This window comes from Nocardioides secundeburneus (assembly GCF_039939255.1).
Taxonomy (GTDB): Bacteria; Actinomycetota; Actinomycetes; order Propionibacteriales; family Nocardioidaceae; genus Nocardioides.
Window position 1 is genome coordinate 231,261 of the sequence record NZ_JBDUUE010000002.1, and the last position, 111,117, is coordinate 342,377.

Genomic DNA, 111,117 nt, shown 5'->3' on the forward strand with positions numbered 1-111,117 from the left:
CGCGACGGGCCCGGCCACGCGGTGGTCGGGCCCGTCGCGACCCGGGATCCGCACGGGGATCCGCACGGGGCCGGCGCGCGTCGTAGGGCAGAGTAGGCGCCCCAGCGGTCGCCGTCCCCCTGACGCCCGGAGGTCACCCCGATGTCCCGCGAGATGTCCCGCGAGGTCCTGCCGCTCGGACCGGTCGACCCCGAGGCGCTCGGGCCCTACCGGCTGCTCGGCCGCGTCGGCGAGGGCGGCATGGGCGTCGTCTACCTCGCCGTCGACCCCGTCGGGCGCCACGTCGCGGTCAAGGCGATCCACCGGGCCTTCGCGTCCAACGCCGAGTTCCTGGTCCGGTTCCGCCGCGAGGTCGCCGCCGCGCGCCAGGTGCCGCGGTTCTGCACCGCGGCCGTGCTCGACGCCGAACTCGACGGCGACGTGCCCTACCTGGTCACCGAGTACGTCGACGGACCGAGCCTGCTCGACGACGTCGTCCGCTCGGGGCCGTTCGACGACGAGCGGCTCATGGCCCTCGCGGTCGGCGCGGCCGCCGCGCTCACCGCCATCCACGAGGCCGGCGTCGTCCACCGCGACCTCAAGCCGGCCAACGTGCTGCTCTCCGACGCCGGCCCCCGCGTCATCGACTTCGGCGTGGCCAGCGCCGCCGACGCCACCGCGCACACGCTCACCGGCCAGGTGATCGGCACCCCGGCCTACATGGCCCCCGAGCAGATCAACGGCGACCGGGCCACGGCCGCCGCCGACGTGTTCGCCTGGGGCGGCGTCGTCGCCTACGCCGCGAGCGGCGAGCCGCCGTTCGGGACGGCGGCCAGCATCCCGGCGGTGATGCACCGGATCCTGCACGAGCCGCCCCGGCTCGACACCCTCGACGTCGACCTGCGGGCCGTCGTCGTCGCCGCCATGGCCAAGGAGCCCGCCGACCGACCGACCTCGCGCGAGCTGTTCGACCGCGTCCGTCGGCTCGCGGCCGCCGAGGGCCACGCCCGCCGCGCGGCCGCCGAGGTGATCGAGCACGCCACCCCGGCGGGGGTGAGCGCGCCGTGGGGGCCGGGCCCGGCGGTCCCGACCCCCACGGCCGCGCCGCTCGGGCCGCGCCCACCCGCGCCGCCGTCGGCGCCCCCGTTCGGAGCGCCCACCGTGCTGCCGGACGTCGGCGCGGGCGGCCAGACCGGTCAGGACGTGACCATCGCCCCGCACGCCGCGCCGCCGGCGGCCGTTCTGGTGGTCGCCACGGCCTCGGCCGTCGTCGTCGACCCGCTCGGCTGGCGCGACGAGCCCACGGCCGTGGCGGGCGGGACCCCCGCGACCACCGCCGACGGGCCCACCGGCGAGGGGCCGATCGACGACACGACCGATGACGTCGTGGCGCCGGTGGTCGTGCACGACGTCCACGGCACGCAGGTCGCGGTCGCGACGTCGCGCCTCGAGGCCGACGACCTGGTCGTGGTCACCGAGCCGCGGGCGAGCGTGCCGGCCGACGCCGGCAAGGTGCTCGCCGTCCAGCCGTCGCCCGGCACCGAGCTGGCCCCGGGGGACACTGTCACCCTCTTCGTCGGCGACGGCACGACGCCGTCGGTGGCCGGTGACCAGAAGGTGTTCAAGCGGGTCCAGCCCGGTGGGTCGCTCAACGTCGCCGACATCGTCTCGCTCTCGCCGGCCGGCGACGAGCGCGTCGTCGGCGTCGGCGACTCGCCCGACGTCACCGCCGACGGGCGCCTGATCGTCTACGTCGACACGACCTCGGTCGAGCGCGGCTCGCAGGTCGTCGTCGTCAGCCCGCAGGGCGGCAACCGACGCGTCATCACCGACATCACGGTCGGCTCGGCGCGCGACGCTGCCATTGCCCCCGACGGCCGGCTCGTGGCCTACACCAACAACACCGGCGGCATCTACGTCGTGGCGCCCGACGGGAGCGGCCGCCGCGAGGCGTTCGGCGACGACGCCTTCGAGCTGGACTTCTCGCCCGACGGACAGCGCCTCGTGTTCCGGCGCTCGTCGGACCAGTCGCTGTGGGTGGTCGGCGTCGACGGGTCCGGCCTGCGCAAGCTGCCGACCGCGCTGCGCGGCGACAAGATCCCGTCGTTCCCGGCGTGGTCGCCGGACGGCGACCTGATCGCCTTCAGCGACTTCCGCGGCACGGTCTACACGATCGGTGCCGACGGCAGCGACCAGCGCATCGCCGCCCGCAACAGCACCTACCCGAGCTGGAGCAGCGACGGCGGGCTCGTCGTCACCGCCGGCACCACGGCCTACCTGACCCGGCCCGACGGCGGCGACGCGGTGCCGATCGCCGGCGTCGTCACCGACGGGCCGCTGCGCCTGGGACGCCGCTGACGTGTCGGGCCGACGATCGTCGCCCGTCTACCGGTAGTTGGTGAACTGGACGGCGAAGTCGTAGTCCTGGGCCTTCACGAGGGCCTGGACGGCCTGGAGGTCGTCGCGCTTCTTCGACGACACCCGCAGCTCGTCGCCCTGGATCTGCGCCTTGACGCCCTTCGGGCCCTCGTCGCGGATGAGCTTGGAGATCTTCTTGGCGTCCTCGGAGGTGATGCCCTCCTTGAGCACGATGCCGATCTTGGACTGCTGACCCGAGGGGCGTGGCTCGGAGGCGTCGAGGATCTTCAGGCTCTGCTGGCGCTTGATCAGCTTGTCCTTGAAGACGTCGAGCACGGCGGTGGCGCGGTCGTCGGCGGAGGCGGTGATCTCGATCGCCTGCTCGCCCTGCCACGCGATCGTGGCGCCCGTGCCCTTGAAGTCGAAGCGGGTGGCGACCTCGCGGGCCGTCTGGCCCAGCGCGTTGTCGACCTCCTGGCGGTCGAGCTTGCTGACGATGTCGAACGACGAGTCGGCCATGGGGTTGTGTGGTCCTTTCGATTCCCGGGTCGGGGGAGTGCTGCGCTATTGTCGTCCCTCGTCGCCGACCGTGTCACACGGGCGGCACGCACCCGGCAGGTTGCCCGAGCGGCCAAAGGGAGCTGACTGTAAATCAGCCGGCACAGCCTACGCTGGTTCGAATCCAGCACCTGCCACCGACAGGCCCGACGCCCCCGGCGTCGGGCCTCGACGTTTTTCTTCCGCGTCCCTTCAACGACCTGGTCCAGACATCCGTACACCCGGGCAATCCGCGGCCGACGTGGCACCGGATAAGGGATCACGCGACCCGGACGTGGGCCGCGTCACATCGATGAAGGGTCTACCTCCATGCTCCGAATGCCCACCCGTCTGACCGGCAAGCGACCCAGCGGTCCGATGATCGTCTCCACCCTCGCCCTCGTCGTGGCCCTGGGCGGCACCTCCTACGCCGCCGCCACCATCGGTACCGGCGACCTCCGCAACGGCGCTGTGACCTCCCCCAAGATCAAGGACGGCGCGATCCGGCAGGTCGACCTCGCGGAGAACCTGCGCGACCTCGTCAACAAGAAGGGTCCGCGGGGCCCGCAGGGACCGGCGGGTGCTCCCGGTGCTCCCGGTGCTCCCGGCGCTCCAGGCGCGGACGGCGCGGACGGCGCGGACGGCGCGGACGGCACCGGCCGCTGGGCCTACGTCGGACGCGACGGCACGATCCTGGCGCAGTCCGGCGGGTTCACCGTCGCCGCGGCCTACCCGACGCTGCCCAACACGGCGGTCCCGCCGGCTCCCGACAACTCCATGCGTGCGGCCGGCAACGTGTACCTGAACGCCAACGAGGACCTGTCGAACAACGCCATCGTCGCGACGGTCGTGCTGCAGAACACGATCGACCAGGACGGCAACGCCAACACCAACGGTCGCGCCACGGGCCCCGACGCCAACGCCGAGTTCTCGGGCGAGATCAGCGTGAGCCGCTGCAACTTCCCCGGCAACACCGGCGTCCCGATCCCCACCAACTGCGCGCCGACCAACGCCCAGAACGCCACCAGCTTCGTCGTCAGCCCGCGCCTGAGCGACGGCAGCGTGACGTCGGGCAACGCCGACACGGGCAACCGCAAGGCGTTCTACGTCGTCATCTCCGGCGACTCGAGCGACTACGTCGCCCCCACCCCGTGAGCTGACACAGCCCGCCCCGACGGCCGCCCCCACCGCCCGGTGGGGGCGGCCGTCCTGCCTCCGGAGCCGGGGGCAGGGTCGGGAATGTCGTCGCTCACGGTGGCGTTCTCGTCGTGATGACCACGCTCTCCGTGCTCGACCTCGTGCCCGTCCGCTCCGACCAGACCACGGGCGACGCCGTCCGCGCCTCGCTCGACGTCGCCCGCGTCGCCGACGGTCTCGGCTACGAGCGCTACTGGGTCGCCGAGCACCACAACATGCCGGCGGTCGCGGCCACCAACCCGCCCGTGCTGATCGCGATGATCGCCGGCGCCACCGAGCGCATCCGGGTCGGCAGCGGCGGCATGATGCTGCCCAACCACGCCCCGCTGGTGGTGGCCGAGCAGTTCGCGCTCCTCGAGGCCACCTACCCCGACCGCATCGACCTCGGCATCGGCCGCGCGCCCGGTACCGACCAGGTCACCGCGTGGGCGCTGCGCCACGGCGCCGGCGGCGTCAGCGACGAGAACGTCACCCGCTTTCCCGAGTACGTCGACGACCTGCTCGCGATGATGGACACCGCCGGTGTCGGCGTCCGCGTGCAGGGGCGCACGCACACGCTCAACGCCACCCCGAGCGCGATCGGCGTCCCGACCCCGTGGCTGCTCGGCAGCAGCGACTACTCGGCCCGCCTCGCGGCCGAGAAGGGCCTGCCCTACGTCTTCGCCCACCACTTCTCCGGCCAGGGCACCCGCGAGGCGATCGAGCTCTACCGCTCGCGCTTCCAGCCCTCCGACCTGCTCGAGGCGCCGCGCACGTTCCTCACCGTCAACGCCTCGGTCGCCGAGTCCGACGAGGAGGCACGTCGGCGCGCGCTGCCACAGCTGCTCACCATGCTCGCCCTGCGCAGCGGCCGGCCGCTGCACGCCCAGGAGCTGGTCGAGGAGGCCGAGAAGCGCGAGCTGCGCGCCGACGAGCAGCAGCTGGTCGACGCCATGGCCGAGCGCTGGGTCATCGGCGCGCCGGACGCCGCCCGCGCCCGTCTGGAGGAGCTCGCGTCGTCGTTCGGTGTCGACGAGGTCATGCTCAACCCGGTCGCCGGTGCCCACGTGGGCACCGAGCCGGCCACCTCGCCGGCCCGCGAGGACACCCTGCGCCTGCTCGCCTGACCCGGCGATTGGGCTTTGGCGACCGCCGGACCCTAAACTGGTGTGTCGGCCCAACATGGGTCTGTTTCGTGACGCCTCGCGGCTGCCCGGGACCACGCCGCTGAGCACTCCGTCCGCACGCGCGGGTGGGCGCCCAGCGCCGTGCCTGGGAAGAGGCTACGCAACGACTGCATGAGGTCCAGGCCCGCACCCGCGGGTCAGGTTCCCGGGCCACCCGGTAAGAAACCAACGATCAGAAGTGAGGACATGCCGAAGAAAGAAGGCGTGATCGAGATGGAGGGCACCGTCGTGGAGGCCCTCCCCAACGCGATGTTCCGGGTCGAGCTCAGCAACGGCCACAAGGTTCTCGCGCACATCAGCGGCAAGATGCGTCAGCACTACATCCGGATCCTCCCCGAGGACCGCGTGGTGGTCGAGCTCTCGCCGTACGACCTCACCCGGGGTCGGATCGTCTACCGGTACAAGTAACCGCCAGCCGAGTAGAGAGAGGGCTGACATGAAGGTCAACCCGAGCGTCAAGCCGATCTGTGACAAGTGCAAGGTGATCCGTCGCCACGGACGCGTCATGGTCATCTGCGAGAACCCGCGTCACAAGCAGCGTCAGGGCTGATCCTGCGAGATCACCCGCACCACAACTGAACACCACACAACGCGATCGCTAGGGCCTCACGAGGCGCCGAAGCACCTCCGGAGCAGAAGGCCGGAGCCCGAGCAGCACACCGGGACGCATCGCGGACGAAACCTCTGCCGCAATCGAAAGGCCAGACATGGCACGCCTCCTCGGCGTCGACCTCCCGCGCGACAAGCGCATCGAGATCGCGCTCACCTACATCTACGGCATCGGCCGTACCCGTTCCCAGCAGCTCCTCGAGATCACCGGCGTCGACCCCAACATGCGGGTCCACCAGCTCGGTGACGACGAGCTGGTCAAGCTCCGCGACGAGGTGGAGCGCCTCGAGTTCAAGGTCGAGGGTGACCTCCGCCGCGAGGTCCAGGCCGACATCCGTCGCAAGATCGAGATCGGCAGCTACCAGGGTCGCCGTCACCGCATGGGCCTGCCGGTCCGCGGTCAGCGCACCAAGACCAACGCCCGCACCCGCAAGGGTCCGAAGCGCACCGTCGCCGGCAAGAAGAAGGCCAAGTGACCCGACGCGCTCGCGCGTCACGGATGCACTGCCTTCCTCACCCTCAGACCAGCTCAGCAAGGAGATAACCGATGCCTCCCAAGGCTCGTGCGGCCGGCGCCAAGAAGGTCCGCCGCAAGGAGAAGAAGAACATCGCTCAGGGCGAAGCCCACATCAAGAGCACGTTCAACAACACCATCGTCACGATCACCGACCCCACCGGGGCCGTGATCTCGTGGGCCTCCGCCGGCACCGTCGGCTTCAAGGGCTCGCGCAAGTCCACGCCGTACGCCGCCCAGATGGCCGCCGAGGCCGCCGGTCGTCGTGCGATGGAGCACGGCATGAAGAAGATCGACGTCTTCGTCAAGGGCCCGGGCTCGGGCCGCGAGACCGCGATCCGTTCCCTGGGTGCGATCGGCCTCGAGGTCGGCACCATCCAGGACGTCACGCCCGCCCCGCACAACGGCTGCCGCCCGCCCAAGCGCCGGCGCGTCTGACCCGAGACAGAAGAGGAGACTGAACCATGGCCCGCTACACCGGTCCCATGACCCGCAAGTCGCGCCGTCTCGGTGTCGACCTGGTCGGCGGCGACGCCGCCTTCGAGAAGCGCCCCTACCCGCCCGGACAGCACGGCCGCGCGCGGATCAAGGAGAGCGAGTACCGTACGCAGCTGCAGGAGAAGCAGAAGGCCCGCTTCACCTACGGCGTGATGGAGCGCCAGTTCTTCAACTACTACGTCGAGGCCGCCCGGCGCACCGGCAAGACCGGTGACAACCTGCTGCAGCTGCTCGAGTGCCGCCTCGACAACGTGATCTACCGCGCCGGCTTCGCCCGCACGCGCCGTCACGCCCGTCAGCTCGTCGTCCACGGCCACTTCCTGGTCAACGGGCGCAAGGTCGACATCCCCTCGTTCCAGGTCACGCAGTACGACATCATCGACGTGCGCGAGAAGTCGCTCGAGATGACCCCGCTCATCGTCGCGCGCGAGACCCACGGCGAGCGCATCGTCCCCGCCTGGCTGCAGGTGCTCCCCGAGCGGATGCGCATCCTCGTGCACTCCGTCCCGGTGCGTGCGCAGATCGACATGCCGATCCAGGAGCAGCTGATCGTGGAGTTCTACTCCAAGAAGTGATCCGGTCGGGGGCGCGAGCCCCCGGCCCTCACCCCGCTCCACCCCTTCCACCACCTGCAGATCTGGGCCCTCATATAGCGGTCGGCCCGGGAAGGAACTGAACCAGTGCTCATCGCACAGCGCCCCACCTTGTCGGAAGAGACCGTCGGCGACTTCCGCAGCCGGTTCGTCATCGAGCCCCTCGAGCCCGGCTTCGGCTACACGCTCGGCAACTCGCTGCGCCGCACCCTCCTGTCGTCGATCCCCGGTGCCTCGGTCACGAGCATCAAGGTCGACACCGTCCTCCACGAGTTCTCGACCATCGAGGGCGTCAAGGAAGACGTCACCGAGATCATCCTCAACCTCAAGGGCCTCGTCGTCTCCTCCGAGCACGACGAGCCCGTCACCATGTACCTGCGCAAGTCCGGTGCCGGTGACGTCACGGCCGCCGACATCGCGCCCCCGGCCGGTGTCGAGGTCCACAACCCCGACCTGAAGATCGCCACGCTGTCCGACAAGGGCAAGCTGGAGATGGAGCTGGTCGTCGAGCGTGGCCGCGGCTACGTCTCGGCCGTCCAGAACAAGGGCAACGACAACGAGATCGGCCGCATGCCGGTCGACTCGATCTACAGCCCCGTCCTGAAGGTGACCTACAAGGTCGAGGCCACCCGAGTCGAGCAGCGCACCGACTTCGACAAGCTCGTCATCGACGTCGAGACCAAGCCGTCCATCCTGCCCCGCGACGCCATCGCGTCGGCCGGCAAGACGCTGGTCGAGCTCTTCGGCCTCGCCCGTGAGCTCAACGTCGAGGCCGAGGGCATCGACATCGGCCCGTCGCCCGTCGACGAGCAGCTCGCCGCCGACCTCGCCCTGCCGGTCGAGGACCTCCAGCTCACCGTCCGCTCCTACAACTGCCTCAAGCGCGAGGGCATCCACACCGTGGGTGAGCTCATCAGCCGCTCGGAGCAGGACCTCCTCGACATCCGCAACTTCGGCGCGAAGTCGATCGACGAGGTCAAGGCCAAGCTGGTCGAGATGGGCCTGTCCCTCAAGGACAGCGCGCCCGGCTTCGACCCGCACGCCGCTCTCGCGGCCTACGGCGACGACGACGACGACGCGTTCGTCGAGGACGAGCAGTACTGAGCCCTATGGCGCGAGCGCGTCGGGCCCTTCGCGTGTCGGCGCCGCTGCTCAACCTGGAGGGTCGGGTTGGGCACGGCGCCGCCACGCGGGCCCGCCGCGCTGCCGCGCGGCAGTTGGCCTGACCTTCGGTTCCGTCTTCGTGGCGGCTCTGTTCGGATCCCTCGGGCCGGCTCGCACCTGCACGACCCCCATCCCGCACCACCACCTCTAACCCGGGTACCTCGCACGGCCCGGGAGAATCGAGAAGGCACGATGCCCGCTCCGAAGAAGGGCGCCCGCCTCGGCGGCAGCCCGGCGCACCAGCGCCTCATCCTGTCCAACCTGGCCACCCAGCTCTTCGAGCACGGCCGGATCACGACCACCGAGGCCAAGGCCCGCACCCTGCGGCCCCACGCCGAGAAGCTCATCACCAAGGCGGTCAAGGCGCACAAGGGCGAGAACCCGCTCCACCAGCGTCGCGAGGTCCTCAAGACCGTGCGCGACAAGGGCGTCGTCCACACGCTGTTCGTCGACATCGCGCCGACGTTCGCCGAGCGTCCGGGTGGCTACACCCGGATCACCAAGATCGGCCCCCGCAAGGGCGACAACGCCCCCATGGCGGTCATCGAGCTCGTGACCGAGGCCTACGCGCCGAAGCCGGCCTCGGCCAAGAAGGCCCCCGCGGCCGCGGCCCCGGCACCCGTCGACGAGACCGAGGTCGAGGAGACCGAGGCCGACGTCGACACCGAGGCCGAGGCCACCGAGACCCTCGAGACCGAGGCGCCCGCCGCCGAGGAGACCGAGACGGTCGAGGAGACCGAGGGCGAGTCCACCGAGGACGAGCCGAAGGCCTGAGCCCCACCGCACCGCACGTCGAGACCCCGTCGCCCCTGTGGCGGCGGGGTCTCGCGCGTCTACGCTCCCGCCATGAGCCTGACCGACCGCGACGCCGGGCCGGGCAACCATCTGCGGGACTCAGGGCGTAGACCCGGTATGCCCGCCTCCTCCGCGCTCGAGCCCGCGCCGGCCGCCGACGTCGGCCGCGTCGACTTCGACGAGTTCGTCGCCGCTCGGTCGGGCGCTCTGCTGCGCACGGCCTACCTGCTGACGCGGGACCACCACCTGGCCGAGGACCTGCTCCAGACCGCCCTCACCAAGGCGTGGTTCGCGTGGGGGCGCACGCACGGCAACCCGGAGGCCTACGTCCGCAAGATCCTCCTCAACACCTACACGTCCTGGTGGCGGCGCCGGTGGAACGGCGAGGACGCCACCGAGCACCTGCCCGAGAGCGGCGTCGGCGACCGCACCGACGCCGTCGACGCCGGCCACGACCTCTGGGAGGCGATGGGCAGGCTGCCGCGTCGGCAGCGGGCCGTCGTCGTGCTCCGCTACGTCGAGGACCTCACCGAGGCGCAGACCGCCGAGCTGATGGGTTGCAGCGTCGGCACGGTGAAGAGCCAGGCCAGCAAGGCGCTCGCCAAGCTGCGCATCGACCCCGCGCTCGAGACCCACGAGCCGACGACGACCGAGGGAGAGGCCCGATGAACGGCATCGACGACCTGCGTCGCACCCTGCAGCACCACGCCGACGAGGCTCTCGCCGGCCCCGACGACCACGTCGGCCGTCGCCGCGCCGTCCATGAGCGAGCCCGCGCGACCCGACGCCGTCGGCGGGGCGTCGCCGCCGGGGTCGTCGCGTCGCTGGTCGCCGCGGCGGGCGTGGCGGTCGTCGTCGCGCCGGACGGCCGCGGCAACGCCGGCCCGGCCGACCTGGTCGGCGTCGACGTGCCCGAGACGCTGACCGCGCTCGGCTTCACCTACCACTACGCCGGCGGCCTCGAGGGTGAGCGGCGCGGCGACGAGGGCCGGGTCGACGCGACGTTGGAGGGGTCTTCGCGCGACCGCCTGATCAGCTGGGGGACGTCGGGCGACGACGACCGCGTCGTGGTGAAGGTCGACGGACGGACCCTCACCCACGACGACCCCGACTTCACCAACTGGACCCTGGTGCCCGCCGGCACGTCCGGGCCGGTCAGCGCGACCGTGGCCGAGGGCCGTCCGGCCCTCGCGGTGTACGAGCTCGGCGACGAGACCCCCGACGGGGTCAGCCTCGACGGCTCGACCTTCCGGCAGGACGTCGCCGGGGCCGAGCTGCTCGCCGCGGAGTTCGTCGACGGTGGCCCGGCCGAGGTGACCCTCGACGCGACGGCGACCACCAACGCCGTCCGCGTGCACCTCGTGTGCAGCGGCGGCCCCGACCGGGACGACGACGACAGCGAGGAGCTGGTCCTCCAGCGCGACCCGCTCGGCCAGGGCGAGGTGCCCTTCGAGCCGCTCGACTGCTCCGGGTCCCTGCCGGTCGACGCGACCACGGCGCCGACCCCCTTGGTGCTGGCGGCGTCGTCGCGGACGACGACCCCTGGAGACGCCGTCTCGATCACCTACCGGGTCACGACCTGGTCCGGCGAGGTCGTCGACGACCCCGGCTTCCGGCTCGGCGTTGCGATGTACGCGCTGGCCGACCGTGAGCCGGCCAACGGCGCCAGTCCCGAGCTGGAGGCCGACGGACATCGCTGGGTGCTTGCCGAGACCGTCGACGGCGGGAGCTCGACCAAGGTGGAGTACCGGGCGCCGAGTGACGGGGGCGCTCGGTTCGTGACCACCATCGCCACCGGCGAGGAAGTCGTCTACGTCGACGGGAGGGATCGCCAGGCAGAGGTCCTTCACCGCATCGGCCTCGCGGACCACTGGCGCTACGCCGGCTCCCGCAGCGAGCAGCAGGGCCTGCTCGGGCCGGGCGAGGAGGCCTCCCTCCAGGTGGTCGAGGGCGGTTCCGCCGCATTGATGATCGCCGTCTACGAACGTGACGACTGACGGCGATCGCGAATCCGTCCCGATCGACGTCGTTCCGTAGACTCGGGGTCATGACCACCGACGTCGGCATGCCAGCGGTCCTCTCTCCCGAGGAGGCCGAGCGTGCCGTCCTGCTCGCCGCGCCCCGTGGCTACTGCGCCGGCGTCGACCGCGCGGTCATCACCGTCGAGAAGGCGCTCGACCTCTACGGTGCGCCGGTCTACGTGCGCAAGCAGATCGTGCACAACAAGCACGTCGTCGCCGACCTCGAGTCGCGAGGAGCGATCTTCGTCGAGGAGATCGAGGAGGTGCCGGTCGGCGCCACCGTCGTCTTCTCCGCCCACGGCGTCTCGCCCGAGGTGCACCGCGAGTCGGCCGAGCGCGACCTCAAGACCATCGACGCCACGTGCCCGCTGGTCACCAAGGTGCACCACGAGGCCAAGCGGTTCGCCGCCGAGGACTACGACATCCTGCTCATCGGGCACGCCGGTCACGAGGAGGTCGAGGGCACTGCGGGTGAGGCACCCGACCACATCCAGCTCGTCGAGAGCCCCGACGACGTGCCCGGCATCGTCGTCCGCGACCCCGCCCGGGTCGCCTGGCTGTCGCAGACGACGCTGTCGGTCGACGAGACGCTGGCCACCGTCGCCGCCATCCGCGAGCGGTTCCCGCTGCTCATCGACCCGCCGAGCGACGACATCTGCTATGCCACCCAGAACCGGCAGCTGGCGATCAAGGAGATCTCCACCAGCGCCGACCTGGTGATCGTGGTCGGCTCGGCCAACTCCTCCAACTCGGTCCGCCTGGTCGACGTCGCCCTCGACGCCGGGGCCAAGGCCGCTTACCGCATCGACGACGTCTCCGAGCTCGACGAGGCCTGGCTCGACGGTGTCGACACCGTCTCGGTGACCTCGGGGGCATCGGTGCCCGAGTCGCTGGTCGAGGGCGTGCTCGCCTTCCTGTCCGAGCGCGGCTACCCCGACGCCCGTGCGGTGCACACGGCCGAGGAGTCGCTGATCTTCGCGCTCCCCAAGGAGCTGCGCCGCGACCTCAAGGCCGCCGGCCGCGCCTGACGTCCTCCTAGACCGCCGACTCGCGCTCGGCGGACGTCGCCGGCCACACCACGAACTTGTAGGCGGCGAAGTTCGCCACGAACGAGACGGCGATCGCGAGCACCTTCACCACCACGATCGGCTCGACCACCTCGAGCAGCAGCGAGATCACGACGGGCTGCAGCACCCACATCACGGTGCCGGTCGTGGCGAGGAACAGCACCGCGTGCCGCAGCGTGAGGCGGTCGGCCCGGAACGTGAACAGGCCGTTGACGACGAAGCTGAACGTCATGCCGGCGCTGGTCGAGACGAAGTTGGCCAGCACGATGCCCAGCGGCTCGTGCAGCAGCAGGAACAGCCCGACGTCGAGCAGGGTGTTGACCACGCCCACCCCGGCGAACCGGACGACGGTGGGCGACAGCAGCGGCCTCAGCGCCGGCCGCCGTCGACGTCGCGCGAGCCGCGGGCGCTGAGCGCGAGGGAGTAGAGCGGTCGGTCCTGGGCCTCGACGTAGACGCGACCGAGGTAGGTGCCGATGACGCCCATCATGATCAGCTGCAGCCCGCTGAGCAGGAACATGCCGACACCGAGGAACGCCCAGCCGGGCACCGAGTTCTCCGGCGAGAAGATGCGGACGCCGAGCACGTAGACGGCGAGCAGCACCGAGAACGCCGAGATCGCGAAGCCCAGCCGCGAGATCCAGCGCAGCGGCGCCGTCGAGAAGCCGATGAGGCCGCTGGTCGCGAACCGGAGCATCTTGCGCAACGGGTAGCCGGTCTCGCCGGCGAAGCGAGGATCGCGGTCGAACAGCAGGGCCTCCTGCCGGAACCCGACGTGGGCCACGATGCCGCGCAGGAACCGGTCCTGCTCGCGGTAGCGCGTCACCTCGGCCACGACCTTGCGGTCCATGAGACGGAAGTCGCCGACGTTGCGAGGGATCTCGATGTCGGCCATGCGGTCGAGCACCCAGTAGAAGCCGAACGCCGTGGCCCGCTTGAAACGGGAGTCCTGCCGGCTCCGACGCTGGGCGAAGACGACGTCGACGCCCCGGTCCCACAGGTCGAGCATCTCGATGCTGACCCGCGGCGGGTCCTGGAGGTCGGTGTCCATGACGATCACCGCGTCGGCGGTCGTGCAGGCGTCGAGGCCGGCCGTGACGGCGACCTGGTGACCGAAGTTGCGCGAGAAGCTGAGCACGGTGACCCGGTCGTCGTCGCCGCGGAGCTTCAGCAGCCGGTCGAGCGAGTCGTCGGCGCTGCCGTCGTCGACGTAGACGAACTCGAAGTCGAGGTCGGTGCGCGCCCCGGTGGCCTCGACGAGCGCGGTGTGGAACGTCTCGATGCCCTCGGCCTCGTTGTAGACCGGGAGCACGTAGGCCACCGACCGGCGCGCGCCGAGCTCGCCGTCCGTCGTCTCGTCGTGGGGGTGGGGCACGTGGTTCCTCCTCAGGGCATCCGCTGGGACAGTGGTAGTCGCGGACGTCCCCGACCCCACTGTGCATCACCTGGGTGTCGGCTGGGCAAATGCACGCGGGGCGAGAGGCGATCGATCGGCGTCGAGGCGCCGGCTCACCCGGTCCGGGGGTGGCCGGCGGCCCGCGGCCAGCCGAACGAGGTGTGGACCCCCGGGCTGAACGCCACGTGGTCGGGACGACGCCCGGCCAGGTCGGCGAAGCCGGTCTCCTCGAGCAGGCCGGCGCGCAGGTGCAGGACCTCGGCGTCGTGCAGCGGCCACGGCTCGTGCTCGTTGGGCACCTCGAGGGTGCGGCCGAGGAGATGGGTGTGCAGGCGCCAGCGGGCCGAGACGAACAGGTCGAGCTCGGTCGGGGTGCGCGGCGACTCGACGCGGATCGACACCTCGGTCGAGGGACGCCCGAGGCCCGAGCGCCCGAGCACCCGGGAGCGGTAGGTGTGGTGCTCGCCCGCCGGGCCGGACGACGCCGCGGCCGGCCCCGTGGTGCGGACGTGCGTCATCCGCGCCCAGCGGTAGGGGACCGCGAAGCAGGCCCTCGCCCCGGCCACGACCATGAGCCGCTCGCAGTCGAGGCTGACGAACACGACCCCGCGGCGTCCGGCCCGGTCGACGGAGTACAGGCGCACGTTGGTCTCGCAGAACGAGCCCAGCCACGGGACGGGTCGGTGCCGACCCGGGCCGGCGTCGACCATCCGGAACGGGATGAGCCCGACGTAGGTGAGGCCGTCGTCGGTGACGTCGGGGGCGACGTGCGGCGGCATGAGGTGGGCCACCCGGTCGGGGCTGACCGCCCAGTGCAGGAAGGTCAGGTCGCGCCACTGCTGGCTCATCAGCACCGACCCGGTGAGCGGCGGGGCCGTCTGGTCGACCGGCTCGACGGGCGCGGTGCGCCTCATCGTTTCCGGGTGTCGGCCTGGGGGAGCTGGTGGCCCAGCTCGCCGCCGATCCGGCCGCCGTGGGGCCGCCCGTGGTCGGCGAACTCCTCGCGGGAGAAGACGAGCACGTGCTCGCCGACCTCGAGACGGGCGCCGGTGCGCAGGCGGGGTCGCCCCTCGACGACGGCGCCGTGCAGACGCGTCGGCTCGGTCCACTGCTCGACGCTGAACTCGTCGTCGTCGTCGTGCCGCACGACGGCGTGGCGGGCCGCCAGGCCGGGCAGGACGATGTCGCACGCGGGGTCGGAGCCGATGACCGTCTCGGACCGGACCAGCCAGTAGACCGGCGGGCGCTCGCCGGGCCACAGGTGGTCCTTGGCCAGGGTCAGGCGCGGGGACCCGCCGCGGGCGGGGTCGTGGGTCGTGGCCGGGCGTCGGGGGCCACGACGCAGGAACGTGGGGAACAGGGGCCACAGGGTCGTCGGTGGGAGGACCTCGCGGGCGGGCAGCACCGAGGCCTGGCCGGTCGCGCGCGAGCGTGCCGAGGTCCAGGCCCCGCGGACGCTGCGCAGCCGGATGCGCCGCGTGCGGGTGACCCGGCGCTGCCACCACGGCGCGCGGACGGCGCCCATGGTGATGAGGTGGACGTCGCCGGAGTGCACCTCGACGACGATGCCCCGAGCGGCCAGGGCGCGCGCGAGCGAGCGAACGACGTGGGCGTCATCCGGCCCAGCGAACATCCCGGCGTCGGCCACGTCGAGCCTCAGCCGGTTGCCGGTGCCGGTGAGCCGGCCGGAGGCCGCGACCTCACCGTCGGTCTCGAGGGCGAAGCTCAGGTCGGCGTCGACGAGGGTGGGCATGGCCGGTCGCTCAGCTCACGGCGTCGGTGGTGGTGACGGTGACCGTGCCGTCGATCTTCCACACCGCCCGGGGAGCCTGCTCGCCGATGTCGCGCGGCACCTCGATGCGGACGTCGTCGAACCGGTAGTGGATAGCGGCCTGGCGGCCGGTCAGGAACTGCCACATCTTGGAGCCGAGGTCGCTCCAGTCGAGCACCTCGCGCTGCAGACCCTCGTCTGCTCCACTCATGGTCATCGTCGTCTCCGCTCTGTGTGCCGGTGGCCGCGATCGGCGGCCCTCTCCACGTCCATGGTCTGCACCGGCGGCCTCTGGGCTCTCACCCGAAGGGGTTATATCTAGACGGAGCGTCGAATTCTCCGGAGTCAAACCTTTACATCGTGTCGAAGTATTACGGGTGGCGCACCACCGCGCCGCGAGTGGCAGGATCGAGGCATGGCACGGTTCGTCGACATCCACCCGGACAATCCCCAGCCCCGCCTCGTGCGCCAGGTGGTCGACGCCCTGCGCGACGACGCCCTCATCGCCTACCCGACCGACTCCGGCTACGCCCTCGGCTCGCGGATCGGCAACCGCGACGGGCGTGACCGGATCCTGAAGATCCGCGGCCTCGACGACCGGCACCACTTCACGCTCGTGTGCAAGGACTTCAGCCAGCTCGGCCAGATGGTGCACGTCGACAACTCGGCGTTCCGCGCGATCCGGTCGGCGACGCCCGGGCCGTACACCTTCATCCTCCCTGCGATGCCCGAGGTGCCCAAGCGACTCATGCACCCCAAGAAGCGCACGGTCGGCGTCCGGATCCCCGACCACGCGCTGGTGCAGCTGCTGCTCGAGGAGCTCGGCGAACCGCTGCTGAGCAGCTCGCTGATCCTGCCCGGCGAGGACGAGGTGCGCACGCTCGGCTGGGAGATCAAGGAGGACCTCGACCACGCGGTCGACCTCGTTGTCGAGGCGGGCGAGACCAGCTCGGAGCCGACGACGGTGGTCGACTGGTCGAGCGGCACGCCCGAGGTGATCAGACGGGGAGCCGGGGACCCGGATCGTTTCGGCTGAGGTCGGGGTCGAGCTCGTCGTCGAACGCCCGGATCTCGCGGATGCGGTGACGCACCGCCAACACGCCGAGGGCGATGAGGTAGCCGACCACCAGCGCCGCGCTGTGGTGCGACAGGCCGGACACGACAGCCTGGACGACGCCGTCGTCGGCCTCGGCGATCGAGTCGGCGCGCGACATCGCCAGCAGCAGGAACGTGGCCAGCATGAGCAACGGCGGGAGCACGCCGACGGTGAAGGCGTCGCGCGGTCGCACGACGAGGGCCAGGGCGGCGCAGAGGGCGAGGAAGCCGAGGTCGAACAACCAGCCGACCTCGCCGGTGAGCAGGATGTCGATCGCCGCCGCCGTGAGGGCGAGCGCGATCCCGAGCGAGGCCACCTCGCGGCCGGGCTCGTGACCTTCCTCCCACACGGTGCGGGTGCCGGGCAGGCTCACGGATCCAACGTACGACGCTCCGGCGGCGCAGCGAGGTCGGCGCGCCGAAGGGCGGGCGGTGTGTCGTCGGCCGGCCCCGGGCCCTCGGAGCGGTCGGGGGTGCGGTCGAGGGTGCGGTCGACGGCGCGCAGGTGCACCGGGCGCGGGGTCTCGAGCGGCGGGGTGGCGGCCGCGACCACGCCGAGCTCGTCGAAGCGCCGGGCCTGGACCAGCACCCGCGACTCGAGCGAGCCGACCGCGCTGTTGTAGTGCCCGACGGCGGCGTTGAGCGAGCGCCCGACGCTGTCGAGGTGGCCGCCGAACGTCGCGAGCCGCGTGTGCAGCTCGCGCCCGAGCCGGTGCACCTCGTCGGCACGCGCGGTCAGGGCCTCGTGGCGCCAGCCGTGGCTCACGGTGCGCAGGAGCGCGATGAGGGTGGTGGGGGTCGCCAGCACCACCTCACGCCCGGCCGCGTGCTCGAGCAGGCCGGGGTCGGCGTCGAGCGCGGCGGAGAGGAACGACTCGGCCGGCACGAACAGCACCACGAACTCGGGAGACTCGGGCAGCGAGCGCCAGTAGCCCTTGCCGGCCAGCTGGTCGACGTGGCTGCGCAGCTGGCGGGCATGGCGGGCCAGGTGGTGGTCGCGGGCCTCGTCGTCGTCGCTTGCGGTGGCGTCGAGGTAGGCGTCGAGCGGCACCTTGGCGTCGACGACGACCGACCGGCCCCCGGTGAGGTGGACGACGAGGTCGGGCCGCCGGTCGCCGTCGTCGAGGCGGACCTGCTCGGAGAAGTCGCAACGCTCGACCATGCCGGCCAGCTCGACCGCCCGCCGCAGGTGGAGCTCGCCCCAGCGTCCGCGCACCTGGGGCCGCCGCAGCGCTGTGGACAGCGACCGGGTCTCACGACCGAGCAGCTCGGTGGTGGAGCGCATGTCGAGCACCTGCTGGTGCAGCTGGCCCTGCCAGGCGACCCGGCCCTGCTCGAGGTCGCGGAGCTGGTCGTGCAGCCGCTCGAGGCTCTCACGGACGACGGCCTGGCCGTCGAGCGCGCCGGCCAGTCGGTCGTCGACCGGTGGGGTTGCCACCTCGCGGGAGCGCAGCACGCCCCGGGCGTAGCCGAGGGCCGCACCGACGGTCGCGCCGACCACGAGGCCTAGCAGCAGCGCGAGCAGGGTGGTCGGTGACATGCCGGGGACCCTGCCACCCACCACCGACAGAATTGATGGCGCTGTGTTTGATGGCGCTGTGTTGCATGGCGCTCGCTCCGCTTCGCGCGTGGCGCGCCGCTTTTGAGAGGGCGTCTCGGCACACGCCGAGCGCACGCTCCGCTCGTTCCTCGCTCCGCGCACCCTCGACGCGCACCGAGACGCCCTCGCGGCGCGCCATTCCGATGGCGCTCGCTCCGCTTCGCGCGTGGCGCGCCGCCTGAAGAGGCCGTCTCGGCACACGCCGAGCGCACGCTCCGCTCGTACCTCGCTCCGCGCACCCTCGCCGCGCACCGAGACGCCCTCGCGGCGCGCCGGTGCTCGATGGCCCGAGCGGGCTCGCGCATGGCACGCCGGCTAGCAGCGGTCGTGATCGAGCGATCGCGCGGAAAGGACCACGCCCGACTCAGAGGTCGACGTCGACGACGATCGGGGCGTGGTCGGAGGCGCCGGTGCCGGCTCGCTCGTCGCGGTCGATGAACGCACCGGTCACCTGCTCGGCGAAGGGCGCCGAGCCGAGCACGAAGTCGATGCGCATGCCGCGGTTGCGCTCGAAGCGCTGCCGGTAGTAGTCCCAGTAGGTGAAGACGCCCGGCCCGGGCGTGAAGGGCCGGGTGACGTCGGTGTAGCCGGCGTCGAGCACGGCGGTGAACGCGGCCCGCTCGGGCGGGGTGACGTGGGTCGAGTCGGCGTAGGCGGCGATGTCGTAGACGTCGTCGTCGTGCGGTGCGATGTTCCAGTCGCCGACCAGCGCGGTCGGCGTCGCCGTCCAGCCCTGGGCGGCGTCGCGCAGGCGGGCCAGCCAGTCGAGCTTGTAGGCGTAGTGCGGGTCGCCGACCTTGCGGCCGTTGGGCACGTAGAGCGACCACACCCGCACACCGCCGCAGGTGGCCCCGATGGCGCGCGCCTCGGCGGCCGCGGGCTCGCCCCAGGTGGGCATGTCGGCGAAGCCGACCTCGACGTCGTCGAGCCCGACCCGGCTGATGATCGCCACCCCGTTCCACTGGCTGTAGCCGGCCGCGGCGACGTCGTACCCACGCGACTGCAGGCCCATCAGCGGCAGCTGGTCGTCGCGCGCCTTCGTCTCCTGGACGGCGAGCACGTCGACGTCGTGACGCTCGAGAAAGGCCTCGACGCGGTCGATGCGGGCACGGAGGGAGTTGACGTTCCAGGTGGCGATCCGCACCCGGTCAGCCTACGGTCACCCGTCGCTCACCCCGGGGCCAGCAGCTCCTCGAGCGGCAGGGCCGGGGTGCCGATCTCCTTCATGCGCGCGGCGTAGCCGCGGTAGGCCCGCCGGGCCTCGCCGTGGCGACGGGCCTGGTGGAGGGTGGCGATGAGGTGGTGGTGCGAGGGCTCGTCGTAGGGGTCGTCGACGATCAGCCCGACGAGCCACGGGATCGCGCGGTGGTTCTCGCCGCGCTCGAGCAGCGCGAGGGCCAGCTCGCGCTTGACCTCGAGCGCCAGCGAGAGCAGCTCGTCGCGGACGTCGACGGTGAAGTCGCTGTAGGGGTCGTCCTCGAGGAAGTGCCCGGTGTACATGGCCGCCGCGCGCTCGAGCTCCTCGACCACGTCGCTCTCGGGCCCGGCGACACGGGACGTCGTGCGCAGCGCCTTGAGCGCGCTGGTGGCGGTCTGGGTGAAGACGGCGGCGTCGACCTCGACGTGCTCGGTGTCGAGGCGCACGGCCTCGCGGTCGGCACACAGGTAGTGGTCGGAGGCCTGGGCCTTGTCGGGGTCGAGCACGCTGCGCAGCGTCGAGAGGACCACCGAGAGGCGGTTGCCGCTGCCGGGCGAGTCGGGCCACAGGTGCTCGGTGAGGGCCTCGCGGGTGATCGGCCGCCCCCGACGTCCGGCCAGGATCTTGAGTGCGTCGCGCGACTTGCGCGACTGCCACGCCGACGCCGGCACCGGCTCGCCGTCGCACAGGACCGCGAACGCGCCGAGCGTGCGGATGCTGACGCGCGCCCGGTCGGCCTGCCCGAGCGCCTGCAGGGGGCCGGCGATGCGGGTGGCGTCGTCGCGGACGCCGAGCGCGCGCAACCGACGTCGGGCGGCCTGCTCGGCGACGGAGTCGCCGACGACCCGGGCCCGCAGCACCTGGTTGGTGGCCAGGCCGATCGCGTTGGAGGTGCTGCGCCACAGCGTGCCGGCCTCGTCGAGCAGGTCGACCGCTCGCGCCCCGGAGAGCAGCAGCGACTGGAGCTCGAGCGCCTCGGCGAGCCCGCGGGAGTCGTGGCGACGTCCGGCCTCGCGGACGGCGAGCCGCGAGAACTCGCCGGCGCTCTCGCGGTCGCCGGTGGCCAGGCACACCCAGCCCGCGGCGAGCATGGGGTCGACCTGGCCGACCGCGGCCGGCTGGTCGAGCGCACGTTTCACGAGACCCTGTGCCTCGTCGACGTCGTCGACCACGAGCGCGCGGGCGAGCCCCGACAGGGCGGGCACGGCGATCTGCGCGTTGCCGGTGCGCTCGGCGATCACGAGCGCCTCGCGGTAGGCCAGGCCGGCCTGGGTGGCGTTGCCGCAGACGCGGTTGGCGTCGCCGATGCCGACGATCGCCAGGCCGAGCAGCGGGCTCTCGGAGGTACGGGTGAGCGCGCGGGCGAGGTGCAGCTCGGCCAGGCACTCGTCGACGCGGCCGAGGCCGAGCAGCGAGTCGGAGCGGGTGATGAGTGCGAGCGCGCGCACCGGGGGCGGGGCGGAGACGGACTCGGCCAGCGCGATGGCCTGGTCGAGGTGGGCCACGGCCTCGGTGTAGCGACCCTCGGAGTTGCAGCGCGAGCCGAGATTGTTGTGGATGCGGGCCTGCATGAGCACGTCGCCGCCCCGGAAGGCGGCCGCCAGGCCCTTCTCGTAGGCGACCAGGTTGGCGTCGAGGTCGCCCTCGAGCACGCACACCAGCGCCTGGCTCACCCAGGCGGCGGCGAGGGCGAGGTCGTCGCCGGAGGCCCGGGCGGCCTCGAGGGCCTCGTCGGCGGCCTGGCGGCTCGTCTCGGCGTCGCCGGTGGCCCACAGCGACGACGCCCGGCTGGCGAGCAGGTGGGCGTGGTCGCCGGGGTCGACCTGCTCGCCCTCGGCCACGAACGCGCGCTCGTAGGCGACCAGTGCGTCGGCGAAGTGACCGGCCTGGTGCCGGGCGTAGCCCAGCCGCCAGGCGAGGGCGACGGGCAGCGGTCCGCCGTCGGGGGCGACGACCCGGGCGGCACGCTCGACCAAGCCGAGCTCGCCGGGCAGCAGGTCGGTGTCGGTGCGGTCGGCGACGGCCGCGAGCACGGCTGCGGGGTCGCCGTCGGCGACCGCTCGCTCGAGCTCGTGTGCCGTCATCGCGTCCCCTGATGCCATGCAGGGCCCACCGCCCCATCGACAGGGTAAGCGAGGCCGGGCGTCCGTGTCCCTCGCTCCGACTCTCCGGGTCCGGCACCCGCGCCGTAGAGTGGCGGCCCGTGGCACTCACCATCGGGATCGTCGGCCTGCCCAACGCCGGCAAGTCGACCCTCTTCAACGCCCTGACCAAGAACGACGTCCTCGCGGCGAACTACCCGTTCGCGACCATCGAGCCCAACGTCGGCGTCGTCGGCGTGCCCGACGAGCGTCTGCCGAAGCTGGCCGAGATCTACGACTCGGCCAAGCAGCTGCCCGCCACGGTCGAGTTCGTCGACATCGCCGGCATCGTGCGCGGTGCCTCGCAGGGTGAGGGCCTGGGCAACAAGTTCCTCGCGCACATCCGCGAGTCGGCTGCGATCTGCCAGGTCACGCGCGTCTTCCGCGACGAGGACGTGACCCACGTCGACGGCGAGGTCAACCCCGGCAACGACATCTCCACCATCCAGACCGAGCTGATCCTGGCCGACCTCGAGACGGTCGAGAAGGCCGTCGTCCGGCTGGAGAAGGAGGCGCGCAAGGTCAAGGAGCTCGCCGCGAACCTCGCCGCCGCGCAGGAGGCCAAGGAGGCCCTCGAGGCCGGGACGCCGATCATCGCGACCTCGATCGACCGCTCCCTGCTGCGCGAGCTGTCGCTGCTCACCGCCAAGCCGTTCATCTACGTCTTCAACTGCGATGCCGACGAGCTCGCCGACGACGAGCTCAAGGCCACGATGCAGGCCCTCGTCGCGCCCGCCGAGGCGATCTTCCTCGACGCCAAGTTCGAGGCCGACCTCGCCGAGATGGACGACGACGACATGGCGCACGAGATGCTGGCCGAGATGGGCATCACCGAGTCCGGTCTCGACCAGCTGGCCCGCGTCGGCTTCGACACCCTCGGCCTGCAGACCTACCTGACCGCCGGCCCCAAGGAGACCCGGGCCTGGACCATCAGGAAGGGCGCCACCGCCCCCGAGGCCGCCGGCGTCATCCACACCGACTTCCAGAAGGGCTTCATCAAGGCCGAGATCGTCTCCTTCGACGACCTCGTCGAGCACGGCTCGCTGCTCAAGGCCCGCGAGGCCGGCCGGGTGCGCATGGAGGGCAAGGACTACGTGATGGCCGACGGTGACGTCGTGGAGTTCCGCTTCAACGTCTAGCGGCCCGAGCTCGGCCGCGCCGACCCCGGAAAAAGACTGGCCGGCCGAGGTCGCTCCGGTGAGGGTGTCCCCATGACGGTGAGCCTCGCAGGTCTGGACGCCGTAGTGGCCGAGAGCGGCTTCTCCGGCGTCGTCACGGTCGACGTCGGCGAGCAGCGGGTCCTCGAGCACGCCTCCGGGTGGGCCCACCGGGCGCACCGCGTGCCCACCACCCCTGCCACCGCCTTCGGGACGGCGAGCGGTGCCAAGGGGTTCACCGCGTTGACCGTGACCGGGCTCGTCGAGGCGGGCGTGCTCGCGCTCGACCAGCCGGTGCGCGCCGTCCTGGGCGACGACCTCCCGCTCGTCGACGACGCGGTGACGATCGAGCACCTGCTGGCGCACACCTCGGGCATCGGCGACTACCTCGACGAGGACGACGACGTCGACCTCGACGACCACCTCATGACGGCGCCGACCCACACGTTGACGACGTCGGAGGCGTACCTGCCGATGCTCGAGGGCCTCCCGCAGAAGTTCGCCCCGGGGGAGCGCTTCTCCTACTGCAACTCCGGCTACGTCGTCCTGGCGATCGTCGTCGAGCGCGTGACGGGCGAGGCGTTCCCCGACGTCGTCCGGCGGCTCGTGCTCGACCCGGCGGAGATGCGCGACTCCGGCTATCACCGCATGGACGAGCTCCCGGCCGGGGTCGCGACGGGCTACCTCCACGCGACCGGCGACCGGGTCAACACGCTGCACCTGCCCGTCTGGGGCAGCGGCGACGGCGGGGCGTTCACGACGGCCACCGACCTGCACCGGTTCTGGCGGGCGCTGTTCGCTGGTCGCATCGTGTCGCCGTCGTCGGTCGAGCTCGTGGTCGGCCACCGGACCGAGGTGCCCGGGTCGGCCTGGGGCTACGGGCTCGGGTTCTGGAGACATCCGAGCCAGGACGCCGTCGCCCTGATGGGGAGCGACGCCGGCGTCTCGTTCCGGACCACGCACGTCCCCGGGTCCGCCCTGACGGCGACGGTGCTCGGCAACACGACCCGGGGCGCGTGGCCCGTGGTCCGGCTGGTCTCCGAAGCGCTGCCGTCGTGGGTCGCGCAGACCGGGTGACCCGCAGGCTCGACAGGCCGGAAGGTTCCGGTGACGCTCGCCCGCCGAGGTGACGCCGGATCGGGCAGAGTAGGCCACACTGGAGCTGGCGCCTGGATCCGGGGGGAACCTGGCGCCTGGTGGCCCTGGAGACCCTTTGCTCCAGGGCCACCGTCATGTCCGGCCCACCTCCGACGGCACCGGTCCGACGGTCGGTGCTCAGACCTGGTTGAGGTCGAGCCGCGCGAGCCGGCGGGTGAGGGCCGGGACGTAGCGGTGCCCGAGCTGGAAGAAGCGCGCCTCGGCGCTGATGGCGGCGACCGGCTTGTCGGCCACGACCGCGTCGACGAGATGGCGTGCCAGCCGTTCGGGGGTGTAGTTGCGTCGCCGGTAGGACGCCTGCTGGCGCGCGCTCAGCCGGGCCTGCTCGGCGTCGTCGGTGCCGACGAACCGCGTCGTGCGGGAGATGTTGGTGTCGACGAAGCCGGGGCACACGGCCGTGACCCCGACTCCGGCGAAGGACAGCTCGGCCCGCAGCGACTCGGTGAGCGCCAGGACGGCGGCCTTGGTCGTGCCGTAGGCGCTCATGATCCGGCTCGGCGCGAACGCGGCGGCGCTCGCGACGTTGACGACGTGACCGCCCTCGCCGCGCTCGGCGAGCAGGCGTCCGAACACGCGCGAGCCGTGGATGACGCCCCACAGGTTGACGTCGATGATGCGCCGCCAGTCGTCGACGCTGGTGTCGAGGAACGCGCCACCCATGCCGATGCCGGCGTTGTTGACCACGACGTCGGGCACCCCGTGCGCCGTCGTCACCTGCTCGGCGAGGCGGTCCCAGGCCTCGGGGTCGGCGACGTCGAGAGTGTAGGCCCACGCCTCACGGCCGGTCTCGGCGACGAGGGTGGCGGTCTCCTTGGCGGTGGTCTCGTCGATGTCGGCGACGACGACGTCGGCGCCTCGACGGGCGAGCTCGAGGCAGGTGGCGCGGCCGATGCCGCTGCCACCGCCGGTGACCAGGACGAGCTGTCCGCCGAAATCTCCGTCGGGTCGCTCCTGGGCCGGGCGCAGCGACCGCGGCAGAGGCCCGCCCGTGACGTGGTCGATGAACTCGGTGATCTTGGCCGCCACCATGGCGGGTCGTTGCGTCACGACCCAGTGGTTGCCGACGATCGACCGGGTGTGCAGCCGGTCGACGAACGGGCGCGGCGCCTCGGTCTGCAGCGCCGTGGTCACGTGCGGGTCGTGCGTGGGCGCGAGCACCTGCACCGGCACGCCGGTGCGCCGCGGTCGTGGCCGGGCCAGGCGGGCCCCGATGTTCGCGCGGTAGAGCTCGATGCCGTTGACGGCGTCGTCGACCGCGGGCGTGAGTCGCGGACGTCGGCGGGCCCACGGCGTGCCGGCGCGGGCCGATCGCGTGACGAGCGCGCCGACGAGGCCGTGCCGGGCCGCGAGCTCGGGCAGCACCGGCAGCTGGAACAGGCCGACGTAGTAGGAGTGCGCCAGCTGCGTCAGCGCAGCCCCGGGACGGCGTGCGCCACCACGCAACCAGATGGCCGCCATGTCGAGGCTGGGCCCGGAGATCGAGGTGAACGACGCCAGCCGGTCGGCGAACGCAGGGTCGGTGACCGCCTCCCACGCCTGGATCGAGCCCCAGTCGTGCGCGACCAGGTGCACGGGTTCGTGCGGGCTGACGGCGTCGAGCACCGCGCCGAGGTCGGCGGCCAGGCGCGGCAGGGCGTAGCCGCGCGTCGACGTGGGGACGCCGGAGGCCCCGCAGCCGCGGACGTCGTAGCGCACGACGCGGAAGCGGTGCTCGAGCTCGGCGGCGACGCCGTCGAAGACCGTGTGGTCGTCGGGATAGCCGTGCACCAGGACGACGGTCGCGGCGCCGGTCGGGCCCTGCTCGTGGACCGCGAGGTCGATGCCGTCGTCGGTGGTGACCGTGCGGCCGGTTGTCTGTGACACGAAGTAACGGTAGGTGCGGCGGGCCTGCGGCGGCAAGGGCGCGGTCACGCCTCGAGGTGCTCGCCCAGCAGCCGCATCGCCTCCAGCTGAGCGGCGTTGAGACGAGGGTCGTCGTCGAGGGAGGGCAGCTGCCCGGGCTGCGCGGCGAGCAGGAGCTGCCAGGTGCGACTGGCGTGGAGGTCGCCGATCGCGTCGTCGAGCAGCGCGGCGTAGTCGTGGGCGACCGAGGCGATCTCGTCGTCCGGCGCGTCGGGCGCGAGGTCACGGAGCCGTGCGGTGATCGCGGTCAGGGCGCCGCCGGCGTCGGCGGCAGCGATTGCCTCGGCCAGGCGACGGAGGTCGCCGGCGTGCGCGGCACCGGCGAACCCGGCCAGGACGACGCCCGCGTCGCGCTCCAGCGCGGCGATCTCGGGGCTCACGGATGCGACGAGGTCGGCCGTCGACGGCCCCGGCGGCAGGTCGGGACGACGCCCCTCGTCGAGCAGGCGGGCGATCTCGCGACGCTGCGCCTCGATCCGCTCGACCTGGAGGGCGAGCCGGCGGTCGAGCTCGAGCAGCACCTCGGACGACGCCTCCGGGGGTGCGGCGTCGTCGAGCATCTCGGGCACGCGCTCGAGCGGCACGCCGAGCTCGGTGAGACGGCGGATGCGCAGCAGCGTGGCGACGTGCGCGAGGCCGTAGTGGCGGTAGCCGTTCGAACCGCGCTCGGGCTCGGGCAGCACGCCGAGCTGGTGGTAGTGGCGCAGCGTGCGCACCGAGACGCCGGCCAGGTCGGCGACCTCCTTGCTTCGCATGGGGTTCATCGAACCACCGGCTCGGGGGCCGGTTCCAGGTCGCGCAACGACGGAGCAAGGAGTGCGACGGCGACGCACGCCGTCCAGAGACCGACGACGAGCCAGCCGGCCAGCGCCAACGAGCCGACCTCGACGGCGACGCCGGCGCCGAGCACGCCGAGCGACGGGGCGGCGGTGAGCACGGCGTTCTGGGTGCCGGTCACCCGTCCCCGCACGTGGTCGGGGATCCGCTCGGTCATCAGTGCACCGGTCACGGTGCCGAGCAGCCCGCCCGTGACGCCGAGGACGACGGCGCCGGCGAGCACCAGCCCGACCGGGGGCAGCGCACCGATGAGCGCGATCCCGGCGATCGAACCGGTCATGCCCGCGACGAACCAGGTGCGGCGCGACAGCCGGGACCCGACGCCGGCGTAGACCCCTGCCCCGACGAGCAGGCCGAGCGCGAGCGAGCTGAGCACCAGCCCGAGCCGCCCCTCCTGCCCGAGCGCGGTGAAGTGCACCGGGAGCACGAGGCCCTGGACGGCGGTGAGCACGATGGCGAGCACCAGGTTGAGCAGCGTGACGGCGCGCAGGAACGGGCTGCCGAGCAGCACGGTCCAGCCCTCCCGCAGGTGCGCCAGTCGGGACGTGGGCGGCGGCGTCGTCGGGTCGATCGCGCCCACCTCGCGGGGCAGGGCCAGCGTCACGAGCGCGGCGGCGGCCGACGTCCCCGCCGTCACCCACAGCGCCCCCGGGCCGTCGAGCAGGACGACGAGCCCGGCGCCGACCGCCGGGCCGACCAGCATCGTGACCGCGCCCGTGCCCTCACGAAGGGCGACGAGACGGTCGACGGTGAGACCGCTGCGGGCGGCGACGCCGGGCAGCAGCGCCTCGCGGGCCGTCAGTCCCGGTACGTCGCCGAACGACCCGATGACGCCGAACAGCACGAACCAGCCGACCGACAGCCCGGTGACCAGGTCGACGAGGGGCAGTGCGGCGACCGCCGCCGCCGACACCAGGTCGGTCACGACCGACGCCGTGCGCCGGTGCACCCGGTCGACGACGCCGCCCATCACCAGCCCGGCGACCACGGCGGGCACCGCCGTCGCGGCCGCCACGACCCCGGCGTCGAGGGCGCTCCCGGTGGCCTGCAGCACGACCAGCGGCAGCACGACGGCGGCCGCTGAGTTGCCGAGCATGCTGAGGCCGTAGGAGGCGAGGTAGGCGAGCGACGTCCGGGTCATGACGCCATCACAGACTGCGACGCAGCGTCGGACTCAAGTCGGCGCCGGGTCCGGCGCTCGGTAGGATGGTGCGCGGTGCGCCGGGAAGTCTGGTCGGCTCCGTCTCGTCGACCCCAGGAGCACACCATGACTGGCCCCTCGTCCAGCCCTGTCCGCCCGCACCGCCTGTTCTCGCGCGGGTCGTTCCTCGAGCACTCCCGCATCGCCATGATCCTGCGCGCCGAGACCACCGGCGGCATGCTGCTCATCGTCGGTGCGGTCGTCGCGCTCGTGTGGGCCAACAGCCCGTGGTCGGACGCCTACGAGTCGCTGCGCGACGTCCGGGTCGGCCCGGCGTCGCTGCACCTCGACCTCAGCCTCGCCACCTGGGCCGCCGACGGACTGCTGGCCATCTTCTTCTTCGTCGTGGGCCTCGAGCTCAAGCGGGAGTTCGTCGCGGGCGACCTGCGCGACCCGCGCCGCGCGGCCCTGCCCGTGGTGGCCGCGATGGGCGGCATGGCGGCGCCCGCCCTCATCTTCGTGCTGTTCAACCTCGGGGCCGGCGGCGGCCTGGAGGGCTGGGCGATCCCCACGGCCACCGACATCGCGTTCGCCGTGGCGATCCTGGCCGTGATCAGCACGCACCTGCCGAGCGGCCTGCGCACGTTCCTGCTCACCCTCGCCGTGGTCGACGACCTGCTGGCCATCTCGATCATCGCGATCTTCTACACCGACGAGCTGCACCTGGCCTACCTCGGTCTGGCCCTGCTGCCGATCGTCGCCTTCGGCTTCCTGGTGCAGAAGCGGATCCGCTCGCCGTGGCTGCTGGTGCCGCTAGCCGTCGTCGCCTGGGCCCTGGTGCACGAGTCGGGCGTGCACGCCACCGTCGCCGGCGTGCTGCTCGGGTTCACCGTGCCGGTGCTGCGCAGCGAGGCCGCCGGCGGGCCGGACGCCGGGCCGGGCCTGGCCGAGCACCTCGAGCACCTGATCCGACCGATCAGCGCCGGTGTCGCCGTCCCCGTGTTCGCGTTCTTCGCCGCCGGTGTCACCGTCGGTGGCTGGGACGGCCTGGTCGACTCGCTGCAGGACCCCGTGGCCATGGGCATCGTGGCCGGCCTCGTGCTCGGCAAGACCCTCGGCATCGCGGGGTTCACCTGGCTGCTCGCCACGTTCACCAGGGCCGACCTCGACGACGAGCTGTCGTGGCTCGACGTCATCGGTCTCGCGATGCTGGCCGGCATCGGCTTCACCGTGTCGCTGCTCATCGGCGAGCTCGCGTTCGGGGCCGGCAGCGAGCGCGACGACCACGTGAAGATCGGCGTGCTCGTGGGCTCCCTGCTCGCGGCGCTGCTGGCCTCGGTGGTGCTGCGGGCCCGCAACCGGGTCTACCGGCGGATCGAGGTCGAGGAGACGCGCGACGACGACCTCGACGGCATCCCCGACGTGTTCCAGCGCGACCGCTGAGTCCCGGCCGCCGCGGCCGCCGTCAGGGCGATCGCGGCGGAGCCGAGCAGCACCGTGCGCAACCCCACGGCGTCGGCGACGGCGCCGCCGAGCGCGGCTCCCGCGGCCTGGCCCGCGACCAGCGCGACGAACAGCACCGCGGTGCCGGCGGCCGGGTCGTCGGCGACCCGCTCGCCGGCCCAGGTGATCAGCGCCGACGACGCCGCCACGTACGCCCAGCCGAACGCCGCGCACGCCGTGACCCCGGCGACGGTGGAGCCGCCGAGCAGCGCGAGCGCGGCGATCGACACCGCGACCGCGACCGACGTCACCCGCCAGGCCTCGGCGGCGCGCAGTCGGCCCAGCCGTCGCGCGGTGAGCACGGTCGCCGTGCCGCCCAGCCCCAGCGCGACCCAGGCCAGGGTGGAGCCGTCGGTGCCGGCGCCCTCGCGCACGAGGTGGCTGCGGCCGTAGGTCCACACCGCGGCCGAGCCGGCGCCGAGGAGGACGGCCGCCACCGCGGGGCGCAGGAGGAGTCGGGCCTGGCGGAGCAGCGGCGCGGACGCCCGGGCCGGCGCGGCCGACGTCCCGCGGTCGAGCACCAGGACGGCGATGCCCGCCGCCGCGGTCGACGCGGCCGCCACCACGAGGGCCGGCCGCCAGTGCGGCAGCAGGACCAGGGCGAGCGCGCCGGCCGCTGCGAGACCAGGGCCCGTGCCGGCGTTGACCCAGGCCTGGGCCCGGTCGCGTCGTCCTGCCTCGACGGTGCGCGCGACGAGGGCGACCAGGCCGGGGGAGGCGAGGCCGGCGCAAGTCGAGGCCACGACCGCGGCCGGCACGAACAGCCCGGCGCCCGGGGCGACGGCCATGGCCACCGAGCCCACCGACGCCGTCAGCACCGCCCCGGCGACCAGGGCGCGCGGCCGGTGCGAGGCCACGACGCCGGTCACCGCGCCCACGCAGTAGGCGACCGAGCCGCCGGCGGCGGTCCACCCGCCGAGGTCGGCGCCGAGGCCGAGGTCGGCGTCGACGTCCGGCAGGTAGAGGCCGTAGGCCAGGCGGACCAACCCGTAGGTGCCGGCGATCAGGCCGGTGCCGGCCAGGACGAGGGCGAGGTCGGAGCGACGCATCCCGAAACGATAACGCACGTTTCACTTTGACCGTCTACGCTGGACGGGTGGTCAGCCGAGCCAGCACGCGCGCGCGGCTGCTCGACGCGGCCGACGAGCTGTTCTTCACCCGGGGCGTCACGGCCACCCCGGTCGACGCCGTCCTTGAGCGCGCCGGGGTGTCCCCGGCGACGCTCTACCGCGCCTACGGCAGCAAGGAGGAGCTCGTCGCGGCGGCGCTCGAGCGGCGCCTCGGCGAGTGGCTCGCGGTCTGGGACGACGCCGTGGCCGCCGCCCCCGACGACCGGTCCCGGGTGCTGGCGGTCTTCGACGCACTCGAGGTCTTCCACGCCCGCCCCACCGGGGCCCGCTGGTGCGCCTTCCTCGGGGCGGCCGCCGAGTACGCCGACCCGCCCGCCGTCCTGGCCGCCGCGCTGGAGGCCGACTCGGCCACGTTGCGCGACCGGCTGCGCGACCTGGCCGGGCCGGTGGTCGGGTCGCGGGCGTCGGAGGTGGCCGACGAGCTGTCGCTGGTGGTCTCCGGGTGCCTGGCCATGCGCCTGCGGGGTGCTCGGCCCCGCGGCACCGAGGTCGCGCGGCGGGTGGCCGACGCCGTCCTGGCCGCGGCGGCCCGCTAGCCGCCGCGATCCGGGTGCGGACGCCGACGCCGAGGGGCGTGGTCGGACGGCCCGCGCGCGGGCAGGATGAGGGGTCGGACCCGGCGAGCGGTCTATCGCTGCTAACTTGACTGACTCGCAAGAGTTAGAAGGTGGATGACGTGAGAACCACGAGACCTCGGGCCCGCGCGGTCGCCGTCCTGCTGCTCGGTGCCGTCGCGGCGCTGGTGCTGGTCGGCCCGGCCGGACCGGCCACGGCGGCCGACGGTGAGGACCGGCAGACCATCCGCGTCGGCACCGAGGGCACCTACCGGCCCTACAGCTACGAGGACGGCGGCCGGCTGACCGGCTACGACATCGACGTCATGCGCGCGGTGGCCGACGAGGCCGGCCTCGACGTCGACTTCGTCGAGGGCGGCTTCGACTCCCTCTTCCCCGAGCTCGACGCCGGGCGCATCGACGCGATCGCCAACCAGATCACCATCAACCCCGAGCGCGCGTCGCGCTACCTGTTCACCCGGCCCTACACCTACTCGCGCGGCGTCATCGTCACCGCCGAGGACAACGACGACATCACCTCGATCGACGACGTCCGCGGCAAGCGGGCCGCGCAGTCCGAGACGAGCAACTGGGCCGAGGTCGCCCGCGACGCCGGCGCCGACGTGCAGTCCGTCGACTCCTTCGCCCAGCAGGCGCTGCTGCTGCGCAACGGCCAGGTCGACGTCGTCATCAACGACAACATCGCGGTGCTCGACTTCCTCGCCTCCCAGCGCGACCCGGGCATCAAGATCGTCGCCGACGTCGACGACGAGATCAGCCGCCAGGCGCTGGTCTTCCGCAAGGACGAGCAGGCGCTGCGCGACCGGGCCGACCAGGCGCTGCAGCGCCTCGCCGCCGACGGCACGCTGCGCGAGATCTCCGAGAAGTACTTCAAGGCCGACGTCTCGGTCGAGGACGGCGGCGAGGCCGACCCCGAGGGCACCGGCGGGACCACCTCGTGGGACCTCGTGCAGGAGGCCGCGGGGCCGATGGTGTGGGGCGCGATCAAGGGCACGATCCCGCTGACCGTGATCAGCTTCGTGGTGGGGCTGGCCATCGCCCTCGTGACGGCGCTGGCCCGGATGTCGTCGTCGCGGTGGCTGCGGGCGCCGGCGCGGGTCTACATCTCGATCATCCGCGGCACGCCGCTGCTGGTGCAGCTGTTCATCATCTACTTCGGCCTGCCGCAGATCGGCATCGACCTGCCGAGCCTCGTGGCCGCCTGCGTGGCCTTCAGCCTCAATGTCGGCGGCTACGCCGCGGAGATCATCCGCAGCTCGATCCTCTCGGTGCCCCGCGGCCAGTTCGAGGCCGCCACCACGATCGGCATGGACTACCGCCAGACGATGCGGCGCATCGTGCTGCCGCAGGCCTCGCGCATCGCCGTGCCGCCACTGTCGAACACCCTGCTGTCGCTGATCAAGGACACCTCGCTCGCCTCGGTGGTGCTCGTCAACGAGCTGCTCCGCGAGGCCGACAAGGTCGCCCAGAACGCCGGCAACTACATGGCGCTCTACCTGCTCGCGGCCGCCTACTACTGGGTCATCTGCTTCGTCGTGTCCGTCGGGCAGGGCAGGCTCGAGAAGAAGCTGGGGAAGTACTCGGTATGACGAACCTGGTCGAGGTCACCGGCCTGCAGAAGGCCTTCGGCGACAACGTGGTGCTCCGCGACGTCGGCTTCACCGCCGAGCGGGGCACCTGCACGGCGCTGCTCGGCCCCTCGGGCTCGGGCAAGACCACCGTGCTGCGCTCGCTCAACGTGCTCGAGACGCCCGAGGCCGGCGTCGTCCGCATCGCCGACGCCGAGGTCGACTTCGGTGCCACCGTGGGCCGGGGCGAGCGGGCGCGCCAGGTGCGACGGCTGCGCTCGCGCAGCGGCATGGTGTTCCAGAGCCACCACCTGTTCCCCCACAAGACCGTGCTGGCCAACATCACCGAGGGCCCCGTGCAGGTGCAGAAGCGACCGGCGGCCGAGGCGGAGGAGAAGGCCCGCGCTCTGCTCGAGCAGGTCGGTCTCGCCGGTCGCGAGGCGGCCTACCCGAGCCAGCTCTCCGGCGGCCAGCAGCAGCGGGTCGGCATCGCGCGGGCCCTGGCCCTCGAGCCCGAGGTGGTGCTGCTCGACGAGCCGACGTCGGCCCTCGACCCCGAGCTGGTCGGTGAGGTGCTGGCCGTCGTCCGCGACCTCGCGCAGCAGGGCTGGACGATGATCATCGTCACCCACGAGATCCGATTCGCTCGCGACGTCGCCGACCAGGTGCTGTTCCTCAGCGACGGCGTCGTCGCCGAGCGGGGCGGCGCCGAGGTGCTCACCGACCCGCAGGAGGAGCGCACCCGGCGCTTCCTGTCGCGGGTGCTCGAGGCCGGTTGAGGCCGGGAACAAGCGGCGCGTCGTGGCGTTGTAGCGACATGACGCGCTACGAGCAGTTCCACCGCGCCGGCCGTCAGTTCGAGCTCAAGGACTACTACGGCGCCGCCCGCACCCTCGAGACCCTGCTGATGGACGTCGCCGCCGACGACGACTGCGGCGACTGGGTCGGGCACTCGCTCACCGACGCCCGACTGCTCCTGGCCCGCGCCTACTACCACTCCGCCCAGCTCGGCCGGGCCGAGAGCGCCGCGCGGGCCGTGCTCGCCGAGTCGCCGACCGAGGCCTACGCCGCCCTGCTCCTCTCCCGCACGCTCGAGCGTGCCGCCCGGCCCGACGAGGCCCGCCAGGCTCTGCGCCTCGCGACCGCGCTGGGCGCTCCCGGCACCGCCTGACCCGGCGCACCCGGCGCCGTCGTCCCATGGCCGCAGACCGGTCGGCCTGGCAGGATGAGGGCGGACGTGGTTGCCCGGTGTCGGCAAAGGGGTGTGGTGTGCCGCGGTTGGATCGAGTAGCCGCCGGGGCGGCACAGGACGCCGGCGGGGTCGCGCCCGAGCTGCTGGGCGACTTCCTGGCCATCGCGGTCGACGCCGTCGCGTCCGGCCGACGGCTGCGTCGCGCCGAGCTGCGCGCCTGCGAGCGACACGGCGCGAGCGCCGCCCTCGCCGGGGTGCCGTTGCGGGCCCTGCTCGACCTGTACCTCTCGGCCTGCTGGCGCCTGTGGGAGGAGCTCGACCTCGTGCCCGACTCGGCCGTGCACAGCGCCGACCCCGCCCGGGTGCGAGCCGCCGGGCTGTCGATGCTGCGCGCCGGCGACGACGCCGTGGCGGCGCTGGCCGAGGGGTTCCAGCTGGCCCGCAACGACCTGTCCCGGCACCAGGAGTCGATGCGCCGCGAGGTGTTCGACCTGCTGCTGGCCGGAGGCCCGCCGGCCGACGACGCCACCGGCCGTGCCCGCGACCTCGGGCTCGACCTGGTGAGTCCGCACGGCGTGCTGGTAGCGCGCCACGAGCGCGGCTTCGAGGACCCTTCCTGGACGTCGCTGCCGCGCCGCGTCGAGACGGCGCTCGGCGGCCGGCTCGGTGACGCGCATCCTCTCGTCGCGGTCAAGGACGGGCTGCTCGTGTGCATCTTCGCGGCTCCTGATCGCGCGAGCATCGGCCTCGTGGGCGAGCGCTTCACCGCCGTCATGCACGACGTCGAGCGTGGCGCCGGCCCCGAGCCGGCCCCCTCGCCGTCCACCTCGCCGGGTGCGCCGGGCCGAGGGCGGTGGCAGGCCGCGGTCGGACGGGCGCGCGCCGGTGCGGCCGCCGTCCGGGTCTCCTACGAGCAGGCGCTGGGGGCCCTGGACGTCGCGCGGCGGCTGGGGCTGCGCTCCCACGTCGTCGACTCCGCCGACCTGCTGGTCTACGAGATGCTGCTCCGCGACCCCGACGCCACCCACGAGTTGATCACCAGCGTGCTGGGGCCGCTGCGACTGGCCCGCGGCGGCGCCCAGCCGATGCTCGAGACCCTGGACGCCTACTTCGCCAGCGGCGGGGTCACCACGGCGACGGCGGCGCGACTGCACCTCTCGGTACGTGCGGTCACCTACCGGCTGCAGCGCATCGGCGACGTCCTGGGCCTGGACCCCACGGACCCGTCGCAACGCTTCACCCTGCACGCCGCGGTGCTGGCGGCGCGTCTCGTCGACTGGTCGTGACCCTCCCGGCAGATTGCCGGGACCCGGCAATCCCGCCTCGCGGACTCGTCTGTGTTCCGCCCTCGTCCGAAGGGCCTCCGGCCAGCCATCCTTGTGTTCTGAGTTCCATGATCCGCCGTTCGTGAGGAGCCCTCCGTGTACGACGTCCCAACCTGGTTGTGGATCGGCTTCGGCGTCACCGTCGTCGTCGCCCTGGCCATCGACCTGCTGGCCCACCGTGACGCCCACGTCATCCGGTTCAAGGAAGCGGCCTGGTGGAGCGTCGGCTGGGTGGCGCTCGCCGTCGTCTTCGGCGTCGTAGTGTTCATCTTCGTCGAGCCCACCCAGGCGGCGATCGCCGCCGGCGACGACGGCTCCGCAGGCGTCGACTACTTCACCGCGTGGTTGCTGGAGAAGAGCCTCTCGGTCGACAACCTGTTCGTCTTCGCCCTGATCTTCGCCTACTTCAAGGTCCCGGCCGCCTACCAGCACCGCGTGCTGTTCTACGGCGTCATGGGCGCGCTGGTCTTCCGCGCGATCTTCCTCTCCCTCGGCGTCGCGGTGGTCAGCCAGTTCACGGCCATCCTGTTCGTCTTCGCCGCGATCCTGCTCTACAGCGCCTACAAGCTGTTCCGGGGCGACGACGACGAGTACGACCCGAGCACCAGCCTCGCCATCCGGCTCATGCGCAAGGTCATCCCGGTCTCCGACGAGTACCACGGCACGAAGTTCTTCATCAAGGAGGCCGGCAAGCGCGTCGGCACCCCGATGCTCGCCGTCGTCGTCGCGATCGAGGCGGCCGACCTGCTCTTCGCCGTCGACAGCGTCCCCGCCGTGCTGGCCGTCAGCGACGACCTGTTCATCGTCTACACCTCCAACGCCTTCGCCATCCTCGGTCTGCGCGCGCTGTACTTCCTGCTGGCCGGCATGCTCGACAAGTTCCACTACCTCGGCATGGGCCTGGCGATCATCCTGGCCTTCATCGGTGTGAAGCTGATCTTCCAGGCCTCGCACGAGGTGATCGACGAGTCGATCCCGCACATCCCGACCCAGCTCAGCCTCGCCGTCATCGTCGTGGTGCTGGCGGGCTCGGTGATCCTCAGCCTGATGCGGCCCCAGAAGGCCGAGACCGAGGCCGAGCAGCCGGCGGTGCCCGACGAGGCCGACCGCCCCTGACCGCCTCCGACGCCGCCCGTCCCGTTCGCGGGGCGGGCGGCGTCGTCGTCGGTGGCCGGGTTCGTCTCCCACCGGACTCTCCCGACGACCCGGGAACCCGGACGGGTGGCTCGCGCGTCCTCGGGACATGAGCTCATCGACCGATGAACGCAACGCGGAGTTCGGCGAGTACGTCGCCGCCCGGTGGCCCCGCCTCGTGCGCGCCGCCGTGCTGCTCGGCTGCTCGGCGCACGAGGCCGAGGACGTCACCCAGACCGCGCTGACCCGCTGCCTGGTCAAGTGGCGGCAGGTGCGGCGTGCCGACGACCGCGACGCCTACGTCTACCGGGTGCTCGTCAACACCTTCACCGACGGACGACGTCGCCGGTGGAACGCCGAGAGGCCCACCGAGACCGTGCCGGAGGGACCGGCCGTCGCCGTGCCGGACGGCACCGACGACCTCGTGCTGCGCGACTCGGTCGAGCGGGCGCTCGACAACCTCACCCGCGACCAGCGGGTGGCCGTCGTCCTGCGCTACTACCTGAACCAGACCGAGGTGCAGATGGCCGAGACCCTGAGGGTCGCGCCCGGCACCGTCAAGAGCCGGCTCTCGCGGGCCCTGGCCGCCATGGCGGTCGATCCCGAGCTGTCCGACCACGAGACCCGGAGGGGAGCATGATGGACGAGCAGGACCTCATGGAGGCGCTGGAGCACCGCGTGGGCGACGTGCCGGTCGGACCGGCCCCCGTCGCCGAGATGACGACGTCCGCCACCCGCACGCGCCGCCGCCGCGGCCTGGCCGCCGGTGCCGCGGCCGCCGTGGTCGCCGTCGTGGGCGGCCTCGGCGTCGCCCAGGTGGTCGCCGGCGACGATCCCGCTCGTGACGGCGGCCAGGACGTCGTCGCCACCGAGCCCGACGTCGCGCCGGCCGGCTACCGCTACGTCGGTCTCGGGCGGGCCGCGATCGCCGTGCCCGAGGAGTGGGCGCCCGACGAGGTGGAGTGCAACGGCACCCCCACCACGAGCACCTACGTGGTCGGCGCGAGCGGGGTCGGCTGCATGATGCTGTCGGTGTTCCCCGACGACACCGACGTCGTGCGGGTCGACCCGGGCCGCCAGGTCGACACCTCCGCGTGGGCGGCCACGGAGGTCGACGGCGTGCCGGCGCTCCGCTCTCCGGTCGCCGAGATGACGCAGGACCCCGCCCTGGGCGGCAGCCCGATCACCTCGGCCCAGGTCTACCTGCCCGACGACGACGCGCTGTTCACGGTGGAGTCGACGGTGTCGAGGGAGCGCGTCGACGAGCTGCTCGACGGCGTCGTGCGGCTCGACGACCGGGTCGGCGTCCCCGGCTTCGCCGACCTCGGCGCCGACGGGGGCCGGGCGGACGACGCCTACGTGCGACGGCTCGAGGCCCTCGGCCTGGAGGTCGAGCTGCTGCCGCAGCTCGACCGGATGCAGCGCCCGCCGGGCGAGGTCATCGACGTCGAGCCCCGGCCGGGCACCGTCGTCGCGCCGGGCTCGACCGTGCAGGTGCGCGCCGCTGAGTAGCCGGCCCGGCGGCGGCAGCGTCGGTCAGAGCAGCAGCACGAGCCCGAGCACGACGATGGCGACGACCAGGCCGGCCGTCATCACCAGCCCGAGCGTGAACGGCGGCAGCGGCTCGCCGAGGCGCATCGCGCGCTCGACACGACGCCAGCGCCGGTAGGCCAGCAGGGCCATGGTGAGGGCGAAGGCCAGGAGGGCGACGACGACCACCGCGCGCAGCGCCGCGCCCTCGGGCAGCTCGAGCGACTCGAGGGCCACCGCGCCGGCGACGACGGCGAGCACCGTGCGCACCCAGGCCAGGAACGTGCGCTCGTTGGCCAGCGAGTAGCGCGGGTCGGGCTCGCTGCCGATCCGGCGGAGGTCGTCCACGACCTCAGCCTGACAGAGCCGCGCCGAGCGCGGTGCGCAGGTCGTCGGGCCGCAGCGGCCGCTGGACGACGACGGTCGGCGCGGGCCCGGCGTAGCCGCCCGCGTCGTCGACGAGCGCGACGTCGTGCGGCTCGGCCGGGTCGGTGACGACCACGTGGCCGAGGTGCTCGACGATGCCCTCGGCGACGATCTGGTTGACCTCGCCGTCCTCGACGACGAGCACCCGGACCGGCGGCGGCTCCACCGCCCGCCCGAGGTCGAGGTCGAAGCGGAAAACGCTGCCCTGCCCCGGCGTGCTGTCGGCGGTGAGCGTGCCGCCCATCGCCGCGACCAGCTGCCGGCTGATCGACAGGCCGAGGCCGGTGCCGCCGAACTCGCGCGTGGTCGAGGCGTCGGCCTGGGCGAACGGCTCGAAGACCCGGGCCAGGTCGGCGGGGTCGATGCCGATGCCGTCGTCGTGCACCTCGAACCGCACCCGGACGACGTCGTCCGGCCCCTCCGGCACCTCGGGCTGCCCGACGACGGACGCCGTCAGCAGCACCTCGCCGCGCGGGGTGAACTTCACCGCGTTGGCGGCCAGGTTGATGAGCACCTGGCGCAGGTGGGCGCCGTCGCCGCGCACCGGCGGCACGTCGCAGCGCACCCGCGTGCGCACCTCGTCGGTGCGCATCGGCTCGACGACGAGGCCCGCGACCTCCTCGAGCAGCGCGGCGACGTCGAGGTCGGTGTGCTCGATGTCGATGCGCCCGGCCTCGATCTTGGCGAAGTCGAGCAGGTCGTTGATGATCGCCAGGAGCGCCTGCCCGGTGCTCTGCACCCCCTCGGCGTAGCGGCGCTGACGGTCGTCGAGGTCGCTGGCGAGCAGCAGCGAGGACAGGCCGAGCACACCGTTCATCGGCGTGCGGATCTCGTGGCTCATCATCGCCAGGAAGTCCGACTTCGCCCGCGAGGCCGCGACCGCCTCCTCGCGGGCGAGCTTCTCCGAGCGCAGGATGCGGACCGTGCGGGTGAACGCGAGCCCGAGCAGCACCAGCGTGACGACCAGGATCAGGGGGCGCGAACGTTGCGCGGCTTCGCCGTCGGCCAGCAGGAGCAGCGGCGGCACCGCCAGTGGCAGGATCGCGACCGAGACCCGGCCCGCGAGGGTGACCCGACGGCCCTGGCCCGGCGGGGTGTCGCGCGACTGCCACAGCGACAGGGCGAGCAGCACGCTGCCGAACATCCACACGACGTTGGGCCAGCGGTCGTCGTTGCCCGACAGACCCACCAGCACGAGCAGGTCGGCGCCGAGCCAGCACCCGAGGCCGATCACCAGGCGGCGGTGCCCCCACGGGTGCACGTGGCCGCTGAAGCTCACGCGCAGGAGCAGCCCGAGCGCGACGGCGTCGAGCACGGGGTAGGCGGTCTGCACGACCTGCGCGAGTCCCTCGTCGCCGGACGACGTGCGGGTCTGCAGCTGCCACAGCACGAGTGCCGACATCGCGACGACACTGAGGGTGTCGATGACGGCGTCGACGTCGAAGCCGTGCCCCGGCCCGTCGGTCGCGGCGAGGAACAGCGCAACGCAGAGCACCAGCACCGCGACGAGGTAGGGCACGTCGGCCGGGGAGGCGTCGGGCACCGTGCGCAGGCTGGAGTCGACCGCGTAGACCAGGTCGCCCAGCGCGCTGACGCCGAGGGCGAGCGCGACCAGCAGCACCAGCCGACGTCCGGTGGTGGCGTGCCGCCGGGCGCCGACGATGCCCAGCACGGCGGCCGAGGCGTTCACGACGGCGGAGACGTCGTTGCGCACCTCGACGCCGAGCCCGGGCGCCACCGTCGAGGCGAGCGCGACCACCAGCAGCGCGACGCCCACCGCGATCGGGGCGCGCGGGTGCCGGTGGGCGGGTCGGACGTCGGTCAAGGGGGCTCCTGGGGTCGCACCAGTGTCGCCCACCCGGCACGGGCCCGGGGGCGAACCCCGACTCAGTACCCTCCGAGCGTGACCTCAGTCTTCGACGCCGCCACCACCGTCGTGCCCGACGGGGCGGGCCGCTACCGCGCCGACCTCGGCGCCGGCTGGTCGATCGGCGGCGGGCTCAACGGCGGCTACCTGCTGGCCACGATCGCGCGGGCGGTCGGCGCGGCGGTGCCGGGCAAGCCCGACCCGCTCGCGGTGAGCGCCACCTACCTCTCGGCGTCGAGGCCCGGGCCGGCCGAGGTCGACGTGCGGGTGCTGCGCGACGGCGGGTCGGTGGCGACGGCGTCGGCCGAGCTGCGCCAGGGCGACGACGTCCGCATCGCCGCGCTGGCCTCGTTCGGCGACCTCGCGGGCGCCGACGCCGAGGGCGGGTTCCGCACCTCGGCGCTCGCGCCCGACCTGCCGCCGCTCGAGCAGTGCGTGTCCAACAAGGCGGCGCCGGTCGACCTCGAGACCGCCACCCTGCTGTCGCGATTCGACATGCGCTTCCACCCCGACGACGTCGGCTGGGCGGTCGGGCGGCCCGACGGCTCGGGCCGCCTGCGCGCCTGGTTCCGGCTCGAGGACGACCGCGAGCCCGACGTCTACGCGCTCCTGCTCGTGCTCGACGCGCTCCCGCCCGTGAGCTTCACCCACGGCGCCATGGGCTGGGCCCCCACCATCGAGCTCACCGCGCACCTGCGCGCCCGCCCCGCGCCGGGCTGGCTGCGCGTCGTCCACGCGAGCCGGACGACGTCGGCCGGACTGTTCGAGGAGGACTGCGAGGTCTGGGACGCGGCCGGCCGGCTCGTCGCGCAGTCGCGCCAGCTCGCCCGGTGGCCGCGCCCGTGAGACGAGCGGTGGTGGGCGCGGCGATCGTGCGCGAGGGCCGGCTGCTCGCCTGCCGCCGGACGACGCCACCCGCGGCGGCCGGCCGGTGGGAGCTGCCGGGCGGCAAGGTCGAGGACGGCGAGACGCCCGACGAGGCGCTCGTGCGCGAGGTCGGCGAGGAGCTCGGGGTCGTCGTCCGGGTCGAGGCCTGGCTCGACGGCGTCGCGCCGATCGCCGAGACCCACGAGCTGCGCGTCGCGCGCTGCTCGGTCGAGGTCTTCGCGCCCTACCCGACCGAGCACGACCGGCTGCGCTGGGTCGGCGCGGCCGACCTCGACGACGTCGACTGGCTCGAGCCCGACCGGCCCTTCCTCGAGGCGCTGCGGGCGGTGCTCACGTGAGCGGGCGCGGCGTCTTCTTCGACGAGGACGACGCCCGCGCGGTCGTCGCGGCGCTCGCGGCGCAGGGCTTCGGGGCGCACCTCGAGCGCGACCGCCTCGCCGGCGAGGACGACGACGAGGACCATCCCTGGGCGGTCACGACCGACGCCCCCGACGTCGTGCTCGAGCTGCTCGTCGACGAGCACGACGGCTGGTTCGACGCCGACGAGCCCGGCCCGGCCCTGCCGCCGCTGGTGCTGCCGATGCAGCCGAAGCGGATCAAGCGTCCCGACGGCGGCTGATGACGGGCGCTCAGCAGACGAACGGGCCGTCGCCGTTGAGCGCGAGCAGCCGGCCCCCGCCCGCCCGCTCGAGCTCGAGGACGCCCTGCAGCACCGAGCCGTCGCGCTCGAGCTCGACCGAGCCGATGTCGGAGAACGGGGCACCGGTGCCGATCATCACCCCCTCGTCGAGGTAGGCCCGCCGGGCCTCGAGGTCGGCCTCGGCGGCGTCGTCGTCGGCGTGCTGGAGCCGCACGAGCTCCTCGACGCCGTCGCCGTCGGCCTCGGCGGTGGCCAGGTAGGCGGTGGCGACCGGCGCGACGAGCTCGTCGACCTGCTCGGCCAGGGCCCTGGCCTGGTCGGGGGTGAGCTGACGGCCGATCGCGCCGCCGACGCCGGTGCAGCGCGCCGGGATGCCGAGGATGGCCAGCTCGACGTCGTCGGTGTCGCCGAGCAGGGTCTCGACGGTGCCCGAGCCGGCGAGCGAGTCCTGGTCGCCGTCGACGGTCGAGAGCACCTCCGGCCCGCCGGGGCCGGTGACGAGCAGGTCGCGGTCGGGGTCGAGGTAGACGTCGAGGAAGGTCGGCGGGTAGCCGCCCGTGCCCTCGGTCGGCAGCCCGCTCAGGTGGCGCCGTCCGGCGACCTCGTCCTCGGTGCGCCCGGTCTCCGCGAGGTCGTCGCCGACCTGGTCGAGGTCGACGTCGGCGTCGAGGCGGTAGGCCGAGAACGGCAGCCCGCCGGGCGCCGTGCCGGACACGCCCCACACGACGTCGCGCTCGTCGAACGCGGCGCCGCCGTCAGACATCACCCGCAGGTAGCTGGCCAGCTCGGTGCCGCCCACGGCGTCGCCGCCGATCGCCGAGCTGTAGTCGTCGGGCTCGGCGTCGGTGATGCCGAGCCGCTCGGCCACGGCACTGCGGTCGACGACCTGCACGGTCTCGCTGGTCGCGGGGACGACGGCGAGCGCGTCGGCGAGGTGGCCGCCACCGGCCCCGCCACCGGTGCGGGCGTCGTCGGGCTCGTCGTCGCTGCAGGCGGCCAGGGGCAGCAGCACGAGGACGGACACGGACGCGACGGCGAGCCTCATGCGGCTCATCATTACTCTCGGGACCATGAGTGAAACGCCCGACCTGCGGCTGCTGCTGGTGCACGCGCACCCCGACGACGAGTCGATCGGCCAGGGCGCCACCATGGCCAAGTACGTCGCGGAGGGTCGCGGCGTCACCCTCGTCACCTGCACCGCCGGCGAGATGGGCGAGGTGCTGGTGCCCGAGCTCGAGCACCTCGCCAACGACAAGGACGGCGGGCTCGGCGAGCACCGTCGCGGCGAGCTGGCCGCGGCGATGGCCGAGCTCGGCGTCACCGACCACCGCTTCCTCGGCGGGTTCGGGCGCTACCACGACTCCGGCATGGCCTGGCACGCCGACGGCCACGCCGTCATCGGCGAGTCGGTGCCCGAGAACGCGTTCTGGCTGGCCGACCTCACCGAGGCCGCCGACCACCTCGTCGCGATCATCCGCGAGGTACGACCGCAGGTGCTGGTCACCTACGACCAGTTCGGCGGCTACGGGCACCCCGACCACATCCAGGCCCACCGGGTCGCCACCTACGCCGCCGCTCTGGCCGAGGTGCCGTCGTACCGACCCGACCTGGGCGAGTCGTGGGAGATCGCGAAGGTCTACTGGGGTGCGATGTCCGAGTCGCGCATGCGCGAGGGCCTGCGGGCGATGCGCGACGCCGGCGACACGACGTCGTTCGAGGGCATGGACCCCGACGGGCCCCTGCCGCCGTTCGTCACCGCCGACGAGAACCTGGCCGCCGCCGTCGACGCCACCGCCCACGTCGAGAAGAAGATGGCCGCGCTGGCCGCACACGCCACGCAGATCACCACCGACGGGCCGTTCTTCGCGTTGTCCAACAACGTCGGGGCCACGGCGTGGGGCGTCGAGTACTTCCGCATCGCCAAGGGCGCGCGCGGTCCGGCCGGGCCCGACGGGCTCGAGACCGACCTGTTCGCCGGACTGCCGGGAGCCTGACCTGGCCGCCGGTCGGCCGCTGCGGGTCGCGCGGACCGTCGCGATCGTCGCGCTCGGTGTCGCCGTCGGCACCGCGTCGGTGCTCACCCACGGTCGTCCGGTCGGGCTCGCGCTCGGGCTCGTCGCGACGACGCTCGGGGCCTACGCACTGCCCGGCGGGTGGAGCCTGCGGTTCGCGTTCACGACGTCCTGGGTGGCCGTGCTGGGCGTCGCGCTGCTGCCGCGCTCGGGCGGCGGCTACCTGGTCGCGGCCGACCTCGCCGGCTACACGCTGCTCGGCTACGGGCTCGTGCTGCTGATCGCCGGGATCGTCACGGTGAGACCTCTGCGTCCGCCGCCACCGCGGGCTCCTTAGGATGACCGGGTGAACGACGAGCGCAAGGAACGTGCCGGTGGACGGCTCGTGACCGTGGTGGTCGTCGTGCTCGCCCTCCTCGTGGGTGGCGGCTACGCGGCGGCCTACGGCGTCGCCGGCGACAAGCTGGCCCGTGGCACCACCATCGGCGGCGTCGACGTCGGCGGCAAGACGCCGGCCGACGCCGAGGCCGCCCTGCGCGACGGCCTCGACCTCGCCGACACCGTCGAGGTCTCCGTCGACGGCAGCACCGCGGAGGTCGACGCCGCCGAGGCCGGCCTCAGCGTCGACTACCCGGCGTCGGTCGAGGCGGCGGGCCGTGAGAAGTCGCTGCACCCGGGCGAGCTGTGGGACTACTTCGCCGGGGGCGAGGACGCCGAGCCCGTCGTCGCCGTCGACGACGCCGCGCTCGAGCGCACCGTCGACCGGCTCGCCGGCGACCTCGGCACCGAGCCGGTCGACGGCACGATCACCTTCGTCGACGGCCGTCCCGAGGTCAGCGAGCCCGAGCCCGGCCGCGGCATCGACGCCGAGACCGCCGCCGACGCCCTCGTGGCCGCCTACCTCTCCGGCGAGCGGGCCAGGCTCGAGATCACCGAGCTCGAGCCCGACATCGACGCCGACGACGTCCAGCAGGCGCTCGACGACGTCGCCACCCCGGCCGTGTCCGGACCGGTCACCCTCAAGGTCGGCTCGGCCCAGCTGCGACTCGCGCCCGAGCAGTACGCCCCGGCCCTGTCGTTCGAGGCGCGCGACGGGGCGCTGGCGCTCGTCGTCGACGCCGCGAAGCTGCAGCCCGCCGTCGACGCCGCCACCGCCGGCAAGGGCGAGCCCGTCGACGCGCGCATCGAGCTGCGCGACGGCAAGCCCCGGGTGGTCAAGGCCAAGCCCGGCGTGACGTTCGCCCCCGACGACCTCGCCGCCGCCATGCTCGACGTCGTCGTGAAGCCCGACGGCCAGCGCACGGCCGAGATCCAGGGCACCGTGCAGCAGCCGGAGTTCACCACCGCCGACGCGCGCGCCCTCGGCGTCAAGCGCCAGGTCTCGAGCTTCACCACGTACTTCCCCTACGCCACCTACCGCAACGTCAACATCGGCCGCGCCGCCGAGATCGTCGACGGCACGCTGCTCAAGCCCGGTGAGGTCTTCTCGCTCAACGGCATCGTCGGCGAGCGCACGGTCGAGAACGGCTTCACCACCGGCACCATCATCAGCAACGGCATCTTCGTCGAGGACCTCGGCGGCGGCGTCTCCCAGATGGCGACCACCACGTTCAACGCGATGTTCTACGCCGGTCTCGAGGACATCGAGCACAAGCCGCACTCGGTCTACATCGACCGCTACCCGGTCGGCCGCGAGGCCACCGTCGCCTGGCCCACGGTCGACCTCCGCTTCCGCAACGACACCGAGTACGGCGTGCTGATCAGCGCGAAGCTGACGCCGTCGACCCCGTCGTCACAGGGCGAGCTCACGGTCTCGATGTACTCCACCAAGATCTGGGACATCACCGAGGTGACCTCCGACCGCTACGCCTACGTCTCGCCCGGCACCCGCACGCTCGACACCACCAACTGCGTGCCCAACACCGGCTACTCCGGCTTCCAGGTCGACGTCACCCGCATCTTCAAGCGCCCCGGATCCGACGAGGTCGTCAAGCGCGAGAAGTTCCACACCGACTACATCGCCTCCGACACCGTCATCTGCCGTCCGCCGGGATCGCTGTCCAACCCGCCGGGCGGCGGCGGGAACTGACCCTGGTCGAGGGCGATCGGGGCTGAGCGCGTCCCGGACCGCACCCTCGACCGATCCGCTACTCGCCAGTAAGGTCCTGTGGCATGCGCCACACTCTCGGATCCCTGCTGGTTGTTGTCCTGCTCGCGACGGGCCTCGCCGCCGCCGTCCCCGGTGCCGCGGCCGCCGCCGCCCCGGTCACGGCCGCACCGACCCTGCCGACGTCGCCGTTCGGTGACCCGCCGGGCGCCAACGACTTCTCCTGCAAGCCGACGGCGGCCCGGCCGTCGCCGGTCATCCTCGTGCACGGCACGGGCGGCGACCGGCGCAGCCTGCTCGAGCGGCTCTCGCGCAGCGTCAAGGACGCCGGGTTCTGCGTCTTCTCCCTCGACTACGGCAACCGCGGGCTGAACGACATCGCGGCCTCGGCCGCCGAGCTGAAGACCTTCGTCGACCGGGTGCGCGCGGCCACCGGCGCGGCCAAGGTCTCGTTCGTCGGGCACAGCCAGGGCGGCATGATGCCGCGCTACTACATCAAGTTCCTCGGCGGCGCCGCCGTCGTCGACGACCTGGTCGGGCTGGCGCCGTCGAACCACGGCACGGCGATCACCGCCGGCGAGCTCAACCCGATCTCGCTGCTCGTCGGCTGGGCCTGCCCGGCGTGCGTGCATCAGGGCACCGGCTCGGCGTTCCTGCGCCACCTCAACGCCGGCGACGAGACCCCGGGCGACGTCAGCTACACCTCGGTCACCACGCGCTACGACGAGGTCGTCGTCCCGCACACCTCCGGCTACCTCGCGGCCGGACCCAACACCACCAACGTGACGCTGCAGGCGCAGTGCCCGTTCGAGCCGACCGAGCACCTGTTCATCCCGGTCTCCACGCCGGCCATCTCGATCACCCTCGACGCGCTCACCCGGCCCGGGCCGGCGCGCGCGTCGTTCCAGCCGCGCTGCCTGTGAGGTGAGGCGGGCGGGCATAGCCTGCCTACGTGCTCGCCCACTTCCGGCTGACGGTCCCCGCCGACCAGTCCGCCGCCGTCCAGGCGCTGCTCCTCGGGCACGACCACGTCACCAACGTGACCGTGCAGGAGGGCGCCGTCCTCAAGCCGCCCGGCGACCTGCTCGAGGCCGACGTCGCCCGTGAGTCGTCGGGCCTGCTGATGAACGAGCTGCACGACCTCGGGGTGCACCGCACCGGGGGCATCGTGATCAGCACGCCGACCGGCACGCCCTTCGTCCTGGCCGACGAGCTCGAGGTCCGCGCCCCGGGGCACCCCGACGACGCCGTCATCTGGGACGCCGTCGAGGACACCGCCGAGGCCGGCGCCGTGCCGACGCTGTCGTACCACCTGTTCCTGGTGATCGCCGTGGCGCTCGCCGCCATCGCCGTCGTCACCGACTCGGCGGTCCTGGTCGTCGGCGCCATGGTCGTCGGCCCCGAGTTCGGTCCGATCACCGCGATCAGCGCCGGCATCGTGCTCGGGCGGCCCGGGCTGCTCTGGCGCAGCACCCGCCTCGTGGTCCTGTCCTTCGTGTTCGCCGTGCTCGCCGTCACCGTGCTGGCCCTGGTCGGCGTGCTGCTCGGCCTCGTCGACCACGACCTGGTCACGCGGCCACGGCCCAACACCGGCTTCATCTACCACCCCGACCACTGGTCGTTCGTCGTCGGCGTGCTGGCCGGTGCGGCCGGCGCCCTGGCCGTCGCGCTGCAACGGGCCTCGACGATGGTCGGGGTGTTCATCTCCGTCACGACGGTGCCGGCGCTCGGCAACCTCGCCCTGGGCCTCGCCGTGCTCGAACCCGACGAGGTCGTGGGCTCGCTGCAGCAGCTGGGCCTAAACATCGCCGGCATGGTGCTGGCGGGCGTGCTCGTGCTGCTTCTCGTCCGGACGGCGTGGCCGTGGCTCGCGGCGCGCACCGAGCGGATCTTCGGGGTGGTCACGTGAGCGGGACCGACGACCCCGGCCAGCAGCAGGGCTCCGTCGTCACCGTCGTCGTCGCCCTGGTCGCCAACGGCCTGCTCGCGGCGGCCAAGTCGGTGGCCGCGGCCCTCACCGGGTCGGCCGCGATGCTGGCCGAGGCGGCGCACTCGTGGGCCGACACGGGCAACGAGGTGTTCCTGCTCGTCGCCGAACGACGCGGCAGCCGGCCCCGCGACGACCAGCACCCGCGCGGCTACGGCCGCGCCACCTACACGTGGTCGCTGGTGGCGGCGTTCGGGCTCTTCTCGGCCGGGGCCGGCGTCTCCATCTGGACCGGCGTCACCGACCTGCTCGACCCGGTCGAGGAGGAGGTCTCGTTCACGATCAACTACGTCGTGCTCGGCGTCGCGCTCCTGCTCGAGGGCACCTCGTTCGTGCAGGCCGCCACCCAGGTGCGCGGTCGCGCGCTGCGGTTCGGGCTGCGCCCCTGGCGCTACGTCACCCGGACCTCCGACCCGACCCTGCGCGCGGTGTTCTTCGAGGACTCCTCCGCCCTGCTCGGCATCGTGCTGGCCGCGGCCGGCATCGCCCTGCACCAGCTCACCGGCGACGCCGTGTGGGACGCGCTCGCCTCGATCGCCATCGGCCTGCTGCTCGCGGCCGTCGCGATCTTCCTGATGCGCCGCAACATGGAGTACCTCGTCGGCGAGGTCGGCGACCCGGCGCTGCGCGAGCGGGTGCTGACCGGGCTGCTCGAGCACCCCGAGGTCGACCGCGTCACCTACGTGCACCTCGAGTACGTCGGTCCGCAGCGGGTCTTCGTGGTCGCCGCCGTCGATCTCGTCGGCGACGACACCGAGGACCACCTGGCGCTGCGCTTCCGGCGCGTCGAGGCCGACCTCGAGCAGGCCGTCTACATCGAGGACGCCGTCCTCACGCTCGCGCCACCGGACGACGAGGGCCTCGTGCCGCGCTGAGCGCCGCCCTCAGCGCACGGTCGCCGGCACCAGGTAGCGGTAGCGGTGGTGCGTGCGGAACCCGAGCCGGTCGTAGAGCGCGAGCGCGGGCGCGTTGTCGGCGAGCACCTGCAGGTAGGCCGTCGTCGCGCCGCGCTCGGCGCCCCAGCCGACCAGTGCGGACATCACCCGCAGCGCCAGGCCCTGGCGCCGGTGGGCGGGGGAGACCTCGAGCGAGCGGAAGCCCACCCAGTCCTGGTCGTGGGCCGCGACGCCGGACGCCGCCTCGCCGACCCGCGCCACCCCGAGGCCGTCGTCCTCGGTCACCTCGACCTCACCGTCGTCGACGCCGCGGAGCGCCCGGGCGACCTGGGCGGTGCCCGCGACCTGGAAGAGCGTGTCGGCCTCGTGCGACTCGGGCACCCAGCCGAGGCCGGTCAGGCGCGCGTCCTCTGGCGAGCCAGCGAGCACGGCCGCGACCGGACGCCGGTAGTGCGCGACGACCCGCTCGACGTCGTCGTCGACGCCCGACGGTCCGAACGCCAGCACCGAGTTCGCGCGGCGGGCGGTGGCCGTGGCGGAGTCGCGCAGCACCCACGCGCCGACCTCGCCCGTCACCAGGTCGGGGAAGAGGGCGAAGCCGCGCAGCTGCGCCGTCCGCGCCGGCACCCGGTCGCGCGCCGAGGGGCGCGGCGGCACCGGCTTGCCGGACACGACGTCGTCGAGCGGGATGGTCACCGGCACGCCGGTCTCGGGCCGGACGACGACGACGCCGTCGCCGAACGCCTCGCACATGCCGAGCAGGTCGGTCATCGCCGGACCGCCGCTCGGGCCCGTCTCGCCGCGCACCAGACGACGGACGACGACCCGCACCCCGACGACGTGAGGTCCCAGCATGTGGTGGGGTTCGTGCGCGTCCGACACCCTCGGGATACTAGGCTGGTCGCTGCCGACGGGCGCTCTCGCCCCGGGCCGCCCGCACCACCGTCTGCCCCACCCTCACCGCGTCACCCAGGAGGATCCCGATGACCTACGTTGTGGCACAGCCGTGCGTCGACCTCAAGGACCGGGCATGCGTCGACGAGTGTCCTGTCGACTGCATCTACGAGGGCAAGCGCATGCTCTACATCCACCCCGACGAGTGCGTCGACTGCGGTGCCTGCGAGCCGGTCTGCCCGGTCGAGGCGATCTTCTACGAGGACGACACGCCGGAGGAGTGGAAGGAGTACTACACGGCCAACGTGGAGTTCTTCTCCGAGCTCGGCTCGCCCGGTGGCGCCGCCAAGATGGGCGAGATCGACCACGACCACCCGTTCGTCGCTGCGCTCGAGCCGCAGGAGCACGACCACTGACGGTCGCCGCCGCCCCGGGTCAGCCGGGGTGGCACGCCGGGGTCGCCGCGCTGCGCCAACGGGCGCGCGCGGCCATGGCCGGTACCGGTGACGTCGTCGACCTGTCGGTCGGCGCCCCGGTCGACCCCACCCCCGAGGTCGTCGGACGCGCGCTCGCCGAGGCCGCCGACTGGCCCGGCTACCCGCTGACGGTCGGCCGACCGGGCGTGCGCGAGACCTACCTGGCCTGGCTCGAGCGACTCCACGGGGTCGTCGGCCTCGCCGCCGAGCAGGCGCTGCCCACCGTCGGCAGCAAGGAGCTCATCGGCAGCCTGCCGCTGCTCGGGCTCGACCCCGACCGCTCCGGGCCCGTCGCGATCCCGGGCCTGGCCTACCCGACCTACGCCGTCGGCGCCGCCCTGGCCGGTCGCGACGTCCTCCGCGTCGACTCGCTCGAGGACCTCCGGGACCACGCCCGCTCGGCGTCCGGCCCGCCCGCGCTGCTGTGGGTCAACTCGCCGAGCAACCCGACGGGCCGGGTGCTGCCGCGCGCCACCCTGGCCGCCCTGGTCGCCGAGTGCCGGGCGCTCGGCACGCTGCTGGTCTCCGACGAGTGCTACCTCGACCTCGGCTGGGAGGCCGAGGCGGTGAGCGTGCTGCACCCCGAGGTGAGCGGCGGCTCGAGCGAGGGGCTGCTCGCCGTGCACTCGCTGAGCAAGCGGTCGAACCTGGCCGGCTACCGCATCGGCTTCGTGGCCGGCGACGCCGCCCTGGTCGCCCGGCTGACCGCCGTCCGCCGCGACCTCGGGCTGATGCTGCCCGGCCCGCAGCAGGCCGCCGCTGTCGCCGCGCTCGACGACGAGATCCACGTCGCCGAGCAGCGCGCCCGCTACGGCACCCGCCGCGACGCCCTGCGCGCGGCCGTCACCGCTGCCGGGTTCCGCATCGACCACAGCGAGGCCGGCCTCTACCTGTGGCTCACCCGCGACGAGCCGAGCCACGAGACGGCCGGCTGGTTCGCCGACCGCGGCATCGTCGTCGTCGACGGCGCCTCCTACGGGCCGACCGGTGGGCAGCACGTGCGTCTCGCGCTCACCACCACCGACGACGCGGTGGCCACGGTGGCTGCGAGACTGGCGGCATGACGCTCCTGCCGCTGACCCGCTCGCTCGCCCACCCGAGCACCGACCCGCCGACGCTGGTCGCGCGCGTGCGCGAGGCGCTCGGCTGGAGCGGCAGCGACTTCCTCGTCGGGCTCGAGGGCTACGACGAGCTGATGGCGACCATCGACGTCGCCCACGACGTCGAGGCGCTCGTGCGCATCGGCGACCCGACCTCGCCGCCGCTGCGGCTGCTCCGCGGCCTCAACTCCCTGGCCCCCGAGCTGCGGCTCAGCAGCGTCACCTCGCTGCCCTCGCCGTGGCGCTGGACCCGGCTCGGCGGCAGCACCGCCGACGCCCAGGGCGTCGCGCTGCGGCAGCAGACCTACTCCGACGTGCTCGAGGCGATGCGCCGCGCCGGCGTCGGCTTCCGGGTGCTGCCCGACGACGCCACCACCGACGAGCTGCTCGCCGCCGGCGAGGAGGTCGGCTCGGCCGTCGTCGACGTCGACGAGCTGCGGCCCGACGACGTGCTCATCGTCGGCTTCCTCGAGCAGCTGCGTCCGCTCACCTTCGGCCTGCTCACCCGGGCCCCGCTCGAGCACGCCGCCGTCGACGCCGCGTGGCTCTCGATGCGTCCCGAGCGCGAGACCGCGGGCACGCTCATGGTCGCCCTCGAGCAGGTCAGCGCGCTCGGCATCGACCTCGACTTCCTGCACAGCGACCCGTTGGGCGCCGGCCACCACGACTTCCACATCGGCTTCCGCGCCGACGCCGCCCGGGTGACCGCGCTGCAGGAGGCCCTGTCCGCGGTCGGCTTCGGCAGCCGCGTGCTGGCCGCGTTCGAGCAGGTCGAGCCGGTCGAGCCGGTCGAGCCGGCCCGGTGAAGGTCACCTACCTCGGGCCGTCGGGCACCTTCACCCACCAGGCGGTCGTGGCGCTGCGGCCCGACGCCGAGGCCGTCGAGGCGATCGACCAGGCCGAGGCCCTGACCGCGGTCGAGACCGGCGCGGCGGCGTACGCCGTCGTGCCCATCGACAACTCGGTCAACGGCGTCGTCGTCCCGACCCTCGACGCGCTGCTGCAGCGGCCGTCGCTGTCGATCGTCGACAGCGTCGTGCTGCCGATCTCCTTCGAGGCCTACACGCGCGACCCGTCGGTGCCCGCGCTCGTCGTCGTCTCGCACCCGCACGCGCTCGCGCAGTGCCGCGCCTGGATCGAGGCGCAGGGCCTCGGCGTCCGCGAGGCGCCGTCGACGGCGGCCGCCTGCCGCGACCTCGGCCCTGGCGAGATCGGCCTCGGACCGGCCATCTGCGGCTCGCTCTACGACCTGCACACCGTGGCCTCCGCCGTCGAGGACAACGTCTCGGCCCTCACCCAGTTCGCGCTCGTCTCGGCCAGCCGGCTCCCGGTGCGGGCCGACGGCGACGACGGCCTGCTCGTCAGCCTGCTGCCCGACGCCAACGTGGCCGGCATCCTGCGACGCATGCTCGGCGTGCTCGAGCAGCGCGGCGTCAACATGACCAACCTCGTCACCCGCCCGGTCCCGGCCACCCCGGGCATCTTCACGTTCCTGCTCTTCCTCTCGGGCACCTTCACCGCCGACGACTTCGAGGCCATGCGGGCCGAGTGGGCCGAGCTCGGCACCACCGCGCGGGCCCTCGGGAGGATCTCGCCGCTGCACGAGCTGGCCGCGCGATGACACCCCCGGTGACGTTCTCGCGGGTCGCCGTCGTGGGCGCCGGTCTCATCGGCGGCTCCGTCGTCCGGCGGCTCGCGGCGCTCGGTGTCGAGACCGCCGTCGTCGACCCGGGGGTCTCACCGACCCGCTCGGTGCCGGTCGAGGCCGACCTCGTGGTGGTCGCCGTCCCGCTCGACGCGATGCCGTCGGTGCTCGCCGACGTGGCCGTGCAGGCACCGGACGCCGTCGTGGTCGACGTCGGCAGCGTCAAGGGCACCGTGGCGGAGGCGGCGTCGTCCGCAGGGCTCGACGGCCGCTACGTCGGCGCGCACCCGATGGCCGGCACCGAGCACAGCGGCTTCGAGCACTCCTCGGCCGACCTGCTCGTCGGCGCGACGTGGGCCGTGACCCGCGGGCCCGGACCGGTGGCGCCCGTCGTCGCCTGGCTGACCGAGGTGTTCGAGGCGAGCGTCGTGGTGCTCGACGCAGACGCCCACGACCGCGCCGTCGCCCACGTGAGCCACCTGCCCCACGTGCTCGCCAACGCCCTGCTCGAGCTGGCCGAGGGCGCCGGGGACCGGGCTGCCGCCCTGCTCGCCGCCGGCTCGTTCCGCGACGGCACCCGGGTCGCTGGTCGCGACGCGCTGCGCACGCGCAACATGCTCACCGACAACGCCGCCGCGCTCGCGCCGATGCTCGACGACGCGATCGAGCTGCTGCTGGCCTACCGGCACGAGCTGACCGAGCCCGACCGGCTCGCCGAGCACCTCGGACGGGTGGCCGACGGCGCCGCCGTCGTCCGGCAGCCGGAACTTCGCTGGACACCGTGTCCGGACCTCGATGCCGCGCTGGTCGGTACCGGACCGGTCGTCGTCAGACGGACCGGCGACGGCCTCGAGACCGCACCGGCATAGTTCACGACTGTCGTTGTCGAGGCGTCCTGCTAGCGGTGGACGTCGACGTGCACGTGGTCGCGGTGCTCGAGGACGGCGCGGTCGCCGGCGCGGTCGGGGGCGTCGTAGTCGCGCCACGCGTCGTCGCGTCCGGCCACCCAGATGCGGCCGTCGAAGATGATCGTGCGGATCTGGAGCCGGCTGGCGTTGGCGACGAGGTAGTGGGCGGTGGCCCAGCCGCGGTCGGTGTTCTCCTCGCTGATCGGGCGGAAGAAGACGTCGATCGCCCGCCCGTCGTAGTGCGCCGAGCCGGGGATGTGGCCGGTCGAGACGCCCTCGGGCGAGAACCCGCCGAGGGGCTGGTCGCCGAACGCGCGCTGCAGGTCGCGGCGGACGGCGTCGGCGCGCCCGGTGAGCCCGCGGTCGGTGAGGGCCGGGTCGGCCTCGTCGGGCTCGTCGCGCAGGTCGCAGGCGAAGGCGGCGCCGGTCTGGCCCGACAGGGCCGAGGCGAGCACGCGGGCGTCGTCCTCGTGGTCGGCGTAGGCGCGCGGGTACGCCGAGCGCTGCACGGTCTGGGCGGCGTCGGTGATCTCCATCGAGCCGTAGTCGGGCACCCTTACGAGGGCGTCGTAGAAGGCGTTGGTCGCGTAGAGCGCGTCCTGCACCTCCTCCTCGGTGCCCCACCCCTGCGACGGACGCTGCTGGAACAGCCCGAGCGAGTCGCGGTCGCCGTAGGTCACGTTGACGAGGTCGGACTCCTGGTAGGCCGTCGCGAGCGCGATCGACACCGCGCGCGGCGGCAGGCCACGGCGCTCGGCCACCGCCGCGATCAGCGCGGCGTTCTCGGCCTGCTCGAGGCTCACCTCGACCGTGCGCTCGGCGACCGACGCCGTGCAGCGGTCGCTGCCACCACCGAGGAAGGGCAGGTCGAGCGATCGGGCGACGACCACGACCAGGCTGCCGGCCACCACGAGCGCGGCCAGCGAGACCACGACCGGTACGACGCCCCTCCTCATGCAGCGAGTGTGCCGGTCAGGTGGCTGAGAGATTCTCAGGTGCCCGGGCGCCGCTCAAGCAGGCCGACAGAGCGCTATCTCGACGGCACCACGAGCCGACGACAACTGCCGCGAAGCGGAGCGGGCCGCGCGCTGGCGTCTGACCGACGAGCGAATCGGGGGCGACGCGCAGCGAGCCCCCGAGCGAGCGAGGAGAGAAGACGGCAGCTGGGCGCGGCTCGCGCAGCGAGCCATCAATTACTGTGCAGGGCCTCGTTGAGCGCGATGCCGTCGCCCTTCCACGGCACGGCCTCGATCGCGCCGGAGACCGAGTTGCGGCGGAAGAGCACGTTGTCGTGGCCCGAGAGCTCGACGGCCTTGATCACGGCGGGCTTGTCGTCGCGGTCGCGCACGGTGACCTTGGTGCCGGCGGTGACGTAGCAGCCGGCCTCGACGACGCAGTCGTCGCCGAGCGAGATGCCGATGCCGGCGTTGGCGCCGATCAGGCAGCGCTCGCCGACCGAGATGACCTGGGTGCCGCCGCCCGACAGGGTGCCCATGATGGAGGCGCCGCCGCCGACGTCGGAGCCGTTGCCGACGACGACGCCGGCGGAGATGCGGCCCTCGACCATCGAGGCGCCCAGGGTGCCGGCGTTGAAGTTGACGAACCCCTCGTGCATGACGGTCGTGCCCTCGGCCAGGTGGGCGCCGAGGCGCACCCGGTCGGCGTCGCCGATGCGCACCCCGGACGGCACGACGTAGTCGACCATGCGCGGGAACTTGTCGACGCCGTAGACGCTCACGTGGGCGCCGGAGGCGCGGAGGCGGGCGCGGGTGAGCTCGAACCCGGCGACGGCGCACGGTCCGGCGGAGGTCCACACGACGTTGGCGAGCAGCCCGAACTGGCCCTCGAGCGAGAGCCCGTGCGGGGCGACGAGGCGGTGGGAGAGCAGGTGCAGGCGCAGCCAGACGTCGTCGGTCGTCGTCGGCGCGGCGTCGAGGTCGGCGATCTCGACGAGGCGCACCTCACGGGTCACGCGCCGGACGTCGTCGGGGACGGCGAGGGCGTCGAGGCCCTCGGGCACGGGGCCGGCGTCGGCGTCGGCGCCCAGGCGCGGCGCGGGGAACCAGGCGTCGAGGACGACGCCGTCGGCGTCGAGCGTCACGAGGGCGTGCCCGGCGGCGCCGGCGGGGCGATCAGGTGCGGACTGCGTCACGGCGTCCACCCTAGGAGGTGGCGCCGCCGGAATTCGTCCGGGGCGGCGGGTTTCGATCCGGCCCCGCCACGGCAGGATGCGCCCATGCCTCGTCCCTCCCGCCTCCTCGCCCTCACGACGGCGATCGCCCTGTCGTTCACCGCTGTTCCCGGCACCGCCTCCGCCCAGCCGGCCACCGCCGGCTCGGAGTCGGCCGCCTCGTCGGCCGCCTCGTCGGCCACCTCCCTCCGCGCGGCCCGGTCGGCCGATCTCACCGCGGGCCACCAGCGCGTGGCCCCGTCGTCCACGACCAGCCTCTCGGTGCCGCTCGGCGCCGGCGCCTCGGCCCGCACGCTCGCCCCGGCGCCCGAGCGCAAGCGGACGAAGCGGTGGCCGGTCCGCCTGCGAGGCGCCGTCGCCACGGCCCACTACGGGACCCCGTCCGGCGAGGCCCAGTTCCAGATCGCCAGTGCCCAGATCAGGATCGACCGCGGCACCAACAACCTCTACGTCGATGCCGCGCTCCGCGCCACGCCGACCACCCCCGTCTACCTCGTCGCCGGCTTCGGTCGGGTGCAGAACGGGTTCTGCGCGTCCCCGGCCGGCGCCAACCTCAAGCTCCGCACCACCGACTACGCGAACGGCAACCGCATCCGCGTCTTCGGCGCGCGCCCGCAGGCGACCGCGCTCGGCTGGAACTGCGTCATCGCGGTCACCCTGCAGACCGAGACCTCGTACTACGACGTCGTCCAGGCCGCCCGCATCAACAACGTGCGCCAGAAGCCGTCGTTCGGCGTCGTGGTGCGGCGTGCGAGCCTCACCTCGGCCCGCTACAAGAAGGTCCGCTACTCGATCAGCAACAGCCGGCAGACCATCGCCACCGCGCCCAACGTGCGCCTGAAGGTGAAGACCCGCGGGCCGGTCGCCGTCCGCTACAAGAAGAAGCTCGGCTCGCTCAAGCCCGGCCAGCGCAAGAACCGGTCGATCCAGGTGCGCCTGACCGGTCGCGGCAACGGCAAGATCATCTACATCTTCTCCTCACGCGACTACAAGGTCCGCCTGGTCACCAAGGTCCGCTCACGCTGACCCCCGACGCAGCACCCGCCACGAGGGCGTCCGGCTCGGCCGGGCGCCCTCGGGCGCCTCACAGCCCGGTGCGCCCGTCGAGGCACTCGCGCAGCAGGTCGGCATGACCGCAGTGGCGCGCGTACTCCTCGATGAGGTGCACCAGCACCTCGCGCAGCTCGAGGTCGCCGTCGGGGTGGTCACCGAGCACGTCGAGCGACTCCGCGGACGCCACCCATTCCTCGGCGTGCGCGACCTCGGTGCGCCACGTCGTCCAGGCCTCCTCGACGACGGCCGGGTCGGCCACGGCGCCGTCGAAGTCGGCGTCGGGGTGCTCGTCCTTGCCCCACATCTTCGGCCGGTCGAGACGACGCTCCATCACCCGGTGGCACCACGAGTACTCGACGGCGGCGAGGTGGCGCAGCAGCCCGAGCAGCGACATCGACGACGGCGGCACGGCGCGGGTGGCGAGCTGCTCGGCGTCGAGGCCCTCGAGCTGGCGCTCGAAGGTCGTGCGGAAGTGCTGCAGGTAGTCGAGCAGGACGGCGCGCTCGCCGCGCAACGGCTCGGGATCGGTGACGTGCATGCCGCCATGCTCCCGCCTCGAGCATCGCCGGCACCATCGGGAACCTTGGTCCGACCCCGGTCGTCGTACCGGCCGTGAAGAGGTTCCTGGTCGCCCCCCTCGTCGTGGCGCTCGCCGCCGTCACCCTCGCCGTGCTGCCCGGGTCGCCGGCCGCCGCCGCACTGATCGACGCGCGCGTCGGCGCCCTGACCTTCCGACCCGACGCGCCGGGCACCGGGGCCCGTCGCCTCGCGAGCGCCTCCGTGCGCCAGGACCTGTACCTCGACCGCGTCAGTGGCACGTTCGTGCTCGACGCCGAGCCGGTCGCCGGGACGACGTCGTACCTCCGGGTCACGTTCGGCCACCTCGACGCCGGCCGGTCCTGCCAGGGCGACCTCGAGCTGCGCACCGACACGACGTCGCCGTCGAACGGGTTCACCCGCAGCGGGCGCACGCTGCGGCTCGTCGCCACCGAGCGCCGTTTCGGCTACCAGGACTGGGACTGTGCGTTCGCCGTCCTCGACCTCGACACGAACGGCGACGCCTCCGACGGCTCGGTGCGCTCGGTGCTCATCGGCGAGCTGACCGACGTCCCCGCCCGTCCGGTGCTCGCCGTCACCGGGGTCCAGCTCCTCGACGCGCGCGCGCTCCGCCTGGTGCGCGGCGTGTGGACGACGATCGAGGTCACCGTCGCCAACCGCGGCCGGGCCGACGCCGCGCGGGTCGTGCTGCGCGGCAGCGGACGGGGCGTCCAGGTGCGACCCACGCCGGTCGGGGTCGTGCGCGACGACGACGACACCACCGTCCAGGTCCGGGTGCGCCTGACCGGCAAGCGTGCGACGACGTTGAGGCTGACGGCGTCCGGCGGGGGCGCCACGGCGTCGCGCAGCGTGCGCGTCGCCCGCGCGAAGGCGCCGGCCCGACCGCGCCCGGGCACCTACCGCAGCGCCGACGGCGACACCACGTTCTCGGTGTCGGGCGGCAAGATCCGCGGCTTCCGGGTGCGGACGACGACGCGGTGCGGCGGCTACCCGGACATCCCCACCACGACCTACAACACCTACAGCTTCCGCACGGTCGGCGTGCCGCGCAACGGCATCGTGGTGGCGAAGGAGAAGGGCCGCCTCTACACCGCGCGGCTCCAGCTGCGCATCGCCGGCGGCAAGGTCACGCAGGGCCGGTTCTCCTACGCCGGCCCGGCCGCGTGCTTCGCCGTCGAGCGCTTCACCGCCTCGCGCCGTCGTTGAGCAGCGGGTCGGTGCGGCACGATGAGTCGGGTGGCTGACCCGGTCTTCGTGCTGCACGACCACCGCCGTCCGCGACCGCACGTCGACCTGCGGCTCGAGGAGGACGGCGTGCTGCGGTCGTGGGCGGTGCCGAAGGGGCTGCCGACCGACAGCCGGCACGACCGGCTCGCCGTCGCGGTCGCCGACCACGACCTCGACCACGCCACCTACACCGACGAGCACAAGACGATCGCCGACCACGGCACGTGGACGCTGGTCGACCGCACCGAGCGGCGCTTCGTCTTCGACCTCCACGGCCAGGACGGCGTGCGCCGCTACGCGCTGGTCGACACCGGTCGAGACTGGCTGCTGCACCTGCTGAAGCAGCAGCCGTCGGTCGGGTGATCTCGAGGCTCGGCCGCAGGCGGCCTCGCACCTCGATCAGCGAGCTGCTCAGTCGTCGCGCTCGACGCGCAGCACGTCGCCGGTGGCGGCGTCGATCGTGACCTCGTGCTGGTCGGCCGTGTCGTCGTAGCCGAGCTGGACCTGCCACGTCGCGCGGGCGTCGTCGAGGTCGAGCTCGACGCTGTCGACCGGTGAGCCGGGCACCTCGGCCCGGGCGAGGCCGACGGCGGCGACGAGGTCGACGCGGGTCTCGGCGAGCAGCGTGTCCCGCTCGGCCCGGTCGTCGGCGTCGTCGTCGCGGTCGTCGACCGGGCCGCGCTCGACGGTCGTGCCGTCGAGGCTGACGAGCAGGTCGCGCTCGGGGGCGTCGGCGCTGGTCACGACGGTGACGTCCCAGCCGCCGCTCTCGCGGTCGATGGCGACCACGGTGCCGTCGAGCTCGGCGAGCGCCGTGCGGGCGGCCGCGAGCACGGTGTCGTCGTCCGGCGCTGCGGAGGTGGTGGGCGAGGTGGTCGTCGCCTGGGCGGGCTCGGAGGAGGCGACCTCGGCGGCCGCCGGGGCGGTGTCGGTGCGCGCCCCGGTGTCGCCGTCGTCGCTGCCGCAGGCCACGAGGGCGAGGGCGAGCGGGGCGCCGGCGAGCACGAGGGCGGCGGTGCGGGTGCGGACGTTCACGAGGATCTCCAGTCTGCTGCGGACAGCGTTCGACGATGACGCCGTCAGCGTGCGACGAGCCGGCACAAGGCCGGGCGAACCGAGCCTCAAGGGCAGGCAAAGAACCCGTTTAGCAGTTGGGCCCGGCGGTCCCTATCCTGGTGGGGCACAGGCGCCTGAGCCGTCATCAGCGGCGAGCCTCCCGGAAGAACGGGTCCCGCACGCCAGCGGGCACCTCACTAGAACCGGACCCAACGAAGCGGTCGCCGTCCTCGACGGCGGCAAGCGAGGTGGTACCGCGGCCCCCGTCGTCCTCGTGAGTTCCCCGAGTCGTACGACCCCAGCAGGAGCCCCGGATGGCCTACCCCAAGAACGACCCCGACCGCCGCGTGCCCTCGAGCCCGCGCTTCCCGGAGATCGAGGAGCGCATCCTCGACTTCTGGCGCACCGACGGCACCTTCCAGGCCTCGATCGACGCGCGCGACGCCGGGGCCGACGGCGCCAACGAGTTCGTCTTCTACGACGGCCCGCCGTTCGCCAACGGGCTGCCGCACTACGGCCACCTGCTCACCGGCTACGTCAAGGACGTCGTCCCGCGCTACCAGACCATGCGGGGCAAGAAGGTCGAGCGGCGCTTCGGCTGGGACACCCACGGCCTGCCCGCCGAGCTCGAGGCGATGCGCCTCAACGGCATCAAGACCACCGACGAGATCGTCGAGATGGGCATCGCGGAGTTCAACGAGGCGTGCCGGCAGTCGGTGATGAAGTACACCGGCGAGTGGCGCGACTACGTGACCCGCCAGGCCCGCTGGGTCGACTTCGACAACGACTACCGCACCATGAACGCCGACTACATGGAGTCGGTGATCTGGGCGTTCAAGCAGCTCTACGACAAGGGCTGGGTCTACGAGGGCTTCCGTGTGCTGCCCTACTGCTGGAACGACGAGACGCCGCTGTCGAACCACGAGCTGCGCATGGACGACGACGTCTACCAGAACCGTCAGGACCCCGCCGTCACCGTCGGCCTGCGCCTGACCAGCGGCCCGGCCGAGGGCGCGCTGGCCCTGGTCTGGACGACGACCCCGTGGACCCTGCCGTCGAACCTGGCCATCATGGTCGGCTCCGAGATCGACTACGTCGTCGTCGAGGCGCCGGTGCCGGGCACGGAGTCCACCGCCCGCTACCTCATCGCCGAGGCCCGGCTGGCGGCCTACGCGCGCGAGCTCGGCGACGCACCGGAGGTCGTGGCGCGCTTCACCGGCGCCGACCTCGTCGACAGCACCTACGAGCCGCCGTTCACCTACTACGCCGGGCGCGAGCGCGCCTTCCGCGTCGTGGCCGCCGACGAGGCCGTCACCACCACCGACGGTGTCGGCCTCGTGCACACCGCCGGCGCCTTCGGTGAGGTCGACAAGGAGGTGACCGACCGCGAGGGCATCGAGGCGGTCATGCCGGTCGGCAAGGACGGCCGCTTCACCCACCCGGTCGGCGACTACGAGGGCCAGCTGGTCTTCGACGCCAACCTGCAGATCATCGACGACCTCAAGGCCGCCACCCGCGGCGAGGCCGCGGCGTCGGTGACGCCGGGCACCGTGCTGCTGCGCCGCGAGACCTACGACCACTCCTACCCGCACTGCTGGCGGTGCCGCGAGCCCCTGATCTACAAGGGGGTCTCGTCGTGGTTCGTCGAGGTGACGGCGTTCAAGGACCGCATGCTCGAGCTCAACCAGCAGATCAACTGGGTGCCCGACCACATCCAGGACGGCCAGTTCGGCAAGTGGCTCGAGAACGCCCGCGACTGGTCGATCACCCGCAACCGCTTCTGGGGCAGCCCGGTGCCGGTGTGGGTGAGCGACGACGCCGCCTACCCGCGCGTCGACGTCTACGGCTCGTTCGCCGAGATCGAGCGCGACTTCGGGCGCCTGCCGCGCAACAAGGACGGCGAGCCCGACCTGCACCGTCCGTTCGTCGACGAGCTGACCCGGCCCAACCCCGACGACCCGCGGCCCGAGGGGGAGCGGTCGACGATGCGCCGCGTCTCCGACGTCCTCGACGTCTGGTTCGACTCGGGCTCGATGAGCTACGCCCAGGTGCACTACCCGTTCGAGAACAAGGACTGGTTCGACGGCACCGCCGAGGCCAAGGGCCACTTCCCGGCCGACTTCATCGTCGAGTACATCGGCCAGACGCGCGGCTGGTTCTACACGCTGCACATCCTGGCCTCCGGCATCTTCGACAAGCCGGCCTTCAGCAACTGCATCAGCCACGGCATCGTGCTCGGCTCCGACGGCAACAAGATGTCGAAGTCGCTGCGCAACTACCCCGACGTCAGCGAGGTCTTCGACCGCGACGGCGCCGACGCCATGCGCTGGTTCCTGATGTCGAGCCCGATCCTGCGCGGCGGCAACCTCGTCGTCACCGAGCAGGGCATCCGCGACTCGGTGCGCCAGGTGATGATCCCGCTGTGGAACAGCTGGTACTTCCAGCAGCTCTACGCCAACGCCGCCGGGGTCGAGGTGGGCGGGTCGACCGACTCCGACCACCCGCTCGACCGCTACGTGCTGGCCAAGTGCCGCCAGTTCGTCGAGGCGGCCACGACGGCCTTCGACGCCTACGCCGTCGCCGACGCCTGCGACGCCACGCGCTCGTTCCTCGACGTGCTGACCAACTGGTACATCCGCCGCTCGCGCGACCGGTTCTTCGGCGAGGACGCCGCCGCCTTCGGCACGCTCCACACCGTGCTCGAGACGGTCTGCCGGGTCACGGCGCCGCTGCTGCCGCTGACCACCGAGGAGGTCTGGCAGGGCCTGACCGGCGGGCGGTCGGTGCACCTGACCGACTGGCCGAGCGTCTCCGAGCTGCCCGAGGACGACGCGCTGGTGGCGTCGATGGACCTCGTGCGCGAGGTCTGCTCGGCCACCTCGGCCCTGCGCAAGGCGGCCTCGCTGCGCAACCGGCTCCCGCTGGCGGCGCTCACCGTGGTCGTCGCCGACCCGGCGTCCCTGCAGGGCTTTGAGTCGATCGTCGCCGACGAGGTCAACGTCAAGGCCGTGCACCTCGTCGCCGCCGACAGCGACGACGCGGCCGCCTACGGCGTCGAGCAGAAGCTCACCGTCAACGCCCGTGCCGCAGGCCCGCGCCTCGGCCGCGAGGTCCAGGTCGCCATCAAGGGCTCGAAGTCGGGGGACTGGTCGGTCGCCGACGACGGCACCGTCACCGCCGGCGGCCTCGCGCTCGTCGAGGGCGAGTACACCCTCGAGACGGTGGCCGGGTCGTCCGACTCCGACACCGCCGTCGGCGTGCTCCCGGGGGGCGGGTTCGTCGTCCTCGACACCGCGGTCACGCCCGAGCTGGCCGCCGAGGGTCTCGCCCGCGACCTGGTGCGCGCCGTCCAGCAGGCCCGTCGCGACGCCGGCCTCGACGTGTCCGACCGCATCGCGCTCGTGGTGACCGGCAGCCAGGCCGTCGCCGACGCCGTCCGTGACCACGAGGCCCTGATCACCGGGGAGACCCTGGCGACGTCGTACGAGATGGTCGTCGGCACCGCGGGCCCCTCCGAGGCGTCCGCGACCGTGGGCGACGGCGAGCCGGTGATCGTGGAGGTCTCCCGGGCCTGACTCCTCAGCCGCTGCTGGTGACGACCTCGGTCTCCGAGACGCGGTCGTCGTCGACGAAGAAGCGCAGCTCGTCGGCGTCGCCGGGGTCGTCGTCGGGGTCGAAGACGTAGATCAGCACGCGGGTGCCGTCGGACTCGTACTCGTCGCCGTCGGGGGTGCCGAACAGCTCGGTCACCTCCGACGACGTCAGGCCGTCGAGGCGACCGCACGCCCCGAGGTCGGTCGAGACGGTGTACTTGTCGCCGAGGTCGAGCGCCTGCCACTCGCCGGGCTCGGGCAGGGTCACCGTGTCGCAGTCGAGCGGCTCGTCGTTCCAGATGACGAGGTTCAGCACGACGAACCCGACGACCAGCGCGACCATGCCGGCAGCGAAGACGCCGAGGGCGATGAGGACTCGCATGACGTCCTCCTACCCGTGCCCGCCGCGGGGAACCCTGCTTGACTGCTGCGATGGCCATCGTGACGTGGAAGGACCTGTGCCTCGACGCACTCGACGTCGACGCCGTGTCGCGGTTCTGGGGCGCGGTCAGCGGTCTCGAGGTCACCGGGCCGGTCGACCACCGCTTCCTCGCCGGCCCCACCCCGCGCCACGGCGTGTGGGTCAACGGCGTCGACCGGCCGAAGCGGGCCAAGACCCGCCGGCACCTCGACGTCGACTGCGACTCCGTCGACGACCTCGTCGCGCTGGGCGCCTCGGTGGTCGCGCCGTCGTCCGAGACCGGGTTCGGCTGGACGACGATGACCGACCCCGAGGGCACCGAGTTCTGCGCCTTCGAGCGCGGCCGGGCAGTGCCCGACTACCGCGTGCACGGCATCGGCGTCGACTGTGCCGACGCGGCGGGCCTCGCGCGCTGGTGGGGCGGGCTGTTCGGGGTCGAGGCGGTCGAGGAGGAGTCGTGGTTCACGCTCGGGGGCGTCGCCGTCGACGACCGGTTCACCCTCGACTTCAACGACGTCCCCGAGCCCCGCAGCGAGCCGAGCCGGGTGCACTGGGACGTCGTGGGCGACGTCGCCGAGGTGCTCGCCCACGGCGCGACCGTGCTCTGGGAGCTGCCCGGCTGGACGACGCTCGCCGACCCCGAGGGCAACGAGTTCTGCGTCTTCGCTGTCTGATGGCGCGAGCGGAGCTCGCGCGTGGCGCGCCGCCTGAGGAGGCCGACCTCGGCACCCGCCGAGGGCACGTCCTCCGCTCCTTCGTCGCTCCGGCCGCACCCTCGTCACGCACCGAGACGGCCTCGCGGCACGCCGTCTCGGACTGCGCGAGCAGAGCTCGCGCTTGGCACGCCCGTCCCCGCGAGCCGTCTCAGCCGGTGCCGACGGTGCCGAGGGTGCCGCCCCAGCGCACGGTCGTGACGTCGGCGCTGGCGCTCGTGGCGGTGTAGAAGACCGCCAGGTAGATGCGGGCCCCGGCCGGGATCGCCACGGAGGCGCCCGGTGCCATCGCACACGCGGTTGCCGGCGCGGTGAACGAGCACAGGGGGAACGGCTGGCCGTCGACGATGAGGTTGAACGCCCGGCCGGTGCCGCCCGGCTGTGCCGGCTCGATGTCGGCGGTGAACTGTTGCAGCGTGGTGGCGACGGCCGGCGCCTTCGTCGAGGCGAGGTTGATGTTGCTGGTGACGATCCTCCCGTCGAGGGACACGTTGCGATTGCTGCCGGGAAGGTCGGCGCGGCCCGTGAAGACAGCGCTGGCCGGGCTGCCGGCCGGCCCCGTGGGTCCGGTGGCACCCGCCAGACCTGCCGGACCCGCTGGGCCTGTTGGGCCTGCCGGCAGCTGGTTCTGTGCGAAGTCGACGGCCCGCAGGCTGCGGTCCTTGACGTCGGCGGAGGTGATCGAGCCGTTCGTGACCTGGGGCGACCCGACGCTGTTGCGCGGCAGCTTGACGGCGGCGTACGACGTGCCGCCGAGCGCGACGACGAGCGCGAGCAGGGCCACGATCATGGGCGGGGACAGCAGGGAGCGCAGTCGGGTGATGGCGCGACGGTAGGACCGCGAACCACCCGCCGGAATGGCCCGATGGGGCCAGTGCACCCGCCGATGATTGACTGGCGCCATGCCACCGACGCCGGTCCTCGACCTGACCACCGACGCCGTCTCGCTGACCCGCCAGCTCGTCGACATCGAGTCGGTCAGCCTCGGCGAGCAGACGATCGCCGACGCCGTCGAGGCCGCGCTCACCGCGCTGCCGCACCTCACCGTGACCCGCCGCGGCCACACGGTCGTGGCGCGCACCGACCTCGGCCGCGCCGAGCGCGTCGTCATCGCCGGGCACCTCGACACCGTGCCGCTCAACGACAACCTCCCGAGCCGGCTCGACGAGGCCGCCGGGCTGTTGCACGGCCTCGGCACCTGCGACATGAAGGGCGGCGACGCCGTCATCCTCCGGCTCGCCGCCACGGTGCCCGAGCCGTCGCGCGACGTCACGTTCGTGCTCTACGAGGGCGAGGAGATCGACTCGGAGTTCAACGGGCTCAACAAGCTCTCGCGGAGCGACCCCGACCTGCTCGCCGCCGACTTCGCGATCCTCATGGAGCCCTCCGACGGCGTCGTCGAGGCCGGGTGCCAGGGCACGCTGCGCGTCGAGGTGCGCACCGTCGGCGAGCGGGCGCACTCGGCGCGGTCGTGGAAGGGCGTCAACGCCATCCACGGGGCCGCCGAGGTGCTCGCCCGGCTCAACGGCTACGAGGCGCGGCGTCCGGTGATCGACGGCCTCGAGTACCACGAGGGCCTCAACGCGGTCTCGATCCGCGGCGGCGTCGCCGGCAACGTGCTGCCCGACGAGTGCGTCGTCGAGGTCAACTTCCGCTTCGCCCCCGACCGGTCCGAGGCCGAGGCCGAGGCGTTCGTGCGCGAGTTCTTCGACGGCTTCGACGTCCGGCTCACCGACACCGCCCCCGGGGCGCTGCCCGGCCTCGACCGGCCGGCGGCGCAGCAGTTCGTCGAGGCCGTCGGCGGCGTCGTCAACCCGAAGTTCGGCTGGACCGACGTCGCCCGGTTCACCGTGCTCGGCGTGCCGGCGGTCAACTTCGGCCCCGGCGACCCGATGCTGGCCCACAAGCAGGAGGAGTTCGTGCCGGTCGCCCAGATCGAGCACTGCGAGAAGGTGCTGAAGGAGTGGCTGGCGTGAAGTCGAAGTCGAAGGGCCCCGTGATCCAGCGCCGCGCCCAGGTCGACGGCTCGACCACCGACCAGCGCCTGCTCGACTCGCGTGGACCCACCGACTGGGTGCACACCGACCCGTGGCGCGTGCTCCGCATCCAGTCCGAGTTCGTCGAGGGCTTCGGGGCCCTGGCCGACCTCGGGCCCGCCGTCTGCGTGTTCGGCTCGGCGCGCACGCCGTCCGACCACCCGTCGTACGCGCAGGGCGAGGAGGTCGGGCGCAAGCTCGTCGAGGCCGGCTTCGCCGTCATCACCGGCGGCGGCCCGGGCGCGATGGAGGCGGCCAACAAGGGCGCGTGCGAGGCCGGCGGCCTCAGCGTCGGGCTCGGCATCGAGCTGCCGTTCGAGTCGGGGCTCAACGAGTGGGTCGACGTCGGCATCAACTTCCGCTACTTCTTCGTGCGCAAGACCATGTTCGTCAAGTACAGCCAGGGTTTCGTGGTGCTGCCCGGCGGCCTCGGCACCCTCGACGAGATGTTCGAGGCGCTCACCCTCGCCCAGACGCAGAAGGTGAGCTCGTTCCCCGTCGTCCTGCTCGGCACCGACTACTGGTCGGGACTGCTCGACTGGCTGCGCGGCACCGTGCTCGCCGACGGCAAGATCTCCGAGTCCGACCTCGACCGGCTCGTCCTCACCGACGACGTCGACGAGGCCGTCGCCCTGATGACCGAGTCGCGGACGACGCCGTGACCTGGTTCTTCGGCGTCGTCGTCGTGGTCGTCATGGGCGCCATCGCGCTCGTCGCGGCCGGTCGGGGCGCGCCGATGGTCGAGGAGTACGACGACCGCCCCGACGCCCTCGTGCCGGCCACCGGCGACCTCGCCGGGCGCGACCTGCGCCGCGTCCGGTTCTCGCTCACGTTCCGCGGCTACCGGATGTCGGAGGTCGACGCCCTCCTCGGCCGCCTCGCCACCCAGCTGGAGGCGCACGAGGCGTGGCGGCCCGAGCAGGACGCGCAGCCCGCCGACCAGCCGGCGCCGCCGGTCGACCTCGGCAAGCCCGCCGGGCCCACGCCTGACGCGGCGACCGCGACCTCCGCGGAGCGCCCCCGGGACGACGTCCCACCCGGGTGAGACACTGCCGGGCATGTCGCCGCTGATCGTCCACGTGCTGACCGCACTGGCGGCGGTGGTCGTCGTGCTCACGCGGGTCCGCCTGCGACGCCGGCGCACCGGAGCCGGTCGTGTCGACATCGCGCGTGGCCCCGTTGCCGTCCACACCGTCGCCGGCGTGCTCGCCCTCGGCTTCTGGGTGCCGTTCCTGTTCATCGAGGGCCACGTCTCCGAGAGCACCTCGACGCTCGTCGGGCTCGCCGGGCTGGTGTTCTGGTGGATCGTCGTCCTCGCCGGCCTGCTGATCCTGATGCGCTGGCTGCCCGCCCGCGGCCGGCACGCCTCCGGCGTCGTCGAGGACTCCTGGTCGAGCGGACCCGGCCTGTCGTTGCTCGGCCACCTCGGCATGGTGGTCGGGGTCGTCGTGTTCACCTACGCCTACCTGACCAAGGCGGTCTGATGTCCCGTCCGACACGTCGTCTGCTCGTCGTCCTGGCCACCCTGGTGTCCGTGGTGGCCTCCGGGCTCGCCGTCCCTGCCGCGCCCGCGGCGGCCGCCGCACCCCGGCGCGCCGTCTTCGAGACCGAGGTGATCGGCCGCACGGTCGAGGGCCGGCCGATCCGCGCCTTCCACCTCGCCGACCCGCAGGTGACCCGGCGGCGTGACCGCGTCGTGCTGTTCTCGACGATGCACGGCAACGAGCGCGACACCCGGCACGCGCTCCGCGCGCTCGTCGACGGTCCACAGGTCTCCGGCATCGACCTGTGGGTCGTGCCGGTCTACAACCCCGACGGGCTGCAGCGGGGAACCCGCAAGAACGCGCGCGGCGTCGACCTCAACCGCAACTTCCCCTACCGCTGGGCCGACCTCGACGGCAACTACGAGTCGGGCGCGCGGCCGGCGTCCGAGCCCGAGACCCGTGCGGCGATGCGGTTCCTGCGCGAGGTCGACCCCGACTACCTGCTGAGCTTCCACCAGCCGCTGGACGGCGTCGACACCGACACGAAGCGCCCGGCGTTCGCGCGCCAGGTCGCCCGCGCGCTCGGGCTGCCCGAGCGGCGACTCGACTGCGGCGGCGTGTGCCACGGCACCATGACCGGCTGGTTCAACCACCACTTCGACGGCGTCGCGCTCACCGTCGAGTACGGCGTCAGCCCGTCGCGCACCCACCTCACGCGCACCGTGCCCGACCAGGTGCTGCGCATCTTCGGCGCCGGACGCGGGCCGGTCGCGGCCGCGCCGGCGGCGGGTGTGCGGTAGGTAGGGGTCAGCGGCCCTCGAAGACCGGCTTCTGCTTGGCCACGAAGGCCGCGACGGCGGCGCGGTGGTCGGCGGTCGCGCCGGTCTTGGTCATCATCGCGCTCTCGAGCTCGATCGCCTCGGCCAGGCCGACGCCGGCCGCGTGGTTGACCGAGCGGCGCATGGCCCCGAAGGCCACCGTCGGGCCGGCGGCGAGGCGACCGGCGAGGTCGGCGACGACGGCGTCGAGCTCGTCGCCCGGCACCACCTGCGTGGCCAGGCCGAGGGTGAGCGCCTCGTCGGCCCCGACCGTGCGCGGGAAGTACAGCAGCTCCATCGCCTTGGCCCGCCCGACCAGCAGCGGCAGGTGGTAGGAGGCGCCGGTGTCGCACGACAGGGCGACGTTGGCGAAGGCGAGGTTGAAGCCCGCGGTGTCGGCCACGATGCGCAGGTCGCAGGCGAACGACAGCGACGCGCCGGCGCCGGCCGCGACACCGTTGACCTTCGCGATCACCGGCTTCTCCATGCCGGCCAGCGCGGTGACGATCGGGTTGTAGTGACGCTCGACCGTGGTGAACAGCTCGTCGCTGCCGCCGTTCTCCAGCAGACGGATGTGCTCCTTGAGGTCCTGGCCCGTGCAGAACGAGCGGCCGGACCCGGTGAGGACGACGACGCGCGCGGCCGGGTCGGCCGCCACGGTCGTGACGGTCTCGAGCAGCAGCTCCTTGGTCGCGACGTCGAGGCTGTTCATCGCGTCGGGCCGGTTGAGCGTGATGGTGGCGACCCCGTCGGTGAGGTCGAGGAGCACGGGGGAGTCGGTCATGGCGGGGAGTCTGCCACTGCCCGGCGCCGGCTCCGGCGCGACGTCGTCGGCAGTCATCGGGACGTTGTGGTGCACCGACGAGCTGCCATGGGGGATAATGGAGGCCACACGAGCGTCGGCGGCACCGCCGCGCTCGGTTCGATGAGACTCGACGAAAGAGGTGCCGCATGGCGGCTATGAAGCCGCGGACCGGCGACGGTCCGCTGGAGGTCACCAAGGAAGGCCGCGGCATCGTCATGCGCGTGCCGCTCGAGGGCGGCGGCCGGCTCGTGGTCGAGCTCAACGCCGACGAGGCCGCCGCCTTGGGCAAGGCCCTCGACGACGTGGTCGGGTGACCTCGGGCACCACGGTCCGCCCGGTCCTGCCGGCCCAGGTCTCGCCGCCGGAGGTGGCGCTGACCGCGCAGCCGCTGCACGCACTGACGGGCGTCGACGTGGTCGCGCTGCCGGTCCACCCGGCCGACGACGACGCTGACGCCGGCGTCGGTGGCGGCGTCGTCCTCGGGCCCGGTGCCGCCGACCTCGGCGATCACCTCGGGCTCGACCTGCTCGACCTCGCCGAGGCCCTCCAGGCCACCGGCAAGGCCGGCGAGGTCGCCGTCGTCCCGGTGCCGCTCGGCGGTCCGGTCAACGCCGAGCTGCGGGTCGTGCTGCTGGTCGGCGTCGGCGCCGGCACGCCCACCGACCTGCGGCGCGCCGGCGCGGCCATCGCCCGCGCCACGCGCGACCGCGCCGCCGTCGCCACCACCATCGCCACCCTCGACCCCGACGGCATCGAGGCCGTCGTCGTGGGGGCGATGCTCGGCGCGTTCGCCTTCGCCTGGCGCGCCGAGGCGCCCGAGCACGTCCCGGTCGCCCGGCTCGTGCTGGCCGGGTCGCCGTCCGAGACCGTCGACGCCGACCAGGAGCTGCTGGCCCGGGCCGTCGCCCTCGGCGGCGCCGGGTGGCGCTCGCGCACCCTGGCCACCGTGCCGTCCAACCTCAAGTCGCCCGCCTGGCTGGCCGAGCAGGCCGAGGAGCTCGCCGCCGCCGCGGGTCTCGAGGTCAGGGTCTGGGACGACGAGCAGCTCGCCGCCGAGGGCTTCGGCGGCATCCTCGGCGTCGGCCAGGGCTCGGCCACGCCGCCGCGCCTGATCCGGCTCGACTACACCCCGCCGAAGGCCAACCGCCGCACGAAGACCGTCGTGCTGGTCGGCAAGGGCATCACCTTCGACTCCGGCGGCTACTCCATCAAGCCGGCCGCGTCGATGGTCGCCATGAAGCGCGACATGACCGGCGGCGCCGTGGTGCTGGCCACCATGGCCGCCCTCGCCGCCGTCGACTGCCCCGTGCGCGTGGTCGGGCTCGTGCCGGCCGCCGAGAACGCGATCTCGGGCAGCGCGACCCGGCCGGGCGACGTCCTGCGCCACTACGGCGGCCGCACGACCGAGGTCACCAACACCGACGCCGAGGGCCGGCTGGTCATGGCCGACGCGCTCGCCTACGCCGTCGCCGAGCTCAAGCCCGCGGCCGTCGTCGACGTCGCCACGCTCACGGGCGCCATCAAGGTCGGCCTCGGCCAGCAGGTCGGCGGCCTGTTCGCCACCGACGACGCCCTCGCCGCAGCGATCCTCGCCTCGGGCGAGTCGGCCGGCGAGCCGTTCTGGCGCATGCCGCTGCACGCGGGCTACCAGGACAAGCTGGCCTCGAAGGTCGCCGACGCCGACAACGGCCCCTCGGGGCCCGGCGCGATCATGGCTGCGCTGTTCCTCAAGGCGTTCGTGGGCGACGTCCCGTGGGCCCACCTCGACATCGCCTCGGTCGGCGACGCACCCGCCGACCGGCACGAGTGGACCGAGGGTCCCACCGGCTTCGGCCCGCGCGCGCTGCTCACCTGGCTCGGCTCCGACGACCCGCTCGCCGGGGTCGGGACGAGCTAGCCGGTGCGCTCGCTCACGATCCGCTGGTCGCTCGCCGACGCGCCCGACGGCGTCGTCGGCGAGCTCGCCTCGTTCGTCGAGTCCACGTCGCACGCCCGCTTCACCGGCATGTCCGGCCTGCGCTACAAGACCTGGCGCTACCGGCCGGGGGAGTGGTTCGAGGGCCACTACGTGTTCGCGACGTCCGAGGCCCGGGCGGCGTTCCACGACGAGTTCGTCGCCGGCCAGGCCGACGCGCCCGGCACCCGGATCGTCGGCAGCGAGCCGATCCTGGTCGAGGCCTCCGAGGTGATGGCCGTCGCCGAGGGCTGGGACGGCTTCGAGCCGACGCCGCGCGCCTGACCGCCCGAGCCGCCCAGGGAGCTCGCGCGCTTCTCAGGTGTGGCAACCCCTGGGAACGTCAGGAACACCCGGTGCACCGGGTATTCGTGTGACGGGTGGGGCCGCCGGGTTCAGCGCTTGCGGGCCAGGAGCAGCCCGTCGCCGACCGGCAGCAGCAACGGCACGAGGTCGTCGTGCTCGGCGACGGCGGTGAGCAGGTCGCGGACGGCGACGGTGTCGGCGTCGCGCTGGGCGGGGTCGGCGACCTTGTCGTGCCACAGGGCGTTGTCAAAGGCCAGGACGCCGCCGGGGCGGAGCAGGCGGAGGGCCTCGGCCAGGTAGGCGGGGTACTCGGCCTTGTCGCCGTCGGCGAAGACGATGTCGTAGTGGGCGTCGGTCAGGCGCGGCAGGACGTCGAGCGCCGCGCCGGCGATGGTGCGCACCCGCTGCGCGGCGATGCCGGCCTCGACGAAGCCCTCGCGCGCCAGGCGCTGGTGCTCGGCCTCGAGGTCGACCGTGGTGAGCACGCCCTCGGGGTGCATGCCGCGCAGCAGCCACAGCCCCGAGACGCCGGTACCGGTGCCGACCTCGACGACGGCCCTCGCGTCGAGCGCGGCGGCCAGGAAGCGCAGCGCGGCGCCGCCGCCGCTGCCGATCGCGACGACGCCGACCTCGGCGGCCCGGGCCCGCGCCGCGGCGACGACGGCGTCCTCCTCGACGTAGGTCTCGGCGAAGGTCCAGCTCGACGCGGAGAGCGGCGGGGTCGGCGTGCTCGGCATGAGCCGCACGCTATCGCTCCGGAGGTCACCGAGCCGGGAACACGAGCCGTACGCCGTCCGTTGGTTGCTCACAGGGAACGTTCAGCCACACGCACTAGCGTCCATGCCACCACAGACTCAGGATCGACCAAGCCGATGCCACGCCAGCGACGAAGGACCGCCGTGACCGACCTCCAGGACCCGCCCCAGCAGGGCGTGCCGACCTGGGACGAGATCGTCGAGCGCCACTCCGACCGGGTCTACCGGCTCGCCTACCGGCTCACGGGCAACCGCCCCGACGCCGAGGACCTCACGCAGGAGGTCTTCGTCCGGGTCTTCCGCTCGCTGTCGTCCTACACGCCCGGTACGTTCGAGGGCTGGCTGCACCGCATCACCACGAACCTGTTCCTCGACCAGGCCCGCCGCAAGCAGCGCATCCGCTTCGACGCGCTGTCCGACGAGCGGGCCGACCGGCTCTCGAGCCCGTCGCCGGCACCCGACGCCGCCTACGCCGACCGCACCTTCGACGACGACATCGAGACCGCGCTCGCCACGCTGCCGCCCGACTTCCGCGTCGCCGTCGTGCTGTGCGACGTCGAGGGCCTGACCTACGAGGAGATCGCGAACATCCTCGGCGCCAAGCTCGGCACCGTCCGCTCGCGCATCCACCGCGGCCGCGCGATGCTCCGTGCCGCGCTCGCCCACCGGGCCCCGGTCGAGGGCCGGGCCCGCTACTCCGGGCCGTCGAGCGCGCCCGAGACGGCCGGTCGGGGGCGCGGGGCATGACCGGGCACCTCGGACGACGGGTCAGCGACCTGCTCGACGGCCAGCTGAGCGCTGCCGAGGCCGACGCCGCCTGGGCCCACGTGCACACCTGCCACACCTGCCGCGACGACGTCGAGCGCGAGGGGTGGGTCAAGACCCGCCTGTCGACCCTGTCGTTCGGTGACGATCGCGGCGCGTGCGCGCCCGACCACCTCAAGGGCATGCTGCTCGGCATGCCGCCGGGCGACTGCTTCCTCGGCGGGCCCGCCGACCCGGGCCGGCGCGGCCCGCAGGGGCAGCACGACCTCGCCAACCGGCGTCCGCGCCGGAGCGTGGGCGGCATGGTCGGCTTCGCCGCCATCGGCGGCAGTGCCGCCGGCGCCGCCGTCATGGGGGTGCTGGCCCTCGGCACGGCGCCCGCCGACGCGCCGACACCGGTGCGGTCCGAACGTCAGCAGCAGCCCGTCGTCCAGACCCCGCCCAGCCAGGTCGCGCCGCGCTACAACGTGCGTTTGAGCCGCTGAGCCGGCACCGACCACGCGGGTGACGACGCCCCTACCGGGCACAGGGGATGATGGAACCGTGAACGACCAGCAGCCCGACCGGCAGCCCGACGAGGGCGTGGCGCCGGGTCCGCCGCCCCCGCCGCCGGGCCACCAGCCGGCCGATCCGCTGAACGACCCGTGGGGCGAGCAGCAGTCCCAGCACGCGCCCGAGCAGCCGAGCCAGCAGGAGGCCCAGCAGGCCGACCCGCAGGACGACGCGCTCACCCAGCCGTTGTCCGGGCTCCCGACCGGGGCGCCCGAGACGGCGTCCGACCCGCTGTTCGCGCCGGTGTCGCGGCCGCTGCCGCCGGCGCCGTCGAAGCCGTGGTCCGACTACGCCGGCCACACGACGCCGATGCCCGCCGGCCCGCCGCCCGAGAGGTCGTCGAGCCCGTCGTACGGCCTGGGTGCCGGCGCGCCGGTCGACTACACCGCCTCGACCAGCCGCCAACGACGCATCACCCTCGCCCGCTGGACCTGGCCGGCCATCGCGTTCCTCGCCCTCGTCGTCGGCCTGATCGGCGGCGTCACCGGCAGCGTCGTCTACAAGCAGGCCACCGACCAGGCCGCGCCGCCCTACCGCGGCCTCGAGGACGACGAGATCGTCGAGCTCCCGCCGGTCGAGGACGGCGGCGTCGCGGCGGTCGCCGAGACCATGCTGCCCAGCACGGTGCAGATCCTCGCCTCGCTCGGCGGCCAGGCCGACGGCGCCACGGGGTCGGGCTTCGTGCTCGACGAGGACGGCCACATCATCACCAACAACCACGTGGTGGCCGGCGCCGCCGACGGTGGCACCGTGCGGGTCGTCGACCACGAGGGCAACACGCACTCCGTCACCATCGTCGGGCGCAGCCCCGTCTACGACCTCGCCGTCCTCCAGCTGCCCGACGACGTCGACCTCGAGCCCGCGGCCCTCGGTGCGTCGCGGTTCCTGCGTGTGGGCGACGGCGTCGTCGCGATCGGCTCGCCGCTCGGCCTCAGCGCCACCGTCACCTCCGGCATCGTCAGCGCGCTCAACCGGCCGGTCAGCACCGGGCGGCAGAGCGACGAGACGTCGTACATCAACGCCGTTCAGACCGACGCCGCGATCAACCCCGGCAACTCCGGCGGCCCGCTGGTCAACCTGCGCGGTCAGGTCGTGGGGGTCAACTCCGCCATCGCCACGAGCGGTGGCGCGACCAATGGCGAGGCCGGCAACATCGGCGTCGGCTTCGCGATCCCGGTCGAGCAGGTGCGCATCACCGCCGACCAGATCCTCAAGACCGGCGAGGCGCGCTACCCCGTGATCGGCGCCCAGGTGGGCGGCGCCGAGTCGAGCACGGTCGAGGGCGCCCGCCTGCAGGAGGTCAACCCCGACACCCCCGCCGAGGAGGCCGGGCTCGAGTCGGGCGACGTCGTCACGCAGGTCGACGGCATGCGCGTCGTCGACGGCATCTCGCTCATCGTCACCATCCGCACCCACCAGCCGGGCGAGGAAATCGAGTTCACCTACGTCCGCGACGGCCAGGAGCGGACGGCGACCGTGGTGCTCGACTCCGAGGTCGGCTGAGCGCGCCCGCGGGCCCGCTCGTCACTCGACCTCGACGCCCCGCTCGTCCTCGACGAACGGGTGCTCGTCGACGAAGGCCTTGGTGTCGGTGTAGGCCCGGGCGATGTACTCCTCGAGCTTCGAGGACTCGACGCGCCACTGGCCGCGGCCGCCGATCTTGATGGCCTCGAGCTCGCCGCGGCGCACCATCGCGTAGACCTGCGCGCTGGAGGTGTTCAGCACCTCGGCGACGTCGGCCAGGGTCAGGAAGCGTGGGGTGCCGGGCATGGGCCCATCGTCGCACCTCCGAGAAGGCCGGTGTCAGGTCCCTCCACAGACCTCCGGGCCTGTGGAGAGGGGCGTGACCGAACCGCTCCGGTCCCGCATGATGTGCGCGTGCGCAAGAATCTCGGAGCTCAGGGCGGCCCGGTGCCGCCGCCGGCCGTCCGCTCGTCGACCCCGGGATGGCGCGACCCGCGGCTGTGGGTCGGGGTCGCCGTCGTGGCCGGCTCGGTGGTGGCCGGCAGCCGGGTGCTGGCCGCTGCCGACGACACCGTGCAGGTGTGGGCCGTGGCCGACGAGGCCCGCCCGGGCGAGCCGATCACCGACGACGACCTCGTCGCCCGGCGGCTGCGCTTCGCCGACGACGCCGACCTCGACCGCTACTTCGCGGTCGACGACGGCTTCCCCGACGACCTCACCGTGCTCCGCACCCTCGGCGAGGGCGAGCTCGTGCCCCGCACCGCGGTGGGCCCGCCGGCCGACGACGACACGGTGACCATCGCCCTCGCCGTCAGCCGGCTGCTGGTGCCCGGCGCCGTGTCGGCCGGCTCCGTCGTCGACGTCTACGTGGCCGGCGACCCGTCCACGAGCCCGGCGGCCCCGGGCGGCACCGAGGCCGTCGACCGCCGGGCCGGCGAGCCCGTGCTGACCGACGTCCGCGTGGTCGACGTCTCCGACGGCGGCGACGCGACGGGCGATCGCAAGGTCGAGCTCGCGGTGCCCGACGACGCCGTCGAGGGCTACTACGCGGTGCTCGGCGGCCTGACCGCGCCGGTCGTCTCCCTGGCCCAGGTCGGCTGATGATCGTCGTGCTCGTCGTCGCCTCGGGCGCGGCGTGGGAGTCGCCGGCGCTCACCGCGCTGGGCGACCACCCGGGCACGGTCGTGCTCAAGCGGTGCGTCGACGTCGACGACCTGCTCGCCGCGGCGTCGTCCGGGCAGGCGCAGGCGGCGGTGCTGGGGCTCGAGACGCGCGGGCTCGACGCCGCCACGGTCGCCCGGCTCGGCGAGCACGGCGTGCGCACGGTGGCCGTGGTCGCCGACGACCAGGCCGAGGGCGGTCTCGCCCGAGCCGCCCGCATCGGCATCCGCTCGGTGCTGCCGGCGTCGGCGATCGCCCGCGTGCCCGAGGCGGTGCTCGCCGCCGGGACGGCGGGCGCCGACACCCGCCCGGCCGCGTCGCTGCCGCCGCCGCCCCCGGCGCCGCCGAGCGACGTCCCCGTGGCCGACGGCCGCGTGGTCGCGGTGTGGGGGCCGGCGGGCAGCCCCGGTCGCAGCACCGTCGCCGCCGCGGTGGCCGCCGATCTCGCGCGCCGTCACCGCCGCACCGTGCTCGTCGACGGCGACCCCTACGGCGGCTCGATCGCCCAGCAGCTCGGCATCCTCGACGAGGTCTCCGGCCTGCTCGCCGCGGCCCGGCTGGCCACGAGCGGGCAGCTGGAGGAGCGGTTCACCAGCGTGCAGCGCGGGCTCGACCCGCGCCTGTCGGTGATCACCGGCCTGCCGCGGGCCGACCGCTGGACCGAGGTCCGCGGCGGTGTGCTCGAGCACGTGCTCGAGCTCGGCCGCGCGGTCGGTCAGGTGGTGGTCGACACCGGGTTCAGCCTCGAGACCGACCCGGGCGCCGAGCTCTCGGGGCGCCCGTCGCGCAACCAGCTCACGCTGGGCGCGCTCGACGTCGCCGACGACGTCGTCGTGGTGGGCTCGGCCGACCCCGTCGGCCTCTCGCGCCTGGCCCGCGGGCTCGCCGACCTGCAGGAGGTGGTCGGGCCCGTGCCGGTGCACGTCGTCGTCAACCGCATGCGAGCCTCGCTCGGCTGGTCGGAGAAGGAGGTCGCCGGCATGGTCGGCGGCTTCGCCCGCCTCGCCGCCCTGCACTTCCTGCCCGACGACCGCGCCGCCGTCGACCGCGCGCTCGTCGCCGGCCGCACCCTGCTCGAGTCGGGCGACTCCGCGCTCACCAAGGCCGTCTCGGTCCTCGTCGACGCGCTGGTGGCCGGGGCCGACGTTCCGGTTGCCTGAGACCTTCTCCGGAGGCCCGCCCGCCGCGATAGTCCCGGATGTTCTGGTCGCCGTAGCGGCCGAAAAACGACGAGATCGTCCGGGACTATCCCCGACGTCAGCAGCCCCCGCCTGAGCCCTACCGAGGACGGGTCAGGCGGAGAAGAGCAGGTAGAGGCCGCCGCTGGTGAAGCCGACCATCGCGATCAGCAGCGGCAGCTGCCCGGTGAGCTGGTGCTTGGCCGGCAGCACCTTGAGGGCGCGGTCGTGGGCGACGATCGCGGCCAGCACGTGCCCGACGACGACGGCGCCGACCTTGATGTTGGCCAGCAGCGTCGGGTGGTAGGCCAGCCAGGTGACGTCGCGCCAGTCGGCGGTGCCGAAGTAGTTGGCGCCGGTGCTGAACGGGTCGCTGGCGAGCACGAGCGTGCGCGAGCCGATCTCGACGAAGTAGCTCAGGTAGTGCGCGACGACGTAGCCGACCACGATCGGGATGATCGAGAACGCGAACAGGTCGGGCAGCTCGCGACGGTCGGCCTCCGGGCCGACGCCGGTGAGCATGCAGCCGACGGCGAAGATCGCCATGGCCAGCAGGCAGAACCCGATCAGGGTGACGTTCTTGATCAGGTAGCCGTCGATGTCGGTGCCCTGCACGAACCGCACGAACGGCGGCGACTCGCCGAAGGAGTCGAAGCCGGTGCTGCCGAACAGCACGCCCATGACGCCGATGAGGCCGGGCACCGCGGGCACGGTGGACAGGTGGGCGAGGGGGCTGACGACGTGCAGACGGCCCTCGCGCACGTGCCAGACCGACAGCTTCGAGGCGAGCGTCGAGTAGACCTCGAACGGGTCGGCGCGCTCGTAGAACCGGGTGCCGAACAGGGCGCCGCCGATGAGCATCGCGGCCACGTAGACGGCGAACCAGAGCCGTACCGGGCTCAGCTCGGTGGACGACGGGTAGACCAGCTCGAGCCACACGAAGGCGAACAGGCCGACCGCCGCCGGCCAGTAGCCCAGCCGCGCCGGGTAGGCGTACAGCCCCTCGTCGGGGTCGCTGCCGGCGATCCGGGCGAACAGCAGGTTGATGGTGCGGACCGGGCTGATGGTCTTCCAGAACGGTCCGAACAGCACCGAGGCGAACACGACGCCGACCCACAGCCAGACGTAGATGATGCCGAAGAAGGGGTTGATGGTCTTGTCGACACCGGCGACCGCGACCACGACGGTGTAGAGGAAGACGACCATGCCGAAGACGCGCAACGCGATCGCGAACGCGGGGTGCGACACGACGGCCTGCACGACCGCGGGCACCGGCCGACCGGTCGGGTCGTCGCCGTAGCGCGGCGTGCGCCAGGCGACGGCGAGCACCGTGAACGAGACGACGAGCGCCGCGACGGCGCCCGAGACGGCCAGGCCGAGCGAGATCGGCAGGTCCTGCTGGCCGCCGATGCCGTGGGCCGAGAGGTCACCTGCCGCCTGCAGCGGACTCACGAGATCTCGAGCTCGACGACCGGGCCCTCGAACGGCTCGTGCAGCTCGACCTCGACGATGCCGGGACGGTCGAACCGCAGGCCGATCGGCGCGTTCTCGCCGGCGGTGAACTCGCGCGTCGTCTCGGGGGAGGAGTGCACGTGCAGCTCGCCCGGCTCGTCGGCGGTGACCACGATGTCGACGGGCTGGTCGACATCGACCTCGACCCGGTCGCCGGACGGCGTCACGGTGCCGCCGTCGACGGTGACCTCGATCGTGATGGGTTCGGTGCTGCCGCCGCCGTCGTCGCCGCCGCAGGCGGTGAGCAGGCTGACGAGGGCGAGCACGGGCAGGACGGCGGCGACGGTGCCGCGGCGGGCTCGGCGGTTCACGAGCTACCCACTTCCGTTGGACGACAGGCCGGACGGGGTGGCGCACCAGGCTCCGTCCTCTGCGAGAATCCCACGACCGGCCAACCCGTCGGACGGCGACCTGGGTCGCGTACGGTCGGCCATGACCGGGATCACGGGCCGACGGGCTCTGGAGGGCACGTGGAGGACAGCGCATGAGCGAGCGGCTGCGGGCCCGCGACCTGGCCTTCCTCACCGCCGAGACGGCCACGGCGCCGCGCCACAACGCGACGGTCGAGATCTTCGAGCCGGGCGGGTCCGGCTTCGACCACGACCGGCTGCGCGCCCTCGTCTCCGACCGCATCTCCTTCGTGCCGCGCTACCGCCAGCGTCTGGTCACCGTGCCCGGGCGCCTGGCCACCCCGATGTGGGTCGACGACGACCACTTCGACCTCGACTACCACCTGCGCCGCTCCGCGCTGCCGCGTCCGGGCAGCGACGAGCAGCTGCGCGAGCTGGTCTCGCGCATCGTCGGACGCCGCCTCGACCGCGACCGGCCGCTGTGGGAGATCTACGTCGTCGAGGGTCTCCGCGACGACCGGGTCGCCCTGCTCTCCAAGAGCCACCAGGCGCTCGTCGACGGCGTCCACACGGTCGATCTCGGCCAGCTGCTGCTCGACACGTCGCCCGAGCCGAAGATCCTCGACCCCGACGACTGGACGCCGCGCGCGGCGCCGTCGCCGGCCGAGCTGCTCGCCGGCGCGGTCGTCGACTCCCTCACCACCCGCGACACCCTCGTCGAGTCGGTCAGCGTCGCCGCCGGCGGCGCCCGGCGCACGGCCGACGCCGTCAACCACCGGGTGCGCACCGTCGCCTCGGCGCTCACCGGACGCCGTCCGTCGGGCCGCGGGCCCGTCGTCGGCCCGCTCTCGCAGCACCGCCGGGTCGTCACCGTCGAGACCCGGCTGAGCGACTACCGCCGCATCCGCGAGACCCACGGCGGCACGGTCAACGACGTCATCCTCGCCTCGATCACCGGCGGCCTGCGCAACTGGCTCATGACCCGGGCCGAGTCGCTGGGTGGGCTGCGCCAGCTGCGCGCCGTCGTCCCGGTCTCGGTGATCGACGACGAGCTCGAGGCCACCTCGCTCGGCAGCCAGATCACCGCCCACTTCGTCGAGCTGCCGGTGGCCGAGGCGAGCCCGCTGGTGCGCCTGCACCAGGTCTCCTACTCGTTCCAGGCGCACGCCGAGACCGGGCGCAGCGTGGCGGCCAACCGGCTCGCGGGCATCGCCGGCTTCGCGCCGACCACCTTCCACGCCATCGGCTCGCGGGTCGCCTCCGACGAGCTGCGCCGCGGCTACCACCTCTCGGTCACCAACGTGCCCGGCCCGCAGTCGCCGCTGTACGCGGCCGGGGCGCGCATGGTCGCCAGCTACCCGGTGCCGCCGCTGCACGAGGGCCACCCGCTCGCGATCGGCGTCACCTCCTACGACGGCAAGGTGTTCTACGGCCTCACCGCCGACCGCGACGCGCTGCCCGACGCCGACCTGCTCGGCACCTGCATCTCCGAGGCGCTCGACGAGCTGCTGGCCACCGTCACCGCCGTCCGCGCGCCCCGGGGCCGCAAGCGACCCGCGGCCAAGCGCACCGCCAAGGCCCCCGAGTGACCCGCCTCTACCTGCCGCTCGCCCTCGACGACCTGCGCGCCGCCTGGGCCGCGGGCGGCGTCGCGATGCCCGACGACGCGGGGTTCGTCGAGGCGGAGTCCGACGACGAGGAGTCCGAGTACGCCGCGCTGATGACCGCGGCCGACCTCGCCGACCCGCGCCGCCGGGTCGTCGTCGTCGTCGAGCTGGCCACGGTCCCGCCGGTGGGCTCGACGGTCCCGCTCAAGCGCGTCGTCGCCGTCCACGCCGACCCGGCCGAGCGACCCGACGACGCCGACCCCGACGACGACCTCGCCTGGTACGCCACGCAGGAGGTCGGCGGGCTGCTGTGACGGCGTGAGCGCCGACTCGGCGTCGGGAGGGTGCGTCACTACAGTCGGTGGGCATGGACGCGATCACCCACCCGCCGGCTCCCACCAACGAGCCGAACCTGTTCTACGCGCCCGGTAGCCCCGAACGGGCCGCCCTGTCCGCGGAGATCGACAAGCTCGAGCGTCGGCAGCACTCGTTCCGTGCGGTCATCAACGGACGACGCCGCAACGGCGGCGGTGCCGAGACGAAGGTCGTGCAGCCGCACGACCACCAGCACGTGCTCGGCACGCTGAAGAACGCGACGACCAACGACGCGCAGGCGGCGGTCAAGGCCGCGGCCGACGCCGGGCACGACTGGCGTCGTCTGTCGTTCGACGACCGGGCCGCGATCCTGCTGAAGGCCGCCGACCTGCTGGCCGGTCCGTGGCGCCAGCGGCTGAACGCGGCCACGGTGCTGGGTCAGTCGAAGACGGCGTTCCAGGCCGAGATCGACGCCGCGTGCGAGCTGATCGACTTCTGGCGCTTCAACGTGCACTACGCGCGGCAGGCCCTGGCCGAGCAGCCGGTGGCCAACAGCCCGGGGGTGTGGAACCGCACCGACCACCGCCCGCTCGAGGGCTTCGTCTACGCGATCACGCCGTTCAACTTCACCGCGATCGCCGGCAACCTGCCCACCGCTCCGGCGCTGATGGGCAACACGGTGGTCTGGAAGCCGAGCCCCACGCAGCAGCTGGCCGCGTCGTTGACGATGGAGCTGCTCGAGGAGGCCGGGATGCCGCCCGGAGTCATCAACATGCTGCCCGGCGACGGCCTCGACGTCTCGAAGGTCGCGCTCGCGCACCCCGACCTCGCCGGCATCCACTTCACGGGCTCGACCCCGACCTTCCAGCACCTGTGGCGCACGGTCGGCGAGAACCTGACCTCCTACCGGTCCTACCCGCGCATCGTGGGCGAGACCGGAGGCAAGGACTTCATCGTCGCCCACCCCTCGGCCGACCCCGACGTGCTCCGCACGGCGATGATCCGCGGCGCGTTCGAGTACCAGGGCCAGAAGTGCTCGGCGGCCTCACGCGCTTACGTGCCCAGGTCGCTGTGGGCCAAGATCAAGGACCAGCTGATCGCCGACACCGAGAACCTGTCGATGGGCGACCCGACCGACTTCTCGCACTTCATGGGCGCCGTCATCGACGAGCGCGCGTTCGCCAAGCACAAGGCCGCGATCACGCGGGCGCGGCGCACCCGGGGTCTCGAGGTCGTCGCGGGCGGGCAGACCGACGACTCCATCGGCTACTTCGTGCGCCCGACGATCATCACCGCCACCAACCCGGCCGACGCGATCTTCACCACCGAGTACTTCGGCCCGATCCTCGCCGTCCACGTCTACGACGACGCGCGGTGGGAGCAGGTCGTGCGCCAGCTCGAGGGGGTCTCGTCGTACGCGCTCACCGGCGCGGTGATCAGCCAGGACCGCGCCGCGATCGCGTGGGCCACCGAGACGCTGCGCTTCGCGGCCGGCAACTTCTACGTCAACGACAAGCCGACCGGCGCCGTCGTGGGCCAGCAGCCCTTCGGCGGTGGCCGCGCGTCGGGCACCAACGACAAGGCCGGGGCGGCGTCCAACCTGCTGCGCTGGACCTCGCCGCGCTCGATCAAGGAGACGTTCGTGCCGCCCACCGACCACCGCCACCCGCATCAAGGCTGACGGCAGGCCGCGAGGCACGAGGAGTGGTCCGAGCGCAGCCGAGACCCCCGCAGCGACACCGGCGCGACCACGGAGGTCGTGCGGCGTGACGCGGCGGGGGTCACGCGCGAGACAGCTCAGTCGTCGAGCGCCGGGTAGTCGGTGTAGCCCTCGGCGCCGCCGCCGTAGAACGTCGACTCGTCGAACTCGTTCAGCTCGGCGCCGGTCTGCCAGCGGCGCGGCAGGTCGGGGTTGGCGATGAACGGACGCCCGACGACGACGGCGTCGCCGAGGTCGTCGTCGAGCAGCGCCTGGGCGCTCTCGCGGGTGGTGACCTGGCCGAAGCCGTTGTTGATGAGCACGGGGCCGGCGAAGTCCTTGCGGATGCGCAGCACGGTCTCGCTGCGGGGGTCGGCCGCGAGCACGCTCACGTAGGCCAGCCCGAGCGGCGCGATGGCGCTCACGAGGGCGTCGTAGGTCGCCTCGACGTCGGCCGGGTCGTCCTCGGTGCAGCCCTGGATGTTGTGGGCCGGCGAGACCCGGATACCGACCCGTTCGGCGCCGATCGCCGCGGCGACCGCGTGGGTGACCTCGATGCCGAAGCGCGCGCGGTTCTCGGGCGAGCCGCCGTACTCGTCGGTGCGCTGGTTGGCGCCGGGCGCGAGGAACTGGTGGATCAGGTAGCCGTTGGCGGCGTGCACCTCGACGCCGTCGAGGCCGGCCTCGATCGCGTTGCGTGCGGCCTGCACGTACTCCTCCACGACGCTGGGGATCTCGGCGAGCTCGAGGGCGCGCGGGGTCGGGTAGTCCTGCATGCCGTTGGGGGTGAACACCTGGCCCGGTGCGGCGAGGGCCGACGGCGCGACGGTCTCGGCGCCGAGCTTGTTGTCGGGGTGGGCCACGCGCCCGGCGTGCATCAGCTGGACGACGATCCGTCCGCCGCGGGCGTGCACCGCCTCGGCGATGCGACGCCAGGCCTCGACCTGCTCACGCGAGTGGATGCCGGCGGTGTTGGCGTAGCCCTGGCCCACGAGGCTGGGCTGCGTGCCCTCGGTGATGAGCAGGCCGGCGCTGGCGCGCTGGGCGTAGTACTCGACGCCGAGGTCGCCGTGGACGCCGTGCGCGTCGGCGCGGTTGCGCGTGAGGGGAGCGAGGACGATCCGGTTGGGCAGCGTCCAGGCACCCACGGTCAGCGGGTCGAAGAGGTCGGGCACGGTCACTCCTGGAGGTCGGTGGTTGCGGCGTACCTCCGTTCCAGCGTCATCGGGGCGGGCGATGTTCCGTGAGTGAGGTCACCCAGGCATGATCGGGGGGTGGTCATTCCTCTGCACATGGGTGCGCTGCACCCGGTCGAGCAGGTGCTGACGCTGGTCCTGGCGTTCGGCCCGTTCGTCGTGCTCGGGATCGTGATCGTCCTGCGCCGTCGCGCCGACGAGCGCGCTGAGGCCCGGGCCGCCGAGGAGGCGACCCCGGTCGACCCGCACCTCGGTCAGGCCGAGAGGTAGTCGCGCCCGACCTTGTACTCGGCCTGGAGGGCCTTGAGCAGCAGGTCGCCGATGAGGCCCTCGAGCTTGCCGGCGACGAGCGGGATCTTCACCTTGACGGTGAGGGTGACCGTCTCGACGGTGCCGCCGTCGGCGGTGGGCTCGAGCACCGCGGTGCCGGTCATCTCGCCGGGCTTGCCGGGGATGGTGACGGTGACGTCGCCGTGGGTGAGGCTCGTCCAGGACTCCTCCTGGACGATGTTGGTCTCGTCGCCGACGATCTTCTTCGCGAACGACGGCACGCCCTTGGTCTCCTGGACCTGGTCGATGCGGACCTGCTTGGTCTCGCCGTCGACGTCGATCGACACGTCGGCCTTGATCACGCGCTGGTAGGCGCAGACGTCCTCGCGGAACGTGGGGTCGGCGAGCATCGCCGCGACCTTCTCGACGGGGGCGTCGTAGGCCATCTCGTAGCTGATGGTCTTGGGCATCTGAGTGGGTCTCCTGTGTCTGGTGGGTCTACTTCTCGCCGGCGAGCCAGGCGGCGCCGACCGTGTGCTCGACGTCCATGTGGCTCTTGATGTTCTCGGCCATGAGGCCCTCGAGCCTGCCGCCCACGAGCGGCACCTTCACCGTGATCTCGAGCTCGACGGTCTCGGTGGTGCCGGTACCCGTGGCGGCGAGGGTGATCGTGCCGGACGCCGTGGTGGGCTTGCCGGGGGTGACGACGTCGAGGGTGCCGTGCGTGCTGCTCGACCACGACTCCGTGAGGGTGACCTCGGTGGTGTCACCGGTGATCTTCCTCGCGATCGCCGGCAGGCCGGCGGTGTGCTGCACCTGGTCCATCTCGAGCTCGAAGCCGTCGCCGGACGGCGTCAGCCGCACGTCGGCGCTGACCACGTCCTGGGCGGCGCAGACCTTCTCGCGGAACGCCGGGTCGGCCAGCATCGCGAACACCGCGTCGGGCGCTGCGTCGTAGGTCAGCGCGTGGCGGAACTGCATGCGGTCATCATGCACGCCTGCGCCGACGTCGGTGGGGTGAACCGGGGGTGGCCGGGCGGGCCGCGCGCCGCGTCACGACGTCGTGGTTGAGTGACGAGGTGTCCGAGAACCATGACGAGAAGCCCGGCCGGCTCCCCGCGGAGGACTTCGTCTCCTTCGGCGAGCAGGGCGCCCAGCTGACCTACGGCAGCTACCTGCGCCTGCCCGACCTGCTCGACGCCCAGCACCTCGAGTCCGACCCGCCGGCGCACGACGAGCTGCTGTTCATCACGATCCACCAGGTCTACGAGCTGTGGTTCAAGCAGCTCATCCACGAGGTCACGGCTGCGCGCGAGGCGATGGTGGCCGGCGAGCTGTGGTGGGCGCAGCACCTGTTGAGCCGGGTGCACGTCATCGAGCGCGTGCTCGTGCAGCAGGTCGACGTGCTCGAGACGATGACCCCGCAGGACTTCCTGCAGTTCCGGCAGCGGCTCGCGCCGGCGTCCGGGTTCCAGAGCGTGCAGTTCCGCGAGCTGGAGTTCATGTCGGGGGCCAAGGACCCGCAGTACCTCCAGCGCTTCCGCGGCCTCACCGACGACGAGCAGGCCAGGCTGCGGCGTCGCCTCGACGAGCCGACGCTGTGGGACGCCTTCCTCGCCGTCCTGCAGGCCCACGACCTGCCGGCCGAGGACGACGAGCAGGTCGTCGCCTCGGTGCGCACGGCGGCGCACGACCGGTCGCAGTACGCCGCGGTGTGGGCGCTGGCCGAGGCGCTGCTGCAGCACGACGAGCTCGCCGCGAGCTGGCGGGCGCGGCACGTCGTCATGGTCGAGCGGATGATCGGCGGCAAGTCCGGCACCGGCGGGTCGAGCGGCTCGGCCTACCTGCGCGGACGACTGCCGCTGCAGTACTACCCGCTGCTGTGGGACGTGCGCAGCCGGCTGTGACCGCACCGCTGCTGCTGACCTGGAACCCCGGGCCCGACGACGACCGCGTCTACGACGGCGCGCGGTGGTCGGCCGAGGTCGTCGCGCCCTGCGCCGCCGGCGAGGTCGTCGCGTCCACGTGGGGCGTCGGGCGTCACCGGCACGGCATCGGTCCCGACCAGCCGGCGGTGCTGCACCGGCAGGGGGTCCACGGGCGCGGCATCGTGGCGCGCGGCGTGATCACCTCGGGCGTGCTCACCGGCGAGCGCGACCGCACGCCGGGGCGGGTCACGAACTACGTCGAGCTGCAGTGGCACGAGGCGGTGCCGGTCGACCTGCGCCTCGACCTCGACGACCTGCAGCCGCTGACCCCCGACTTCGCGTGGCGTCACGTCTACTCGTCCGGACGACGCCTGCCGCCGGCAGTGGCCGACGTCGTCGTCGCCGAGTGGCAGGCCCACCTGCGCGAGCCCGTCGTGGCCGACGCCCTCCGGGCCCTCGTCGACGGGCCGCGACCGGGGTAGCGTCCGACCATGCGCCCCGTCGCCGCCGTCCTCGCGCTCGTGCTCACCGCCCTGCTCGGGTCGGTGACGCCGGCCCGGGCCGAGACCCGCACCATCGACGACGGCGCCACCGCGGTGCCGGCCGAGATGGACCTGCTCACGGTGAAGATCGCCAACAAGCCCCGCACGGTGGTGCTGACCGCGACCTTCCGCGACCTCGTGGCCGGCAGGCGCGCCAACCTGCGCGTCTTCGTCGACCCGCGCCCCGGCGACGAGCCGGGCTACATCGCCTACGCCAAGCTGAACCGCGCCGGCCGCACCAGCGGCACCCTGCAGGTCGCCACCGACGACGAGTTCGGCGGCCGGCCGATCGCTTGCGAGGGCTACACCGTGACCTGGTCGGTCGAGGCCGACCGGGTGCGGGTCGTCGTCCCGCAGCGTTGCCTGCAGCCCAACGGCACCCGCCACCGGTTCAAGGCGGTCAGCGGCTTCTGGGACGGCGTCCGGGGCGACTCCACCTCGTTCGTCACCGTGGTGAAGGGCCGGGTCGGGCGGTCTGCCTGACCCCGGCCCACGGCGTGTGAACAGGTCCACGTGCCGCCCGCCGTGGCGATGTTGTGGCCGCGCGGGCCGGGCCATACCGTGAGCAGCGTGTCAACGACGACGCACGCCTCGGACAAGGTCGAGCTCTTGAGCAAGGCCACGGAACTCGCGAAGCACGGGAAGGGGAGCGGCGGGCCACCGCACGACGCGGTCGGCGACCTGCTGCACGCCTACTACCGCCACGTGCCGGCCGAGGACCTCGTCGACCGCTCCGACGCCGACGTCTACGGGGCGCTGGCCTCGCACTACAAGCTCGCCGCCGAGCGACCGCAGGGCACCGCCCAGGTGCGGGTGTTCACCCCGACCCCGGCCGAGCACGGCTGGAGCGCGAGCGGGCACACCGTGGTGGAGGTCGTCGTCGACGACATGCCGTTCCTGGTCGACAGCCTCACCATGGAGCTCAGCCGCCAGCTGCACGACGTGCACCTCGTCGTGCACCCGAGCTTCGACGTCGTCCGCGACATCACCGGCGCCCTCCAGTCGGCGTCGCCGGTCGCCGACGGCCTCAACCAGCCGGCCGAGGGCGCCGTCCGCGAGTCGTGGATGCACGTCGAGGTCGACCGGCTGCGCGAGGCCGACGGCGACGGCGCCGCGGCAGCGATCGTCGACGACGTGCAGCGGGTGCTGCGCGACGTCCGCGAGGCCGTCGAGGACTGGTCGAAGATGAACGAGCGGGTCACCGAGATCGTGCAGGAGCTGCACGACGACCCGCCCCCGCTCGAGGCCGACGAGCTGCGGCAGGCCGGCGAGCTGCTCACCTGGCTCGCCGACGGCCACTTCACCTTCCTCGGCTACCGCGAGTACTCCCTCGAGCGGGCCGACTTCGACGGCGTCGAGGACGACGTGCTGCGCGCCGTCCCGGGCACCGGTCTCGGCATCCTGCGCTCCGACCAGGACATGTCGGAGTCGTTCGGCCGGCTGCCCGACGCCGTCAAGGCCAAGGCGCGCGAGAAGACGCTGCTGGTGCTGGCCAAGGCCAACTCGCGCGCCACCGTGCACCGGCCGGCCTACCTCGACTACGTCGGGGTCAAGACGTTCGGTGCCGACGGCGAGGTCACCGGCGAGCGGCGCTTCCTCGGGCTGTTCTCCAGCGCGGCCTACACCGAGTCGCTCCTGCGCATCCCGCTCGTGCGCGAGAAGGTGCAGACCGTCCTCGACCGCAGCGGCTTCGACCCGCAGAGCCACGCCGGCAAGGCACTGCTCGACACTCTCGAGACCTACCCGCGCGACGACCTGTTCCACACCCCCGTCGAGGAGCTCGGCCCGCTCGCCGAGGCGGCCATGCAGGCGCGCGAGCGACGCGCGGTGCGGACGTTCGTGCGCAAGGACACCTACGGCCGCTACGTCTCGGTGCTCGTCTACCTGCCGCGCGACCGCTACAACACCGGCGTCCGCGAGAAGTTCGTGCAGATCCTCAAGGACCGCTTCGGTGGCGGCAACAGCGACGAGGCGAGCGTCGAGTTCAACGTGCGGATCAACGAGTCCACGACCGCACGCGTGCACTTCGTCGTGCACCAGCCGGCCGGAGAGCCCATCCCCGACGTCGACCTGGTCGACCTCGAGCGGCGGCTCGCCGAGGCGTCGCGCTCGTGGCGCGACGACTTCACCAGCGCCGTCATCGCCGAGTACGGCGAGGAGGTCGGCGCCATCCTGGGCCGCCGCTACGCCGACTCGTTCCCCGAGGGCTACAAGGAGGACTTCGCGCCGCGTGCGGCGTCGGTCGACCTCGGCCGGCTCGAGGGCATCATCGGCGACGAGGGCCTCGACCACTCGCTCTACCAGGACCTCGACGCCGGCGCCGGCGAGGCGCGGCTCAAGCTCTACCGGGTCGGCGAACCCCTGTCGTTGAGCCAGGTGCTGCCGATGCTGAGCTCGATGGGCGTCGAGGTCGTCGACGAGCGCCCCTACGCGCTCACCGGCCTCGACCGGCCCTCGCACATCTACGACTTCGGGCTGCGCTACGCCGGCACGCTGCCCGACAGCATGCGCGAGCCGTTCCAGGACGCCATCCGGGCGGTGTGGCAGGGGTTCACCGAGATCGACGGCTTCAACGCCCTCGTGCTCGGTGCCCGGCTCACGTGGCGCCAGGCGGCGATGCTGCGCGCCTACGCCAAGTACATGAAGCAGGGCGGCACGCCGTTCGCGCTCGACTACATCGAGGGCGCGCTGCTCGGCCACACCGACATCACCCGGCTGCTCGTCGAGCTCTTCGAGGCCCGGTTCGACCCCGACGCCGAGCGTGGCCGCGAGGCCGACGTCGAGCAGCGCATCCTGGCGGCGCTCGACGACGTCGACAGCCTCGACCACGACCGGATCCTGCGCTCCTACCTCACCGACGTGAAGGCGACGCTGCGCACCAACTACTTCCAGGAGACGCAGGACGGCGAGCCGCACTCCTACATCTCCTTCAAGCTCGAACCATCGGCCATCCCCGACCTGCCCGAGCCGCGACCGGCGTTCGAGATCTTCGTCTACTCGCCCCGGGTCGAGGGAGTGCACCTGCGCTTCGGCGCCGTCGCCCGCGGCGGCCTGCGCTGGAGCGACCGGCGCGACGACTTCCGCACCGAGGTGCTCGGCCTGGTCAAGGCGCAGATGGTCAAGAACACCGTCATCGTGCCGGTGGGCGCGAAGGGCGGGTTCTTCGCCAAGGCCCTGCCCGACCCCTCGGTCGACCGCGACGCCTGGCTGGCCGAGGGCATCGCCTGCTACAAGACGTTCATCTCGGGCCTGCTCGACGTCACCGACAACCTCGTCGACGGCGAGACGGTGCCGCCCGAGCGCGTCGTGCGCCACGACGGCGACGACTCCTACCTCGTCGTCGCCGCCGACAAGGGCACGGCCACCTTCTCCGACATCGCCAACGGCGTGGCGAAGGACTACGGGTTCTGGCTCGGCGACGCCTTCGCCAGCGGTGGGTCGGTGGGCTACGACCACAAGGCCATGGGCATCACCGCCCGCGGCGCCTGGGTCTCGGTGCAGCGCCACTTCCGCGAGATGGGCATCGACTGCCAGAACGAGGACTTCACCTGCGTCGGCATCGGCGACATGTCCGGCGACGTGTTCGGCAACGGCATGCTCTGCTCCGAGCACATCCGCCTCGTGGCCGCCTTCGACCACCGCCACATCTTCGTCGACCCCACGCCCGACGCGGCGTCGTCCTTCGCCGAGCGCAAGCGGCTGTTCGCGCTGCCGCGCTCGAGCTGGGCCGACTACGACACGGCACTGATCTCCGAGGGCGGCGGGGTGTTCCCGCGCTCGGCGAAGTCGATCCCGGTCTCGCCGCAGATGCGCGAGGCGCTGGGCATCGAGGACGACGCCGCCAAGCTGACGCCGGCCGAGCTGATGCGCGCCGTCCTGCTCGCGCCCGTCGACCTGCTGTGGAACGGCGGCATCGGCACCTACGTGAAGTCCGACGAGGAGACCCACGCGCACGCCGGCGACAAGGCCAACGACGCCATCCGCGTGAACGGCGGCGAGCTGCGCGCCCGCTGCGTCGGCGAGGGCGGAAACCTCGGTCTCACCCAGGCCGGCCGCATCGACTACGCGCGCAACGGCGGACGCGTCAACACCGACTTCATCGACAACTCCGCCGGCGTCGACACCTCCGACCACGAGGTCAACATCAAGATCCTGCTCGACCGCGTGGTCGCCTCCGGCGACCTCACCGAGAAGCAGCGCAACGCCGTCCTGGCCGAGATGACCGACGAGGTCGCCGAGCTGGTGCTGCGCGACAACTACGAGCAGAACCTGGCCCTGGCCAACGCGGCGGCCAACGCCGCGCCGCTGCTGCACGTGCACGAGACCTGGATGAAGAAGCTCGAGGCCGACGGCGTGCTCAACCGTGAGCTGGAGGACCTGCCGACCAGCCGCCAGGTCGCGCGCCGCATCGACCGCGGCCAGGGCCTCTCCGTGCCGGAGCTGTCGGTGCTGCTGGCCTGGACGAAGATCGTGCTGGCCTACGAGCTGCTCGACTCTGACCTGCCCGACGACCCCTACCTCGACCGCGACCTGCGCGAGTACTTCCCGACCCAGGTCCGCGAGGGCTTCGCCGAGCGCGTCACCGAGCACCCGCTGCGCCGCGAGATCATCGTGACCCAGGTGGTCAACGACCTCGTCAACGGCGCCGGCATGACCTACTGGCCCCGGCTGGCCCGCGAGACCGGTGCCACGGCCGCCGAGCTCACCCGCGCCAACTTCGTGGCGCGCGAGATCTTCGGCTCGCTGCCGATGCGCGAGGAGATCGCCACCTACGACAACCGGCTCGACGCCGCGGTGCAGACCCAGATGCGGGTCGAGATGCGCACCCTGGTCGAGCGCGGCTCGCGCTGGCTGGTCACCAACCGCCGGCCCCCGCTCGACAGCATCGGCCTGGTCGAGCAGTTCGCGGGGCCGGTGCAGGCGGCCACCGCCGAGCTGCCCGACCTCATGGTCGGGCGCGAGCTCGAGGCGTTCCACCAGCGCCGCGACCAGCTCGTCGAGGCGGGCGTGCCCGACGACCTCGCCGCCCGGGTCGCGGTGCTGCCGCCGTCGTACCAGCTGCTCAACATCGTCGAGATCGCCGGGCGCGAGCAGCTCGAGATCGCCGACGTCGCCCGCGTGCACTTCGCGCTCGGCGAGCGCCTCGGCCTCTCCGCCCTGGTGCAGCAGATCCTCACGCTGCCGCGCGACGACCAGTGGCAGACCATGGCGCGGGCCGCCCTGCGCGACGACCTGCACGCCGTCCACGCCCAGCTGACCAACCAGGTGCTCGCGACGACGTCGGCCGACGAGCCGGCCCCGGTGCGCATCACGCTGTGGGAGGAGAACGACGAGGTCGTCGTCACCCGCGCCGCCGAGACCCTCGCGCAGCTGTGCGCCGAGGGCAACGCCGACCTCGCCCGCATGTCCGTCGGGCTCCGGGTCGTGCGGGGTCTGCTGACGTAGGGGGGCGGGGAGTACCCGGTGCACCGGGTACTCCTGACGTTCTCGGGTGTTGCAACGCCTGAGAACGTCGTGCAGTCCCTGAGGAGGTCGGCGCGGCCCGGTTGCGCGTGGTCGCCCACCCACGAGTCCGAGCACCTAGGGTCTGGTCCCATGGCGGCGATCGAGGTGCAGGGTCTGGCGAAGACCTACGGCGACCTCCGCGCCGTCGACGGCGTCGACCTCGAGGTGGCCGAGGGCGAGTTCTTCGGCCTGCTCGGCCCCAACGGCGCCGGCAAGACCACGACGCTGGAGATGATCGAGGGCCTGCGCCGCCCGGACGCCGGCACGGTGCGCGTGCTCGGCGAGGAGGTGTGGCCGCGCAACGAGGCGCTGCTACCGCGCGTCGGCGTCCAGCTGCAGGCCTCGGCCTTCTTCGAGCGGCTCACCGCGCGTGAGCAGCTGCGCACCTTCGCCGCGCTGTACGGCGTCGATCGCGCCGAGGCCGACCGGTGGCTCGAGGAGGTCGGCCTCGAGGACAAGGCCGGCACGAGGGTCGAGGACCTCTCCGGCGGCCAGGCCCAGCGGCTCTCGATCGCGTGCGCGCTCGTGCACGACCCCGAGCTCGTCTTCCTCGACGAGCCGACCGCGGCCCTCGACCCGCAGGCGCGCCGCAACCTGTGGGACCTGCTCTCGGGCCTCAACGACTCCGGACGCACCGTCGTGCTCACGACCCACTACATGGACGAGGCCGAGGTGCTGTGCGACCGGGTCGCGATCATCGACGCCGGCCGCATCCTCGAGTGCGACTCGCCGGCCGCGCTCGTCCGCACGCTCGACGCCCCGGCCCGGGTGTCCGTCGCGCCTGGCCAGCTGGACGTCGGGACCGCTCGCGGCCTGGCCGGTGTCGACGACGTCGTGGAGTCGCACGACGGGCTCGTGCTCACCACGCGCACGCCCGGCCCGGTGCTGGCCCGGCTCGCCGAGCTCGACCACCTCGACGGCGTCCGGGTGCAGACCGGCACGTTGGAGGACGTCTTCCTGTCGCTGACCGGGCGGGAGTACCGAGCATGAGGGGCACCGCGTTCGGCGCCATCTCGATGGCGATCGTCAAGGGCTTCGTGCGCGACAAGGCCGCGGTGTTCTTCGCGATCGTCTTCCCGCTGATGTTCCTCGTGCTCTTCGGCGGGATCTTCTCCGACCAGGGCCAGAGCAAGGTCGAGCTCGTCGTGGTCGGCGACGTGCCGCTCGTCGACCAGCTGCCGGACGACGCCCGCGAGGCGTTCGACGAGACCTTCGAGGTGACGAGGTCTGACGACCTCAGCACGGCGCTCGACGACGTCCGCAAGGGCGACGCCGACGTCGCGATCCAGATGCAGGGCGAGACCCTCGTCGCCCACTACACCCAGACCGACCAGGTGAAGGCGGCGGTCACGCAGGGCACGCTGAGCGCGTTCGTCGACGCAGCCAACCTCGCCGCCGTCTCGCGCGAGAGCGGCACCCAGCCGCCGTACGCGTTCCAGGCCCACCGGGTCGAGGACGACTCGCTGACGACCATCCAGTTCGTGACGCCGGGCCTGCTCGGCTGGGCGGTCGCGATGAGTGCTGCGTTCGGTGCCGCGGCGACGATCCAGGGCTGGCGACAGAGCAAGCTCATCCGGCGCCTCCAGCTCGCGCCGGTGCCGACCCGCACGGTCGTCGGCGCCCGCATCGTCGTCGCGATCGGCATCGCCCTGGTGCAGATGGCGATCTTCCTCGGCCTCGGCGCCGCCGCGTTCGGCCTCACGCTCACCGGGTCGTGGTGGATGGCGGTGCCGATCGTCGTCGTCGGCACGCTGTGCTTCATGGCCGTCGGCCTGCTCGCCGGGGCCGTCACGACCAGCGTCGAGGGGGCCGTCAACGCCGCGAACTTCATGGTGCTGCCGATGGCCTTCCTGTCCGGCTCGTTCTTCCCGCTCGACGCCGCGCCGTCGTGGCTGCGCACCGTCTCGGACCTACTACCGCTCAAGCACCTCAACGAGGCCATGCTCGACGTGATGGTGCGCGGCGAGGGGCCCGGCTCGGCCCTGGTGCCGGTCGCGATCCTCGCCGGCTTCGCGGTCGTGGTGACCCTGGTCGCCGCGCGGCTCTTCCGCTGGGAGTCGACCTAGCGGGCTCGCGTCAGGTGCGGGCGACGACCGCGATCGTCGTGTCGTCGCCGCCGGCCTGGGCGGGCTCGGCGACGCGCCGCGGCAGGTCGGCGCGGACGGCGTCGATGCCGCCGGCACGCGCGGTCGACGCGAGCTCGGTGCCCGTCGTCCGCCACCACGACGCCGGGTCGACGCGGGCCTTGCCGAGGCCGTCGGTGGCCACGTAGGCGAGCGTGACCTGGTTGCCGCGTTCGCCGTCGTCGAGCGCGACGACCGCGGTGCGCAGCGACGAGATCGGGTCGGGCTGGCACAGCGACGAGGTGTGGACGCCGTCGAGCGCCGGGTCGTCGACCACCGGTCGGTGCGCGCGGCCCGAGGCCCGCGCCAGCACGGCGTCGCCGTCGCCGATCTGGAGGACGACGAGGTGCGTGCCGGTGACGGCGATCGCGACGAGCGTGGTGCCGTAGGGCACGAGCGGGCCGCGGCGCAGCTCGTCGGAGCGCATCGGGTGGGCCTGCGCGTGGGCCAGCACGTCGTCGCGCCACAGCTCGACGACCTCCGCAGCTGCGGCCCGCGGGTCGACCTCGGGCAGCGCCGCCCTCAGGACCTCGAGGGTGCGGGTCGCGGCGACCTGCGAGCCGGTGCCGCTGCGGAAGTGCATCGGGTGCCCGTGACCGTCGGCGACGACGGCGATCGCGGCCGACCCGTCGTCGGCGGCCCAGGTTTGCACGGCGTCCTGGTTGGGAAGGTGCTCGCGAACGTGGAACGAGCCGATGGTGGTCGCCGAGGCGACCTGCCACCCGGCGGCACTCGGGCTGACCGGCATCTGACTCCTCCCGCGACCTGACGATGCTGACGATGCGACCTGACGATGCGAACGACCCGACGATGCTAGGCCGAAGGCCGGAGGAGGACGCGGTGGCGGGTCTCACGGTCCGCCTCGACGGCCGGGTGCTGCACTTCGACGGCAGCCGACCGGTCCGCGTCGGCCGGGCGCTCGAGGCCGACGTCGTGCTCACCGCCCTCTCGGTCTCGCGGTCGCACGCCGAGCTGCGGCCCGACGGCGACGGCTGGGTGCTGGTCGACGCCGGCAGCCAGTTCGGCACGTTCACGGGTCGCGACCGGGTCCGCGTGCACCGCCTCGACGGCGCCGTCGACGTGCAGTGCGGGCCCGAGACCGTCGGCTCCACGTTCACCGCCGAGCCCATCGCCCCCGGCCGCCCTCTCCCGGCGCCGGCGTCGGTGCACCGGGTGCCGCGCCACGCCGCCGCACCGGAGCCGACGATGTACGGCGGACCCCGCTCGCTGCCGGAGCGGGCCCCGCAGCCTCGCACCGGCCCCGACCTGTTCCTGGTCGCGCGCGGCGAGGAGCACCGCTTCCGCCATCCAGCCCACCTGCGGGTGGGCAGCGACGCCGGCTGCGAGGTCGTCGTCGACGACGAGGCGGTCTCGCCCCTGCACGGTCAGGTCGACGCCGTCCCGGGAGGGTGGGTCTGGACCGACCTGTCCGACCAGGGCACCTTCCGCCGAGGACGCCGGACCGGGTCCCGTCCGCTCCGCGGCCGCCTCGACCTCCGCCTCGGCCACCCGGTCGCCGGGCCCCGCCTCATCCTGACGCCGGTGCTGACCGCGGCCGAGGACGAGCGTCGCATCGTGCGGCGCCGACGTCGTCGCCTCCTCGCGCGGGCCGGTGGCGTCGCTGCCGCGCTGCTGCTGGTCGCCGCGACGGTGGTGGGCGTCGTCCGGCTCACCGACGACGCGTCGCCGTCGTCCGACGTCGCCCGCGAGGGCACCGTGCCGTCGTCCGAGACCGCGGAGGCCGCGGCCGAGGTCTCGTCGTCCCTCGACGACCTCACCGCCACCGAGCTCGACCGGGCCAAGGCCGCCACCGTGCTGCTCACGGGCGAGACCGAGGACGACGACGGCGACCCGGTCACCTACACGGGCTCGGGCACCATCATCAGCAGCGACGGCCTCATCCTCACCAACGCCCACGTGGCGATGCCGGAGGCCGAGGGACTCGCGTCGTACTACGGAGACCCCGGCCTCGCCGACCCCGACCACCTGCGCGTCTCGCTCGTCGAGGGCGACGACGACGCCCCGGCCGCCGCGGAGTACCTCGCCCGCCCGGTCGAGGTCGACGGCAGGCGCGACGTCGCGGTGATGCAGGTCTACGCCACCGTCGACGGCGCCGAGGTCGACCCCGCCACGCTCGACCTGCCCGTCATCCCGGTCGGCGACTCCGACGAGCTCGAGTCGGGCGACGACGTGACCGTGCTCGGCTTCCCCGGCATCTCGGGATCGACGCGGCTCACGGTCACCAAGGGCGTGATCTCGACGTTCATCGACCGCTCGGGGATGGGACCGCGCTCGGAGATCGACACCGACACCCGCATCGCCCCGGGCAACTCGGGGGGAGCGGCGATCAACAACGACGCCGAGATCATCGGCATCCCGTCGTCGCTGTTCGGCGACGAGGGGTCGCCGGTGGTGAGCGGGCGCATCCGCCCGGTCAACGTCGTCCTCGACCTGATCGAGGCCGCCGAGCGGCGCTGACCGGGCAGCCGGTCGCACCGACCGCGCACCATGCTTCTCGGGGACTGCTCCCGCTTCTCAGGTGTTGCAACCCCTGGGAACGTCAGGAGTACCCGGTGCACCGGGTACTCCCCGCCCCGGGCCCCGCCGGCCCCAGGACGACGGACGCCGTCAGCTCGCCTTCTTGGCCGGCGCCTTCTTCGTGGTCTTCTTGGCGGCGGTCTTCTTGGCCGCCGTCTTCTTGGCTGCGGCCTTCTTCGCCGGAGCCTTCATGGCGTTCTTCTTCGCCGGGGCCCTCTTGGCCGCGGTCTTCTTCGCCGGCGCCTCGTCGGAGTCGCCCGCGTCGTCGGAGTCGTCGGCGTCGTCCGGCACGTCCTCGCCGCGGGCGGTCTTGGCCGCGGCGACGGAGCGCTGGAGCGCGGCGAGCAGGTCGACGACCTCGCCGCCGGTCTTGGTGGAGGTGGGGGTGCGCTTGATCTCGCCGCCCTCGATCTTGGCCTTGACGACGGCCTGGACGGCGTCGGCGTAGTCGTCCTCGAACTCGCTGGCGTCGAAGTCGCCGGCGAGGGTCTCGACGAGCATCTGGGCCATCTTGACCTCGGAGTCCTTGATCTCCCCGGTCTCGATCTGGAAGTCGGGGGTACGGATCTCGTCGGGCCACATCATCGTCTGGAGCACGATCACGTCGTCGCGCACGCGCAGCACCGCGACGGAGGTGCGGTTGCGCAGCGCGATGGTGACGACGGCCATGCGGTCGGCGTCGAGCAGGGCCTGGCGCAGCAGGGCGTAGGGCTTGGCGCCGGTCTTCTCGGGCTCGAGGTAGTAGGACTTCTCGAACAGCATCGGGTCGATCTGCGACGTCGGCACGAACTTCTCGACGGCGATCTCGCGCGACGAGGTCAGGGGCAGCGAGGCCATGTCGTCGTCGGTGAGGATGACCATCTCGCCGTCCTCGGTCTCGTAGCCCTTGGCGATCTCGGCGTAGGGCACCTCCTCGCCGTCGATGGAGCACACGCGCTGGTACTTGATGCGCCCGCCGTCGGCCTCGTGCACCTGCCGGAACGAGATGTCGTGGCTCTCGGTCGCCGAGTAGAGCTTGACCGGCACGCTGACCAGCCCGAAGGACACCGCGCCCTTCCAGATCGCACGCATGGGGGAAGCCTTTCGTCGGACGATTGCTCCTCAGTGTGACGGGTGGGACCCCCGGAAGTCATCGCCCGACGGGGCAGGATGGGCGCGTGCGCCCCATGCTCGCCACCACCGGCGACCACGTCCCGACCTCGGAGGAGTGGGCGCACGAGGTCAAGTGGGACGGCATGCGCATCCTGGCCGACTCCGGCGGCTACGGCGAGCGCGGTCGCTACCGGCTGACCTCGCGCAACGACAACGACGTGACCGCGGCCTGGCCCGACGTCGCGACCGGGCTGCGCGAGCACCGCGGGCTGCGGCGTCGCGACCTCCTCGTCGACGGCGAGGTGATCGCGCTCAACGAGCACGGCGTCCCCGACTTCCGCACCCTGCAGGAGCGCATGCACGTGCGGCAGGCCACGTCGGTGCAACGGCTCGTCGAGACCGTGCCGGTGACGTTCATGGTCTTCGACCTGCTCCGCTACCAGGGCCGCGACCTCACCCACGAGCCGCTCGTCGACCGGCGCGCGCGCCTCGCCGAGGTGCTCGACGGGACGCCGTGGCAGGTGCCGGCGTCCTACGACGACGGCGCGATGCTGCACGAGGCGACGATGCAGCAGGGCCTCGAGGGCATCGTGAGCAAGCGGCTCGGCTCGACCTACAGGCCGGGGGAGCGGAGCCCGCACTGGCTGAAGTTCCCGCACCGGTTCCGGGTGTCCTACGTCGTCGGCGGCTGGCGACCGCAGGAGGGCACGAGCGACCGGCTGGCCTCACTGCTGGTCGGGTCGATCACGCCCGAGGGGCTGGTCTTCCGCGGCCGGGTCGGCAGCGGCATCGGCCCGAAGCAGAGCCGGCTGCTCACCGAGGCGGTCGCGGGTCTGGCCCGCGGCACCCACCCGTTCGTCGACGACGTGCCTCGCGAGGACCGCATCGGCGCGACCTGGCTCGAGCCGGTGCTCGTCGTCGACGTGGAGTCGCACGGACGGGGCTACCAACGGCTGCGGCAACCCTCCTACCGTGGGCTGCGTACCGACCTGGCCCCGGAGGACCTGTGAGAGCCGCGCTCGCCCTGATCGTCGCCGCCACGCTTGCGGTCGTCGCCGTGCCGACGCGCGCCGCCGCGGCCGACCCCGACGCCGTCCGGACGACGCCGCCGGTCGCCGCGCGCACCGTCACCCTCGACGGCGTCCGCGTGCGGTTGCGCGCGGGCACCACGCAGGTCGTCACGGTGAACCACACCGGCGGTCACGACGCGCGGGTCGCCCTGCACGTGCTCCGCGACCGCGGCTGGACGACGGTGCGCACGACCACCGACGGCCGCATCGGCTACGGCGGGCTCGTGCGCGGCGACCGTCGCCGGCAGGGCACCGGCACCACGCCCCTCGGCACCTACCGGCTCACCTCCACCTTCGGCACCCACGCGCGGCGTCCGGCCTGGGCGTTGCCGCACCGCCGGATCGAGGCCGGCGACTTCTGGGTGCAGGACAACGCCAGCCGCTGGTACAACACCTATCGCAACCAGCGGTGGGGCGGCTTCCGCTGGTGGCTGCCGGCCTCGCACCCCGAGTCGTCGGAGCGGCTGACCGACTACGGCACGCAGTACGAGCACGTCGTCGTCATGGACTACAACGCGGCGCAGGTGCGCCATCGCGGGTCCGGGATCTTCCTCCACGTCAACGGCCGCGGGGCCACCGCCGGGTGCGTGAGCGCGCCGCGGGGCTTCCTGCGGATGCTGATGGTCCGGCTCGACCCGGCCCAGCGGCCGGTCATCGCGATCGGGCGGTAGACCCGTGCCGAAGCGCGAGAGGTTCGAGGCCGAGGAGCTGCACGTCGACGTCGACGGCCGCACGCTCAAGATCAGCAACCTGGCCAAGGTGCTCTACCCGCAGACCGGCACCACCAAGGGCGAGGTGCTCGACTACTACGCCCGCATCTCCCCGGTGCTGCTGCCGCACCTCAAGGACCGCGCGGTCACCCGCATCCGCTGGCCGCACGGCGTCCAGGACATCAGCTTCTTCGAGAAGAACGCACCCGCGGGCACGCCGTCGTGGGTGCGCACGGTCGAGGTGCCCACCGGCGGACGGCGCGAGGGCCGCTACGGCCGCGTCGACAACGACACCCTCCGCTTCCCGGTCTGCGACGACCTCGCCACCCTCACCTGGCTGGCCAACCTCGCCGCGATCGAGCTGCACGTGCACCAGTGGAAGGTCGGGCGCAACGGCCGGCCGCGCAACGCCGACCGGATCGTCATCGACCTCGACCCGGGCGAGCCCGCCGGGCTGCACGAGTGCTGCCAGGTGGCGCTGCTGGCCCGCGACAAGCTCGCCGAGCGTGGCCTGGCGGCCAAGCCGGTGCTCAGCGGCAGCAAGGGCCTCCACCTCTACGCCGACCTGCCGCAGCGGCTGCCGTCGGAGGACTCCTCCGCGCTGGCCAAGCAGGTCGCCGAGGAGCTCGAGGCCGAGCACCGACGCCTCGTCACCTCGGCCATGACGAAGGCCAAGCGGGGCGGCAAGGTGTTCCTCGACTGGTCGCAGAACGCCGGCTTCAAGACCACGATCACGCCCTACTCCCTGCGCGGCAAGGAGCGGCCCTACGTCGCCGCCCCGATCACGTGGGACGAGGTCGTGGCCGGCGCCGACGACCCGCTCGACATCGAGCAGCTGCGGTTCGAGACCGTGCTCGAGCGGGCCGACGACCTCGGCGACCTGCTGGCCACCTGACGCTCCACGGCCGGCTCCCCGACCGACTTGACGACTGACCAGCGTCGAGCGGGTCGAGACTGTTACCCGTTGGTTGCCCGGTCGTGCCCGTCGCGTGGTGCAGGCCTCCGTAACGTGGTGGTCGAGCTCAGGGGGCGGGCCGCAGATCTGGGGGGATTGCGGTCCGCCGCCCGCTCCGTCCCCCCGCTCCCTACCCGCACTTCCCCTCGCTGGGGAGTACCACCCGTGGAGCTGCTGACCGGCACCCGGCGTCGCATCCTCCCCGCGCGCACGCGCGAGGTCCGGATCGCCGAGTCCCTCGCGGCCGCGCTGGTCGTCTGCTTCGCGGTGCTGGCCCTGGCGCCCCCCGTGCTCGGCCTGCACCAGCGCGTCGTCGACGTCCCCGGTCACGAGTCCACGCTCGGCACCCTGACGCTGAGCCGCACGGTCCCGACCGGTGACCTCGGGGTGGGCGACCGCGTCGTGCGCAGCGGCGACCTGCGCGTGGTCACCGGGCGCGACGCCGACGCGATCGTGCTCGACAACGACGCCCGGGTGACCATCACGCAGGCGCCCACCTCGGCGGAGGTGCTGGTCGCCGCTCCCTACGCCCGGGTCCTCGTCGCCGCGGTCGTCTCGGCGTTCGCGGTGCTGGCCCTGCTCGCCCTCGCGCGGTGGCACCGCCGGGCGCCCCACCGCCTCGTCGCCCGCCGACGAGCGGCCCATACCCGCAGGGGTACCCTCACCCGGACGCGGTGATGGCCATGGTCACGCGTTTGGTCAAGGCGCCGCCGGACGACGTCCCCCACCCCCTATGCTTCCCTGCATGGGCCACAGAGTTCTCGTCGTCGAGGACGAGGAGGACATCGCGTTCCCCCTCGTCCGGACGCTGGAGCGCGAGGGCTACGAGGTCGGCTGGGTCGACAGCGGCCAGCGGGCCCTCGACGAGCTCGGTGGCAAGACCACCGACGTGGTCATCCTCGACCTCGGCCTGCCCGACATGGACGGCCTCGAGGTGTGCAAGCAGGCCCGCTCCGCCGGCTACGAGGGCGCGATCATGATCGTCACCGCCCGCGCCGGAGAGCTCGACCGCGTCGTCGGTCTCGACTACGGCGCCGACGACTACCTGGCCAAGCCGTTCGGGCTGGCCGAGCTGCAGGCGCGGGTGCGTGCGCTGCTGCGGCGCACCGGGGCCGGCGCGGCGTCGGGCTCCGACGAGCCCGACGACGGCCTGCGCATCGACGTCGCGGCCCGGCGGGTCTACGCCGGCGACACCGAGGTGCCGCTGACCGGCAAGGAGTTCGACGTGCTGTCGATCCTGGCCGCCAACAAGGACAAGGTCGTCAGCCGTGGGCGTCTCATGGCCGACGTCTGGGACGAGAACTGGTACGGATCCACCAAGACGCTCGACGTGACGATCGGACGTCTGCGTCAGAAGCTCGAGAGTGTCGGGGTCACCGAGCGGGTCGTCGCGGTGCGCGGCGTCGGTTTCCGCCTGGAAGCCCCCGCTCCCGATGCGTGAACGACTCACCGCCTCGTTCGTCGCCATTACGCTGCTGCTCCTCCTCGGAGCCGGCCTCGTGCGCGCCTACGCCGGCGCCGGTGACGCGCGCACCGAGGAGAGCCGCGACGCCGCCGCGACGGCGGCCGCTCTGGCCATCATCGTCGCCGACCGGGTGGCCGACGGCGAGCCCGTCGGCGCCGAGGTCCTGGCGCCCTACGCCGGGCCGCGGGTCCAGCTGACCTACGCCACCCCGGGCGCCGACCCGGTCGTGGCCGTCGGCCCCGACTTCGCCGGCGGCGACGCCGACGACGAGGTGGTGGCCACGGTGACCGTGGGCGATGGCACGCTCACGGTGAGCCGTCGCGACGCCGCCGAGGACGGACCGTTCGGGGCCCGATGGCCCGAGCTCCTCGCCCTCTTCGCGCTGCTCGCCTGTCTCGCCGGGCTCCTGGGCTACGTGGTGGCCCGCAGCCTCTCCGCGCCGTTCCGGCAGCTCGCGGTCGCCGCCGCGGCCCTGGGCCGCGGCCGCTTCGACCTCGACCTGCCGCGCGGCGGCGTCCCCGAGGCCCGCGCGATCGCCTCGGCGCTCGAGCAGAGTGCGAGCCAGCTGCGCGACCGGCTCGAGCGCGAGCGGCAGTTCGGCCAGCACACCAGCCACGTGCTCCGCACGCCCCTCACCAGCCTCCGGCTGCGGCTCGAGGTGCTCATCGACGATCCCGGCCTCTCGCCCGACGCCCGCGAGGCGGCGACGGCCTGCCTCAAGGCCGTCGGCCAGCTCAACGACGTCGCCGGCGAGCTCGTCGAGCTCGGCGGTCGCGGGGTGCTGGTCGCCGGCGCCGCGGTGCCGCTGCGCGACCTCGCCACCCAGGTGGCCCAGCGCTGGGCCGACGCGCTCGACGACGACGGACGCCGTCTCACCGCCGCCGTCGAGGGCGACATCGAGCTGCTCTTCACCCCCGGCCCGGTCGAGCAGGTGCTCGACCTGATCTTCGACGACATCATCGTGCGCGAGCGTGGCGCGGTCCGGCTCGTCTTCGAGGGCGCCGCCAGCCGCCTGCGCGTCGACCTGCTCTGTGCCGGCCGCGACGGCGTCCTCGGCGCCCCGCGCCAGGTGCCGCACGCTCGCGTGCGCACGATGCTCGACGCCGTCGGCGGCTCGCTCGAACGGCCCGCCGACGCCGACGTCCTGCGCCTGCACCTGCCGAGGCGGTAGGGGCGGCCGCCCCAGGCCACCTGTCGTACCCACGTGCTCGCCCGATCCTGGGATGCGAGCTGATTCAGTCGAGGTGCGTGGGCCGGCCGGTGTGCGCGCTCAGCGCGTTCTCGTAGAAGGCCAGGTGGGCCTCGGCCGCGGTGGTCCAGGAGAAGGAGCGGGCCAGGTCGCGTCCGGGCTCGGACGGCGGGGGGTCGGTGAGCAGGCCGGTGAGCGCGTCGGTCATGGCCGGCACGTCGGCGGCGTAGGCGACGGTGTCGCCGAGCACCTCGCGCAGCACCGGCAGGTCGCGGGCGAGCACCGGCGTCCCGGCGGCGAGGGCCTCGAGGGCGGCGAGGCCGAAGCCCTCCTTGGTCGAGACGAACGACAGCGCGGCGGCCTCGGCCACGAGCGCGGGCAGGGCGTCGTCGTCCACGACGCCGAGCAGGACGGGCTCGACGCCGAGCTCGGCGGCGCGGGCGTCGAAGGCGGTCCGGTAGTCGCGGTAGTCGAAGAGCGTCTCGCCGCCCGCGAGCACCAGCCGAACGTCGGGGTGGGCGGCGCGGAGGCCGGCGAACGCCTCGAGGAGGTCGAGGGTGCCCTTGCGGGGCTCGATGCCGCCGACGGCCAGCACGTAGCGGCCGAGCTCGCGCCGGCACGCGCCGCGGCCGGCGGCGTCGAGCGCGCCCGCCTCGAACCGGGCGGCGGCGACCCCGTTCGCGATCACCGTCGTGGTTCGCCCGTAGCCGGCGCGTACCTCCTCGGCCACCGCGGCCGAGACGCAGACCAGCCCCGCGGGCTCGTGCACCGCGCGGTCGTGGCAGGCCACCAGCTCGGGCGTGGTGAAGGTGTCGAGGTGGTGCACCGTGCGCAGGCACGTCCCGGAGCGCAGCGCGGCGTTGGCGCTGATGCAGTCCTGGGCGTGCACCACGTCGTACGCCGCCCGCTCGGCCGCGAACGCCTCGGCCAGCACGTCGATGGAGCGCACGATCCGGGCGCCGACGTCCTCGGTGACGTCCTCGGCGACCAGACCGTCGGGCCGGTCGGCGAACGGGACGGCGTGCACGGTGACCGCGGGGTCGACGGGCCGGAAGAACGTCGTGTCGCCGCCCCGGCCCAGCGTCCACACGTGCACGTCGACGCCGAGGGCGGCGAGCGCCTCGGCCAGGGCGAGGGTGTGGACGACGCCCCCGCGCGGCCTGGTCGAGTAGGTCAGCAGCGCCACGCTCCGCGGCGTCACCGGTAGGCCGCCGTCTCGAGCTCGGCGAGGTGGTGCAGCACCCGTCGCGAGCGCGCGATCTCGGCGTCGACGTCGATGGTCGCGACCGCGAGACCGCCCTTGGCCGAGGTGCGGGCGAGCACGTCGCCGCCCGGGCCCACGACCTTCGCCTGGCCGAGGAAGCGCAGGCCGCCGAGCATGCCCGTCTGGTTGCTCGAGGCCCACACGACCTGGTTCTCGGCGGCCCGGGCGCTGTCGTAGAGGTCGAACAGCCGCGACTGCCGGTCCTGCGGCAGCCGCGACGCCCGGTCGGTGACCGAGGCCGGCCACGCCGACAGGCAGGCCAGCACCGTGGCGCCGTCGAGGGCGAGCGTGCGCGCGGCCTCGGGGAACGTCTTGTCGTAGTCGATGAGCATGCCGAGCCGGCCGACCGGGGTGTCGAACGCCGAGAAGCCCTCACCCGGCGCGTAGACGGTCGACTCGCCGGCCGGCAGGTGCACCTTGCGGTGCCGGCCGAGCACGCCGTCGCCGCTCACGCACACGGCCGCGTTGTGCACGGTCTCGCCCGCCTGCTCGGCGTAGCCCACGCACACGACCAGGTCGCCGGCCGCGGCGGCGACCGCGGCGATCTCGGGGGAGCCCTCGGCGAGCGCCGGCGGGGCCTCGGACGGCGCCCGGAGGTCGTCGAGGTAGCCGCCCAGCGCCGCGTCGGGCAGCACGAGCAGGTCGCACCCGGCCGCGCGGGCGTCGTCCACGATGCCGCAGACCTTGGCCACCCCGCGCGCGAGGTCGCGGCCGAAGTGCGCGGCGACCGCGCCGATGGTCACCTCCATCTACACGGTGGTCGAGGTGCGAGCCTGGGAGCCTCGAGACCCGGTCCCGGTGATGCACGACGCGACGTGCTCGGCGTCGCGCGCGATGCCGAGGAACCGGCCGGAGCCCCACGTGTGCAGCCACGGCAGGCCGAGGAAGTAGAGCCCCGGCACCGACGTGACGCCGCGCGTGTGGGTGGGCCGTCCGTGCCCGTCGAAGACGCCGACGCCGACCCAGCGGTAGTCGGGCCGGTAGCCGATCGCCCAGACCACGCTGGTGATCCCGGCCGCGGCGAGGTCGAGCTCGGTCGGGTCGGCGTCCGGCATCCAGACCGGCTCGTAGGTCGACGGCGGCGGCGCGTCGATGCCCTGCGCGTCGATCCACCGGTCGATGTCGCGGCAGATCGAGTTGTAGGTGCGGTCGGCGTCGTCGAGCGCCTGGGTCATCGTCGGACGGAACGTGAGGTGCGAGCCGCCCGGCGTCGTGAGGCCGTCGAGGAGGCCGTAGAGCCGCATGCCCTCGAGGGCGAACGCGCGCAGGTCGATGTCGCGGCCGCCGTCGCGCCCGGTGACGTAGTGGTTGGTCTTCTCGCGTGCGGCGAGGCCTCCCGGGTACTGCGCGACCGCCGTGTCGTAGAGGCCCATGTCGGACAGCCAGGTCATGCAGTCGCGCCCGCGGTAGGTGCGGGCGACGCGCGGGGCGTCGCCGAGCGCGAGGTGCACCTGACGGCCGGCGAGGTGGAGGTCCTCGGCGACCTGGGCGCCGGACTGGCCGGAGCCGACGACGAGGACGCCGCCGTCGGGCAGCTGCTCGGGGTTGCGGTAGTCGGCGGAGTGGATCTGCTCGATCGCGGGGTCGATGGCGCCGGCCCACGGCGGCACGATGGGCAGGTGGTAGCCGCCGGTGGCCAGGACGACGTGGTCGGCCTCCCAGGTCGTCTCGCCGTCGGGGCCGGAGGTCTGCAGCACGAACCCGCCGCCGTCACGCTCGACGAGCGAGGTGACGCGGGTGTGCTCGAGCAGCGGCGGGCCGAACGTCGGTGCGTAGCCGGCGAGCCAGGCCACGACCTCGTCGCGGGTCATGAACCCGTCGGGGTCGGGGCCGTCGTAGGCGTAGCCCGGCAGGCGGCAGTGCCAGTTGGGGGTGACGAGGGTGAAGTTGTCCCACCGGGTGTCGGCCCACTCGTGGGCGGCCGTGCCGGCCTCGAGGACGACGTGGTCGACGCCGTCGCGGGTCAGGTACCAGCTGGTCGACAGCCCGGCCTGGCCGCCGCCGACGACGGCGACGGCGGTGGAGCGGGTGCTCGTGGTGCTCACGGTGCTCACAGCGCCTCCTGGGTGGTCGGGGCGGGCAGGGGTGGCCACATGCGCACGACCTCGACGACGTCGTCGGGGCCGAAGGCCGTGGCGCTCTCGGTGATCTGCTGGGTGGTGGCGGCCGCGGAGGTGCAGGCGAAGCCGAACTTCTCCTTGACCCGCTCGCTGGCGATCGCGAGGGCGAGCGTGGAGCGCCGGGTGAAGTCGCGCACCGTGTAGGTCGTGCCGGCGACCAGGTGGTCGTGCAGCACGAGCGAGGGGGAGTAGCAGTCCTGCACGCGGCCGTCGGGCCAGCGCACCGAGAGCGTCATCTCAGGCATAGCTGACCGCCGGCTCCACGTAGAGCTCGGGACGCCGGTCGCCGAGGTGGAACATCGACCGGCGGGCGCCCTCGAGCGCCCCGGCGACGTCGACCTCGGCGTAGGCGACGCCGTCGCCCGTGGACGTCGCGGCGAGCACGTCGCCGCCCGGCCCGACGACCTTGGCCGAGCCGACGAAGCGGAGCGAGCCGAACGTGCCCGCCTGGTTCGAGGCGACCCAGACGACCTGGTTCTCCAGCGCCCGGGCCTGGTCGAAGAGGTCGAACCGCTTCTTCCAGCGGTCGTCGGCGAGGTCGCCGGCGGTGGCGGTGCGGGCCGCGGGCCAGGCCGAGATGCACGCGATCACCTGGGCGCCGTCGAGGGCGAGCCCGCGGGCGGCCTCGGGGAACGCCTTGTCGTAGCAGATGAGCGCGCCGAGCCGGCCGACCGGCGTCTCGACGGCCCGGAAGACCTCGCCGGCCTCGTAGTAGAGGTTCTCGCCGAGCGGCTGGTGCACCTTGCGGTGCACGCCGAGCACGCCGTCGCCGGTGACGACGGCCGCGCTGTTGAAGCGGCGTCCGCCGTCGGACTCGCAGAACCCGACGACGAGCGTCATCTCGCGGGCGACGGCGGCGACGGCGCGCAGCTCGGGCCCGTCGGCGTCCATCACCGGGGGGAGCGAGTCGGGCCTCTCGGCGTGGGTGCCGTCGCGGCCGGAGCCGAGCACGGACAGGTAGCCGCCGAGACAGGCCTCGGGGAGCGCGAGCAGCGAGGTGCCGCGGGCCCGGGCGTCGTCGACGAGCCGGGCGACCTGGCGCAGGTTGTCGTCGACGTCGCGGCCGAAGTTGGCGCTCACGGCGCCGAAGGTGTGGGTGCTCATGCTGTTCCCATTCCGGTGACGGTGGAGGTGACGGCCTCGGTGACGACCCCGTCGGGCCAGCGCAGGCCGACGCCGCTGCCCTCGGTGAGCTCGCCGCAGACGGAGCTCGTGACGTGGCCGGGGAGGGTGGCCCGGGCTGGTGCCGACTCGGCGGTGACCATGGCGAAGCCGGGGAAGCAGGTGAGCCAGTCGCCGGTCGCGGCGGCGTCGGGCGTGGGGATCGCGGCGACGTCGAGGACGGCGCGGCAGCCCGAGGCCTCGGCGAGCATGCCGGTCGTGCCGACGAGCCCGCTCATGCTGACGTCCTTGGCGGCCGTCGGCGCGAGGGCGGGGACCACACCGGCAACGGCTCTGAGCTCCTCGCCGGTGCGGTGACTGGAGGAGTCCCACTGGGACCCGGTGTAGCGCGGCCGCCAGCCGCCGCCGAGGTCGGCGGTGACGCGGAGCGCCTGCCCGGCCTCGCCGCCACCACCGGGGATCGGACGCGGTGTCCGACCGAGTGCGGTGACCGACAGCGCGGCCGGGACGCCGAGCTGGGTGTGGCCGCCGATGACCGGTACGCCCCAGGCCTGGCTGGCGTCGGCGAGCCCGCGCAGGACGCGGCGGGCGAAGGAGGCGTCGCGGGCGGCGACGGCGTCGAGCAGCGCCACCGGCGTGGCGCCCATGGCGGACAGGTCGTTGAGGTTGACGAGGGCGGCGCACCACCCGGCCCACTCGGGGTCGCGCTCGACCATCGAGGGCAGGATCGCGTCGCACGCGGCGACCAGGTCGGAGCCCGGCACCGGGGCGCCGTCGTCGCCGACGAACCCGGCCGGCACCCCGGCGCTCAGGGCGGGGAGCAGGCCCCCGAGTGCCGCCTTCGTGGCGTCGACGAGTCGTTGCACCCGGGCGATGGGCCAGTCGACGACGACGTGCGGGTGGCCGTGCAGGTGGGTGCGCTCGCGCGCCACCCAGCCGAGCCGGCGGAAGAGCCGCTCGTTCTGGGCCTGCACGGTGGCGTCGAAGCGCAGTGCGCCCTGCTGCTCGGCCGCGGCGCACGCGGCCCGGACGAGCGCGGCCCCGACACCCAGCAGCAGGCGGGCGTCGGTGGCCACGGCGAGCCGGGAGCCGCGCCACCAGCCGAGGTCGGGGCCGTCGGTGATCGCGGGGTGCAGGCGGACGCCGCCGAGCACCTCGCCGTCGTGGGCGAGGGCGACGAGCACGATCGTGCGCGGGTCGGCGTCGACGTCGTCGAGGTCGGAGCCGCGGAACAGGCCCTGCTCGTGCACGAACACCTCGCGCCGCAGGGCGCGGTAGGCCGCCACCTCGCGGGCCTCGGCACGCACGACGACGAACGCGTCGAGGCTGGGCGTCGTCCGTCGGGAGCCGGTGAGGATGACCTCGTCGACGATGCTCGTCACGACGCCGCCTCGTCGGAGGAGCACGACCCCAGCGCCGAGCAGGCGCCGCAGGCGGCGCACCCGGCGGCCTGGTCGGTGCCGAGCATGCCGTGCGCCCGCAGGGCCGCCGAGACCTGGGCGGTGATCTTGTAGACGTCGCGCGGGTCGGGCGCGGCGGCGCCGTCGACGTCGGTGGCGAGCGTGCCGGCGAGCGGGCGGAACGGGACGACGAACGGGTAGACGCCCATCTCGATGAGCTCGACCGCGCCCCTGACCATCTCGTCGGGGTCCTCGCCGAGGCCGACGAGGAGGTAGGTCGAGACCTGGTTCCAGCCGAAGACGCGCACGGCCTCGGCCCAGGCGGCCTGGTACTCGGCCATCGGGACGGCGCCCTTGCCCGGCATCCAGGCCAGGCGGGCGGCGTCGTCGAGGCTCTCGACGTGGATGCCGATCGAGCGGGCGCCGGCGTCGTAGAGGTCCTGGATGGTCTGCAGGTCGCCGGGTGGCTCGCACTGCACCTGGATGGGCAGGTCGGGCAGCACCTCGCGGACGGCGCGCACGCACCGGGCGAGGTGGGTGGCGCCGCGGTCGCGGCCGTTGCTGGTGCCGGTCGTCATGACCATCTGGGTGATGCCGTCGAGGTCGTGGGCGGCCTTGGCGACCTCCGCGACCTGGTCCGGCGTCTTGACCGCGACCGTGGCACCCGCGTTGAGCGACTCCTCGATCGCGCAGAACCGGCAGCGCTCCGACTCCTCGTAGCGCACGCAGGTCTGCACGACGGTCGTGGCGAGCACGTTGGCCGAGTGCAGCCGCGCGATCTTCTCGTACGACACGCCGTCGGCTGTCTCGAGGTCGTAGAACCTCGGGCGCGCCACGGCCTCCACGCCCATGCCGGTGTCGGCGCCGTCGAGGAGCAGCTTGCCGCCGCTGACGGTGTAGGGGCTGCGGGGGTTGAGCGGGATGGCCGCCCCCACACCGTCGAGCAGCACGTGCCCGTCGTCGCTGGGGCCGGCGCCCGCGCGGCGCGCGACCGGGGCGTCCAGGAGGCGGATGCCCTGGATCGCCACGTCTACCCGGGTGTCGGCTCCCATGACTCAGCCGATCAGAGGTTGTAGACGGAGTTGATGATCGCGCCCTTGTTGGCGAAGTGGATCACCGCGTCCTGGACGTCGAGCGGGTGGCACGGGATGACGCCCTCGATGAGGTCCTCCTCGCGCTGGCCGTGCAGGGCCATGCCGAACCGGCAGCACAGCACCGTGCCGCCCTCGGAGATGAAGGTCTTGATCGCGTCGTTCATGTTCTGGTTGCCGGGGAACGCGACGTCGCCGGTGGTCGGGAAGCCACGGGTGTCGGCGCAGGCCAGCGCACCGGGCCCGTAGAAGTAGAGGGTGGCGTCGA

The 111,117-nt window shown here is 73.2% G+C and carries 116 protein-coding genes and 1 tRNA gene (1 of these 117 cut by a window edge); 75 read left to right on the forward strand and 42 right to left on the reverse strand.

The genetic code is table 11. The annotated features are described in order from the left end of the window. The first annotated feature begins 141 nt into the window (after positions 1–141). Complete coding sequence (locus ABFT23_RS06030; RefSeq protein WP_347893315.1) at positions 142–2,337, forward strand: protein kinase domain-containing protein; 2,196 nt, start codon at positions 142–144, stop codon at positions 2,335–2,337. 27 nt (positions 2,338–2,364) lie between these two features. On the opposite strand, the gene ABFT23_RS06035 is transcribed toward ABFT23_RS06030, so the two are convergent. Further along, positions 2,365–2,856: a YajQ family cyclic di-GMP-binding protein gene (locus ABFT23_RS06035; protein WP_347893316.1), complete on the reverse strand. Its 492-nt coding sequence runs from the start codon at positions 2,854–2,856 to the stop codon at positions 2,365–2,367. 94 nt (positions 2,857–2,950) lie between these two features. On the opposite strand from ABFT23_RS06035, the gene ABFT23_RS06040 reads away from it, so the two are divergent. The 13 genes from ABFT23_RS06040 to ABFT23_RS06100 all read left to right on the forward strand — a co-directional run bounded on the left by ABFT23_RS06040 (position 2,951) and on the right by ABFT23_RS06100 (position 12,459). Then, positions 2,951–3,032: transfer RNA gene (locus ABFT23_RS06040), tRNA-Tyr, on the forward strand. A 172-nt stretch (positions 3,033–3,204) separates the two neighbouring features. Then, positions 3,205–4,029 (forward strand): hypothetical protein, encoded by an 825-nt coding sequence (locus tag ABFT23_RS06045; RefSeq protein WP_347893317.1) that lies wholly within the window; start codon positions 3,205–3,207, stop codon positions 4,027–4,029. 116 nt (positions 4,030–4,145) lie between these two features. Beyond that, complete coding sequence (locus ABFT23_RS06050; protein ID WP_347893318.1) at positions 4,146–5,177, forward strand: LLM class flavin-dependent oxidoreductase; 1,032 nt, start codon at positions 4,146–4,148, stop codon at positions 5,175–5,177. A gap of 246 nt (positions 5,178–5,423) precedes the next feature. After that, positions 5,424–5,645 carry a translation initiation factor IF-1 gene (infA, locus tag ABFT23_RS06055; RefSeq protein WP_232679687.1) on the forward strand — a complete coding sequence of 74 codons (222 nt, stop codon included), beginning with the start codon at positions 5,424–5,426 and terminating at the stop codon, positions 5,643–5,645. A gap of 28 nt (positions 5,646–5,673) precedes the next feature. Further along, positions 5,674–5,787, forward strand: coding sequence for a 50S ribosomal protein L36 (rpmJ, locus tag ABFT23_RS06060; protein ID WP_004008316.1), 114 nt, complete (start codon positions 5,674–5,676; stop codon positions 5,785–5,787). Between the two features lie 157 nt (positions 5,788–5,944). Beyond that, a complete protein-coding gene (gene rpsM, locus ABFT23_RS06065) occupies positions 5,945–6,322 on the forward strand; it encodes a 30S ribosomal protein S13 (RefSeq protein WP_347893319.1) in 378 nt (125 codons plus the stop codon). Between the two features lie 71 nt (positions 6,323–6,393). Further along, the gene (gene rpsK / locus ABFT23_RS06070; protein ID WP_140011397.1) at positions 6,394–6,798 is read left to right on the forward strand and encodes a 30S ribosomal protein S11; all 405 of its coding nucleotides are present in this window, start codon (positions 6,394–6,396) and stop codon (positions 6,796–6,798) included. A 26-nt stretch (positions 6,799–6,824) separates the two neighbouring features. After that, positions 6,825–7,433 carry a 30S ribosomal protein S4 gene (rpsD, locus tag ABFT23_RS06075; protein ID WP_347893320.1) on the forward strand — a complete coding sequence of 203 codons (609 nt, stop codon included), beginning with the start codon at positions 6,825–6,827 and terminating at the stop codon, positions 7,431–7,433. A 105-nt stretch (positions 7,434–7,538) separates the two neighbouring features. Continuing rightward, positions 7,539–8,555 (forward strand): DNA-directed RNA polymerase subunit alpha, encoded by a 1,017-nt coding sequence (locus ABFT23_RS06080; protein WP_304801508.1) that lies wholly within the window; start codon positions 7,539–7,541, stop codon positions 8,553–8,555. Between the two features lie 252 nt (positions 8,556–8,807). Continuing rightward, positions 8,808–9,389 (forward strand): 50S ribosomal protein L17, encoded by a 582-nt coding sequence (gene rplQ / locus ABFT23_RS06085; protein WP_347893321.1) that lies wholly within the window; start codon positions 8,808–8,810, stop codon positions 9,387–9,389. A gap of 138 nt (positions 9,390–9,527) precedes the next feature. After that, positions 9,528–10,079 carry a SigE family RNA polymerase sigma factor gene (locus ABFT23_RS06090; protein ID WP_347893322.1) on the forward strand — a complete coding sequence of 184 codons (552 nt, stop codon included), beginning with the start codon at positions 9,528–9,530 and terminating at the stop codon, positions 10,077–10,079. Continuing rightward, positions 10,076–11,407, forward strand: coding sequence for a hypothetical protein (locus ABFT23_RS06095; protein WP_347893323.1), 1,332 nt, complete (start codon positions 10,076–10,078; stop codon positions 11,405–11,407). The genes ABFT23_RS06090 and ABFT23_RS06095 overlap by 4 nt, the downstream gene beginning before the upstream one ends. Before the next feature lie 50 nt (positions 11,408–11,457). Continuing rightward, on the forward strand, positions 11,458–12,459 hold the full coding sequence (locus ABFT23_RS06100) for a 4-hydroxy-3-methylbut-2-enyl diphosphate reductase (RefSeq protein ID WP_347893324.1): 1,002 nt from the start codon (positions 11,458–11,460) through the stop codon (positions 12,457–12,459). A gap of 7 nt (positions 12,460–12,466) precedes the next feature. Here ABFT23_RS06100 and ABFT23_RS06105 read toward each other — a convergent pair whose 3' ends face one another. The 5 genes from ABFT23_RS06105 to ABFT23_RS06125 form a co-directional block, all read right to left on the reverse strand. Next, the gene (locus tag ABFT23_RS06105; protein ID WP_347893325.1) at positions 12,467–12,829 is read right to left on the reverse strand and encodes a GtrA family protein; all 363 of its coding nucleotides are present in this window, start codon (positions 12,827–12,829) and stop codon (positions 12,467–12,469) included. Positions 12,830–12,867: 38 nt separating this feature from the next. Then, complete coding sequence (locus ABFT23_RS06110) at positions 12,868–13,872, reverse strand: glycosyltransferase family 2 protein (RefSeq protein WP_347893326.1); 1,005 nt, start codon at positions 13,870–13,872, stop codon at positions 12,868–12,870. Positions 13,873–14,006: 134 nt separating this feature from the next. Beyond that, on the reverse strand, positions 14,007–14,807 hold the full coding sequence (locus ABFT23_RS06115) for a YqjF family protein (protein ID WP_347893327.1): 801 nt from the start codon (positions 14,805–14,807) through the stop codon (positions 14,007–14,009). Then, complete coding sequence (locus ABFT23_RS06120) at positions 14,804–15,646, reverse strand: FHA domain-containing protein (RefSeq protein WP_347893328.1); 843 nt, start codon at positions 15,644–15,646, stop codon at positions 14,804–14,806. The genes ABFT23_RS06115 and ABFT23_RS06120 overlap by 4 nt, the downstream gene beginning before the upstream one ends. Positions 15,647–15,656: 10 nt before the next feature. Further along, the gene (locus ABFT23_RS06125) at positions 15,657–15,875 is read right to left on the reverse strand and encodes a hypothetical protein (RefSeq protein ID WP_347893329.1); all 219 of its coding nucleotides are present in this window, start codon (positions 15,873–15,875) and stop codon (positions 15,657–15,659) included. 204 nt (positions 15,876–16,079) lie between these two features. On the opposite strand from ABFT23_RS06125, the gene ABFT23_RS06130 reads away from it, so the two are divergent. Then, on the forward strand, positions 16,080–16,700 hold the full coding sequence (locus tag ABFT23_RS06130) for an L-threonylcarbamoyladenylate synthase (RefSeq protein ID WP_347893330.1): 621 nt from the start codon (positions 16,080–16,082) through the stop codon (positions 16,698–16,700). On the opposite strand, the gene ABFT23_RS06135 is transcribed toward ABFT23_RS06130, so the two are convergent. The 4 genes from ABFT23_RS06135 to ABFT23_RS06150 all read right to left on the reverse strand — a co-directional run bounded on the left by ABFT23_RS06135 (position 16,663) and on the right by ABFT23_RS06150 (position 21,641). After that, complete coding sequence (locus tag ABFT23_RS06135; protein ID WP_347893331.1) at positions 16,663–17,133, reverse strand: DUF6542 domain-containing protein; 471 nt, start codon at positions 17,131–17,133, stop codon at positions 16,663–16,665. The two genes, ABFT23_RS06130 and ABFT23_RS06135, sit on opposite strands and share 38 nt — an antisense overlap. Then, positions 17,130–18,299, reverse strand: a complete 1,170-nt coding sequence (locus tag ABFT23_RS06140) for a DNA recombination protein RmuC (RefSeq protein WP_347893332.1) — start codon at positions 18,297–18,299, stop codon at positions 17,130–17,132. Before ABFT23_RS06140 ends, ABFT23_RS06135 begins: the two co-directional genes overlap by 4 nt. Before the next feature lie 424 nt (positions 18,300–18,723). Next, the gene (locus tag ABFT23_RS06145) at positions 18,724–19,503 is read right to left on the reverse strand and encodes an exodeoxyribonuclease III (RefSeq protein ID WP_347893333.1); all 780 of its coding nucleotides are present in this window, start codon (positions 19,501–19,503) and stop codon (positions 18,724–18,726) included. Between the two features lie 26 nt (positions 19,504–19,529). Further along, complete coding sequence (locus ABFT23_RS06150; protein ID WP_347893334.1) at positions 19,530–21,641, reverse strand: BTAD domain-containing putative transcriptional regulator; 2,112 nt, start codon at positions 21,639–21,641, stop codon at positions 19,530–19,532. A 119-nt stretch (positions 21,642–21,760) separates the two neighbouring features. Here ABFT23_RS06150 and ychF point away from each other — a divergent pair, with 119 nt between their 5' ends. Both ychF and ABFT23_RS06160 read left to right on the forward strand, forming a co-directional pair. Continuing rightward, a complete protein-coding gene (gene ychF / locus ABFT23_RS06155) occupies positions 21,761–22,837 on the forward strand; it encodes a redox-regulated ATPase YchF (RefSeq protein ID WP_347893335.1) in 1,077 nt (358 codons plus the stop codon). A gap of 72 nt (positions 22,838–22,909) precedes the next feature. Then, positions 22,910–23,932, forward strand: coding sequence for a serine hydrolase domain-containing protein (locus ABFT23_RS06160; RefSeq protein WP_347893336.1), 1,023 nt, complete (start codon positions 22,910–22,912; stop codon positions 23,930–23,932). A 198-nt stretch (positions 23,933–24,130) separates the two neighbouring features. Here ABFT23_RS06160 and ABFT23_RS06165 read toward each other — a convergent pair whose 3' ends face one another. Genes ABFT23_RS06165 through ABFT23_RS06175 form a run of 3 tightly spaced genes read right to left on the reverse strand, consistent with a single transcriptional unit; the run spans position 24,131 to position 27,893 of the window. Next, complete coding sequence (locus tag ABFT23_RS06165) at positions 24,131–25,876, reverse strand: SDR family oxidoreductase (protein ID WP_347893337.1); 1,746 nt, start codon at positions 25,874–25,876, stop codon at positions 24,131–24,133. A 44-nt stretch (positions 25,877–25,920) separates the two neighbouring features. Continuing rightward, entirely contained in the window at positions 25,921–26,679 is a 759-nt protein-coding gene (locus ABFT23_RS06170; protein ID WP_347893338.1) for a MerR family transcriptional regulator, read from the reverse strand. After that, positions 26,676–27,893: an MFS transporter gene (locus tag ABFT23_RS06175; RefSeq protein WP_347893339.1), complete on the reverse strand. Its 1,218-nt coding sequence runs from the start codon at positions 27,891–27,893 to the stop codon at positions 26,676–26,678. The genes ABFT23_RS06170 and ABFT23_RS06175 overlap by 4 nt, the downstream gene beginning before the upstream one ends. 126 nt (positions 27,894–28,019) lie before the next feature. On the opposite strand from ABFT23_RS06175, the gene nhaA reads away from it, so the two are divergent. Continuing rightward, entirely contained in the window at positions 28,020–29,336 is a 1,317-nt protein-coding gene (nhaA, locus tag ABFT23_RS06180; protein WP_347893340.1) for a Na+/H+ antiporter NhaA, read from the forward strand. Here nhaA and ABFT23_RS06185 read toward each other — a convergent pair. Then, the gene (locus tag ABFT23_RS06185; protein WP_347893341.1) at positions 29,258–30,445 is read right to left on the reverse strand and encodes an MFS transporter; all 1,188 of its coding nucleotides are present in this window, start codon (positions 30,443–30,445) and stop codon (positions 29,258–29,260) included. The genes nhaA and ABFT23_RS06185 overlap by 79 nt on opposite strands. Positions 30,446–30,492: 47 nt before the next feature. Between ABFT23_RS06185 and ABFT23_RS06190 the strand changes: the two genes are divergently transcribed. From ABFT23_RS06190 to ABFT23_RS06225, 8 genes are all read left to right on the forward strand, one after another. Then, positions 30,493–31,062 carry a TetR/AcrR family transcriptional regulator gene (locus ABFT23_RS06190; protein WP_347893342.1) on the forward strand — a complete coding sequence of 190 codons (570 nt, stop codon included), beginning with the start codon at positions 30,493–30,495 and terminating at the stop codon, positions 31,060–31,062. A gap of 131 nt (positions 31,063–31,193) precedes the next feature. After that, positions 31,194–32,690 carry an ABC transporter substrate-binding protein/permease gene (locus ABFT23_RS06195; RefSeq protein WP_347893343.1) on the forward strand — a complete coding sequence of 499 codons (1,497 nt, stop codon included), beginning with the start codon at positions 31,194–31,196 and terminating at the stop codon, positions 32,688–32,690. Further along, complete coding sequence (locus ABFT23_RS06200) at positions 32,687–33,448, forward strand: amino acid ABC transporter ATP-binding protein (RefSeq protein ID WP_347893344.1); 762 nt, start codon at positions 32,687–32,689, stop codon at positions 33,446–33,448. The genes ABFT23_RS06195 and ABFT23_RS06200 overlap by 4 nt, the downstream gene beginning before the upstream one ends. Before the next feature lie 38 nt (positions 33,449–33,486). Continuing rightward, entirely contained in the window at positions 33,487–33,840 is a 354-nt protein-coding gene (locus tag ABFT23_RS06205) for a tetratricopeptide repeat protein (protein WP_347893345.1), read from the forward strand. A 107-nt stretch (positions 33,841–33,947) separates the two neighbouring features. Continuing rightward, positions 33,948–35,147, forward strand: a complete 1,200-nt coding sequence (locus ABFT23_RS06210; protein ID WP_347893346.1) for a PucR family transcriptional regulator — start codon at positions 33,948–33,950, stop codon at positions 35,145–35,147. Positions 35,148–35,282: 135 nt separating this feature from the next. Continuing rightward, positions 35,283–36,302, forward strand: coding sequence for a TerC family protein (locus tag ABFT23_RS06215; RefSeq protein WP_347893347.1), 1,020 nt, complete (start codon positions 35,283–35,285; stop codon positions 36,300–36,302). Between the two features lie 127 nt (positions 36,303–36,429). Further along, entirely contained in the window at positions 36,430–36,960 is a 531-nt protein-coding gene (locus ABFT23_RS06220; protein ID WP_347893348.1) for a SigE family RNA polymerase sigma factor, read from the forward strand. Beyond that, a complete protein-coding gene (locus ABFT23_RS06225; protein WP_347893349.1) occupies positions 36,960–37,832 on the forward strand; it encodes a PASTA domain-containing protein in 873 nt (290 codons plus the stop codon). Before ABFT23_RS06220 ends, ABFT23_RS06225 begins: the two co-directional genes overlap by 1 nt. A gap of 24 nt (positions 37,833–37,856) precedes the next feature. Here the strand turns inward: ABFT23_RS06225 and ABFT23_RS06230 are convergent, their stop codons facing one another. Beyond that, complete coding sequence (locus ABFT23_RS06230; protein WP_347893350.1) at positions 37,857–38,198, reverse strand: YidH family protein; 342 nt, start codon at positions 38,196–38,198, stop codon at positions 37,857–37,859. A 4-nt stretch (positions 38,199–38,202) separates the two neighbouring features. Beyond that, positions 38,203–40,101 (reverse strand): ATP-binding protein, encoded by a 1,899-nt coding sequence (locus ABFT23_RS06235; protein ID WP_347893351.1) that lies wholly within the window; start codon positions 40,099–40,101, stop codon positions 38,203–38,205. A 78-nt stretch (positions 40,102–40,179) separates the two neighbouring features. Between ABFT23_RS06235 and ABFT23_RS06240 the strand changes: the two genes are divergently transcribed. From ABFT23_RS06240 to ABFT23_RS06250, 3 genes are read left to right on the forward strand one after another with little or no spacing between them, the layout of a single operon-like run. Further along, the gene (locus ABFT23_RS06240) at positions 40,180–40,989 is read left to right on the forward strand and encodes an acyl-CoA thioesterase (protein WP_347893352.1); all 810 of its coding nucleotides are present in this window, start codon (positions 40,180–40,182) and stop codon (positions 40,987–40,989) included. A gap of 11 nt (positions 40,990–41,000) precedes the next feature. Continuing rightward, positions 41,001–41,369 carry a (deoxy)nucleoside triphosphate pyrophosphohydrolase gene (locus tag ABFT23_RS06245; RefSeq protein WP_347893353.1) on the forward strand — a complete coding sequence of 123 codons (369 nt, stop codon included), beginning with the start codon at positions 41,001–41,003 and terminating at the stop codon, positions 41,367–41,369. Next, positions 41,366–41,650, forward strand: a complete 285-nt coding sequence (locus tag ABFT23_RS06250; protein WP_347893354.1) for a hypothetical protein — start codon at positions 41,366–41,368, stop codon at positions 41,648–41,650. Before ABFT23_RS06245 ends, ABFT23_RS06250 begins: the two co-directional genes overlap by 4 nt. Before the next feature lie 10 nt (positions 41,651–41,660). Here the strand turns inward: ABFT23_RS06250 and ABFT23_RS06255 are convergent, their stop codons facing one another. After that, positions 41,661–42,716: a hypothetical protein gene (locus ABFT23_RS06255; protein ID WP_347893355.1), complete on the reverse strand. Its 1,056-nt coding sequence runs from the start codon at positions 42,714–42,716 to the stop codon at positions 41,661–41,663. A 25-nt stretch (positions 42,717–42,741) separates the two neighbouring features. Between ABFT23_RS06255 and mshB the strand changes: the two genes are divergently transcribed. The 6 genes from mshB (at position 42,742) to ABFT23_RS06285 (ending at position 48,652) form a co-directional block, all read left to right on the forward strand. Beyond that, a complete protein-coding gene (gene mshB, locus ABFT23_RS06260) occupies positions 42,742–43,665 on the forward strand; it encodes an N-acetyl-1-D-myo-inositol-2-amino-2-deoxy-alpha-D-glucopyranoside deacetylase (protein ID WP_347893356.1) in 924 nt (307 codons plus the stop codon). Between the two features lie 79 nt (positions 43,666–43,744). After that, positions 43,745–44,020: a hypothetical protein gene (locus ABFT23_RS06265; RefSeq protein WP_347893357.1), complete on the forward strand. Its 276-nt coding sequence runs from the start codon at positions 43,745–43,747 to the stop codon at positions 44,018–44,020. A 9-nt stretch (positions 44,021–44,029) separates the two neighbouring features. Next, the gene (locus tag ABFT23_RS06270) at positions 44,030–45,772 is read left to right on the forward strand and encodes a VanW family protein (RefSeq protein WP_347893359.1); all 1,743 of its coding nucleotides are present in this window, start codon (positions 44,030–44,032) and stop codon (positions 45,770–45,772) included. 83 nt (positions 45,773–45,855) lie between these two features. Beyond that, complete coding sequence (locus ABFT23_RS06275; protein WP_347893360.1) at positions 45,856–46,713, forward strand: esterase/lipase family protein; 858 nt, start codon at positions 45,856–45,858, stop codon at positions 46,711–46,713. A 29-nt stretch (positions 46,714–46,742) separates the two neighbouring features. Next, positions 46,743–47,699: a DUF389 domain-containing protein gene (locus ABFT23_RS06280; protein WP_347893362.1), complete on the forward strand. Its 957-nt coding sequence runs from the start codon at positions 46,743–46,745 to the stop codon at positions 47,697–47,699. After that, positions 47,696–48,652, forward strand: a complete 957-nt coding sequence (locus tag ABFT23_RS06285) for a cation diffusion facilitator family transporter (protein WP_347893364.1) — start codon at positions 47,696–47,698, stop codon at positions 48,650–48,652. The genes ABFT23_RS06280 and ABFT23_RS06285 overlap by 4 nt, the downstream gene beginning before the upstream one ends. Positions 48,653–48,661: 9 nt before the next feature. On the opposite strand, the gene ABFT23_RS06290 is transcribed toward ABFT23_RS06285, so the two are convergent. Continuing rightward, positions 48,662–49,528: a GNAT family N-acetyltransferase gene (locus tag ABFT23_RS06290; protein ID WP_347893366.1), complete on the reverse strand. Its 867-nt coding sequence runs from the start codon at positions 49,526–49,528 to the stop codon at positions 48,662–48,664. 128 nt (positions 49,529–49,656) lie between these two features. On the opposite strand from ABFT23_RS06290, the gene fdxA reads away from it, so the two are divergent. The 5 genes from fdxA to ABFT23_RS06315 are packed head-to-tail and all read left to right on the forward strand — an operon-like array spanning position 49,657 to position 53,657. Then, complete coding sequence (fdxA, locus tag ABFT23_RS06295; RefSeq protein ID WP_347893368.1) at positions 49,657–49,983, forward strand: ferredoxin; 327 nt, start codon at positions 49,657–49,659, stop codon at positions 49,981–49,983. A 50-nt stretch (positions 49,984–50,033) separates the two neighbouring features. Then, positions 50,034–51,107 carry a succinyldiaminopimelate transaminase gene (gene dapC / locus ABFT23_RS06300; protein ID WP_347894025.1) on the forward strand — a complete coding sequence of 358 codons (1,074 nt, stop codon included), beginning with the start codon at positions 50,034–50,036 and terminating at the stop codon, positions 51,105–51,107. Continuing rightward, positions 51,104–51,949 carry a hypothetical protein gene (locus ABFT23_RS06305; protein WP_347893370.1) on the forward strand — a complete coding sequence of 282 codons (846 nt, stop codon included), beginning with the start codon at positions 51,104–51,106 and terminating at the stop codon, positions 51,947–51,949. The genes dapC and ABFT23_RS06305 overlap by 4 nt, the downstream gene beginning before the upstream one ends. Beyond that, the gene (locus tag ABFT23_RS06310; RefSeq protein ID WP_347893372.1) at positions 51,946–52,764 is read left to right on the forward strand and encodes a prephenate dehydratase; all 819 of its coding nucleotides are present in this window, start codon (positions 51,946–51,948) and stop codon (positions 52,762–52,764) included. Before ABFT23_RS06305 ends, ABFT23_RS06310 begins: the two co-directional genes overlap by 4 nt. Before the next feature lie 8 nt (positions 52,765–52,772). Further along, complete coding sequence (locus ABFT23_RS06315) at positions 52,773–53,657, forward strand: prephenate dehydrogenase (protein ID WP_347893374.1); 885 nt, start codon at positions 52,773–52,775, stop codon at positions 53,655–53,657. 29 nt (positions 53,658–53,686) lie between these two features. On the opposite strand, the gene ABFT23_RS06320 is transcribed toward ABFT23_RS06315, so the two are convergent. Both ABFT23_RS06320 and dapD read right to left on the reverse strand, forming a co-directional pair. Next, positions 53,687–54,652: a hypothetical protein gene (locus tag ABFT23_RS06320; RefSeq protein ID WP_347893376.1), complete on the reverse strand. Its 966-nt coding sequence runs from the start codon at positions 54,650–54,652 to the stop codon at positions 53,687–53,689. A 233-nt stretch (positions 54,653–54,885) separates the two neighbouring features. Next, a complete protein-coding gene (gene dapD / locus ABFT23_RS06325; protein ID WP_347893378.1) occupies positions 54,886–55,848 on the reverse strand; it encodes a 2,3,4,5-tetrahydropyridine-2,6-dicarboxylate N-succinyltransferase in 963 nt (320 codons plus the stop codon). 84 nt (positions 55,849–55,932) lie between these two features. Here dapD and ABFT23_RS06330 point away from each other — a divergent pair, with 84 nt between their 5' ends. Then, complete coding sequence (locus ABFT23_RS06330) at positions 55,933–56,913, forward strand: hypothetical protein (RefSeq protein ID WP_347893380.1); 981 nt, start codon at positions 55,933–55,935, stop codon at positions 56,911–56,913. Between the two features lie 58 nt (positions 56,914–56,971). Here the strand turns inward: ABFT23_RS06330 and ABFT23_RS06335 are convergent, their stop codons facing one another. Further along, entirely contained in the window at positions 56,972–57,478 is a 507-nt protein-coding gene (locus tag ABFT23_RS06335) for a DinB family protein (protein ID WP_347893382.1), read from the reverse strand. Positions 57,479–57,552: 74 nt separating this feature from the next. Here ABFT23_RS06335 and ABFT23_RS06340 point away from each other — a divergent pair, with 74 nt between their 5' ends. Together ABFT23_RS06340 and ABFT23_RS06345 are read left to right on the forward strand one after the other, a co-directional pair. Beyond that, positions 57,553–58,704, forward strand: coding sequence for a hypothetical protein (locus tag ABFT23_RS06340; protein ID WP_347893384.1), 1,152 nt, complete (start codon positions 57,553–57,555; stop codon positions 58,702–58,704). Between the two features lie 30 nt (positions 58,705–58,734). Next, complete coding sequence (locus ABFT23_RS06345) at positions 58,735–59,088, forward strand: DNA polymerase ligase N-terminal domain-containing protein (protein ID WP_347893385.1); 354 nt, start codon at positions 58,735–58,737, stop codon at positions 59,086–59,088. 48 nt (positions 59,089–59,136) lie between these two features. Here the strand turns inward: ABFT23_RS06345 and ABFT23_RS06350 are convergent, their stop codons facing one another. After that, entirely contained in the window at positions 59,137–59,760 is a 624-nt protein-coding gene (locus ABFT23_RS06350; protein ID WP_347893387.1) for a PepSY domain-containing protein, read from the reverse strand. A 335-nt stretch (positions 59,761–60,095) separates the two neighbouring features. Between ABFT23_RS06350 and ileS the strand changes: the two genes are divergently transcribed. Beyond that, complete coding sequence (gene ileS, locus ABFT23_RS06355; RefSeq protein ID WP_347893389.1) at positions 60,096–63,356, forward strand: isoleucine--tRNA ligase; 3,261 nt, start codon at positions 60,096–60,098, stop codon at positions 63,354–63,356. A gap of 4 nt (positions 63,357–63,360) precedes the next feature. Here the strand turns inward: ileS and ABFT23_RS06360 are convergent, their stop codons facing one another. After that, positions 63,361–63,756 (reverse strand): hypothetical protein, encoded by a 396-nt coding sequence (locus tag ABFT23_RS06360; protein ID WP_347893391.1) that lies wholly within the window; start codon positions 63,754–63,756, stop codon positions 63,361–63,363. A gap of 50 nt (positions 63,757–63,806) precedes the next feature. On the opposite strand from ABFT23_RS06360, the gene ABFT23_RS06365 reads away from it, so the two are divergent. Continuing rightward, the gene (locus tag ABFT23_RS06365; protein ID WP_347893393.1) at positions 63,807–64,469 is read left to right on the forward strand and encodes a VOC family protein; all 663 of its coding nucleotides are present in this window, start codon (positions 63,807–63,809) and stop codon (positions 64,467–64,469) included. A gap of 190 nt (positions 64,470–64,659) precedes the next feature. Here the strand turns inward: ABFT23_RS06365 and ABFT23_RS06370 are convergent, their stop codons facing one another. Continuing rightward, positions 64,660–65,298: a hypothetical protein gene (locus tag ABFT23_RS06370; protein WP_347893395.1), complete on the reverse strand. Its 639-nt coding sequence runs from the start codon at positions 65,296–65,298 to the stop codon at positions 64,660–64,662. 112 nt (positions 65,299–65,410) lie between these two features. Between ABFT23_RS06370 and dapE the strand changes: the two genes are divergently transcribed. Genes dapE through ABFT23_RS06395 form a run of 5 tightly spaced genes read left to right on the forward strand, consistent with a single transcriptional unit; the run spans position 65,411 to position 68,828 of the window. Further along, on the forward strand, positions 65,411–66,484 hold the full coding sequence (dapE, locus tag ABFT23_RS06375) for a succinyl-diaminopimelate desuccinylase (protein ID WP_347893397.1): 1,074 nt from the start codon (positions 65,411–65,413) through the stop codon (positions 66,482–66,484). After that, a complete protein-coding gene (locus tag ABFT23_RS06380; RefSeq protein ID WP_347893398.1) occupies positions 66,481–67,206 on the forward strand; it encodes an LOG family protein in 726 nt (241 codons plus the stop codon). Before dapE ends, ABFT23_RS06380 begins: the two co-directional genes overlap by 4 nt. Further along, a complete protein-coding gene (locus tag ABFT23_RS06385) occupies positions 67,203–67,589 on the forward strand; it encodes a DivIVA domain-containing protein (protein WP_347893400.1) in 387 nt (128 codons plus the stop codon). The genes ABFT23_RS06380 and ABFT23_RS06385 overlap by 4 nt, the downstream gene beginning before the upstream one ends. Positions 67,590–67,602: 13 nt before the next feature. Continuing rightward, complete coding sequence (locus tag ABFT23_RS06390; protein ID WP_347893402.1) at positions 67,603–68,028, forward strand: hypothetical protein; 426 nt, start codon at positions 67,603–67,605, stop codon at positions 68,026–68,028. Next, on the forward strand, positions 68,028–68,828 hold the full coding sequence (locus ABFT23_RS06395) for a M14 family zinc carboxypeptidase (protein WP_347893404.1): 801 nt from the start codon (positions 68,028–68,030) through the stop codon (positions 68,826–68,828). Before ABFT23_RS06390 ends, ABFT23_RS06395 begins: the two co-directional genes overlap by 1 nt. Before the next feature lie 7 nt (positions 68,829–68,835). Here ABFT23_RS06395 and ABFT23_RS06400 read toward each other — a convergent pair whose 3' ends face one another. Further along, positions 68,836–69,630 (reverse strand): enoyl-CoA hydratase/isomerase family protein, encoded by a 795-nt coding sequence (locus ABFT23_RS06400; RefSeq protein WP_347893406.1) that lies wholly within the window; start codon positions 69,628–69,630, stop codon positions 68,836–68,838. Between the two features lie 167 nt (positions 69,631–69,797). Between ABFT23_RS06400 and ABFT23_RS06405 the strand changes: the two genes are divergently transcribed. Genes ABFT23_RS06405 through ABFT23_RS06415 form a run of 3 tightly spaced genes read left to right on the forward strand, consistent with a single transcriptional unit; the run spans position 69,798 to position 71,890 of the window. Beyond that, a complete protein-coding gene (locus ABFT23_RS06405; protein WP_347893408.1) occupies positions 69,798–69,965 on the forward strand; it encodes a DUF3117 domain-containing protein in 168 nt (55 codons plus the stop codon). Next, positions 69,962–71,548, forward strand: a complete 1,587-nt coding sequence (locus tag ABFT23_RS06410; RefSeq protein WP_347893410.1) for a leucyl aminopeptidase — start codon at positions 69,962–69,964, stop codon at positions 71,546–71,548. Before ABFT23_RS06405 ends, ABFT23_RS06410 begins: the two co-directional genes overlap by 4 nt. Positions 71,549–71,551: 3 nt before the next feature. Then, positions 71,552–71,890, forward strand: coding sequence for a hypothetical protein (locus tag ABFT23_RS06415; RefSeq protein WP_347893412.1), 339 nt, complete (start codon positions 71,552–71,554; stop codon positions 71,888–71,890). Between the two features lie 110 nt (positions 71,891–72,000). Here the strand turns inward: ABFT23_RS06415 and ABFT23_RS06420 are convergent, their stop codons facing one another. Beyond that, positions 72,001–72,648, reverse strand: coding sequence for an O-methyltransferase (locus tag ABFT23_RS06420; RefSeq protein WP_347893414.1), 648 nt, complete (start codon positions 72,646–72,648; stop codon positions 72,001–72,003). Positions 72,649–72,810: 162 nt separating this feature from the next. On the opposite strand from ABFT23_RS06420, the gene sigE reads away from it, so the two are divergent. Genes sigE through ABFT23_RS06435 form a run of 3 tightly spaced genes read left to right on the forward strand, consistent with a single transcriptional unit; the run spans position 72,811 to position 75,486 of the window. Beyond that, the gene (sigE, locus tag ABFT23_RS06425) at positions 72,811–73,413 is read left to right on the forward strand and encodes an RNA polymerase sigma factor SigE (RefSeq protein WP_457623059.1); all 603 of its coding nucleotides are present in this window, start codon (positions 72,811–72,813) and stop codon (positions 73,411–73,413) included. Continuing rightward, on the forward strand, positions 73,410–73,916 hold the full coding sequence (locus tag ABFT23_RS06430) for a hypothetical protein (RefSeq protein WP_347893418.1): 507 nt from the start codon (positions 73,410–73,412) through the stop codon (positions 73,914–73,916). Before sigE ends, ABFT23_RS06430 begins: the two co-directional genes overlap by 4 nt. Before the next feature lie 58 nt (positions 73,917–73,974). Continuing rightward, positions 73,975–75,486, forward strand: a complete 1,512-nt coding sequence (locus tag ABFT23_RS06435; protein WP_347893420.1) for a S1C family serine protease — start codon at positions 73,975–73,977, stop codon at positions 75,484–75,486. 21 nt (positions 75,487–75,507) lie between these two features. Here ABFT23_RS06435 and ABFT23_RS06440 read toward each other — a convergent pair whose 3' ends face one another. After that, on the reverse strand, positions 75,508–75,753 hold the full coding sequence (locus ABFT23_RS06440; RefSeq protein WP_347893422.1) for a helix-turn-helix domain-containing protein: 246 nt from the start codon (positions 75,751–75,753) through the stop codon (positions 75,508–75,510). A 108-nt stretch (positions 75,754–75,861) separates the two neighbouring features. Between ABFT23_RS06440 and ABFT23_RS06445 the strand changes: the two genes are divergently transcribed. After that, the gene (locus ABFT23_RS06445) at positions 75,862–76,548 is read left to right on the forward strand and encodes a hypothetical protein (protein ID WP_347893423.1); all 687 of its coding nucleotides are present in this window, start codon (positions 75,862–75,864) and stop codon (positions 76,546–76,548) included. Next, complete coding sequence (locus ABFT23_RS06450; protein WP_347893425.1) at positions 76,548–77,768, forward strand: hypothetical protein; 1,221 nt, start codon at positions 76,548–76,550, stop codon at positions 77,766–77,768. Before ABFT23_RS06445 ends, ABFT23_RS06450 begins: the two co-directional genes overlap by 1 nt. Before the next feature lie 132 nt (positions 77,769–77,900). Here ABFT23_RS06450 and ABFT23_RS06455 read toward each other — a convergent pair whose 3' ends face one another. Both ABFT23_RS06455 and ABFT23_RS06460 read right to left on the reverse strand, forming a co-directional pair. Continuing rightward, a complete protein-coding gene (locus tag ABFT23_RS06455; protein ID WP_347893427.1) occupies positions 77,901–79,238 on the reverse strand; it encodes a hypothetical protein in 1,338 nt (445 codons plus the stop codon). After that, entirely contained in the window at positions 79,235–79,609 is a 375-nt protein-coding gene (locus ABFT23_RS06460) for a hypothetical protein (RefSeq protein ID WP_347893429.1), read from the reverse strand. The genes ABFT23_RS06455 and ABFT23_RS06460 overlap by 4 nt, the downstream gene beginning before the upstream one ends. 173 nt (positions 79,610–79,782) lie before the next feature. Between ABFT23_RS06460 and ABFT23_RS06465 the strand changes: the two genes are divergently transcribed. From ABFT23_RS06465 to pruA, 3 genes are read left to right on the forward strand one after another with little or no spacing between them, the layout of a single operon-like run. Next, positions 79,783–81,237, forward strand: a complete 1,455-nt coding sequence (locus tag ABFT23_RS06465; protein ID WP_347893430.1) for a WS/DGAT/MGAT family O-acyltransferase — start codon at positions 79,783–79,785, stop codon at positions 81,235–81,237. Next, positions 81,234–81,569, forward strand: coding sequence for a DUF6912 family protein (locus ABFT23_RS06470; protein WP_347893432.1), 336 nt, complete (start codon positions 81,234–81,236; stop codon positions 81,567–81,569). Before ABFT23_RS06465 ends, ABFT23_RS06470 begins: the two co-directional genes overlap by 4 nt. A 53-nt stretch (positions 81,570–81,622) precedes the next feature. After that, entirely contained in the window at positions 81,623–83,251 is a 1,629-nt protein-coding gene (pruA, locus tag ABFT23_RS06475; protein WP_347893434.1) for an L-glutamate gamma-semialdehyde dehydrogenase, read from the forward strand. A 116-nt stretch (positions 83,252–83,367) separates the two neighbouring features. Here the strand turns inward: pruA and ABFT23_RS06480 are convergent, their stop codons facing one another. After that, positions 83,368–84,444: an alkene reductase gene (locus ABFT23_RS06480; RefSeq protein WP_347893436.1), complete on the reverse strand. Its 1,077-nt coding sequence runs from the start codon at positions 84,442–84,444 to the stop codon at positions 83,368–83,370. Between the two features lie 99 nt (positions 84,445–84,543). Here ABFT23_RS06480 and ABFT23_RS06485 point away from each other — a divergent pair, with 99 nt between their 5' ends. Then, positions 84,544–84,735: a hypothetical protein gene (locus ABFT23_RS06485; RefSeq protein WP_347893438.1), complete on the forward strand. Its 192-nt coding sequence runs from the start codon at positions 84,544–84,546 to the stop codon at positions 84,733–84,735. Here the strand turns inward: ABFT23_RS06485 and ABFT23_RS06490 are convergent. Together ABFT23_RS06490 and ABFT23_RS06495 are read right to left on the reverse strand one after the other, a co-directional pair. Continuing rightward, positions 84,720–85,205 carry a DUF2505 domain-containing protein gene (locus ABFT23_RS06490; RefSeq protein ID WP_347893440.1) on the reverse strand — a complete coding sequence of 162 codons (486 nt, stop codon included), beginning with the start codon at positions 85,203–85,205 and terminating at the stop codon, positions 84,720–84,722. The genes ABFT23_RS06485 and ABFT23_RS06490 overlap by 16 nt on opposite strands. Before the next feature lie 28 nt (positions 85,206–85,233). Then, positions 85,234–85,716 (reverse strand): DUF2505 domain-containing protein, encoded by a 483-nt coding sequence (locus ABFT23_RS06495; protein WP_347893442.1) that lies wholly within the window; start codon positions 85,714–85,716, stop codon positions 85,234–85,236. Between the two features lie 98 nt (positions 85,717–85,814). On the opposite strand from ABFT23_RS06495, the gene ABFT23_RS06500 reads away from it, so the two are divergent. The 6 genes from ABFT23_RS06500 (at position 85,815) to ABFT23_RS06525 (ending at position 94,776) form a co-directional block, all read left to right on the forward strand. Then, complete coding sequence (locus ABFT23_RS06500) at positions 85,815–86,642, forward strand: tryptophan 2,3-dioxygenase family protein (protein ID WP_347893444.1); 828 nt, start codon at positions 85,815–85,817, stop codon at positions 86,640–86,642. Continuing rightward, positions 86,639–87,145 carry a hypothetical protein gene (locus ABFT23_RS06505; protein WP_347893446.1) on the forward strand — a complete coding sequence of 169 codons (507 nt, stop codon included), beginning with the start codon at positions 86,639–86,641 and terminating at the stop codon, positions 87,143–87,145. Before ABFT23_RS06500 ends, ABFT23_RS06505 begins: the two co-directional genes overlap by 4 nt. A gap of 9 nt (positions 87,146–87,154) precedes the next feature. After that, positions 87,155–87,688, forward strand: coding sequence for a hypothetical protein (locus ABFT23_RS06510; protein WP_347893448.1), 534 nt, complete (start codon positions 87,155–87,157; stop codon positions 87,686–87,688). An 87-nt stretch (positions 87,689–87,775) separates the two neighbouring features. Further along, a complete protein-coding gene (locus tag ABFT23_RS06515) occupies positions 87,776–92,650 on the forward strand; it encodes an NAD-glutamate dehydrogenase (protein WP_347893450.1) in 4,875 nt (1,624 codons plus the stop codon). 150 nt (positions 92,651–92,800) lie between these two features. Further along, positions 92,801–93,700, forward strand: a complete 900-nt coding sequence (locus ABFT23_RS06520) for an ABC transporter ATP-binding protein (RefSeq protein WP_347893452.1) — start codon at positions 92,801–92,803, stop codon at positions 93,698–93,700. After that, positions 93,697–94,776, forward strand: coding sequence for an ABC transporter permease (locus ABFT23_RS06525; RefSeq protein ID WP_347893454.1), 1,080 nt, complete (start codon positions 93,697–93,699; stop codon positions 94,774–94,776). The genes ABFT23_RS06520 and ABFT23_RS06525 overlap by 4 nt, the downstream gene beginning before the upstream one ends. A 10-nt stretch (positions 94,777–94,786) precedes the next feature. Here ABFT23_RS06525 and ABFT23_RS06530 read toward each other — a convergent pair whose 3' ends face one another. Next, positions 94,787–95,581, reverse strand: coding sequence for a protein phosphatase 2C domain-containing protein (locus ABFT23_RS06530; RefSeq protein WP_347893456.1), 795 nt, complete (start codon positions 95,579–95,581; stop codon positions 94,787–94,789). 92 nt (positions 95,582–95,673) lie between these two features. Here ABFT23_RS06530 and ABFT23_RS06535 point away from each other — a divergent pair, with 92 nt between their 5' ends. Beyond that, positions 95,674–97,311: a trypsin-like peptidase domain-containing protein gene (locus ABFT23_RS06535; RefSeq protein ID WP_347893457.1), complete on the forward strand. Its 1,638-nt coding sequence runs from the start codon at positions 95,674–95,676 to the stop codon at positions 97,309–97,311. 150 nt (positions 97,312–97,461) lie between these two features. On the opposite strand, the gene ku is transcribed toward ABFT23_RS06535, so the two are convergent. After that, positions 97,462–98,442: a non-homologous end joining protein Ku gene (gene ku, locus ABFT23_RS06540; protein ID WP_347893458.1), complete on the reverse strand. Its 981-nt coding sequence runs from the start codon at positions 98,440–98,442 to the stop codon at positions 97,462–97,464. Between the two features lie 95 nt (positions 98,443–98,537). Between ku and ABFT23_RS06545 the strand changes: the two genes are divergently transcribed. The 6 genes from ABFT23_RS06545 to ABFT23_RS06570 all read left to right on the forward strand — a co-directional run bounded on the left by ABFT23_RS06545 (position 98,538) and on the right by ABFT23_RS06570 (position 103,834). Beyond that, on the forward strand, positions 98,538–99,473 hold the full coding sequence (locus ABFT23_RS06545; RefSeq protein WP_347894026.1) for an ATP-dependent DNA ligase: 936 nt from the start codon (positions 98,538–98,540) through the stop codon (positions 99,471–99,473). Next, on the forward strand, positions 99,470–100,204 hold the full coding sequence (locus tag ABFT23_RS06550; protein ID WP_347893460.1) for a L,D-transpeptidase family protein: 735 nt from the start codon (positions 99,470–99,472) through the stop codon (positions 100,202–100,204). Before ABFT23_RS06545 ends, ABFT23_RS06550 begins: the two co-directional genes overlap by 4 nt. Before the next feature lie 4 nt (positions 100,205–100,208). Continuing rightward, positions 100,209–101,138, forward strand: coding sequence for a non-homologous end-joining DNA ligase (gene ligD, locus ABFT23_RS06555; protein WP_347893462.1), 930 nt, complete (start codon positions 100,209–100,211; stop codon positions 101,136–101,138). Between the two features lie 225 nt (positions 101,139–101,363). Then, positions 101,364–101,876 (forward strand): hypothetical protein, encoded by a 513-nt coding sequence (locus tag ABFT23_RS06560; RefSeq protein ID WP_347893464.1) that lies wholly within the window; start codon positions 101,364–101,366, stop codon positions 101,874–101,876. Between the two features lie 67 nt (positions 101,877–101,943). Continuing rightward, positions 101,944–102,639 carry a response regulator transcription factor gene (locus tag ABFT23_RS06565; RefSeq protein WP_347893466.1) on the forward strand — a complete coding sequence of 232 codons (696 nt, stop codon included), beginning with the start codon at positions 101,944–101,946 and terminating at the stop codon, positions 102,637–102,639. After that, positions 102,632–103,834, forward strand: a complete 1,203-nt coding sequence (locus ABFT23_RS06570; protein WP_347893468.1) for a histidine kinase dimerization/phospho-acceptor domain-containing protein — start codon at positions 102,632–102,634, stop codon at positions 103,832–103,834. The genes ABFT23_RS06565 and ABFT23_RS06570 overlap by 8 nt, the downstream gene beginning before the upstream one ends. Before the next feature lie 64 nt (positions 103,835–103,898). Here ABFT23_RS06570 and ABFT23_RS06575 read toward each other — a convergent pair whose 3' ends face one another. The 8 genes in view from ABFT23_RS06575 to ABFT23_RS06610 are tightly spaced (at most 11 nt apart) and all read right to left on the reverse strand, a layout consistent with a single transcriptional unit that may run on beyond the window. After that, positions 103,899–105,038 carry an MSMEG_0565 family glycosyltransferase gene (locus ABFT23_RS06575; protein WP_347893470.1) on the reverse strand — a complete coding sequence of 380 codons (1,140 nt, stop codon included), beginning with the start codon at positions 105,036–105,038 and terminating at the stop codon, positions 103,899–103,901. 11 nt (positions 105,039–105,049) lie between these two features. Next, a complete protein-coding gene (locus tag ABFT23_RS06580) occupies positions 105,050–105,865 on the reverse strand; it encodes a carbon-nitrogen hydrolase family protein (RefSeq protein WP_347893472.1) in 816 nt (271 codons plus the stop codon). Continuing rightward, positions 105,866–107,170 (reverse strand): MSMEG_0569 family flavin-dependent oxidoreductase, encoded by a 1,305-nt coding sequence (locus tag ABFT23_RS06585; RefSeq protein ID WP_347893474.1) that lies wholly within the window; start codon positions 107,168–107,170, stop codon positions 105,866–105,868. After that, positions 107,167–107,481 carry an MSMEG_0570 family nitrogen starvation response protein gene (locus ABFT23_RS06590; RefSeq protein WP_347893476.1) on the reverse strand — a complete coding sequence of 105 codons (315 nt, stop codon included), beginning with the start codon at positions 107,479–107,481 and terminating at the stop codon, positions 107,167–107,169. The genes ABFT23_RS06585 and ABFT23_RS06590 overlap by 4 nt, the downstream gene beginning before the upstream one ends. Then, complete coding sequence (locus ABFT23_RS06595; protein ID WP_347893478.1) at positions 107,474–108,340, reverse strand: carbon-nitrogen hydrolase family protein; 867 nt, start codon at positions 108,338–108,340, stop codon at positions 107,474–107,476. The genes ABFT23_RS06590 and ABFT23_RS06595 overlap by 8 nt, the downstream gene beginning before the upstream one ends. After that, the gene (locus tag ABFT23_RS06600; RefSeq protein ID WP_347893480.1) at positions 108,337–109,740 is read right to left on the reverse strand and encodes an MSMEG_0567/sll0787 family protein; all 1,404 of its coding nucleotides are present in this window, start codon (positions 109,738–109,740) and stop codon (positions 108,337–108,339) included. Before ABFT23_RS06600 ends, ABFT23_RS06595 begins: the two co-directional genes overlap by 4 nt. Beyond that, positions 109,737–110,810: an MSMEG_0568 family radical SAM protein gene (locus tag ABFT23_RS06605; RefSeq protein WP_347893482.1), complete on the reverse strand. Its 1,074-nt coding sequence runs from the start codon at positions 110,808–110,810 to the stop codon at positions 109,737–109,739. Before ABFT23_RS06605 ends, ABFT23_RS06600 begins: the two co-directional genes overlap by 4 nt. Positions 110,811–110,821: 11 nt before the next feature. Further along, positions 110,822–111,117 carry the 3' portion of an MSMEG_0572/Sll0783 family nitrogen starvation response protein gene (locus tag ABFT23_RS06610; RefSeq protein WP_347893483.1) on the reverse strand. 229 nt of this gene lie beyond the right edge of the window, so the window shows 296 of its 525 coding nt (coding positions 230–525); its start codon lies off the right edge, out of view; the stop codon is at positions 110,822–110,824.

Coding starts and splice junctions, on each gene's coding strand:
- ABFT23_RS06030 (WP_347893315.1), top strand. CDS start 142: ATGTCCCGCGAGATGTCCCGCGAGGTCCTGCCGCTCGGACCGGTCGAC.
- ABFT23_RS06035 (WP_347893316.1), bottom strand. CDS start 2,856: ATGGCCGACTCGTCGTTCGACATCGTCAGCAAGCTCGACCGCCAGGAG.
- ABFT23_RS06045 (WP_347893317.1), top strand. CDS start 3,205: ATGCTCCGAATGCCCACCCGTCTGACCGGCAAGCGACCCAGCGGTCCG.
- ABFT23_RS06050 (WP_347893318.1), top strand. CDS start 4,146: ATGACCACGCTCTCCGTGCTCGACCTCGTGCCCGTCCGCTCCGACCAG.
- infA (WP_232679687.1), top strand. CDS start 5,424: ATGCCGAAGAAAGAAGGCGTGATCGAGATGGAGGGCACCGTCGTGGAG.
- rpmJ (WP_004008316.1), top strand. CDS start 5,674: ATGAAGGTCAACCCGAGCGTCAAGCCGATCTGTGACAAGTGCAAGGTG.
- rpsM (WP_347893319.1), top strand. CDS start 5,945: ATGGCACGCCTCCTCGGCGTCGACCTCCCGCGCGACAAGCGCATCGAG.
- rpsK (WP_140011397.1), top strand. CDS start 6,394: ATGCCTCCCAAGGCTCGTGCGGCCGGCGCCAAGAAGGTCCGCCGCAAG.
- rpsD (WP_347893320.1), top strand. CDS start 6,825: ATGGCCCGCTACACCGGTCCCATGACCCGCAAGTCGCGCCGTCTCGGT.
- rplQ (WP_347893321.1), top strand. CDS start 8,808: ATGCCCGCTCCGAAGAAGGGCGCCCGCCTCGGCGGCAGCCCGGCGCAC.
- ABFT23_RS06090 (WP_347893322.1), top strand. CDS start 9,528: ATGCCCGCCTCCTCCGCGCTCGAGCCCGCGCCGGCCGCCGACGTCGGC.
- ABFT23_RS06095 (WP_347893323.1), top strand. CDS start 10,076: ATGAACGGCATCGACGACCTGCGTCGCACCCTGCAGCACCACGCCGAC.
- ABFT23_RS06100 (WP_347893324.1), top strand. CDS start 11,458: ATGACCACCGACGTCGGCATGCCAGCGGTCCTCTCTCCCGAGGAGGCC.
- ABFT23_RS06115 (WP_347893327.1), bottom strand. CDS start 14,807: ATGAGGCGCACCGCGCCCGTCGAGCCGGTCGACCAGACGGCCCCGCCG.
- ABFT23_RS06120 (WP_347893328.1), bottom strand. CDS start 15,646: ATGCCCACCCTCGTCGACGCCGACCTGAGCTTCGCCCTCGAGACCGAC.
- ABFT23_RS06125 (WP_347893329.1), bottom strand. CDS start 15,875: ATGAGTGGAGCAGACGAGGGTCTGCAGCGCGAGGTGCTCGACTGGAGC.
- ABFT23_RS06130 (WP_347893330.1), top strand. CDS start 16,080: ATGGCACGGTTCGTCGACATCCACCCGGACAATCCCCAGCCCCGCCTC.
- ABFT23_RS06140 (WP_347893332.1), bottom strand. CDS start 18,299: ATGTCACCGACCACCCTGCTCGCGCTGCTGCTAGGCCTCGTGGTCGGC.
- ABFT23_RS06150 (WP_347893334.1), bottom strand. CDS start 21,641: ATGACGGCACACGAGCTCGAGCGAGCGGTCGCCGACGGCGACCCCGCA.
- ABFT23_RS06160 (WP_347893336.1), top strand. CDS start 22,910: ATGACGGTGAGCCTCGCAGGTCTGGACGCCGTAGTGGCCGAGAGCGGC.
- ABFT23_RS06170 (WP_347893338.1), bottom strand. CDS start 26,679: ATGAACCCCATGCGAAGCAAGGAGGTCGCCGACCTGGCCGGCGTCTCG.
- ABFT23_RS06175 (WP_347893339.1), bottom strand. CDS start 27,893: ATGACCCGGACGTCGCTCGCCTACCTCGCCTCCTACGGCCTCAGCATG.
- nhaA (WP_347893340.1), top strand. CDS start 28,020: ATGACTGGCCCCTCGTCCAGCCCTGTCCGCCCGCACCGCCTGTTCTCG.
- ABFT23_RS06185 (WP_347893341.1), bottom strand. CDS start 30,445: ATGCGTCGCTCCGACCTCGCCCTCGTCCTGGCCGGCACCGGCCTGATC.
- ABFT23_RS06200 (WP_347893344.1), top strand. CDS start 32,687: ATGACGAACCTGGTCGAGGTCACCGGCCTGCAGAAGGCCTTCGGCGAC.
- ABFT23_RS06205 (WP_347893345.1), top strand. CDS start 33,487: ATGACGCGCTACGAGCAGTTCCACCGCGCCGGCCGTCAGTTCGAGCTC.
- ABFT23_RS06220 (WP_347893348.1), top strand. CDS start 36,430: ATGAGCTCATCGACCGATGAACGCAACGCGGAGTTCGGCGAGTACGTC.
- ABFT23_RS06225 (WP_347893349.1), top strand. CDS start 36,960: ATGGACGAGCAGGACCTCATGGAGGCGCTGGAGCACCGCGTGGGCGAC.
- ABFT23_RS06255 (WP_347893355.1), bottom strand. CDS start 42,716: ATGAGGCTCGCCGTCGCGTCCGTGTCCGTCCTCGTGCTGCTGCCCCTG.
- mshB (WP_347893356.1), top strand. CDS start 42,742: ATGAGTGAAACGCCCGACCTGCGGCTGCTGCTGGTGCACGCGCACCCC.
- ABFT23_RS06275 (WP_347893360.1), top strand. CDS start 45,856: ATGCGCCACACTCTCGGATCCCTGCTGGTTGTTGTCCTGCTCGCGACG.
- ABFT23_RS06290 (WP_347893366.1), bottom strand. CDS start 49,528: ATGCTGGGACCTCACGTCGTCGGGGTGCGGGTCGTCGTCCGTCGTCTG.
- fdxA (WP_347893368.1), top strand. CDS start 49,657: ATGACCTACGTTGTGGCACAGCCGTGCGTCGACCTCAAGGACCGGGCA.
- ABFT23_RS06305 (WP_347893370.1), top strand. CDS start 51,104: ATGACGCTCCTGCCGCTGACCCGCTCGCTCGCCCACCCGAGCACCGAC.
- ABFT23_RS06320 (WP_347893376.1), bottom strand. CDS start 54,652: ATGAGGAGGGGCGTCGTACCGGTCGTGGTCTCGCTGGCCGCGCTCGTG.
- ABFT23_RS06330 (WP_347893380.1), top strand. CDS start 55,933: ATGCCTCGTCCCTCCCGCCTCCTCGCCCTCACGACGGCGATCGCCCTG.
- ABFT23_RS06335 (WP_347893382.1), bottom strand. CDS start 57,478: ATGCACGTCACCGATCCCGAGCCGTTGCGCGGCGAGCGCGCCGTCCTG.
- ileS (WP_347893389.1), top strand. CDS start 60,096: ATGGCCTACCCCAAGAACGACCCCGACCGCCGCGTGCCCTCGAGCCCG.
- ABFT23_RS06360 (WP_347893391.1), bottom strand. CDS start 63,756: ATGCGAGTCCTCATCGCCCTCGGCGTCTTCGCTGCCGGCATGGTCGCG.
- ABFT23_RS06365 (WP_347893393.1), top strand. CDS start 63,807: ATGGCCATCGTGACGTGGAAGGACCTGTGCCTCGACGCACTCGACGTC.
- ABFT23_RS06370 (WP_347893395.1), bottom strand. CDS start 65,298: ATGATCGTGGCCCTGCTCGCGCTCGTCGTCGCGCTCGGCGGCACGTCG.
- dapE (WP_347893397.1), top strand. CDS start 65,411: ATGCCACCGACGCCGGTCCTCGACCTGACCACCGACGCCGTCTCGCTG.
- ABFT23_RS06390 (WP_347893402.1), top strand. CDS start 67,603: ATGTCGCCGCTGATCGTCCACGTGCTGACCGCACTGGCGGCGGTGGTC.
- ABFT23_RS06395 (WP_347893404.1), top strand. CDS start 68,028: ATGTCCCGTCCGACACGTCGTCTGCTCGTCGTCCTGGCCACCCTGGTG.
- ABFT23_RS06400 (WP_347893406.1), bottom strand. CDS start 69,630: ATGACCGACTCCCCCGTGCTCCTCGACCTCACCGACGGGGTCGCCACC.
- ABFT23_RS06405 (WP_347893408.1), top strand. CDS start 69,798: ATGGCGGCTATGAAGCCGCGGACCGGCGACGGTCCGCTGGAGGTCACC.
- ABFT23_RS06420 (WP_347893414.1), bottom strand. CDS start 72,648: ATGCCGAGCACGCCGACCCCGCCGCTCTCCGCGTCGAGCTGGACCTTC.
- ABFT23_RS06430 (WP_347893418.1), top strand. CDS start 73,410: ATGACCGGGCACCTCGGACGACGGGTCAGCGACCTGCTCGACGGCCAG.
- ABFT23_RS06440 (WP_347893422.1), bottom strand. CDS start 75,753: ATGCCCGGCACCCCACGCTTCCTGACCCTGGCCGACGTCGCCGAGGTG.
- ABFT23_RS06450 (WP_347893425.1), top strand. CDS start 76,548: ATGATCGTCGTGCTCGTCGTCGCCTCGGGCGCGGCGTGGGAGTCGCCG.
- ABFT23_RS06465 (WP_347893430.1), top strand. CDS start 79,783: ATGAGCGAGCGGCTGCGGGCCCGCGACCTGGCCTTCCTCACCGCCGAG.
- pruA (WP_347893434.1), top strand. CDS start 81,623: ATGGACGCGATCACCCACCCGCCGGCTCCCACCAACGAGCCGAACCTG.
- ABFT23_RS06490 (WP_347893440.1), bottom strand. CDS start 85,205: ATGCCCAAGACCATCAGCTACGAGATGGCCTACGACGCCCCCGTCGAG.
- ABFT23_RS06495 (WP_347893442.1), bottom strand. CDS start 85,716: ATGCAGTTCCGCCACGCGCTGACCTACGACGCAGCGCCCGACGCGGTG.
- ABFT23_RS06510 (WP_347893448.1), top strand. CDS start 87,155: ATGCGCCCCGTCGCCGCCGTCCTCGCGCTCGTGCTCACCGCCCTGCTC.
- ABFT23_RS06520 (WP_347893452.1), top strand. CDS start 92,801: ATGGCGGCGATCGAGGTGCAGGGTCTGGCGAAGACCTACGGCGACCTC.
- ABFT23_RS06525 (WP_347893454.1), top strand. CDS start 93,697: ATGAGGGGCACCGCGTTCGGCGCCATCTCGATGGCGATCGTCAAGGGC.
- ABFT23_RS06530 (WP_347893456.1), bottom strand. CDS start 95,581: ATGCCGGTCAGCCCGAGTGCCGCCGGGTGGCAGGTCGCCTCGGCGACC.
- ku (WP_347893458.1), bottom strand. CDS start 98,442: ATGCGTGCGATCTGGAAGGGCGCGGTGTCCTTCGGGCTGGTCAGCGTG.
- ABFT23_RS06545 (WP_347894026.1), top strand. CDS start 98,538: ATGCTCGCCACCACCGGCGACCACGTCCCGACCTCGGAGGAGTGGGCG.
- ABFT23_RS06565 (WP_347893466.1), top strand. CDS start 101,944: ATGGGCCACAGAGTTCTCGTCGTCGAGGACGAGGAGGACATCGCGTTC.
- ABFT23_RS06570 (WP_347893468.1), top strand. CDS start 102,632: ATGCGTGAACGACTCACCGCCTCGTTCGTCGCCATTACGCTGCTGCTC.
- ABFT23_RS06580 (WP_347893472.1), bottom strand. CDS start 105,865: ATGGAGGTGACCATCGGCGCGGTCGCCGCGCACTTCGGCCGCGACCTC.
- ABFT23_RS06590 (WP_347893476.1), bottom strand. CDS start 107,481: ATGCCTGAGATGACGCTCTCGGTGCGCTGGCCCGACGGCCGCGTGCAG.
- ABFT23_RS06595 (WP_347893478.1), bottom strand. CDS start 108,340: ATGAGCACCCACACCTTCGGCGCCGTGAGCGCCAACTTCGGCCGCGAC.
- ABFT23_RS06605 (WP_347893482.1), bottom strand. CDS start 110,810: ATGGGAGCCGACACCCGGGTAGACGTGGCGATCCAGGGCATCCGCCTC.